Source organism: Desemzia sp. AGC72, assembly GCF_057334175.1.
This window is the reverse complement of sequence record NZ_JBHFIG010000021.1, coordinates 460106-575448: the sequence shown is the minus strand read 5'-3', so window position 1 is coordinate 575448 and position 115343 is coordinate 460106. Positions and strand designations below refer to the sequence as shown.

Annotated in this window: 106 protein-coding genes, 2 tRNA genes and 1 other annotated feature (2 of these 109 running past the window's edge); of the genes, 94 read left to right on the top strand and 14 right to left on the bottom strand. The window is 37.4% G+C overall.

Annotated features, from left to right (window positions below; genetic code table 11):
• Positions 1 to 2350: the 5' portion of a YfhO family protein gene (locus ACE025_RS11845; RefSeq protein WP_485940022.1), read on the bottom strand. The gene continues 425 nt to the left of window position 1, outside the view; 2350 of the gene's 2775 nt are visible here — the first part of the coding sequence; it begins with the start codon at positions 2348 to 2350; its stop codon lies off the left edge, out of view.
• Positions 2351 to 2545: 195 nt separating this feature from the next.
• Between ACE025_RS11845 and ACE025_RS11840 the strand changes: the two genes are divergently transcribed.
• Positions 2546 to 4651, top strand: coding sequence for a peptidoglycan D,D-transpeptidase FtsI family protein (locus ACE025_RS11840; protein ID WP_485940020.1), 2106 nt, complete (start codon positions 2546 to 2548; stop codon positions 4649 to 4651).
• Between the two features lie 61 nt (positions 4652 to 4712).
• Here the strand turns inward: ACE025_RS11840 and ACE025_RS11835 are convergent, their stop codons facing one another.
• Positions 4713 to 5228, bottom strand: a complete 516-nt coding sequence (locus tag ACE025_RS11835; RefSeq protein WP_485940019.1) for a hypothetical protein — start codon at positions 5226 to 5228, stop codon at positions 4713 to 4715.
• A 19-nt stretch (positions 5229 to 5247) separates the two neighbouring features.
• Positions 5248 to 5598, bottom strand: coding sequence for a FeoB-associated Cys-rich membrane protein (locus ACE025_RS11830; RefSeq protein ID WP_485940017.1), 351 nt, complete (start codon positions 5596 to 5598; stop codon positions 5248 to 5250).
• A gap of 201 nt (positions 5599 to 5799) precedes the next feature.
• Here ACE025_RS11830 and ACE025_RS11825 point away from each other — a divergent pair, with 201 nt between their 5' ends.
• From ACE025_RS11825 to ACE025_RS11790, 8 genes are all read left to right on the top strand, one after another.
• Positions 5800 to 7440, top strand: a complete 1641-nt coding sequence (locus ACE025_RS11825) for a glycoside hydrolase family 13 protein (RefSeq protein ID WP_485940015.1) — start codon at positions 5800 to 5802, stop codon at positions 7438 to 7440.
• A gap of 127 nt (positions 7441 to 7567) precedes the next feature.
• Positions 7568 to 7717, top strand: a complete 150-nt coding sequence (rpmG, locus tag ACE025_RS11820) for a 50S ribosomal protein L33 (protein WP_092481016.1) — start codon at positions 7568 to 7570, stop codon at positions 7715 to 7717.
• 135 nt (positions 7718 to 7852) lie between these two features.
• Positions 7853 to 8431: a 5-formyltetrahydrofolate cyclo-ligase gene (locus ACE025_RS11815; RefSeq protein ID WP_485940013.1), complete on the top strand. Its 579-nt coding sequence runs from the start codon at positions 7853 to 7855 to the stop codon at positions 8429 to 8431.
• 75 nt (positions 8432 to 8506) lie between these two features.
• On the top strand, positions 8507 to 9232 hold the full coding sequence (locus ACE025_RS11810; RefSeq protein WP_485940012.1) for a rhomboid family intramembrane serine protease: 726 nt from the start codon (positions 8507 to 8509) through the stop codon (positions 9230 to 9232).
• Between the two features lies 1 nt (position 9233).
• Positions 9234 to 9458 carry a YqgQ family protein gene (locus ACE025_RS11805; RefSeq protein WP_485940010.1) on the top strand — a complete coding sequence of 75 codons (225 nt, stop codon included), beginning with the start codon at positions 9234 to 9236 and terminating at the stop codon, positions 9456 to 9458.
• 14 nt (positions 9459 to 9472) lie between these two features.
• Positions 9473 to 10441: an ROK family glucokinase gene (locus ACE025_RS11800; protein WP_485940008.1), complete on the top strand. Its 969-nt coding sequence runs from the start codon at positions 9473 to 9475 to the stop codon at positions 10439 to 10441.
• Between the two features lie 198 nt (positions 10442 to 10639).
• A complete protein-coding gene (locus ACE025_RS11795) occupies positions 10640 to 11737 on the top strand; it encodes a YqgU-like beta propeller domain-containing protein (protein WP_485940007.1) in 1098 nt (365 codons plus the stop codon).
• Between the two features lie 106 nt (positions 11738 to 11843).
• Positions 11844 to 12242, top strand: a complete 399-nt coding sequence (locus ACE025_RS11790) for a rhodanese-like domain-containing protein (RefSeq protein WP_485940005.1) — start codon at positions 11844 to 11846, stop codon at positions 12240 to 12242.
• A 129-nt stretch (positions 12243 to 12371) separates the two neighbouring features.
• Here the strand turns inward: ACE025_RS11790 and ACE025_RS11785 are convergent, their stop codons facing one another.
• A complete protein-coding gene (locus tag ACE025_RS11785; protein ID WP_485940003.1) occupies positions 12372 to 13655 on the bottom strand; it encodes a Y-family DNA polymerase in 1284 nt (427 codons plus the stop codon).
• Between the two features lie 355 nt (positions 13656 to 14010).
• Here ACE025_RS11785 and miaA point away from each other — a divergent pair, with 355 nt between their 5' ends.
• The 6 genes from miaA to glnA (ACE025_RS11755) all read left to right on the top strand — a co-directional run bounded on the left by miaA (position 14011) and on the right by glnA (ACE025_RS11755) (position 21060).
• Complete coding sequence (gene miaA, locus ACE025_RS11780) at positions 14011 to 14949, top strand: tRNA (adenosine(37)-N6)-dimethylallyltransferase MiaA (RefSeq protein WP_485940107.1); 939 nt, start codon at positions 14011 to 14013, stop codon at positions 14947 to 14949.
• A gap of 32 nt (positions 14950 to 14981) precedes the next feature.
• Positions 14982 to 16217 (top strand): GTPase HflX, encoded by a 1236-nt coding sequence (gene hflX / locus ACE025_RS11775; RefSeq protein WP_485940001.1) that lies wholly within the window; start codon positions 14982 to 14984, stop codon positions 16215 to 16217.
• 8 nt (positions 16218 to 16225) lie between these two features.
• On the top strand, positions 16226 to 17482 hold the full coding sequence (locus ACE025_RS11770) for a methionine gamma-lyase family protein (RefSeq protein ID WP_485939999.1): 1257 nt from the start codon (positions 16226 to 16228) through the stop codon (positions 17480 to 17482).
• Positions 17483 to 17637: 155 nt separating this feature from the next.
• The gene (gene glnA / locus ACE025_RS11765; protein ID WP_485939997.1) at positions 17638 to 18969 is read left to right on the top strand and encodes a type I glutamate--ammonia ligase; all 1332 of its coding nucleotides are present in this window, start codon (positions 17638 to 17640) and stop codon (positions 18967 to 18969) included.
• A gap of 321 nt (positions 18970 to 19290) precedes the next feature.
• Positions 19291 to 19689 carry a MerR family transcriptional regulator gene (locus tag ACE025_RS11760; RefSeq protein ID WP_485939995.1) on the top strand — a complete coding sequence of 133 codons (399 nt, stop codon included), beginning with the start codon at positions 19291 to 19293 and terminating at the stop codon, positions 19687 to 19689.
• 30 nt (positions 19690 to 19719) lie between these two features.
• Positions 19720 to 21060 carry a type I glutamate--ammonia ligase gene (glnA, locus tag ACE025_RS11755; protein WP_485939993.1) on the top strand — a complete coding sequence of 447 codons (1341 nt, stop codon included), beginning with the start codon at positions 19720 to 19722 and terminating at the stop codon, positions 21058 to 21060.
• Between the two features lie 54 nt (positions 21061 to 21114).
• Here the strand turns inward: glnA (ACE025_RS11755) and ACE025_RS11750 are convergent, their stop codons facing one another.
• The 4 genes from ACE025_RS11750 to ACE025_RS11735 form a co-directional block, all read right to left on the bottom strand.
• Positions 21115 to 21498 carry a PH domain-containing protein gene (locus ACE025_RS11750; protein WP_485939991.1) on the bottom strand — a complete coding sequence of 128 codons (384 nt, stop codon included), beginning with the start codon at positions 21496 to 21498 and terminating at the stop codon, positions 21115 to 21117.
• Positions 21499 to 21640: 142 nt separating this feature from the next.
• Entirely contained in the window at positions 21641 to 21817 is a 177-nt protein-coding gene (locus ACE025_RS11745; protein WP_485939990.1) for a hypothetical protein, read from the bottom strand.
• 216 nt (positions 21818 to 22033) lie between these two features.
• The gene (locus ACE025_RS11740; protein ID WP_485939988.1) at positions 22034 to 22249 is read right to left on the bottom strand and encodes a glycine zipper domain-containing protein; all 216 of its coding nucleotides are present in this window, start codon (positions 22247 to 22249) and stop codon (positions 22034 to 22036) included.
• Positions 22250 to 22316: 67 nt separating this feature from the next.
• Positions 22317 to 22628 (bottom strand): ssDNA-binding protein, encoded by a 312-nt coding sequence (locus ACE025_RS11735; protein WP_485939986.1) that lies wholly within the window; start codon positions 22626 to 22628, stop codon positions 22317 to 22319.
• Between the two features lie 233 nt (positions 22629 to 22861).
• Between ACE025_RS11735 and ACE025_RS11730 the strand changes: the two genes are divergently transcribed.
• The 3 genes from ACE025_RS11730 (at position 22862) to ACE025_RS11720 (ending at position 25247) form a co-directional block, all read left to right on the top strand.
• Positions 22862 to 22935 (top strand) — tRNA-Arg (locus ACE025_RS11730).
• Between the two features lie 270 nt (positions 22936 to 23205).
• On the top strand, positions 23206 to 23997 hold the full coding sequence (locus ACE025_RS11725; protein ID WP_485939984.1) for a general stress protein: 792 nt from the start codon (positions 23206 to 23208) through the stop codon (positions 23995 to 23997).
• A gap of 311 nt (positions 23998 to 24308) precedes the next feature.
• Positions 24309 to 25247, top strand: coding sequence for a DUF975 family protein (locus tag ACE025_RS11720; RefSeq protein ID WP_485939982.1), 939 nt, complete (start codon positions 24309 to 24311; stop codon positions 25245 to 25247).
• A gap of 93 nt (positions 25248 to 25340) precedes the next feature.
• On the opposite strand, the gene ACE025_RS11715 is transcribed toward ACE025_RS11720, so the two are convergent.
• A tRNA-Ser gene (locus ACE025_RS11715) sits at positions 25341 to 25429 on the bottom strand.
• A gap of 189 nt (positions 25430 to 25618) precedes the next feature.
• Between ACE025_RS11715 and ACE025_RS11710 the strand changes: the two genes are divergently transcribed.
• Both ACE025_RS11710 and ACE025_RS11705 read left to right on the top strand, forming a co-directional pair.
• The gene (locus tag ACE025_RS11710) at positions 25619 to 26275 is read left to right on the top strand and encodes a lipoprotein (RefSeq protein ID WP_485939980.1); all 657 of its coding nucleotides are present in this window, start codon (positions 25619 to 25621) and stop codon (positions 26273 to 26275) included.
• Positions 26276 to 26447: 172 nt separating this feature from the next.
• On the top strand, positions 26448 to 27011 hold the full coding sequence (locus ACE025_RS11705) for a CDP-alcohol phosphatidyltransferase family protein (protein WP_485939978.1): 564 nt from the start codon (positions 26448 to 26450) through the stop codon (positions 27009 to 27011).
• Between the two features lie 44 nt (positions 27012 to 27055).
• On the opposite strand, the gene ACE025_RS11700 is transcribed toward ACE025_RS11705, so the two are convergent.
• Positions 27056 to 27685, bottom strand: coding sequence for a PepSY domain-containing protein (locus ACE025_RS11700; protein ID WP_485939976.1), 630 nt, complete (start codon positions 27683 to 27685; stop codon positions 27056 to 27058).
• Between the two features lie 216 nt (positions 27686 to 27901).
• Here ACE025_RS11700 and ACE025_RS11695 point away from each other — a divergent pair, with 216 nt between their 5' ends.
• From ACE025_RS11695 to ACE025_RS11520, 36 genes are all read left to right on the top strand, one after another.
• On the top strand, positions 27902 to 28498 hold the full coding sequence (locus tag ACE025_RS11695) for a TVP38/TMEM64 family protein (protein WP_485939974.1): 597 nt from the start codon (positions 27902 to 27904) through the stop codon (positions 28496 to 28498).
• Between the two features lie 39 nt (positions 28499 to 28537).
• A complete protein-coding gene (locus ACE025_RS11690; RefSeq protein WP_485939972.1) occupies positions 28538 to 29215 on the top strand; it encodes a CBS domain-containing protein in 678 nt (225 codons plus the stop codon).
• Between the two features lie 131 nt (positions 29216 to 29346).
• Complete coding sequence (locus ACE025_RS11685) at positions 29347 to 29907, top strand: NADPH-dependent FMN reductase (protein ID WP_485939970.1); 561 nt, start codon at positions 29347 to 29349, stop codon at positions 29905 to 29907.
• A gap of 185 nt (positions 29908 to 30092) precedes the next feature.
• Positions 30093 to 30542, top strand: a complete 450-nt coding sequence (locus tag ACE025_RS11680) for a MarR family winged helix-turn-helix transcriptional regulator (protein ID WP_485939968.1) — start codon at positions 30093 to 30095, stop codon at positions 30540 to 30542.
• 39 nt (positions 30543 to 30581) lie between these two features.
• Complete coding sequence (locus ACE025_RS11675) at positions 30582 to 31526, top strand: ring-cleaving dioxygenase (RefSeq protein WP_485939967.1); 945 nt, start codon at positions 30582 to 30584, stop codon at positions 31524 to 31526.
• A 20-nt stretch (positions 31527 to 31546) separates the two neighbouring features.
• Complete coding sequence (locus ACE025_RS11670; RefSeq protein ID WP_485939966.1) at positions 31547 to 32152, top strand: alpha/beta hydrolase; 606 nt, start codon at positions 31547 to 31549, stop codon at positions 32150 to 32152.
• A gap of 258 nt (positions 32153 to 32410) precedes the next feature.
• On the top strand, positions 32411 to 32743 hold the full coding sequence (locus ACE025_RS11665) for a DUF2187 family protein (RefSeq protein ID WP_092480990.1): 333 nt from the start codon (positions 32411 to 32413) through the stop codon (positions 32741 to 32743).
• A gap of 250 nt (positions 32744 to 32993) precedes the next feature.
• Positions 32994 to 33443, top strand: a complete 450-nt coding sequence (fabT, locus tag ACE025_RS11660; RefSeq protein WP_092480989.1) for a fatty acid biosynthesis transcriptional regulator FabT — start codon at positions 32994 to 32996, stop codon at positions 33441 to 33443.
• Positions 33444 to 33460: 17 nt separating this feature from the next.
• Positions 33461 to 34438, top strand: coding sequence for a beta-ketoacyl-ACP synthase III (locus ACE025_RS11655; RefSeq protein ID WP_485939964.1), 978 nt, complete (start codon positions 33461 to 33463; stop codon positions 34436 to 34438).
• Between the two features lie 38 nt (positions 34439 to 34476).
• Positions 34477 to 34707, top strand: a complete 231-nt coding sequence (locus tag ACE025_RS11650) for an acyl carrier protein (RefSeq protein WP_092480988.1) — start codon at positions 34477 to 34479, stop codon at positions 34705 to 34707.
• Between the two features lie 31 nt (positions 34708 to 34738).
• Positions 34739 to 35698, top strand: a complete 960-nt coding sequence (gene fabK / locus ACE025_RS11645; protein WP_485939962.1) for an enoyl-[acyl-carrier-protein] reductase FabK — start codon at positions 34739 to 34741, stop codon at positions 35696 to 35698.
• 104 nt (positions 35699 to 35802) lie between these two features.
• Positions 35803 to 36732, top strand: coding sequence for an ACP S-malonyltransferase (gene fabD / locus ACE025_RS11640; RefSeq protein ID WP_485939960.1), 930 nt, complete (start codon positions 35803 to 35805; stop codon positions 36730 to 36732).
• A 29-nt stretch (positions 36733 to 36761) separates the two neighbouring features.
• Entirely contained in the window at positions 36762 to 37499 is a 738-nt protein-coding gene (gene fabG / locus ACE025_RS11635) for a 3-oxoacyl-[acyl-carrier-protein] reductase (RefSeq protein WP_485939958.1), read from the top strand.
• 21 nt (positions 37500 to 37520) lie between these two features.
• On the top strand, positions 37521 to 38759 hold the full coding sequence (gene fabF / locus ACE025_RS11630; RefSeq protein WP_485939956.1) for a beta-ketoacyl-ACP synthase II: 1239 nt from the start codon (positions 37521 to 37523) through the stop codon (positions 38757 to 38759).
• Positions 38760 to 39245: an acetyl-CoA carboxylase biotin carboxyl carrier protein gene (gene accB, locus ACE025_RS11625; protein WP_485939955.1), complete on the top strand. Its 486-nt coding sequence runs from the start codon at positions 38760 to 38762 to the stop codon at positions 39243 to 39245.
• 50 nt (positions 39246 to 39295) lie between these two features.
• Complete coding sequence (fabZ, locus tag ACE025_RS11620) at positions 39296 to 39718, top strand: 3-hydroxyacyl-ACP dehydratase FabZ (protein ID WP_188204759.1); 423 nt, start codon at positions 39296 to 39298, stop codon at positions 39716 to 39718.
• A 4-nt stretch (positions 39719 to 39722) separates the two neighbouring features.
• Positions 39723 to 41090: an acetyl-CoA carboxylase biotin carboxylase subunit gene (locus ACE025_RS11615; RefSeq protein WP_485939954.1), complete on the top strand. Its 1368-nt coding sequence runs from the start codon at positions 39723 to 39725 to the stop codon at positions 41088 to 41090.
• 41 nt (positions 41091 to 41131) lie between these two features.
• Positions 41132 to 41986, top strand: a complete 855-nt coding sequence (gene accD / locus ACE025_RS11610) for an acetyl-CoA carboxylase, carboxyltransferase subunit beta (RefSeq protein ID WP_485939952.1) — start codon at positions 41132 to 41134, stop codon at positions 41984 to 41986.
• A 40-nt stretch (positions 41987 to 42026) separates the two neighbouring features.
• Entirely contained in the window at positions 42027 to 42809 is a 783-nt protein-coding gene (locus ACE025_RS11605) for an acetyl-CoA carboxylase carboxyltransferase subunit alpha (protein WP_485939950.1), read from the top strand.
• Positions 42810 to 43026: 217 nt separating this feature from the next.
• On the top strand, positions 43027 to 43560 hold the full coding sequence (locus ACE025_RS11600) for a GNAT family N-acetyltransferase (RefSeq protein ID WP_485939949.1): 534 nt from the start codon (positions 43027 to 43029) through the stop codon (positions 43558 to 43560).
• Positions 43561 to 43850: 290 nt separating this feature from the next.
• Positions 43851 to 44813 carry a tetratricopeptide repeat protein gene (locus tag ACE025_RS11595; RefSeq protein WP_485939947.1) on the top strand — a complete coding sequence of 321 codons (963 nt, stop codon included), beginning with the start codon at positions 43851 to 43853 and terminating at the stop codon, positions 44811 to 44813.
• A gap of 156 nt (positions 44814 to 44969) precedes the next feature.
• Entirely contained in the window at positions 44970 to 46250 is a 1281-nt protein-coding gene (tig, locus tag ACE025_RS11590; protein WP_485939946.1) for a trigger factor, read from the top strand.
• 262 nt (positions 46251 to 46512) lie between these two features.
• Positions 46513 to 47760, top strand: coding sequence for an ATP-dependent protease ATP-binding subunit ClpX (gene clpX / locus ACE025_RS11585; protein WP_485939944.1), 1248 nt, complete (start codon positions 46513 to 46515; stop codon positions 47758 to 47760).
• A gap of 341 nt (positions 47761 to 48101) precedes the next feature.
• Positions 48102 to 48683: a ribosome biogenesis GTP-binding protein YihA/YsxC gene (gene yihA / locus ACE025_RS11580; RefSeq protein WP_485939942.1), complete on the top strand. Its 582-nt coding sequence runs from the start codon at positions 48102 to 48104 to the stop codon at positions 48681 to 48683.
• An 85-nt stretch (positions 48684 to 48768) separates the two neighbouring features.
• Positions 48769 to 50196, top strand: coding sequence for a glutamyl-tRNA reductase (gene hemA / locus ACE025_RS11575; protein WP_485939940.1), 1428 nt, complete (start codon positions 48769 to 48771; stop codon positions 50194 to 50196).
• The gene (gene hemL, locus ACE025_RS11570; protein WP_485939938.1) at positions 50180 to 51469 is read left to right on the top strand and encodes a glutamate-1-semialdehyde 2,1-aminomutase; all 1290 of its coding nucleotides are present in this window, start codon (positions 50180 to 50182) and stop codon (positions 51467 to 51469) included. The genes hemA and hemL overlap by 17 nt, the downstream gene beginning before the upstream one ends.
• Before the next feature lie 200 nt (positions 51470 to 51669).
• A complete protein-coding gene (locus ACE025_RS11565) occupies positions 51670 to 53154 on the top strand; it encodes an ABC transporter substrate-binding protein/permease (protein WP_485939936.1) in 1485 nt (494 codons plus the stop codon).
• Complete coding sequence (locus ACE025_RS11560) at positions 53147 to 53872, top strand: amino acid ABC transporter ATP-binding protein (RefSeq protein ID WP_485939935.1); 726 nt, start codon at positions 53147 to 53149, stop codon at positions 53870 to 53872. Before ACE025_RS11565 ends, ACE025_RS11560 begins: the two co-directional genes overlap by 8 nt.
• Before the next feature lie 256 nt (positions 53873 to 54128).
• Entirely contained in the window at positions 54129 to 55451 is a 1323-nt protein-coding gene (gene obgE, locus ACE025_RS11555; protein ID WP_485939934.1) for a GTPase ObgE, read from the top strand.
• A gap of 57 nt (positions 55452 to 55508) precedes the next feature.
• Entirely contained in the window at positions 55509 to 56447 is a 939-nt protein-coding gene (gene rnz, locus ACE025_RS11550; RefSeq protein WP_485939932.1) for a ribonuclease Z, read from the top strand.
• Between the two features lie 19 nt (positions 56448 to 56466).
• On the top strand, positions 56467 to 57267 hold the full coding sequence (locus ACE025_RS11545) for an SDR family NAD(P)-dependent oxidoreductase (RefSeq protein ID WP_485939930.1): 801 nt from the start codon (positions 56467 to 56469) through the stop codon (positions 57265 to 57267).
• Positions 57268 to 57293: 26 nt separating this feature from the next.
• Positions 57294 to 57671, top strand: a complete 378-nt coding sequence (locus ACE025_RS11540; protein ID WP_485939928.1) for a LapA family protein — start codon at positions 57294 to 57296, stop codon at positions 57669 to 57671.
• Between the two features lie 197 nt (positions 57672 to 57868).
• Positions 57869 to 58426 (top strand): DUF1836 domain-containing protein, encoded by a 558-nt coding sequence (locus ACE025_RS11535; protein ID WP_485939926.1) that lies wholly within the window; start codon positions 57869 to 57871, stop codon positions 58424 to 58426.
• Between the two features lie 26 nt (positions 58427 to 58452).
• Positions 58453 to 59319: a DegV family protein gene (locus ACE025_RS11530; RefSeq protein ID WP_485939924.1), complete on the top strand. Its 867-nt coding sequence runs from the start codon at positions 58453 to 58455 to the stop codon at positions 59317 to 59319.
• Positions 59320 to 59472: 153 nt separating this feature from the next.
• Entirely contained in the window at positions 59473 to 61791 is a 2319-nt protein-coding gene (gene recJ / locus ACE025_RS11525; RefSeq protein WP_485939922.1) for a single-stranded-DNA-specific exonuclease RecJ, read from the top strand.
• A 37-nt stretch (positions 61792 to 61828) separates the two neighbouring features.
• The gene (locus ACE025_RS11520) at positions 61829 to 62341 is read left to right on the top strand and encodes an adenine phosphoribosyltransferase (protein ID WP_485939920.1); all 513 of its coding nucleotides are present in this window, start codon (positions 61829 to 61831) and stop codon (positions 62339 to 62341) included.
• A gap of 62 nt (positions 62342 to 62403) precedes the next feature.
• Here the strand turns inward: ACE025_RS11520 and lexA are convergent, their stop codons facing one another.
• On the bottom strand, positions 62404 to 63027 hold the full coding sequence (lexA, locus tag ACE025_RS11515) for a transcriptional repressor LexA (RefSeq protein WP_485939918.1): 624 nt from the start codon (positions 63025 to 63027) through the stop codon (positions 62404 to 62406).
• 224 nt (positions 63028 to 63251) lie between these two features.
• On the opposite strand from lexA, the gene ACE025_RS11510 reads away from it, so the two are divergent.
• From ACE025_RS11510 to ACE025_RS11490, 5 genes are all read left to right on the top strand, one after another.
• The gene (locus tag ACE025_RS11510) at positions 63252 to 63494 is read left to right on the top strand and encodes a DUF896 family protein (protein ID WP_485939917.1); all 243 of its coding nucleotides are present in this window, start codon (positions 63252 to 63254) and stop codon (positions 63492 to 63494) included.
• A gap of 101 nt (positions 63495 to 63595) precedes the next feature.
• A complete protein-coding gene (gene tkt / locus ACE025_RS11505) occupies positions 63596 to 65590 on the top strand; it encodes a transketolase (RefSeq protein WP_485939915.1) in 1995 nt (664 codons plus the stop codon).
• A 180-nt stretch (positions 65591 to 65770) separates the two neighbouring features.
• Positions 65771 to 66007, top strand: coding sequence for a YneF family protein (locus tag ACE025_RS11500; RefSeq protein ID WP_092479926.1), 237 nt, complete (start codon positions 65771 to 65773; stop codon positions 66005 to 66007).
• A 128-nt stretch (positions 66008 to 66135) separates the two neighbouring features.
• A complete protein-coding gene (locus ACE025_RS11495) occupies positions 66136 to 67890 on the top strand; it encodes an ABC transporter ATP-binding protein (RefSeq protein ID WP_485939912.1) in 1755 nt (584 codons plus the stop codon).
• On the top strand, positions 67887 to 69674 hold the full coding sequence (locus tag ACE025_RS11490) for an ABC transporter ATP-binding protein (RefSeq protein WP_485939910.1): 1788 nt from the start codon (positions 67887 to 67889) through the stop codon (positions 69672 to 69674). Before ACE025_RS11495 ends, ACE025_RS11490 begins: the two co-directional genes overlap by 4 nt.
• Before the next feature lie 59 nt (positions 69675 to 69733).
• Here ACE025_RS11490 and ACE025_RS11485 read toward each other — a convergent pair whose 3' ends face one another.
• A complete protein-coding gene (locus ACE025_RS11485; RefSeq protein ID WP_485939909.1) occupies positions 69734 to 70351 on the bottom strand; it encodes a lysophospholipid acyltransferase family protein in 618 nt (205 codons plus the stop codon).
• 225 nt (positions 70352 to 70576) lie between these two features.
• On the opposite strand from ACE025_RS11485, the gene ACE025_RS11480 reads away from it, so the two are divergent.
• From ACE025_RS11480 to ACE025_RS11395, 18 genes are all read left to right on the top strand, one after another.
• Complete coding sequence (locus ACE025_RS11480) at positions 70577 to 71719, top strand: exonuclease SbcCD subunit D (RefSeq protein ID WP_485939908.1); 1143 nt, start codon at positions 70577 to 70579, stop codon at positions 71717 to 71719.
• Positions 71720 to 74869, top strand: coding sequence for an SbcC/MukB-like Walker B domain-containing protein (locus ACE025_RS11475; protein ID WP_485939907.1), 3150 nt, complete (start codon positions 71720 to 71722; stop codon positions 74867 to 74869).
• 143 nt (positions 74870 to 75012) lie between these two features.
• Positions 75013 to 78249 carry an SNF2 helicase associated domain-containing protein gene (locus ACE025_RS11470; protein WP_485939906.1) on the top strand — a complete coding sequence of 1079 codons (3237 nt, stop codon included), beginning with the start codon at positions 75013 to 75015 and terminating at the stop codon, positions 78247 to 78249.
• Between the two features lie 353 nt (positions 78250 to 78602).
• Positions 78603 to 79391: a 30S ribosomal protein S2 gene (gene rpsB, locus ACE025_RS11465; protein ID WP_485939904.1), complete on the top strand. Its 789-nt coding sequence runs from the start codon at positions 78603 to 78605 to the stop codon at positions 79389 to 79391.
• 164 nt (positions 79392 to 79555) lie between these two features.
• Positions 79556 to 80437 carry a translation elongation factor Ts gene (gene tsf, locus ACE025_RS11460; RefSeq protein ID WP_485939903.1) on the top strand — a complete coding sequence of 294 codons (882 nt, stop codon included), beginning with the start codon at positions 79556 to 79558 and terminating at the stop codon, positions 80435 to 80437.
• A 192-nt stretch (positions 80438 to 80629) separates the two neighbouring features.
• Positions 80630 to 81361, top strand: a complete 732-nt coding sequence (gene pyrH / locus ACE025_RS11455) for a UMP kinase (RefSeq protein ID WP_485939901.1) — start codon at positions 80630 to 80632, stop codon at positions 81359 to 81361.
• Positions 81354 to 81911: a ribosome recycling factor gene (gene frr / locus ACE025_RS11450; RefSeq protein ID WP_485939899.1), complete on the top strand. Its 558-nt coding sequence runs from the start codon at positions 81354 to 81356 to the stop codon at positions 81909 to 81911. Before pyrH ends, frr begins: the two co-directional genes overlap by 8 nt.
• Positions 81912 to 82394: 483 nt before the next feature.
• The gene (uppS, locus tag ACE025_RS11445) at positions 82395 to 83156 is read left to right on the top strand and encodes an undecaprenyl pyrophosphate synthase (RefSeq protein ID WP_485939897.1); all 762 of its coding nucleotides are present in this window, start codon (positions 82395 to 82397) and stop codon (positions 83154 to 83156) included.
• Positions 83157 to 83187: 31 nt separating this feature from the next.
• Positions 83188 to 83973 (top strand): phosphatidate cytidylyltransferase, encoded by a 786-nt coding sequence (locus tag ACE025_RS11440; RefSeq protein ID WP_485939895.1) that lies wholly within the window; start codon positions 83188 to 83190, stop codon positions 83971 to 83973.
• Between the two features lie 52 nt (positions 83974 to 84025).
• Positions 84026 to 85297, top strand: coding sequence for an RIP metalloprotease RseP (rseP, locus tag ACE025_RS11435; RefSeq protein WP_485939893.1), 1272 nt, complete (start codon positions 84026 to 84028; stop codon positions 85295 to 85297).
• A gap of 158 nt (positions 85298 to 85455) precedes the next feature.
• Positions 85456 to 89793 carry a PolC-type DNA polymerase III gene (locus ACE025_RS11430; RefSeq protein WP_485939891.1) on the top strand — a complete coding sequence of 1446 codons (4338 nt, stop codon included), beginning with the start codon at positions 85456 to 85458 and terminating at the stop codon, positions 89791 to 89793.
• 207 nt (positions 89794 to 90000) lie between these two features.
• Positions 90001 to 90474 carry a ribosome maturation factor RimP gene (rimP, locus tag ACE025_RS11425; RefSeq protein WP_485939889.1) on the top strand — a complete coding sequence of 158 codons (474 nt, stop codon included), beginning with the start codon at positions 90001 to 90003 and terminating at the stop codon, positions 90472 to 90474.
• Between the two features lie 30 nt (positions 90475 to 90504).
• Positions 90505 to 91788, top strand: a complete 1284-nt coding sequence (nusA, locus tag ACE025_RS11420; protein ID WP_485939887.1) for a transcription termination factor NusA — start codon at positions 90505 to 90507, stop codon at positions 91786 to 91788.
• Positions 91789 to 91801: 13 nt separating this feature from the next.
• Positions 91802 to 92086: an RNase P modulator RnpM gene (gene rnpM / locus ACE025_RS11415; RefSeq protein WP_485939885.1), complete on the top strand. Its 285-nt coding sequence runs from the start codon at positions 91802 to 91804 to the stop codon at positions 92084 to 92086.
• A complete protein-coding gene (locus ACE025_RS11410) occupies positions 92083 to 92388 on the top strand; it encodes a YlxQ-related RNA-binding protein (protein ID WP_485939883.1) in 306 nt (101 codons plus the stop codon). The genes rnpM and ACE025_RS11410 overlap by 4 nt, the downstream gene beginning before the upstream one ends.
• A 14-nt stretch (positions 92389 to 92402) precedes the next feature.
• Positions 92403 to 94775, top strand: a complete 2373-nt coding sequence (gene infB / locus ACE025_RS11405) for a translation initiation factor IF-2 (protein WP_485939881.1) — start codon at positions 92403 to 92405, stop codon at positions 94773 to 94775.
• Between the two features lie 138 nt (positions 94776 to 94913).
• Positions 94914 to 95261, top strand: a complete 348-nt coding sequence (rbfA, locus tag ACE025_RS11400; RefSeq protein ID WP_092479944.1) for a 30S ribosome-binding factor RbfA — start codon at positions 94914 to 94916, stop codon at positions 95259 to 95261.
• Between the two features lie 151 nt (positions 95262 to 95412).
• Entirely contained in the window at positions 95413 to 95976 is a 564-nt protein-coding gene (locus ACE025_RS11395; protein WP_485939879.1) for a DUF421 domain-containing protein, read from the top strand.
• Positions 95977 to 96039: 63 nt separating this feature from the next.
• Here ACE025_RS11395 and ACE025_RS11390 read toward each other — a convergent pair whose 3' ends face one another.
• Positions 96040 to 96882 (bottom strand): DegV family protein, encoded by an 843-nt coding sequence (locus ACE025_RS11390; protein ID WP_485939877.1) that lies wholly within the window; start codon positions 96880 to 96882, stop codon positions 96040 to 96042.
• A 181-nt stretch (positions 96883 to 97063) separates the two neighbouring features.
• Here ACE025_RS11390 and truB point away from each other — a divergent pair, with 181 nt between their 5' ends.
• The 15 genes from truB (at position 97064) to dtd (ending at position 113645) form a co-directional block, all read left to right on the top strand.
• Complete coding sequence (gene truB / locus ACE025_RS11385) at positions 97064 to 97981, top strand: tRNA pseudouridine(55) synthase TruB (protein ID WP_485939876.1); 918 nt, start codon at positions 97064 to 97066, stop codon at positions 97979 to 97981.
• A gap of 15 nt (positions 97982 to 97996) precedes the next feature.
• Entirely contained in the window at positions 97997 to 98941 is a 945-nt protein-coding gene (gene ribF / locus ACE025_RS11380) for a riboflavin biosynthesis protein RibF (RefSeq protein WP_485939874.1), read from the top strand.
• 205 nt (positions 98942 to 99146) lie between these two features.
• The gene (gene hrcA / locus ACE025_RS11375) at positions 99147 to 100187 is read left to right on the top strand and encodes a heat-inducible transcriptional repressor HrcA (RefSeq protein WP_485939872.1); all 1041 of its coding nucleotides are present in this window, start codon (positions 99147 to 99149) and stop codon (positions 100185 to 100187) included.
• A gap of 15 nt (positions 100188 to 100202) precedes the next feature.
• On the top strand, positions 100203 to 100769 hold the full coding sequence (gene grpE / locus ACE025_RS11370; RefSeq protein ID WP_485939871.1) for a nucleotide exchange factor GrpE: 567 nt from the start codon (positions 100203 to 100205) through the stop codon (positions 100767 to 100769).
• 66 nt (positions 100770 to 100835) lie between these two features.
• Complete coding sequence (dnaK, locus tag ACE025_RS11365; protein WP_427354604.1) at positions 100836 to 102665, top strand: molecular chaperone DnaK; 1830 nt, start codon at positions 100836 to 100838, stop codon at positions 102663 to 102665.
• Between the two features lie 177 nt (positions 102666 to 102842).
• Positions 102843 to 103985: a molecular chaperone DnaJ gene (gene dnaJ, locus ACE025_RS11360; RefSeq protein ID WP_485939868.1), complete on the top strand. Its 1143-nt coding sequence runs from the start codon at positions 102843 to 102845 to the stop codon at positions 103983 to 103985.
• A 768-nt stretch (positions 103986 to 104753) separates the two neighbouring features.
• Positions 104754 to 106577 carry a translation elongation factor 4 gene (gene lepA, locus ACE025_RS11355; RefSeq protein ID WP_485939866.1) on the top strand — a complete coding sequence of 608 codons (1824 nt, stop codon included), beginning with the start codon at positions 104754 to 104756 and terminating at the stop codon, positions 106575 to 106577.
• A gap of 199 nt (positions 106578 to 106776) precedes the next feature.
• Entirely contained in the window at positions 106777 to 106968 is a 192-nt protein-coding gene (locus tag ACE025_RS11350) for a hypothetical protein (RefSeq protein ID WP_485939864.1), read from the top strand.
• Between the two features lie 161 nt (positions 106969 to 107129).
• Positions 107130 to 107741 carry a DNA-3-methyladenine glycosylase gene (locus ACE025_RS11345; protein ID WP_485939862.1) on the top strand — a complete coding sequence of 204 codons (612 nt, stop codon included), beginning with the start codon at positions 107130 to 107132 and terminating at the stop codon, positions 107739 to 107741.
• Between the two features lie 45 nt (positions 107742 to 107786).
• Positions 107787 to 108275, top strand: coding sequence for a DUF3013 family protein (locus ACE025_RS11340; protein WP_485939860.1), 489 nt, complete (start codon positions 107787 to 107789; stop codon positions 108273 to 108275).
• Positions 108276 to 108308: 33 nt separating this feature from the next.
• Positions 108309 to 109256, top strand: a complete 948-nt coding sequence (prmA, locus tag ACE025_RS11335; RefSeq protein WP_485939859.1) for a 50S ribosomal protein L11 methyltransferase — start codon at positions 108309 to 108311, stop codon at positions 109254 to 109256.
• A 3-nt stretch (positions 109257 to 109259) separates the two neighbouring features.
• Positions 109260 to 110015 carry a 16S rRNA (uracil(1498)-N(3))-methyltransferase gene (locus tag ACE025_RS11330; RefSeq protein ID WP_485939857.1) on the top strand — a complete coding sequence of 252 codons (756 nt, stop codon included), beginning with the start codon at positions 109260 to 109262 and terminating at the stop codon, positions 110013 to 110015.
• Positions 110016 to 110092: 77 nt separating this feature from the next.
• Positions 110093 to 110773, top strand: coding sequence for a deoxyribose-phosphate aldolase (gene deoC, locus ACE025_RS11325; protein WP_485940106.1), 681 nt, complete (start codon positions 110093 to 110095; stop codon positions 110771 to 110773).
• 108 nt (positions 110774 to 110881) lie between these two features.
• Complete coding sequence (locus ACE025_RS11320) at positions 110882 to 113095, top strand: RelA/SpoT family protein (protein WP_485939855.1); 2214 nt, start codon at positions 110882 to 110884, stop codon at positions 113093 to 113095.
• A 103-nt stretch (positions 113096 to 113198) separates the two neighbouring features.
• Entirely contained in the window at positions 113199 to 113645 is a 447-nt protein-coding gene (gene dtd, locus ACE025_RS11315) for a D-aminoacyl-tRNA deacylase (RefSeq protein WP_485939853.1), read from the top strand.
• A gap of 46 nt (positions 113646 to 113691) precedes the next feature.
• Here dtd and ACE025_RS11310 read toward each other — a convergent pair whose 3' ends face one another.
• Positions 113692 to 115017 carry an N-acetylmuramoyl-L-alanine amidase family protein gene (locus tag ACE025_RS11310; RefSeq protein WP_485939852.1) on the bottom strand — a complete coding sequence of 442 codons (1326 nt, stop codon included), beginning with the start codon at positions 115015 to 115017 and terminating at the stop codon, positions 113692 to 113694.
• Positions 115018 to 115274: 257 nt separating this feature from the next.
• Positions 115275 to 115343: a binding site (T-box leader), on the top strand; it runs 145 nt beyond the window's last position.

Sequence of the window (115343 nt, the reverse complement as noted above, 5' to 3'; positions counted from 1 at the left end):
TTGTTTTTCCATAATCATTATTTGCGATATTGTAGACCAATGTTTCGTCTGAACTGTCATAAAAAGCATAAGGCTCACCATTCAAAGATAGTTTAACCTCATCTTCACCAATTGCTGACCCCATTGTTAAATAATAAGCATCATTTGTCTCTGGTATGAATTGAAATTTAACGGAGGCTTTTTTATCGTGTTCTTCAACGGTAACGATAGGTTCGAAACTTGATTCAGACAGCAGCAAATTCTGATAAATAGTGCTCGTAAATTCCTCTGGAAAAAAGTATGTCGTCGTTTTCCCTTTTCCTACTAAGGCGTTCAGTATATTTTCTTGCATTTCAATAGGACGCTTTCGTTGCAGATAAAGTGAAGAGATGTTGTCTGAACTACCAAAAGCAATTGGTAAAGCGTATGGATTTTTATACAATAGGATTTGATCAGTTGCTGCAATTTTTTGATAGTCTTTTAAATCTGGTTTTGTCTGCTTCAATGTAAATTGATATTTATCTGTGTTGGTTGAAGTTTTAGCCAGAAACGGAAAAGCTGATTCAAACGTATCATATCTAAAATGATTTTGTTTTAAGGGCTGAGAAGTTTCTTCTACTAAAACAGATATATCTTCTTGATCAGACCAGTACAAGTCGTTTTGTTCACTTGCATAATATTTAACTCCAAACAGTGCATCCGTTAAAAGAGTACCATTTGAATATGTTAAAAATCCTCCTCCAACCGGATTACCTAGACGGCCAAACAATTCCGGTACTGTGCTTTCAAACGTTGAACTGAAGTGAGTGATGCCATTGAAATCTGCTTGGAAGCTGTCATTTTTAGTTCGGACAAAAGTTTTTTCCATGCGATAAAAACCATCGTCGTATTGTTTGAACCAGTCAGACATTTGTTGTTGGCCTTGTTGGTAAACAGAAAAAGAGTCTTGATCAACATAGCTTAGTCTTGATAAAGAAATGCCTGCATTTACGGTCATTTCGATACTCGTGACAAGGAACAGGACCAAACCCATCCATTTATATTGCTGAGGCTTTAATATCAGCAATAAAAGAATCAAGAAAATAAACAGCAGCGTAATAATGATTTGGATAGGAGTAAGGAAATCAAAGTCTTTATTGTACACATATATTCCGACACCTGTAGCAATGATCATAGTCAGAAAAGTCGTTAAGGGACTGACTCCTTTTAGTTTAGTAAAGCTTCGGTAGCCCAACAATAACAAGAAAAAAGAGACAACGAATGAAAATCGATAAGGATACCAATTAGGGTACTGCATGGCATGCCAGATTTTATTCATCGCACTGATATTCATTGAAAAAACAAAGAAACCCGTTACGAAAAGAGCTGTTAACCTTTCTTTTAAAGGAATTAAACGGTTAAAGAAATAAAAAGAAAAACACAATAATGCCAAACTGCCGATAAACAGATTAGGGTATCCGGAAGGCATTTGATCAAAATTAAAAGCTCCTACAAAAAACTTTGAGACGATCTCAGGAAAAGGGTAGTCTGCTTCCCATTTTAGATCCAGCTTGGTGTAGCTCGCTTTTCCGACCATTAAAGAATGTAATGTAGGTAAAAGCAAGACAGCTGATAAACCGCCTGCTAATAAAGAATGCCAAATAAACAGAAAACTGGTTTTGATTACGGTGGTTGATTTGTCTTTTTTTTCTTTGAAAATAGAGTAATCAAAACTGATCAATCGAAACATAAAATAGCAAACCAAAAAGAAACAAATCATGTACCCTATGTAATAATTAGCGAATAACGAAAGTGCCAAACAAATAGAGTATAGGAGTCCTTTTTGTTCTTTTATCAAACGTTCCAGACCCAGTATGATGAGAGGGAGGAAAATCATCCCATCCAGCCACATAATGTTGAACTGATTGACGATAGTATAACCCATCAATGCGTAACTAGTAGAAAAAGCTACTATAGTAAAGCCGTCCCCATCAAATTCTTTTTTGAGCAAATAAGCAAAGCTCCATCCTGCTAAACCATACTTCAGCATTGTCAGTACGGTTACAGCTAAAGAAACTTGCTGGTGAGGAAAAAGCAGAAAAATCAAGTTCAACGGGCTGGCTAGATAGTACGCCCACAAGCCCAGCAAGTCTCCTCCGATAGCTTTGGAAAAAGAATAAAACAACCCGCTTGGGTCTTCAAGCAGCGTTTTACGGTAATAAGCGAAAAAATCAACATATTGCTGTCCCAAATCGATCGTTAACAGTGTCTCATTCCCAAAAGGATAAACGCCTTTAATAGCATGAAGAATAGACATGATCATAAAAGGAACTAAAAATGCTAGAAATAATGGCCATTGCTTTTGAATAAGCAAGCCAAGTCGGTTTTTCATTAGTGATCACCTCATAAAAATTGCTTACTCCTAGAATAGCATACTCTAAGAAGAGAAATAATCCATTAAGCTAAAAAATTTTAAAAGAACCGCATAGTAAATGTGTTGAAAATTTAAAACTTTCTTCTGTTTATGGTTATAGATGGAATAATCTGTTACAATATACGGAGTTCTATGTGATAGGAAGGTGTTTATTTGAAATCGAATCAAAAGAAACAATCAAAGAGTAAGTCGCACATTCCTTTAAGGCTGAATATCTTATTTGCTGGTGTATTTGCTTGTTTCGCGATGCTGATATTGAGACTTGGTTATTTGCAAATCGTTAGTGGTGAAGAATTTGAAGCAGAAGTAGCTCGTACTGAAACAACTTTGGCGACAGGAAACGTACCTCGTGGAGAAATCTATGATGCTAACCATCGCAAATTGGTAGGGAATACAGCTGTTCAAACGATTACTTACACTCGTGGACAAGGTGTCGCTTCAGAAGACATGGCTAAAATAGCTGTTGATCTAGCGTCTTTTATCGATATGCCTCATAAAGTGAGAGTAGGAGACGAAAGAGAATTTGATATTACGCCGCGTGATCTGCAAGATTTCTGGTTAGTATTGAATGAAGAAAAATTAAATAAACGATTAACAGACAAAGAAAAAGAACAAACCGGACCTGAGTTTTATCAAACGCAAATTTCTAAAGTGACCGATGAAGATATTGCAGGGTTGTCCGATGTAGAAAAAGAAGCTGCAGCTATATTCAAGAAAATGAATGGAGCTTATGCGTTAACAACGATAAACATTAAAAACGACGGTGTAACGGACAAGGAAATAGCTTTAGTCAGCGAGAATCTTCATGCGCTGCCTGGTGTAGATACTGGGACAGATTGGATCAGAAACTACCCTCAAGAAGGTATGTTGAAGAGTATTTTAGGAGAAGTCAGCTCAGAGGATAAAGGTGTTCCAGAGAGTCAGTTGTCCACTTATTTGGCTAAAGGATATGCAAGAAATGATCGTGTTGGAAACAGTCAGTTAGAAAAAGAATATGAACCTGTTCTTAGCGGTTCAAAATCAAAATCTGAAACGCAAACCAACAACAGCGGAGATATCATTGAAACGATTGAACAATACGCTGGTAAAAAAGGCGACAACTTGGTCTTGTCTATTGATATGGATTATCAAGAGACTTTGGAGAAAATTGCTATTGAGGCATTAGGGAAACGTCAAGGACATAACAACAGCATTTATATAACAGCTGCAGATCCACAAACCGGTGAGATACTAGCGCTTGCAGGAAAAGAGTATAACCCTGAAACAGGTAAAATCGAAGACGCTGCCCTTCATAATATCAATCGAGCTTTTGAGATGGGGTCTGCTGTCAAGGGTGCTACGGTTTTAGCTGGTTATATGGACGGAGCACTGACATACGATGATAATGTCATAGTTGATGCTCCGCTTAGATTGAGCGGATCTCAAACAATCAGTTCAGTATTTAACCGTAGTGGAAGTGTGGCAGTAAACGATATCAAAGCCTTAGAAGTTTCTTCCAACGTTTATATGGCGAAATTAGTATTGCGTATGGGTGGACAAAATAACGTTGCCAATGGAAAAAAAGTAACGATTAATGTTGATCAAGTTTTAGCTAAACTAAGAGGCTATTTTAATCAGTTTGGTCTAGGAGTTGAAACAGGTATTGATTTGCCAGGTGAAGCTACTGGATATGTAGGACCGAACCCTGACGGAGGTTCAGCAATGTTCTATGGTTTCGGCCAATATGATACGTATACACCTATTCAATTATTGCAATACGTCTCAACGATCGCTAATGGAGGGAATCGAATTGCCCTAAGATTAGTCGATGAAATTTGGTCAACAGGAGAAGATGGTAATTTAGGTGCAATCAGGACTCAATTGGAGCCTGAAATCTTAAACACTATCAATGTTGAAAAAAAAGCATTGGAAAGAGTACAGCAAGGATTCTATCAAGTAATTCATGGAGCTAATGGATCAGCTCGTTCTCGGTTTGTAGGTGCAGAATATGAAGCTGCTGGGAAAACTGGAACAGCAGAAACAAGTTATAAAGGGGACAGTGTTATAACCAAAACGTTCGTTGCCTATGCGCCTTATGACAATCCAGAAATTGCCATCTCCGTGGTTGTTCCTTATTTACCATTGAACAATACAAACTATGAAAACACTATTGTAGCAAGAAAAGCACTAGATGCTTATTTCAAAGTAGGCGAATTTAAAGACACTGCACCAGAAGATGCTGAAGATGAATCAGAAGATTCTTCCAATGACAGTGAATAACAATAAAAAAGCGTCCAGCTCTTTATATGAGCTGGACGCTTTTTTGGATAATAGAAACAAATCAGCTTTCACTTAACAGAATGTCAGCAATTTCTTGGAATGACATGCCGCTGTTGACTGTGAAATTACCTGGACGGACTAAATTAGACAAGTTATTTGATTCTAAAAATTTATCAAATTCTGCAGAATCTTCAATAATGCCTTGCTCTTGAAGTTGGCGAGCTGCAGTACTGCTTGGATCGCCTTCTTTAATGATCACTGTTGCAGTCACGACTTCTTCACTTTCTTCTTTGCTTTCACTGCTTTCTTGAGCAGCTTCATCGGATTCAGCAGGTTCTGTGTTTTCCGTACTTTCACTTTCATCAACATAGCCGCTTTCTAATTCAGCCAACTCTGTTTCTGCCAGTAAGGTTTCGTACTTTTCTTTATAACTCAACTCATCTTGGGTCAATGGAGCAGTTTTTGATTCACTCGAATCCGCAACTTGCGGTTCATATAAAAACGAGCGATAACCGGCCAATATGATCGCAGAGACTAAGAAACCTAAAGCTAAGTAACGTAATGCTGGTTTACTCAAGTTATGTACCTCCTTTTTATTAGGCTTCTAAAACATAGTCATCAATGACTGCTTTAATTGTTTTTTCTGACAAGCGTGTTTGACTAGATATTTCCTCTATCGCAATGCCTTGAGTATACAAAGTGACTACGTGTTTTCTCAAAACATCATGAACTTTGTCAGATAGAGGCAATTCCTCAGATTGAATATTTAACTCTGATTCAAGCGACAACACTCTTTTTTTCAAATGATTGATTTCTTGCAACCATTGTAAAGAAAGCTCTTCGAATTCTTCTTGTACTTTTTCACCATTATCTTGCTTATAAAACGACCAGATCATTAAAGCAACTGCAATGACAAGTAAAGCAATAACGATAATCCATAAATCCATTTATTTCACCTCTTTATAATTTACTTCCACAAAAAAGTTTACCACAATCTTGGCGTAAAACCTATCGTGTAAATAAAACTTAATATTTAACTCCAGTCTTTAATCGTAAACTGCAAGACGAAAATATTTACTAACAGAAGTGGGAACAGGTATGCTAAACTATTATTGAAAGCCTTATCAAAGAGTTGTGAGGAGATTATTATGAATAAAAAATGGTGGCAAAATGCAGTGGTTTATCAAGTTTATCCTAGAAGTTTTCAAGATAGTAATGGAGACGGAATTGGCGATATCAAAGGCATCATCCAACGCTTAGATTATTTACAAAAGTTAGGCATCAATGTTATTTGGCTTAGTCCCGTCTATCAATCGCCAAACGATGATAATGGGTACGATATCAGCGATTATTATGGCATCATGGCAGAATTCGGAACTATGCAGGATATGGATAAGTTGATTGTTGAAGCCAAAAAAAGAAATATTTCATTAGTGATGGATTTGGTAGTCAATCATACATCTGATGAACACAAGTGGTTTGTTGAAGCTAAAAAATCAACGGATAACGAGTATCGAGATTATTACGTATGGAGAGACCCAGTCGATGGAGAAGTGCCAAATGATCTAGGATCAGTTTTTGGCGGGTCAGCTTGGGAGTATGATAATGAGACTGAACAATATTTCTTGCACTTATTTAGTAAACGACAACCTGATTTAAACTGGGACAACAAAGAAATGCGTCATGAAATATATAATATGATGAATTTTTGGCTGGAAAAAGGTATCGGCGGGTTTAGGATGGATGTAATTGAATTGATCGGCAAAGTACCAGATGAAGGAATCACAGCTAACGGACCGCGTGTCCACGACTACTTGCAAGAGATGAATCAAAATACTTTTGGAAATTACGACGTAATGACAGTAGGAGAGACTAATTCTGCTACTGTAGAAGACGCTAAACTGTTTTCAGGAGAAGACCGTCAAGAATTATCTATGGTTTTTCAATTTGAACATGTCAATTTAGACCAGCAGCCAAATAAATCTAAATGGGATCTGAAACCTTTATCTCTTATTGAATTGAAAGAAGTCTTATCGAGATGGCAATATGAACTTCAAGAAGAAGGCTGGAATAGTTTATTCTGGAACAATCATGATCAACCGAGGATTGTTTCCAGATGGGGAAATGATCAAGAATTTAGAGTAGAAAGCGCGAAGATGTTTGCGATTTTACTGCATATGATGAAAGGAACTCCTTATATTTATCAAGGGGAAGAAATCGGGATGACGAATAGCGTGATAACGGATATTTCTCAAGCAGATGACGTAGAAACCCTGAATATGTATCGAGAACGTATCGAAGAAGGCTACTCAGAAAAAGAAATTTTCGAATCGATCAATGCTAAGGGGAGAGACAATGCTAGAACACCTATGCAATGGGACTGTTCAGCAGAAGCGGGTTTTACAACTGGTGAATCATGGTTAGCTGTGAATCCAAATTACGCTGCTATCAATGTAGAAAGTGCGTTGAACGATGATCAATCGATTTTTTACTGTTATCAAAAGTTGATACAACTGCGAAAAGAACACCCTTTGATCGTTTACGGCAAATATGAACTACTACTTCCAGATCATCCTGAGCTTTTTGTGTATACTAGAAGTTATGGAGAAGAGAAGTGGTTGATTGTTGCGAATTTCAGCGAGACTGTAAATCAAGTTAGTTTAACCCAAGAAACAACAAGTTTGAAACCAATCATCAGCAATGGAAAAAAAGAGTCGTATAATTTGAATGAAATAGTCTTAAGCCCTTACGAGACATTTGTAGTAAAAGTTGACGATTTGGTTATGTAAAGTAAAAAAACTTTACAAAGAAGAAAAAAATACTGGAATCTAATATAAAAAGATGGTATCATTATCAAGTCGGAAGATTGGATAAATAACTATCTTCAAATATTGTTTAATGCTTGGAGGGAAAATCATGCGTGTAAACATCACATTGGAATGTACTGAATGTAAAGAACGTAATTACATCTCAAAGAAAAACAAACGTAACAATCCGGACCGTGTTGAATTTAAAAAATACTGCCCAAGAGAACGTACTGTAACTCTACACCGCGAAACTAAATAATTCTATCTGATTTGATAGTGTTATTTCTTTTGAAAACGCGTTTGAGAGCAATTATAAGCTATTAAAAAAAGAGCTGGGAAACCTCAGCTCTTTTTTTGTTATACTAGTGGTAAAAAGAGGGTAGAGGGATACAGTTTGAATAAAACAGAGATACGTAATAAAAAAATCGCTTTATTGAAACAACTAAGTACAAAAGAAAAGGAAACAGAAGAACACCAATTATATACGCAATTGTTTGAATCAAATTATTGGAAAAAAGCTGATACTATTGCAGTGACAATGTCTCAAGATTTTGAGATCGACACTCAACCTATAATCAAAGAAGCTTGGAAAGTTGGGAAAAAAGTAGTCTTGCCGCGAGCCAAAAAGAAAAGAGTAATGGATTTTGTTCTCTATACTCCTGACACCCCTTTGAAAACAACTTCTTTTGGGATTGTTGAACCAGCTGCTCATTTATCAGCTGTTGAAAAAGATGACATTGATTTGATGATTGTTCCCGGATTAGCCTATTCTCGAAACGGCTACCGAATTGGTTTTGGCGGAGGCTATTATGATCGCTTTTTAACAGACTATAGGGGGGTGAAGATTTCGTTAGTCTTAAAATCCCAACAAAACGATACTTGGAATCCAGAAATTTTTGATATTCCATTGGATGCTCTAATTGTAAAGGATGAAGTGATTGAAAGTAGATATTTAAGAGAGCAAAATAACTAACAGGAAAACGTATTTTTCAGTTTTGCTATGAGTTCTTTGTGGTATAATAATTTCTTGAAAAGACAAATAAAATGAATGACTAAGAATGGAGTCCGTTCTATGAATTATCAAAATCAAATGAAATTAAAGCGTTTTTTTAGAAAGCCAGTAGTAACGTATACTTTTTTAGGACTTCAATTGATCATGTTTCTTTTAATGACTCTTGATGGAGGAAGTACGAACACCCTTACTCTTATTGGCTACGGGGCTAAATTTAATCCACTGCTTGTTGCAGGAGAATGGTGGAGATTGCTCACACCAATTTTTCTTCATATTGGATGGGTACACTTGATAATGAATTCTGTTATTCTGTATTACCTAGGTATTCAATTAGAAGAGACACTAGGGCATTGGCGATTTGCATTGATTTATCTCTTAAGCGGGATCATGGGAAATGCAGCCAGTTTCGCTTTTAATGCATTTTCAGTATCAGCAGGTGCCAGCACAAGTTTATTCGGCTTGTTCGGAGCAACGTTATTTTTAGGGAAAACCTATACTGGTAATCCGGCTATCCAGCATATGGCACGAAACTTTGGAACCTTGATCTTAATCAACTTGGTGTTCGGCTTTTTTAATACTTCTGTAGATTTAGCGGGACACATAGGGGGCTTGGCAGGTGGATATTTGATGTCTACAGCTATCAGCATTCCTGAACCATTGCCGCGATGGAAGAAAAAAAGAGTGCTTTATGGAGCAGGATTTGCGGCTGCACTGATCGTGTTGTTGAGTATCGGCTATTTCCGTACATTAGGAGCGTTTTAACATGGATCAGTCTTTTAGAAGTGTTTATGATGTGCAGCAATTATTGAAACAGTTCGGTATTTTTGTTTACGTAGGTGAAAGGTTGTGGGATATTGAATTGATGATGGATGAGATAAAAAAAATCTATCAACATCATCTGATTGATCAACGAACTTACTCATCGGCTATGGCAGTACTGAAAAAAGAACATCAATTGGAAACAGAAAGATTAGAAAAAAATGAATAGTTGGAGGAGTACATATGTCAAAGAAAATTATTGGAATTGATTTAGGCGGAACAACTGTGAAATTTGCTATTTTATCTTCTGAAGGGGATATTCAACAAAAGTGGAGTATTGAAACGGATATCTCAGAAGAAGGAACTAAAATCGTTCCTTCGATTATCGCTTCTATAAAAAAACACATAGAAATGTATGGGATGACAACTGGTGATTTCCTAGGTATTGGTATGGGGTCTCCTGGAACAGTTGATGCTGAAAATGGAACGGTTATTGGAGCTTACAATTTAAACTGGAAAACATTACAAATGGTTCGTCACCAAATCGAAGAAGGCACGGGCATCCCATTCTTTATCGATAATGATGCCAATGTTGCTGCTTTAGGGGAAGCTTGGAGAGGCGCAGGGGAAAGTGAGCCTGATGTAGTATTCTTGACTTTAGGAACTGGTGTTGGCGGAGGAATCATCGTAGATAAAAAATTGGTTCATGGAGCTACAGGAGCAGCTGGAGAAGTGGGGCATATCACTGTTGAACCAAATGGATTCCAATGTACTTGTGGAAAAACAGGCTGTTTAGAGACTGTTGCAAGTGCTACCGGCGTTGTTCATTTAGCAAGAGAATTATCTGATAGTTATGCTGGAGATTCGAAATTGAAATACAGCATCGATGATGGACAATTGATCACAGCAAAAGACGTGTTCGATTTGGCGAAAGAAAAAGATCCTCTAGCGCGTATTGTTGTTGATAAAGTTGCTTACTACTTAGGATTGGCAAGTTCTCATTTAGCCAATATTTTAAACCCTTCTACTATTGTATTAGGTGGCGGTGTTTCACGTGCTGGAGAAATTTTAACAGATTCAATCCAACCTTATTTTGAACAATATACTTTCCCTACTATTCGCAATTCTACTAAGATTCGTTTAGCTTTACTAGGGAATGATGCTGGTGTAATCGGAGCTAGTTCATTAGTTAAATCATCCTTAGAAGGTTAACAAAACTATCATTTAAACCATAAAAATAACCAGGGCAGAAAATAAGCCTTGGTTATTTTTGTGCAGTAAATTCAAAGTGAAGCCTTTTTTAAGGAGTCGAAAAAGGGTCTGTGTTATAATGATCATAAGATTGTTATAAACGTGCAAAAATAGTAAACACATTGAAATATGTTGGAATCTCAACTACAGGGTGATAATATGAAAAAGACAACTGCAAGCAAACTATCTTTACTGCTTCTGCCCATTATCTTCTTCTTAAGTGCTTGCAACTCTCAAGACGAGTCAGTACCAAGTGAAGATAGTGAATCCAAAAGCGAGCTTATTTACGAGCAAATTCCTTTAGACAAAGAGGACTTTCGTAAAGTAATCGGATGGAAATCAACTGAAGAAGTAATTGTTCAAGCGGGTAGTGTAGAAGGAGATTCATTATATTCTTTCAACATTCTGACCGGCGAATTTGACTTGTTGTATGAAATAGATTCTTTTATCTTAGCTTCCAAAATTATAATGGAAGAAGAGAAAGTCATCGTCCAATTGGTAAAAGATGCAAAGTCCTCTTTAATCGTCTTGAACTTTGAAGGAGATGTTTTACAAGAACAGGAGATTCAATCAAGTGGATTTGTCGATATCAATGTCAGTACTCAAAATCCTTCTCTAGCCTTTATTTCTTATTATGAAGGGGAAAATAATACAGCAGTTTATAACTGGAATATGGAAACAAATGAATATAAAAAAGTGGAGTCAGCTTCTTTGGAGCCTCAATGGTACTCTGAAAACCTGTATCTTTTCGTAGATAATGGAGAAGATTTTTCTCTAGAAACTGGAAAACTCTATATGGGAGATATTAGAAGCGATGAAATTTTATTGCTGGATTCTTATGTTTCTGCTTTTTATTTACATGAAGATTCTTTTATTAAATTTACGCCTTCAGACTTTGACGAACAAGAAATTATGTTGACGTACCAGTATCCGTTTTTAGTAGATGTCGGGTTTATGGTTGTTCCTAAAGTAACGATGAATGAGAGGATTATTTTCCCGCATTTGACACAAGCGGTAAGAGACTCAGCTATCTATGGGATTTTTGCACAAGAGGCTGTTTCGCTGGAAGAACAGGCGGGGAATTTTATGTTTTCAGAAATTGATTTTGAAACTGGAAAATTGAATACAGTCATTGAAGTTCCGGAAAGTGCGCCGATTTTAATTTCTGAGAATGGGAAATATTGTTTATTTGGATGGAGCTATGAAATGCTGATCGATATTGAAAATCAACAATTGTATGAATTGCTGTCTCTTTAATGATAAGCTTCTCTTTGAGAAACAAAATACCTCTAGTAAATTCATTCATTCTTGTGTAAAATCAATAAGTGAACAAGGATGTGTAAAGAAAGGGGTTCATTAGATTTTGGATACAAGTACAGTAATTAATTATATTTTATGGGGATTTATCATCGTTTGGGCGATTTACGAATTGGTTCAATATTGGAGACGTAAACAAGCTTCAGTAGAACTGGATCAAGAAGACTTCAGCAAGCGATTGAGAAAAGTTCAATTGATCGATGTTCGTGAAAAGGATGAATTTGATGCAGGTCATATTCTTGGAGCACGGAATGTTCCTTATTCAACCTTTAAACAACGAATCAACGAGTTTCGTCGCGACCAACCAATTTACCTTTATGACGAAAATCATGCAGTCAGCAAACGCGCTGCTTTGAAATTGCGTAAAGCTGGTTACACAGACATTTACACCTTAAAAGGCGGATACAAAAAATGGTCTGGCAAAATCAAACGTAAAGCTAGATAAATCATACTTAATAGTGAATCTTGATATTGTTATGGAGAGAATCGGAAAAAGGCGCTTAGCCCCGAGTCGCTTCACGAAACCAATATTCGTAAAAATGAAGGAGCTGGGAGTTGTTTCCCAGCTCCTTTTTTACTCATACCAGCCTTGATGACCGGAAATCAAGTTGCTTCTACGGATAGCTGTTCCTCCAGCAGTCAGACTGCTGGCATGAATCAGAGAAGTATAACCGTACTTATTCCGTATACGATCGATAATCAGCTCTAAACTCTCCTGTTGAATCGTCTTTTCTGGGTTCTCAAATAAGTTTAACTGTAAATGAGATTTTAATTGGATCTTACCGCATTGAATTGCAATAGTACGAACAGGCTGACCCCGGTAATGGCTCCTAAACAAATACAAGCAGGTATCGATGATTGGATTGCTTGCTGCTGTGGGATAGATTGTCGTTTGATGACTGAATCCTTTTTCTAAAACATCTTGAGAAAAACCCACTGTCAAATGGACCATCCCCACTTCAGCTTGGTATTTTCTCAACCTAGCAGCTACTTGATCAGCCATTTCACGAATTACCACTTCAATTTCATAAGCTGTGGTATAATCTCGATTCAGAATCTGGCTTTTTCCATAAGAATTAGAGATAGGAATATATTTTTCGGATAAAACGCTGTGGTCTACACCGTGAGCATGATAAAAAAGTTGTTCGCCGATAACCCCGTGGATTCGTTTAAGAGACTTTACATTGTATTGAGACAAACCGAAAACTGATTCGATCCCTAAACGATACAGGTTTTTGGCGGTACGATTTCCGATGCCCCACATACTTGTGATAGGGCTGATTTTCCATACAGTATGAGGAATATCTTCATACCTCCATTCTGCTATGTATGGGCGGTGGTCTTTAGCTTTGTTGTCTAGAGCTAGCTTAGCTAAAAGGGGGTTGTCTCCGATACCTACAGCTACCACAAGCCTGAAACGTTCCCATATCCTTCGCTGGATCTTATGAGCGATCTCTAAAGTAGAGCCATGTAAAGCATGTGAGAAACTGACATCTAAAAAAGATTCATCTATACTATAAATATGTAAGTCCGATTCTGCGACAAATTCCTTATACACCTCATTGATCAATCCATTGACTTTTAAATACAGTCCCATCCTAGGTTCTACAATTTGGATAGTGGAGCGCTTAGGAATTTCAAAACGCCGAGAACCTGTTTTGATTCCGTATTCTCGTTTAACTCGTGGTGAAGCAGCCAAGACTAATCCGCCGTTCTCTTCAGGCTTACTCATGACAACGATAGAAGCTGTCAACGGATGTTTTCCGCGTTTAACAGCTTCCACGGAAGCGAAAAAAGATTTGACATCGATACACAAAACATCTCGCCTCGGCTCTTTTGAATAGTCGATGGTAATCATTTTAAACACTCCTTTACGTATCTTGGAGAGAATGAATCTGCTCAATTTCTCTAAGGACTTTTTTTATCTCATTATACGAACATACGTTCCTTTTGTAAAGGGAAGAAGCCAGATTGTGCATTTGGGTTATCAGACGGCTCTTTTCTCGTTAAACAACAGGCAGATGACAAGTGATTCCAAGATAAATCATAGTGGATATATGGTATAATTATGTAGAAAATAGAAATCAAACAATATTCACATCAAGTATAAACCAGAAAATAAATAAGAGAAGGTTTACTAAGTTTACTCATTTGACGGGCAACTTGTTTTACTTGAAGAAAACTGAGTATTGAAGTACAAAGGAGTGTTACTCATAAAGACTAAGATACTTGTTATTGTGGGACCAACAGCAGTAGGGAAAACGAGTCTGAGTATTGAGATGGCCAAAGCTTTGGATGGAGAAATCATTAGCGGAGACTCCATGCAGATCTATAAAGGTCTCGATATTGGTACAGCTAAAGTGATGCGAGACGAGATGGATGGGATTCCTCATTATTTAATTGATGAAGTAGAACCCAACGAAAGTTATACAGTAACGGACTTTCAAAAAAGAGCCAAACGATTGATCGCAGATATTACATCCAGAGGTAAGGTTCCAATCATTGCAGGAGGTACGGGACTGTACATTGAATCTTTGCTGTATGATGTGAGTTACGGAGGAGAAGGTCAGACCGATGTACCTTTCAGGAAAGAACAAGAAGCTCTAGCGAAAAAAGAAGGCAATCTTTATCTGTGGGAAAAGCTGAATCGAATAGATCCTGAGGCGGCTAACAAGATTCACTTCAATAATCAACGGAGAGTAATCCGTGCTTTAGAGGTCTATCATGTTACTGGACAGCCATTTTCTATATATCAAAACGAACGCGGAGTAAAAGGCTCTATCTACGATGCTAAAATTATCGGCTTAGATACTGAGAGATCTGTACTCTATGAACGCATCAATTTGAGAGTAGATCAAATGGTTGAAGTTGGATTAGAAAAAGAAGCACGGCTTTTATACGACTCCAACTTGCAAGATACTCAAGCGGCTAAAGGAATCGGCTATAAAGAATGGTTTCCCTACTTTAATGATCAACAGACTGAAGAAGAAGTCGTTGAGCAGATCAAGCAGAATTCTAGACGTTATGCAAAAAGACAGTTAACTTGGTTTAGAAATCGAATGGAAAAGGTTAGTTGGTGGGATTTAGTAAAACAACCAACAGATTTGGAAAAAGTTCTTGCAGAAGCTGAAACGTTTTTTCAAACCGTTTAGTCATGAGTTGAAATTATAAAAGGAGTGTTTATATGGAGACGCAAGAGAAAGCAGAGCGAGTCATATTAGTTGGTGTGCAGACTACTGAAGCAGATTACAGCTTTAATTATTCGTTAAAAGAACTGGAGCAATTGACAGAAACTGCTCAAGGAATAGTTGTTGGACAAATCACTCAAAAAAGAAGTCGAGCGGATTCACGTACTTACCTCGGAAAAGGGAAAGTAGAAGAATTGCTGCAGCTGGTGGAAGAATTAGAAGCAGATACGGTCATTTTTAACCATGAATTGACCCCTGCACAAACAAGAAATATACAAGATGCAGTAGATATAAAAGTCATTGATCGCGTGCAGTTGATTTTAGACATTTTTGCTATGCATGCCAAAAGTAAAGAGGGTAAATTGCAAGTAGAGCTGGCTCAGTTGCAGTATTTGTTGCCAAGATTGGCTGGTCAAGGTGTCAATTTGTCCAGATTAGGTGGGGGAATCGGAACAAGAGGTCCGGGGGAAACGAAATTAGAAACGGACAGACGTTACATCCGCGACCAAATTACAGATATTCGACGAGAGCTTGCTGAAACTGAAAAACACCGTGCTCGTACACGGAAACAGCGACAAGAAAGCAATATATTCCAAATCGGATTGATAGGTTATACCAATGCAGGAAAGTCGACTTTATTGAATAAGCTGACAGATGCTGGAACATATGAAGAAAATAAATTATTTGCTACTTTGGACCCTCTGACAAGACAATTAAAATTGCCTAGCGGCTTGAATGTCACAATAACGGATACAGTTGGATTCATCCAAGACCTTCCAACACAATTAATAGAGGCTTTCCATTCAACTTTGGAAGAAACTAGAGGAGTGGATCTATTACTCCATGTTGTAGATGCTTCTGCCGAAAATATGCTGGAGCATGAGCGGACAGTTACGAACTTGCTGATTGATTTGGAGATGGATCATTTGCCGTTATTAACGATTTACAATAAGAGCGACTTGATCACTGAACCGTTTTATCCGGATTATTTCCCAAATATTGTGATGTCAGCTAGAAACGAAGCAGATGTTGATTTGCTGTTGGATCAATTGATGGAAAAAATTGAAGAAATCATGGAGCCTTATCGTCTAGAAGTCCCTGTAGATGAAGGAGACATGTTGATTCAACTGAAACAAGAAACTCAAGTGGCTACTCAAATTTATGACGAAGAAAAAAATGTATATGTGGTAAAAGGCTACGCTAAAGCGAAGTCTAAATGGATAGGAGAATAGAAAAGAGAATGAGTTGGAAGAATCAATTTGCACCAGAATTGCAAGAACGAGTCACAGAAGTTGAAAAGAAAATTCAACCGATTGTAGCTCAAATACATGAAACAGCTTTAATCAATCAAAAAAAGGTTTTAGATAGTTTTCGCAAAAAACAAGTATCTGATCAGCATTTTAATCCATCAACCGGATATGGTTATGATGATTTTGGAAGAGACACGCTTGAAGAGGTTTACGCTGATGTATTCAAAGCAGAAGCTGGAATTGTCCGTCCGCAATTGATCTCAGGTACTCATGCGATTAGTACCGCATTATTCGGAGTCATGCGTCCAGGGGATGATTTGTTGTATATTACAGGACGACCTTACGATACTTTATTGGAAGTTGTCGGTGTAACAGGCAATGGTATCGGATCTTTCAAAGAATACAATATGGGATATGATGCAGTTGAGCTTTTGGAAGACGGCAATGTCGATTTTGAAAAAGTAAAAGAAAAAATGACACCTGCTACAAAAGTCATCGCTATTCAACGTTCACGAGGGTATGCCAGTCGACCTTCATTTACTATCGCTCAAATTGAAGAAATGATTCAATTTGTTCGCAACATCGCTCCAGATGCAATCGTTTTTGTGGACAATTGTTATGGAGAGTTTGTAGAAGAAAAAGAGCCAATAGAAGTGGGCGCTGATTTGATGGCGGGCTCATTGATCAAAAACCCTGGTGGCGGATTGGCTAAGATCGGCGGCTATATCGTAGGTCGTTTGGACTTGGTAGAAGCTTGCGGTTATCGTTTGACTTCACCGGGAATCGGTCGTGAAGCGGGAGCTTCGTTATATAGTTTGCCTGAAATGTATCAAGGATTTTTCATGGCTCCTCATACAGTAGGCGAGTCATTGAAAGGCGCCGTTTATACGTCAGCTTTATTAGAGACGTGTAATGTTTCTTCTACTCCTAGATGGGATGAGAAACGTACGGATCTGATTCAAATGATCTCGTTAGGTGAAAAAGATAAGATGATTCAATTTGCTCAAACGATTCAAAAGTATTCTCCAATCAATGCACATGTAACTCCAATCGGCGCTTACATGCCTGGATATGAAGATGATGTGATTATGGCAGCTGGTACTTTTGTTCAAGGGTCTAGTATTGAATTGACTGCGGATGGTCCTATTCGTGCCCCTTATACATTATACGTCCAAGGCGGATTGACTTATGAGCATGTAAAATTAGCTGTAACCGCAGCTGTTTCTGAACTGTATTTTGAAAATTGAACAATGTAAAGACTGGTGTAAAGCAGCCAGTCTTTTTTTGTCGTCAGTGCTTATTCCATGACAGACCAATCTGAATTATGTTAGGTTAATAATAGAGAGAAACAGTAAAGTAATAAGAAACACAAAAAAATAATAAGGAGTTTGTTTACAAACCAATGAAAAATCATACAAAACAAGAAATCATGGAAATTGCAAAAGAAGAAAATGTCCGCTTTTTACGTCTAATGTTTACGGATATCGATGGAGTTATCAAAAACGTGGAAGTGCCTATCAGTCAATTGGAAAAAGCCTTGGACAATAAGATGATGTTCGATGGTTCTTCAATAGATGGATTTGTGGCAGTTGAAGAGAGCGATATGCAATTGAGACCAGATTTATCGACTTGGCTTATTTTCCCATGGGATACAGAGTATGGGAAGATTGCTCGGTTGATTTGTGATGTATATAACCCTGATGGTACACCTTTTTCTGGAGACCCGCGTTCTAATTTGAAACGAGTGTTAAAAGAGATGGAGAATGAAGGGTTCACAGAATTTAATTTAGGACCAGAGCCTGAATTTTTCTTATTCAAATTAGATGAGAACAAAGAGCCATCTCATCGATTGAACGATCATGGAGGCTATTTTGACTTGGCGCCTACTGATCTAGGTGAAAATTGCCGTCGCGATATTGTATTGCAGCTGGAAGAATTAGGTTTTGAAATTGAAGCCAGTCACCATGAAGCCGCACCGGGGCAACATGAGATCGATTGGAAGTATGCAGACGCTGTAGAAGCATGTGACAACATCCAAACTTTTAAACTAGTGGTAAAAACAATCGCTCGTAAACATGGATTACATGCATCCTTCATGCCGAAACCAATCAATGGTGTACACGGATCGGGAATGCACTTTAATATGTCTTTATTCAATCAGCATGGGAATGCTTTTTATGATGAAGCAGATGAAATGGGACTCAGCAAAACAGCACACGAATTTATTGCCGGTCTTTTAAAACATGCCAAAGCTTATACTGCTATTTGCAATCCGACAGTAAATTCATATAAACGATTGACGCCAGGCTTTGAAGCACCAGTTCATATTGCTTGGAGCGCAAGCAACCGGACGCCATTGGTACGTGTCCCAACCTCAAGAGGAATGTCTACACGAGTAGAGTTGCGCAGCGTTGATCCGAGCGCCAATCCTTACCTTGCATTAGCTGTTTTGCTAAAAGCTGGGCTAAGCGGTATTCAGGAAAGTAAAGTCGTTGCGGATCCAATCGGAAAAAACATTTATCAAATGAGCTCGACAGAACTCGGAGAACAAGATATTGAGCGATTACCCGCAACTTTGTATGAAGCGGTTAGTTATCTGAAAAAAAATACGTTAATGAAAGAAGCAATGGGAGAACATATGTACAATAACTTTATTACCATTCGAACGCAAGAGTGGATAGAGTATAATGAGCAAGTATCTCCATGGGAACAACAAAAATATTTTAAACGCTAAATACTGATGAAATGAGCTTTACTAAAACAATTTGTTTTAGTGAAGCTTGTTTTTTTTTGCTGATATTCGATAACTTTATTAGTGAATTCAAGATATTTTTACCAATAAACACTGTTCTCTTGTCAGTCAACAATCAACTTCACTCTATTACGAAAAAGTGGTATAGATGAAAAAAGAAAATTTCAATTCGGAACTTAAAAACCTTTATAGTTATTTAAGTTCGGAATTTGATGGGAGGAAACCTCACATAAAATAAAAATAGTGGTTGACATGCGTCTTTCTAACTGTTAATCTGTTAAAGTAATTGAGAGGAGGACAAAAATGAAAGAAAAAGAATTGCGCAGGTCGATGTCTGTTTTCCCAATTGGTACAGTTATAAAGCTGACCGATTTGTCTGCTAGACAGATACGGTACTATGAAGAACAAGATTTGATTCATCCTCAAAGAAGCGAGGGAAACAGACGAATGTATTCTTTGAATGACATTGATGTACTCCTCGAGATCAAAGATTATTTGGCGGAAGGCATCAATATGGCCGGTATCAAACGCATTTATGAATTGCAAGAGAAAGAAAAAAATGATAAATCGAAGCAAAAAGAAAAAGCATTAACAGATGATGATGTAAGGAAAATCTTGTACTCTGAATTTTTATCCATTAGCGGCTTGTCTCCTAAAGATAAAAATAAAATGATGAACCACCCATTTCGGAATCAACCCTAAAAAATAACCTTTATAAGGAGAGAAGCTATTATGGTAAAAATGACGAAAGAACACATTGAACAAACTGTAAAAGAAGAGGACGTACGATTTTTACGTTTGATGTTTACAGATATTTTGGGAACTATCAAAAACGTAGAAGTTCCCATCAGTCAATTAGAGAAAGTGTTAGACAATAAAATGATGTTTGACGGTTCTTCAATTGAAGGATTTGTGCGGATTGAAGAAAGTGATATGTATTTACGTCCAGACTTAGATACTTGGTTGGTTTTTCCATGGGGAGCTGGAGAAGGTAATGGGAAAGTAGCTCGTTTGATTTGTGATATTTACAATCCAGACGGCGAACCTTTTATGGGTGATCCACGTGCCAACTTGAAACGTGTATTAAAAGAGATGGAAGATTTAGGGTTTACTGAATTTAATCTTGGACCAGAACCGGAATTTTTCTTGTTCAAATTAGACGAAAACAATGAACCGACATTGGAATTAAATGATCACGGCGGCTATTTCGATTTGGCGCCAGTAGACTTAGGAGAAAACTGCCGTCGCGATATCGTACTGCAACTGGAAGAGTTAGGATTTGAAATTGAAGCCAGCCATCATGAAGTAGCACCTGGGCAACATGAGATTGATTGGAAATATGCCAATGCTGTTGAGGCGTGTGACAATATCCAAACCTTTAAGCTAATCGTGAAAACAGTAGCTCGTAAACATGGGTTGCATGCCACGTTCATGCCGAAACCATTATTTGGTGTAAATGGTTCGGGTATGCATTTCAACTTGTCTCTTTTTACAAAAGACGGAAATGCTTTTTATGATAAAAACGGCGAGATGGAATTAAGTGATACTGCTCGTGGTTTTATTGCAGGAGTTTTAAAACATGCTCGTGCATTTACAGCCGTTTGCAACCCAACAGTCAACTCATACAAGCGATTAGTTCCAGGTTATGAAGCTCCAGTTTATATTGCTTGGAGCGGCCGTAATCGTTCACCACTGATTCGTATACCAGGTTCACGTGGAATGTCTACACGAATTGAAGTACGCAGTGTTGATCCAAGTGCCAATCCTTACTTGGCAATGGCGGCTTTATTAAAAGCTGGTTTAGATGGGATCAAAAATGAACTAGAACTGCCAGCACCGATTGACAGAAATATTTATGCTATGGATGAGGAAGATCGCCATGAAAATGGCATTTACGATCTGCCCGCTACTCTGATGGAAGCTATTAAAGAACTGTCTAAAGACGACGTTATCAAGGATGGTTTAGGAGAACATATTTACAATAACTTTGTAGATGCGAAAAGGGTAGAATGGGATGCTTTTCGTATTCAAGTTTCACAATGGGAAAGAGAGCAATACTTAAAATTGTATTAAACAAAAAACGAGGTGCGAATAACAATCATTCGCACCTCGTTTCAATTGTAACGATTATTTTCCTAAAACTGCTAGAGCTAAGGCTTGTTGAATCGTTTCGATATGTTTATCCTTCGTAAACTGCAAGCTGACAGCCGGTTCAGCTGCGCTGGAAATAAAAATGTTTAATTCGGCGTCTAAATCAAAGTGTCCTGAAGTTTCTACCGAAAAACGGCTGATCGATTTATAAGGCAGGGAATTATAAGTAGTTTTTTTGCCAGTCATTCCTTGTTTATCGATGATGATCAATCGTTTGTCTGTGAAAACGATCAAGTCGCGTACTAACTTAAAGGCTAAATCGATATCTTCAGAATCTAAAATTACACTGCCTAGTTTTTTACGCGCATCTTCTGCGCTAACGTTGCTTGCATTCCCGATTATTCCACCAATTAGTCCCATTTCAACACTCTCCTTAAAGGATAAATACTCTTATTATTTATTATAACAAAAGAAATCAGAGAAAAGAAAAATAAAGAGGGTTGTATAGAACCATTTAACAAAAAAGAAGCTCTCTTTAGTAAGAAGCTTCTTTTATATTAGGCTAGTTATAGAAAGATAGAATCAAATTATCCATTCTATTTAAGGCTGTTATTATATCATCATATTGATAAATATGTATTTCCTCACCAAAGTGCAGGCTCACACAAAAACCTAAACTATTGTAGGTCAATTCCAATTTATACCCGTTTAGTTTCATGCTGTATATCGTCAATTCCATATAAAAGCTCCTTATTTATGATTATTTTTCAATTATACACATAATTCCCGACTATTTATTTTAAGTGTTTGTTAAATAATCATGTATGTATGATTACAAGGATAAAAGATAATAGAGTAAATGAAGAAAAGAATTCATTTTAAACAGAGAGTCCTTTTCTGATCTCTATAAGTCAATAAAAATCGCCCCTAGTTTAATAAAAGCTAGGGGCGATTTTTATTTTGTCCTATTTTTAGATTTTGCAGCATCTATACTCGAACCTACAGCTATACCAAGTGCTATGCCTAAAGCTATCCCTATAGCTAAATTGTCGAATACTAGACCTAAAGCACTCCCAATAGAAACACCCAACGACAAACCTATGGCAAGAAAAGAGCTCTCATCTTTTTCATTATCGTGATTTTTCGACTTATCATTGTTAGGGTCTTTCATAGACGACCACTCCTTCTAGTGTATAGTCTTATTTTACCACGTTGGAGGGTGTAGTCTATTAATACACTTAAAGCATAACTTTCTTATGCGGCATTTTTCTTCCTTTATAATCAAAGAGCGAGTTGAATGGCGATGCAGTTTTTAGGATCTTGAATTTTCGTACAACTAATTGATTGCGATCGTTGATGGTGAACTGAAGGGCAACCTCTGTATTTAACGATACTTCATAAAGAAAACTAAAAGCTTTTTTTCCGGCAATCAAGCAATTGAATTTTTGTTGGTTGGACAGTAAAGTAAATCTGCAGAATGGAGTACCGCTTTTAGTGTTAATAATTTTGATGTCGGATACTATCTTTCCAGTCATGATAGAAGTGGTCAAAGTAAACTCCTCCTTTTCTATTTCATTATACGAACATTTGTTCTCTTTGTAAAGAAAGTTAACGTTAAACTTCTATTGCAACATAGAGGTTGTTCACATTTTAAAATCGTTTTTATTCTATGTGTTAAAGGTGAGAATAAAAATAAAAAACAATTTTTACATATTTATAAGTTTTTTGTTGACTTTTTATTCATTATTGCCTATAATAAATCTTGTCGCTGGTTAAACAACTTGTCTCAGTAGCTCAGCAGGATAGAGCATTCGCCTTCTAAGCGAACGGTCGGGGGTTCGAATCCCTCCTGAGACGTAATAATAGGCTGATACATAATTTTAAAAAATTAGTCCTTAATAAATTTAAAGCACCTATGCGATTAAGAACCTCTATGATGAGGTTCTTTTTTTTTTTTTTGAAATTTATAATATCGATAAAAAATTGTATGAATTTTAAGCAGTTTACGCATTAACAATAAAACCAAACCTTTATAAGCCTAATCAATTGGAAATCTGACCTTCATTTGATACGATAAAATTGAATAAGGGAAAATAAACTCGTAGAAGAAATTAGGGGGATGGTTTTATGGGATATAAAGCACTTGATGGTTTTTTATCGGCAGAAGAAGCAGTAGATAAAATAAATGATTTGGTAGATTTGGGATATGATGAAAAAGATATTACCATCTTAACTAAAGAAGAAAACAAAGAGCAGTTGGAGCGAAGAACATCAGCAAAAATAGAGACGGTTACGAAAAAACAAGACAAAGGAATGCTGGATAAAACAAAAGAGACCTTTGGAAGTAACAGCAGCGATGAAACAGATCCATTAGGTGCATATGATTTAGATGAACCTTCTAGAATACAATACAACGAAGTGATTTATGACAACGGTTTTGTTCTTCTTGTGGAAGATAAAACAACTTTTACAATGGGACGAGAAACTCAGACAACTCAGCCTTCCGAAAATACTAGTATGACTAGTGGGGAAACAGGCGATTTTAATGAGACTCCAGGAGGCGTGAATCCAATTATTCCAGGTACAGGTATGGATGCGGATGCTGCGATCACTAGAAATTCAAATGATATCCATACTTCAGATGATGGAACAACAGATGTACAAGATAAGTTCAACTATCCTTTTGAAGAAAGAAAACGGGATGCAGACAATGAAGTAAGTTATATCGAAAATCATGAAGTAACAAAAGCTAACCAAGAACTAAGTAAGGAAGGATGGACTGGTAATCCTGTAAATTCGAATACGCTAGGTGCAGGGACAGATCCTAAAATCCCGCCTCAAAGCTTAGAACCCATGGATGTTGACAACACTCCTCTTCAAAATGATCATACAATTGAGTCTGATCATCAAGATAAATAAAAAGAAAGCTGGTGAAAAAAATGATCAGAATGATCATGGTATTTGCTTTCAGCTATATCGGGATTTATTTTTCTTTGCTGTTATCCTTGATCTACTTCTTAAGACCAAAAAAAAGAAATAAAAAAAAGAAATAAAAAAAAGAAATAATGATCTCATTAAGGAAATATTTTGCTGAAAAAGGAATTCTTTTGAATAAACACTTCAAGAGTTCCTTTTTTGGTATAATAAAACAAATACGTAAATAGGAATCCTAATGAAAGGAACAGCAAGTAGTACAAAGTAAAAAGAATGCAGTTATTGGAGGAGTAATTATGACAAATAAAGAAATAAAAAGAGAAGCAAAAGCACGGTTAGCAGGCAATTGGAAAATAGCCATATTGAATTTATTTGTAGTTGGAATACTAACAGCGATTATTAATGAGGTATTGCTTGGTGTTACTGGAATAGGCGGAGGATTTGCTGATGTTATGTCAAGTTTATCTGACCCATATGCTATTGGAGCCGAAACGATATCACCTGCAGCAAGTATTTTTGCTTCTTTTGGCTCGATAGCCGTAAGTTTTATTTCCGCTGTATTCGTAGTAGGGTATGATTGGGCGTTATTGGATATGGTCGATGGAGAAAAGCTGACAGTAGAAGGAATATTTCAAGCAATAAATTCTAAACGCTTTTTTAAAGTTCTGGGAATTTCCATTGTTACAGGACTATTCGTGTTCTTCTGGAGTTTATTACTGGTGATTCCCGGGATTATTAAGTCTTACAGTTATAGTCAAGCCTATAATATTTATAAAGACGATCCTGAAGTCGATGTTGTTGGGGCAATTAATAGAAGTAAAGAAATAATGAACGGCAAGAAATGGAAATTCTTTACATTACAATTTTCTTTTATCGTTTGGTATCTTATTCCTATAGTGTTGTTTTTGGCCTTTATTTTTGGAAGCATCAATACAATCAGATATCAATTTCAAGAAGTCAGTATATATGCTAATGATGAATTTGTCGGGTTTTTATTGGGAATGCTTTTAGTTGTGTTGGCCTTTGGTTTAGCACTGTTTCTGATATCATTATATGTTGAACCTTATCGAAAAACAGCTTCTCAAGTTTTCTATCGAGACTTAGTGGGTTATCCAGAATTGGATGTAGATGAAGGTCTTTATGATGAGCAAAAGGGTTATACAACAGAGCACATTGATCCTTACGAGGAAGCAGAAGAATCTTCCCAATCAGATGATCATTTAGATCGATTTTAATAAATTGAAAAGTCAGCTCAAAGGTGTAGCTATCTTTGAGCTGACTTTTTAGATAGCCGATTTGTGACTCCCAAAAAAATAGGTATAAAACAACGGAAGATAAGGGATTTGAACCCTTGCGCGAAAAAATCGCCTAACGGTTTTCGAGACCGTCCCCTTCAGCCGAACTTGGGTAATCTTCCAAAAAAATTATTTTACAGATTGATTATAACGCTAAGAAAAAAAGTTGACAATGAATTAAAGAGTATTTTGTTTTGAAGTTCAAATATTCTAGGGTATAATAAATTTGAATTAAAGAAAGAAAACGATTGTTTCTTGATTGATAAGCTTTTTATCTAGAAAGGGGCAGCATACTATAGGAGGAGATCAGAATGAAAAAGTGGGCATTATTATTGGGGGTATCGGCATTCCTTGCAGGATGCGACATGATGGGGGGAGCGACTGAAGAATCACAGCCAAGCGAATCTTCAGAGTCAAGTGCAGAGAGTTCTGAAGAAAGCTCACAAGAGTCTTCTTCGTCTGAAGCGTCATCAGAATCCAGTTCATCAGAAAGTGCAAGTGGATCAGGAGAAGAGGTTGCTACTCAGTTTCCGCTAGTTCCGCAAAAATCTGAAATCGATCAAGGATTTACATTGGAAAATGATGAATTGCTGCAAGAAATCCAAGTAAGAATGAGTCAAACACCTGAACTGGGTATTGAAAACGATGTAGCCATTCACTTTACAGGATTGTTTTTAGGAGAAGAAGGACAAGATAACGTGCAAGCGGTATTTATTGTTGTAAACCGTACAGATATGGCAATGACAAATATTGATTTAACTGTCAGTATGAGTACGACTGATGGGGCTGTTATTCTAGAGAAAGCTCCGTTTACTCTAACAGAAGATTCATTTGGTATCTTAGAGCCAGACACAGTTATGCCTGCCTACTTCAAAGTTCCAATGGAAAATCAAGAAACTTTCTTCAGTGTCAGCGATTTATCAAAAGTTACTTACTCGATCGACTCCTTCGATTTTGATGAAAGATAATCATTTTAGGAAACTACAGTCTGGAAGAAATTTCCAGACTTTTTTCTATTCCAGGATACATATATGTATAGATAAATGCTAAGGTAATATAAGAACATCTGTGTAAAAACAAAAGTAATAGTGTACTATTGAAATAGAAGATTTATAAACAATAGAGTTTGGGGGAAAACAAATGACCTTTAAGTGGAAAGAAATATGGACTATCCCTAATATATTATCCATCATTCGTCTAATGCTGGTTCCAGTATTTATTTCTTATTATTTAAATGCTGAAAGTATGAATGATTACAGAATTGCCGGTCTGGTCATTCTTTTTTCGGGTATAACGGATTTAGTAGATGGTATTATTGCAAGAAAATTTGATCAGATAACCGACCTTGGCAAACTAATCGATCCGATAGCGGACAAAATAACGCAAGCAGCTATCGTTTTTTGCTTGATGGTGCGTTATGAATATATGTGGATCATCGTATTCTTGTTTGTTATAAAGGAACTGTCTATGTTGGTATGGAATATTGTACTTATTAAACAAAATAAAAAATTGGATGGTGCGTTATGGTACGGTAAAATATCTACAGCAGTTTTCTATGCGTGTATGACGATTTTAGTAGCTTTTCCAGATGTAGGCACAATTGTTGCCAATAGTTTAATGATCATCACTGTTTTTTTTCTGCTGCTTTCTTTTATACTTTATACAAAAATATTTGTTCAAATGTACCGTACCAAAATCAGCTGATACGAAAAACCGACTGGGACAATTGCGTCTCAGTCGGTTTGGTTTTAGCGTTCTATAATTTCCCCGGTCTCCGCGTTCAATACAATATCATCATCGTCTTCTTGTGAATCTTCTATACTGATTTCATAAACCGTCGTTCCGTTATCCGTTTCTAAATGCCATTCATCTACATATCCTGAGTTTACGTCTTCTAAAGCAACAGTCATGGCTTCTTGAGGAGTTAAAATATTATCCAAATTGAGTGCATCATTATTGTCATCATCATCTTCGTTATCTGTTTCGTTTTCAGTGACTTCTCCTGTAGCAGCATCTATGGTAAGTCCATATTCGGTTGTATCATCAAAACCATCAATATCATATTCATATTTGCCAGATTCCTCATCGAAAGTAATGGATTCAATAGACGTGTTTGGATGATTGTCATTGTAGATATCTACAGCATCATTTAAAGTGACATCAAATGCTTGTTCATTGATCCCTTGTCCAGTTGCTGTATCAGATGATAACTCCTCAGAAGAAGTTGCGGATTCAGAACTTGATTCTTCCGTTTCAGTAGTCTCGCTAGAAGATTGAGAAGAACTGCTTTGTTCTTCGTCAGTTGTTTGTGAACTGCATGCACCCAATATCCCCGTGCTAATCAACGTTAAAAAAACGACTTTCGTTTTATTTGTCAAAGTCCTCATCCTTTCTATAATCATTAAACCATTAGGCTATTTATAGTATAACAAGAACAAAATTAGCTGAACATTTATATGCTCTATCGTCTTTTCAGCTATTAATAGATTGGCTAAAAAAGAAATCAGTCAAAAGTAGGAGTGCATACTGCGTGTTTTTATCGTACAATCATTGTAAGATAATAGATAACGCATGTAGAAAAAGAGGTAGGATTTATGAAATACGTAAAAAACTTCCGTTTAAATTGGTTTGATTTATTAACAGTGGCGGGATTAGTGGTAACTGGTTTATTTATTTATTTAGGATATCATCATGGGGTATTTGATTCTCGCGAAAGCCTAATTGAATACGTAGAAAGTTTTGGGGCGCAAGCCATAATCGTGTTCATTTTTATTCAATTTTTACAAGTTATTCTTCCGGTGTTGCCCGCGGCAGTGACATGCGTGGCAGGAGTTATTCTGTTTGGTCCCGTTTGGGGTATTTTCTATAATTATATAGGGATTTGCATAGGTTCATTTGGAGCTTTTCTAATTTCCAAACGATATGGACAGCCGCTAGTAGAAAAAATGCTTAATGAAAAGATTTTCAAAAAGTATTCTAAATGGTTGAACGACAGTAAGGTTTTTGACAGAGTTTTTGCCATCGGAATCTTTGGTCCACTGGCGCCGGATGATGCTTTATGTTACTTAGCTGGGCTGACTCAAATGTCGTTGAAGAAGTTTGGATTAATTATTTTATTGGGAAAACCTATTCCGGTAGCATTATACAGTTTAGGGTGGTCTACCATTGTAAATTGGCTCAATTTTTTCTAAAACACGTTTAGGAAAAGTATCTCGAAAGGGAGGGTACAAATGGAAAATGCGGAACGATTTTTAGCAAGTTTTAATCGCATCCACAACCATCTAAGTTTTTTGAGCAATGAAAAAGAATATAAAAAGCCTTTTTATCATTTATTGGATGAGAATGAACACCGCAATAGCGGAGTAAAAACGTATAAGAATGATTTGCAAATATTTGCTGACCTAAGAAATGTCTTGGTACATAAAAAGCTGACTGTAAATGAGTATTTAGCGGTACCGACAGATAAAGTGGTTGAACGAATCGAAATGATCGAAGCAGAAATTAAAAGTCCGCCTAAAGTGTATCCTGCTTTCAAAAGAAAAGTCGTTCATTTCCAAGCGGATGATTTATTTACTACAGTGTTGGAGACGATTAAAAATCAGAGGATTACTCATTTCCCTGTTTATAAAAAGGGAAAATTGTTAGGTTTATTGACTGAGAATGGAATAGCTTATTGGTTAGCCAATCATTCTGAACTGTTGACGACGGACCTGCGGCAAAGTACTACAGAAGAAATTTTGATAGAAGATCACAAAAGCAACAATTATTTATTCATCAGAAAAGACATGAGCGTAGATGTGGCGGCTGAATTATTAAGAAACGATCGTAAAATTGATGCGTTGCTGATCACTGAAAATGGGAAGGTCTCTGAACATCCTATAGGAATCATTACGCCTTCTGATTTATAAAGTATATTTAATTTTCGAATGGGTTTTATTTGTGCTTTTTCTCTTTGTGAGATACAGTTACTTTATGTAAGGAAAGTATAGTTTATTATCCTTACACAAAACTAACTTACTTATTTAAGGAGGAATGGAGTATGAATAAAATTGGAATCATAACAGGTAGCACACGTCAAAATCGAGTCAGCCCACAAGTTGCAGGGTGGGTAAAGCAAATTGGAGATCAACGCGGTGATGCAGAATATGAAATCGTCGATATCAAAGATTACAACTTACCTATGTATAATGAACCGATATCAGCTGCTTACAGTACAGATTACAAAACTCCAGAGGCAAAACCATGGTCTGAAAAAATCGCCAGTTTAGACGGGTTTGTTTTTATTACTCCAGAATACAATCATGGAATCACATCAGCTTTGAAAAATGCGATTGATTATTTATATACTGAATACAATAATAAAGCTGCAGGAATCGTTAGTTATGGATCGTCTGGGGGAGTCCGGGCAGCAGAAGCTTTACGGGTTGTTTTAGCTGAACTTCAAGTCGCAACTGTCCGTACACACCCGGCATTGTCTTTATTCGTGGATTTTGAAAATATGGCTACGTTTAAACCGCAAGAGCTACATGTAGAGACAGTCAATACTATGTTGGAACAAGTCAATGCATGGTCCTCAGTATTAAAAACACTTCGGGCATAACTTTAATACAGTACAAAAGAAAGCAGCAAGCTGCCTTTTGTACTGTATTTTTATTTGTCACAGCAAGATAAAGGGTAAATATGATTTGAATAAATGTAAAATGTGTGATACATTTACCTCGAATTGAAGATAAATTATTTTTAACTATTTAGTTAGATATGATTTGATGATAAGGAGTGAATAAAATGACAAGAGAACAATTATCGTTAAAGGCTCTTACGGTCATGCTGAGAGCATTTCAAAGTACCCAAGATGTCATTAAACAAGATATGACGAAATATGGATTAAATCCTACAGAATTTGCTGTGTTGGAATTACTTTATTCAAAAGGAGAGCAGCAAATCCAACATATAGGAAAAAAAATCTTGTTGTCCAGCAGCAGCATGACTTATGTCATTGATAAGTTAGAGCAAAAAGGACATATCGAACGAAAACCTTGTGCAACGGATCGAAGAGTGATATTTGCTCACATTACTGAAAAAGGGAAAAAATTCATGGAGGAAGCTTTTCCAATGCATGAAAAGATGATCACAGAATTATTTTCTGTACTAACTGAAGAAGAGCTGGAGACCGTTATTCCTTTAGTGAAAAAAGTAGGTTTAGCAGCAGCTGAACAAAGCACAAAAAACAAATAAACGTCACTCAACCATAATAATAAATTAGGAGAGATCAGATTGACAAAACAAACATTGGGGATACATCACATCACTGCAATTGTGGGACATCCGCAAGATAACCTTGATTTTTATGGATCAGTACTAGGATTAAGGCTGATTAAAAAAACTGTCAACTTTGACGATCCAGGGACGTATCATCTGTATTTTGGGGATGAAGGCGGAGAACCTGGAACGATCATTACTTTCTTTCCGTGGGAAAACTCACGCCAAGGAAAAATCGGAGATGGTCAAGTAGGTGTAACAAGCTATCTTGTACCAGAAGGTTCGTTAGAATTTTGGGAAAATCGACTGACTGCTTTTGAGATCGAAGTTGAAAAGGCGACTCGTTTCGGAGAAGACTATTTAATGTTTCAAGATCCACATGGTTTAGAATTAGAACTGGTTGCTCGTAAAGGCGGAACTAGAAATCACTATACTTTCAATGGTGTCACATCGGATGTGGCAATTAAAGGTTTTGCAGGGGCAATACTTTATTCTTCAACACCTGGTGAAACGGCAAGCACATTAGAGAAAGTTATGGGACTTACAAGATCAGGAGAAGAAAATGGATTGATTCGATTTACAGCACTTGGAGACAAAGGTAATGTGATCGATTTGAAAAATACTTCTGTCGGCAAAGGAGAAACAGGTGTCGGAACGGTCCACCATATTGCTTGGAGAGCGAAGAATGATGAAGATTTGATAGATTGGAGAGCCTGGGTAAGTGAAAATCATTTTTATCCTACCAAGGTAAAAGACCGGAATTATTTCAATGCTGTTTATTACAGGGAAAGCGGCGGACTATTGTTTGAGATCGCTACTGACGGTCCAGGATTTGCACATGATGAGTCGTATGAAACGATGGGACAAGGCTTGATGCTTCCTGAGCAATATCAAGAACACCGCAATCAACTGGAAACACATCTTACTCCAATCAAATTACGTGAAATCAATCCAGAATAAAGTAAAGAGAGGAAGAGGATATGAAACATTTGTTTAAAAAAGGATTTAATCCTTCGAAACCAACGTTGTTGTTACTTCATGGAACTGGTGGAAACGAGCAAGACTTATTGCCTCTAGCGCAAATGATCGATCCTGAGTCACCTGTCTTAAGTGTACGTGGAAACATTCTCGAAAATGGCATGCCTCGATTTTTTAAGCGACTAGCTGAAGGAGTCTTCGATGAGCAAAACCTAAAAGAAGAAACAAAAAATTTGGCTGATTTTATTGATGAAGCTGCTATAACATATGGATTTGATCGGTCAAATGTTATAGCTATAGGTTATTCAAACGGAGCTAATATTGCTGGAAGCTTACTATTCCGTTATCCAAACATTTTAAAAGGAGCCATTCTGCATCATCCTATGGTGCCAGTTCGAGGATTGTCTTTACCTGACTTAAATGAGCTGTCCGTTTTTATCGGAGCCGGAGAAAATGATCCTATTTGTCCGCCTGAGGAAAGTAAGGAGTTAAAAGTACTATTAGAAGAAGCTGGAGCTGAAGTTGAGATAGATTGGGGACAAAGTGGACATTCGCTGACCCAGTCAGAGCTCGAAGCTGCTCGAAAATGGTACATGAAGAAATTTTAATCGTAAACAAAAAAATAAAAGTGCGCTAAATGAGGACATAAAACACTGCTGCTGTAGAAATGCTCTACAGCAGCAGTGTTTTTAATTTATTTTACAAAAAGAGACACTTTGGTGTGACGATGAAAAGTTGGTTAAAATTAGAAGAACGATCGTTATTTTGTAAAAAATTAAAATTGTGTTATAATAAAAGAGGAAATGAATAGAAGTAGTTTATTTTTTCGAGTTACGTTCTTAGAGTTGAAGAAATGAGGGGATTAAATGGGTAATAAAATTACCAAAGAAATTCAATCGTTAGTCGAAGTGGAACTTAGAAAAGGAGCCAGCAATTCTAGAATTGCAACGCTTCTAGGTGTGCCTTATAATGAAGCCGTTGAGATGATTGAAGAAATCAAGTTGTCTTTTAAGCCAGATGTTGGAGATAAAATTATTTTTACTTTCCGAGATGAAAAAATGGCAGGTGTCATTATCAAATTATTAAAAAATAGTGCAGTGGTCGATATTTCGTGGGATCTTTCGTCAGAAAAAATGAAAGATTTAATGGAAGACAGAACCATAGTAAACTTTAAAGATATCGAACAAACTGTTTTATAAATCCTAAAAGAAGTTGAATGGACCACATTCAACTTCTTTTTTTGTATTTCATAAATTTTAAAATACACTCTAAAAACTGCTTTAAATCAATCTTTTGAAAAAATACAGACATTGAAATCACAGATTGAGAACAAAAAGTTACGGTTTATTGTTGACAGGTTATCTAAAATAGATTAATATTTTGATTGTCAAACAGTTTGATGCTCAAACTAAAATTGAAAACTGAATAACATTAGATGGGAGGAGCGATGTGGACAAAATAGTCAACGAGATAAATCCGTACTTGGTAAGTATCTTCAACGAAATATTGATTATTGAAGAAAATGCTTTAAGAGGCAGCCGGTTCAATGATTTATCCATTAAAGAAATGCACACAATCGAAGCCATAGGAATGTATGGAGAACATACAACTTCTGAAGTAGCTAAGAAAACTTACGTGACTGTCGGTACATTGACAGTCTCAATAAACAATTTAGTGAAAAAAGGCTATGTTGAACGTTTACGAAGTGAAGAAGACAGAAGAGTCGTCCGGCTTGGTCTGACAAAAAAAGGACGTTTGCTTTATCGTCTGCATGATAAGTTTCATCGTGATATGGTCAGAGAAACACTTACTGATTTGAGCGATGAAGAGGCTCAGGTATTAGTAAAAGGTTTAAGAAATTTACATTTATTCTTAAACCGGATAAAAGAATCCTTATGAGAACAGAGTTGAATGGAATGGGAACAAAAATTGTCGGTACTGGAAGTTACGTACCCGAAAGAATCATTTCCAATGAACAATTAGAATCGTTTTTAGATACTTCTGATGAATGGATCCAAAGCAGAACAGGCATTAAAGAACGACGTATCAGCGATACAGAAGATACTTCAGATTTATGTGCTAAAGCAGCACAACGAATTCTGGCAAATGCTGCAGTTGACGCAAAAGAAGTTGGCTTTGTCATCGTTGCAACGATGTCGCCGGATTTTCTGAGTCCTTCTACAGCTAGCTTGGTGCAAGACAAGATAGGTGCTCATACTGTGATGTCATTTGATGTCAACGCCGCTTGTTCTGGTTTTATCTATGCTTTGTCTATAGCGGAAAAGTTGATGCAATCTGGTAGTTTCCGTTATGGTCTAGTTTTAGGCGGAGAAGTAATGTCTAAAATCGTAGACTGGAATGACCGAAGCACAGCAGTCTTGTTCGGAGATGGAGCAGGTGGAGTATTGCTTGAACATACTTCAGAGAATTCATTTGTCTTAGGGGAAGACATCCATGCTGATGGAAGCCGTGGAGAAGCACTTACTGCTGGAAAAGTCGAGTTTTCCGAAAAGTGGGGCACGCAACCTTCCTCGGCTTTGGATCTGCTGCAAATGGATGGCAGAAGCATATTTGACTTTGCTATTCGCAGTGTTCCTAAAAGCATTACTGATTTAACTGAAAAAACAGGTACTGAGTTTGAGGATGTAGAATATATTATCGCTCATCAAGCAAACTACCGTATCTTAAAAGCAATCGCTAAAAAACTAAAAGTTCCTGTGGAGTTGTTTGCATCAAATATCCATAAATACGGGAACACCTCTGCAGCAAGTATTCCAATTTTATTAGACGAATTGGTCTCAGGAGGTAAATTAGTTCTTGGAAGCAACAAGAAAGTTATATTAACTGGTTTTGGAGGCGGATTGACATGGGGTTCTATGTTGATTCAGCTATAAAAAAATAAAAAAAACATACATTAATGGAGGAAACAAAAATGACATTTTCAAAAATTCAAGAAATTATTATGGATCAATTAGACAAAGACGAGGAAGAAGTGCAATTAACAACTAACTTCCGTGAAGATTTAGAAGCAGATAGTTTAGACTTATTCCAAATCATCAATGATATTGAAGACGAATTCGACATCAAAATCGAGTCAGAAGAAGGATTGAACACTGTTCAAGATATCGTAAACTTTGTAGAAGCAGAAACAGCTAAAAAATAAACTCTACATATAGAAAGAAGGAAATATCTGTATGCAGACAGAATTAATTGAAAAACTGGGTATCAAATACCCAATCATTCAAGGCGCAATGTCTTGGGTAGCTAATCCTAGTTTGGTAAGTGCTGTTTCAAATGCTGGAGGTTTAGGAATACTTGCATGTGGTCATGCAACAGGAGAGACTGTTCTTGAATTAATTAAAGAAACTAAAACCTTGACTGATAAACCATTCGGGATAAATGTATTACTCCTTTCGCCATATGTAGAAGACATTGTAAAGATAGTGTGTGAAGAAGGTATAAAAGTGGTTACTACAGGCGCCGGTTCGCCAGGCAGATACATGGCACAATTCAAAGCAGCTGGTACCGTTGTTATTCCGGTCGTTGCTTCAGTAGCATTAGCGAGACGTATGGAAAATGAAGGAGCAGATGCTATCATTTGTGAAGGTATGGAAGCTGGGGGACACATCGGTAAAACGACAACTATGAACTTGGTTCCTCAAGTTGTGGATGCTGTCAACATTCCAGTAATCGCTGCTGGAGGAATTGCTGATGGACGTGGTGTGGCTGCGGCTTTTATGTTAGGAGCATCCGCTGTCCAATTAGGTACCCGATTTGTAGTAGCTCATGAAAGTACGGTTCATCAAAACTTTAAAGACGCTATTATAAAAGCTAAAGATATTGATACAGTCATTACAGGACAAATTACAGGTCACCCTGTACGTGTTTTGAGAAATAAATTGACGCGTCAATATCTAAAAGTAGAAAAAGAAATAACAAGTGATGAAAATCCTGATTTTGATCGTTTGGAAGCGATGGGTAAAGGGGCTCTGAAAAGAGCTGTTATCGATGGCGACAAAGACACTGGTTCATTCATGTCTGGTCAAAGTGCCGGATTAGTGAAAAGAGAACAAAGTTGTCATGACATCATACAAGAACTGATGAACGATTATAAACAAATTATTATCAATCAAGCAAATGTGTTATCTAATTAAAAATGGTTTAACCTATAGAATCATGATTATATTAGCTAGAAAGCTAAAAGGAGTTCTTTTTGCTTCCCTTAGTTTTCTAGTTCTTTTTTTAGGGAGCGAAACGAATGAAAACAGCAATCGTGTATAGTGGACAAGGAGCTCAGTATGTTGGTATGGGGAAAGATTTGTATGAACAGTATGACAGTGTCAAAGATGTTTTTACACAAGCCAGTGATACTTTAAAAATTGATATGGCAGCTCTTTGTTTTGAAGAAAATGATTTATTGAATCAAACGATGTATACACAACCAGCCATTTTGACTGTCAGCATGGCTATCGATGCTTTACTGACTGAAAATGGAATCCAACCGGATATCGTTGCAGGCTTAAGTTTAGGGGAATACAGTGCCTTTGTTAAAGCTGGTGTATTGTCATTTCCTGAAGCTTTAAAATTGGTGGAAAAACGAGGCCAATATATGACGGAAGCTGTTCCTTTAGGTGAAGGAGCAATGGCAGCTGTTATGGGATTAGATCGTAAGGTTATTGAAGATATTTGCCAAGAAGTAGCTTTAGAATATGGAGTTGTTTCTCCAGCTAACTACAATATGCCTGGACAAATAGCTATAGCTGGTTTAAAAGAACCAGTAGAGATAGCGAGCCAACGATTGAGTGAGGCTGGTGCAAAAAGAGTTGTTCCTTTAACCGTCAGTGGACCGTTCCATACAAGTTTGCTGGAACCAGCTGCTAAACAATTGGAAAAAGAAATCCTAGCTTATCAAATCAGTGATCCTTTGATACCGATTATCAGCAATACAACAGCTGTGCCGTTTGAAGATGCTGCACATATAAAAAGTATGATGGTCAAACAAGTCATGTCTCCAGTTTATTGGGAAGACAGCATTCAAAAAATGATCGAACTGGGTGTAGACACGTTTATTGAAGTTGGACCTGGCAAAACGCTGAGCAGTTTCATCAAAAAAATCGATCGATCAGTGAATACAATGAATATTGAAAATATCAAATCATTTGAAAAAACACTGCAAAAAATGAATTAAACCAGTTCTTGCAGAAAAAGGATGAGAATATGGAATTAAAAGACAAAACAGTAATTGTTACTGGTAGTTCTAGAGGAATAGGAAAAGCCATTGCTTTGGAATTTGCAAAAAAGGGCGCCAACATCGTATTAAACGGTCGTAAACCCATTGAAGAAAGCTTGATTGACGAATTGAAAGGTTTTGGAGTAAAAGTTCACTCTATTTTAGGGGATGTGAGTGATTTTGAATTTGCTCAAAAGTTGATTCAAGAAACAAAAGAAGTTTTCGGCAGTGTCGATGTATTGGTCAACAATGCTGGGATCACAAAAGATATGTTATTGATGCGAATGACTGAAGAAGATTTTGATCAAACTATCGACATTAATTTAAAAGGTACTTTTAATACAATACGTCACGCTTCAAAAGTTATGCTGAAGCAAAAAAGTGGCACCATTATTAACATGTCCAGTGTTGTCGGACTAGTCGGGAACGTTGGACAAGCAAATTATGCAGCAAGTAAAGCAGGTGTTGTCGGTTTGACAAAATCAGCGGCACGCGAATTAGCAGCTAGAGGAATCTCAGTCAATGCTATTGCACCAGGCTTTATTGAAACAGAAATGACAGAAGTACTTTCTGAAAAAATGAAAGAACAAGCTATCAATCAAATTCCATTAAAACATTTTGGAAACGTAGAAGAAGTTGCTAGAGTGGCAGTCTTTTTAAGCGAAAATCGTTACATTACTGGTCAAGTCATCAATGTTGATGGCGGAATGGTTATGAACGGTTAATAAAGAGGAGGACAAATACTTATGAATCGTGTAGTTATTACAGGAATGGGTGCAGTTACTCCATTAGGAAACTCTGTAGATGCTTTTTGGGAAGGTCTAAAAGCAGGGAAAAATGGGATAAAAGCCATTACTAAATTTGACGCCAGTGAAACTGGAATCTCAGTAGCCGGTGAATTGAAAGATTTTGATCCAAAGGAATATATGGATCGCAAAGTAGCAAAACGAATGGACGAGTATTCTCAATTCGGAGTAGCTGCGGCTGTTCAAGCTGTTGAAATGAGCGGAATCGATACAGAAAAGACCAATATGGACCGTTTTGGTGTCATTGTGGGCTCTGGTATCGGCGGTTTGAATGCTATGGAGCAGCAAATTATTAAAATGCACGATAAAGGACCTCAACGCGTAGCTCCTTTGTTTGTACCAATGGCAATCGGTAATATGGTTGCTGGAAACATCTCAATCGCTATAGGTGCAAGAGGAATCAATACTTCTATCGTTACTGCTTGTGCATCAGGAAACAACTCTATTGGGGAAGCTTTCCGCAACATCAAGCACGGGTATTCAGATGTCATTATTGCAGGTGGTGCAGAAGGAACGATCAACGAAATTGGGATTTCAGGATTCGCAGCTTTAAATGCGTTATCTACAAGTTCAGATCCAAGTCGCGCTTCTATTCCATTTGACAAAGAACGTCATGGATTTGTTATGGGTGAAGGTGCCGGAGTATTGATGTTGGAAAGTCTAGACCACGCACTAGAACGCGGTGCAACCATTTACGGCGAAATCGTAGGTTACGGAGCGACTGGTGATGGATATCATATGACAGCCCCTTCTCCAGACGGAAGCGGAGCAGGACGAGCAATGAAATTGGCTATGGAAGAAGCTGGCATCACACCAGCAGATATCGGTTATATCAACGCTCATGGAACCAGTACACCTGCTAACGATTCATCAGAAACACAAGCAATCAAATATGCTTTCGGCGACGCTGCTAAGGATGTTGCTATTTCAAGTACAAAGAGTATGACAGGTCACTTGTTAGGTGCTGCTGGCGGAATTGAGGCAGTAGCTTGTGTGAAAGCTCTACAAGAAAGTTTCCTTCCTCCAACGATCGGTTTACAAGTTCCAGATGAAAACTGTGATTTGGATTACATTCCAAACGTTGGGAAAGAAAAAGAAATCAAATATGCATTAAACAACTCTCTAGGGTTTGGCGGGCACAATGCAGTCACACTCTTCAAAAAGTGGGAGGATAAATAAATGGATTTTAACCAAGTAAAAGAATTAGTACATTTGATCGATCAATCTTCTTTGAAAGAATTCCATTTGCAAATGGATAACGTAAATGTACAAATGAGTAAGAACTCTCATGCTCCTGTAGCATCACCAGCAGCTGCTGAACCGAAAGCAGAATGGATACAATCTGCTCCAGCTGTAGACAGTAGTTCTTCAATCGAGAGCAGATTAGTTTCTGTACCTTCGTCTTCAGATGCAAAATCAGAAGTTACTGCAGGAGAAGCTGTATTGTCTCCTATCGTAGGAGTCGTTTATTTATCACCTGAACCAGGCAAATCCAATTTTAAAAAAGTAGGAGATACTGTTCAGATTGGTGAAACACTTTGTATTGTAGAAGCAATGAAAGTAATGAACGAAATCAAAAGCGAAGTAGAAGGTACGATTACTGAAATAATGGTAGAAGACAGCCAAGTTGTAGAATACAACCAGCCATTATTCAAAATCGGATAAGATTTTAAAATCAGAAAGCTGTATTTCTAGGAGGAAAAGAAATGACTAAATTGAACATTGCAGAAATTCAAGAATTGATCCCAAACCGTTACCCAATCTATTTCATCGACAGAGTTGATGAAATGACTCCAGGGGAACATGTATTAGCATTGAAAAACGTGACTATCAACGAAGAAGTTTTCCAAGGACATTTTCCAGGAGAGCCTGTATTACCGGGTGTTTACATCTTAGAGGCATTAGCTCAAGCAGGTTCGATTCCTCTATTGACGTTAGACAAATTTAAAGGACAAACAGCTTATTTAGGCGGAATGAATAAAGTTAAATTCCGTAAAAAAGTTCAGCCGGGTGACCAATTGATGTTGGAAGTCCACATTGTTAAACTTAAAGATTATGCAGGAATCGGTAAAGGTGTAGCTTACGTAGACGGCAAAAAAGTTTGTGAAGCTGAATTAACTTTCATCATAGGACGTTAAGCCTATGTTGAATAAAATTCTAATTGCAAATAGAGGCGAGATTGCTGTACGTGTCATACGTGCGTGTCAGGAAATGGGGATAAAAACCGTTGCTGTCTACTCAGAAGCGGATCGTGATGCTTTACATATGCAATTAGCTGATGAAGCGATTTGTATTGGACCAGCTAAAGCAACTGATTCCTACTTGGATATGCAATCGATATTGAGCGCTGCTGTCGTAACAAAAGCGCAAGCTATCCACCCTGGATTTGGTTTCTTATCTGAAAACAGCACGTTTGCTACGATGTGTGAAGAACTGAATATTACTTTCATTGGACCAAAACCTGTTACTATTCATCAAATGGGAGATAAAGCAAACGCTCGAGAGCTGATGATCGAAGCAGGAGTTCCTGTAATCCCTGGGAGTGATGGTTTCATCCGTACCATTGAAGAAGCAAAAGCTGCAGCTGAAAAACTTGGTTATCCAGTCATGCTGAAAGCTAGTGCAGGTGGTGGAGGAAAAGGTATGCGTCGAGTTGCTGATTCAACTGAATTAGAGACTGCATATGTCAATGCCAAATCCGAGGCTAAAGCTGCATTCGGAAATGATGACATGTACATGGAAAAAATCATCGAACATGCGCGTCATATAGAAGTGCAGATTCTAGCCGACAATCATGGGAATGTGATTCATTTAGGCGAGCGAGATTGCTCTTTACAACGCAAAAACCAAAAAGTGATTGAAGAATCTCCTTCAGTTGCAATCAATGAAGAACAAAGACAGTTGCTAGGCGAAACTGCCGTAAGAGCAGCGAAATATGTGGATTATCAAAATGCAGGAACAATAGAATTTCTATTAGATGTAGAAGGCAACTATTATTTCATGGAAATGAATACACGTATTCAAGTAGAACATCCAGTTACTGAAATGGCAACTGAAGTCGACATTGTTAAACAGCAGATTTTGATTGCCTCAGGAGAAATCTTGTCACTTCAACAAAAAGATGTTAGATTAACAGGGCATACTATTGAATGCCGAATCAATGCTGAAAACCCAGCTTTTAATTTCGCTCCTTCACCTGGCCGATTGGATTATTTACTTGTCCCGTCAGGCGGACTGGGACTGCGAGTTGAGAGTGCAATGTATCAAGGAGCCGAGATTCCTCCTTACTATGACGCTATGATTGCAAAAATCATCACTAAAGGTGCAAACCGAGAAGAAGCGATTGCAAAAATGAAACGTGCTTTAGGCGAATTAGTTATAGAAGGAATCATTACGAATCAATTTTTCCAAGAGGATTTGCTAAACGATGAGAAGTTTGTCAGTGGAGAATACGATACGAGTTATTTAGAAACTGAATTTCTGACACATTGGGTTCCACGTATAGAATAAAATGAACTGAAGAGAGCAAGAATTTTTCCAGAGGTGATAATGTGAAACTGTTTAAAAAGAAACGAGTGTATATCCCTATTCATGTGGATCGAACACAACAAGAAGATACAACAGTTCCTGTTGTACCAAATGGAATGTTCACTAAGTGTCCTCAATGTCAAAAATCCATTTATACAAAAGATTTAGGGCATGATAAAATGTGTCCTGAATGCGGATATTCTTTTAGAATATGTGCAACTGAACGGATCGAGTTAGTGACTGATGAGGGAAGTTTTGAAGAGTGGGATAAAGAAATGCCCTTATCAAATCCGCTTGATTTTCCAGGATACGAAGAAAAATGGCAACAAGCACAAGTTAAGGCGAACACTAATGAAGCCGTGGTTACGGGTAAAGCCACTATAAATGGTCATGAGACTGTTATTTGTGTAATGGATTCTACATTTATCATGGGAAGCATGGGGCAAATCGTTGGTGAAAAGATCACTCGAGCTGTAGAACGTGCTACCTCTGAAGAATTGCCGGTAGTGATCTTCACAGCTTCCGGTGGTGCCAGAATGCAAGAAGGAATCATCTCTTTGATGCAAATGGCTAAAATCAGCGGAGCAATCGCACAACACAGCAAAGCTTGTCTATTGTATATTACTGTTTTAACAGACCCTACTACTGGCGGAGTGACAGCTAGTTTTGCTATGCAAGGAGATATTATTTTATCTGAGCCTAGAGCACTAGTTGGGTTCGCCGGGAAACGAGTGATTGAGCAAACAATCAAAGAAACTCTCCCAGATGAATTCCAATTAGCTGAATCGGTTATGGAAAATGGGTTTATCGATAAAATCGTTCCACGTAACGAATTGAAAGACACATTAGGTAAATTGTTGAAATTACACAAAAAATAAAGCTTTTAGACAGCGTTGACAAAGAAGGTGCACTTAGAAAATGAAAAAAGCTATTGATATCGTAGAACGCTCACGAAGAACCTCTCGACTAAATACTTTAGAGATCATTACCGAGGTTTTTGAAGACTTTATAGAATTTCATGGAGATCGGTTATTTCGTGACGACAAAGCTATTGTTGGTGGAATCGCCACACTGAATGGTCAAGCTGTGACGGTGATCGGAAATCAAAAAGAACATGATTTAAAGGAAAATATTCGAAGAAATTTTGGTTCTGCTCATCCTGAGGGGTACCGTAAATCTTTACGTTTGATGAAGCAAGCAGAAAAGTTTGATCGTCCAGTGATTAACTTCGTCAATACTGCAGGCGCATATTGTGGCGTAGAGGCTGAAGACAGAGGACAAGGCGAAGCAATCGCCCGAAATCTTCTGGAAATGAGTCAGTTAAAAGTACCTATTCTTTCTATCATATTGGGAGAGGGCGGAAGTGGCGGTGCTCTCGCGTTAGCGATGGGAAATGAAGTGTGGATGATGGAAAATTCAATGTATTCTGTATTATCTCCTGAAGGTTTTTCTTCCATATTATGGAAAGACGCATCTAGAGCTAAGGAAGCTGCAGAAGTGATGAAATTAACACCAGAAAATTTAATGGACTTATCTGTTATTGATAAGATCCTTCCGGAATCTGAAAACGAAATAGACTTATCTAATAAAGAAATTTTGTTGACGATGAAAAAGGAGATCACGGACTTTTTAGAGAAAATGGCTCCAAAATCATCTGAAGAATTGATTCAAGAAAGATATGAAAAATTCAGAGTTTTTTAAAAAGCAGGCAAGAATAAGAGATTAAAGAATTCAGTTGATAAAGCATTCAGAGGAAGCATTGAGCCTTTTCTGTATGCTTTTTTGTATGAATTAATTACACGTTTTTATTGAAATTGTCACTGTAATAATGGGGAATACTTTTTAAAAATTTGTATATACAGTTAAATAACTATGGTACGATATGTGAAAAGAATTTTACGTAGATAAGGAGTCATTTATGACAGAAAAAAGCCGTACCCTATTATTAGCTGAAAATCGAGTATTAGAAACCGATCGTTTGATATTAAGACCAATAGGATTGAATGATACACGGGATATGTTTGAATATGTGAGAGATGCAGAGACTATGGTTTATATATTCGATCCTCATACCTCAATTCAGCAAACAGAAGAATTTATTGCCAATTATTATATGGAACAACCACTAGGATTTTATGCATTGGAACATAAATTAGACCAGAAGCTGATTGGAGTTATTGAGTTTAGAATCAAGGACAAGAAAAATGAAGGCGAGATCGGCTATATGTTAAATAAGGATTATTGGCGACAGGGTTACACTACAGAAGCTGTCGCTAAAATCATTGCCTTTGGTTTTGAAGTTTTACAATTAGACTATTTTATATCTGGTCATGATGTTGGAAATGATTCTTCTGCTGGACTGTTGAAAAAAATCGGCTTTCTTCAAAAAAGTATCACGAAAGGCGCTTATGAAGCGAACGGGCAAATGATAGATGTTGTCAATTATAAGTGAGCGAAAGAATCTTTTTTTTCAAAACTGTAGTCATACGTTTTAGCAAAAAAAATGGAAAGCACAATGGTCAATGAAATATTTAGGACACTTACTGCTTCTCAAAATGATTTACACTTCTTAAAAAACAAATTACTATCATTATTTACTGCTCACATATTGTTCTAAAATCACAACGTATGGTTTAACGTAAATGCATTAGTATGTTAAACTGAAGTTATTGAATTGAAAAATTTGTTTAGTAAACTATACTAGGTATTCAAAAATATCTAGCTTTGAAAAGCAGGTGAAATATGGGAGAACGAATAGACTTTCCAAAAAATTATGAATTGTATGTAAGAAAAGCTGTCCATAAGTTTCAAGAAGGGAATATGGCAGAAGCTTGCGATTTTTTTGAAGAGGCATATACGCTCAAGCAAGAATCGAGTATCAATGCCATGTATGTCTCTGCGCTTTTTCAGTTAGAACGCTACAAAGAGGCACAAGATGTTGCAGAAGATAAACTCGAGTTATACGAGAGTGATGATAGTTTGCATAGTTTATATACGACTATTTTAATCAAAAACCATTCATTTGAAGAGGCTGAACGCATTATTCAATGGAAGCTATCACAGCTGAACCAAACAACTAACAAAGAAATGTGGCATACTGCGAAATATGTTTTAGATCACGAACAAAATAGACATAAGCAAAATGAAAAAAAGCGGCACCAAGAGTTGCTGAAAGAAATTTTAGCGATGGGAGACAAATCGTTTGAACACCAAGCGGCACTGATCAAACAAATGCAGGAAATGAGCAATGACTGGTATACGTTAGGAGCCCGAAGCGTCTTACGCAACCCTTTCGTAAATGAGATCGTTAAAACCACTGTTTTAGAGCATTTAATAAAACAAGGTGTTACAGAAGAGTTTGAATTGTATTGGTTTGACCAAAGGCGGTTTATTATTCCGGCTAATCAATTGTCTTTAGAAGAAAATAAACGATTTAAAGAAGTTGTCCACTTGCTGAAAGAAAAGTTCGAAGATGACAATCCAACTATGTACCAAGCGCTGCTGCAAGAAGTGAATTTGCATTTCTTAATGTTGTATCCGTACATTGAAGAAGTGGTGACAGACGCAAGTAAATGGTTAGGCGTGTGTTTTAATCAGTATGATGCCTATTTCTTAAACTTGGTAGATGATGATCCGGATAACCAAACAATGGAAATATGGATTCAACGATTAAATGAAGAACTTGCTGCAATGATGATGGAATAACAGGGTCAATAAAAAAGCTTCAAAAGAAAGAATAAAATTTGTAAAACGTAATGTATAGCAGTTTTTATTTACAAAACCGCTTAAGTGGTGTAATATGGAAAAGTATGCAAGTCTTCAAAAGACTGTGAAAATAGAATATTTCGGAGGGTAATTTACATGACTGCAAAATGGGAAAAAAAAGGAATCAACGATGGCGTATTGTCATTTGAAATTTCAGAAGAACAAGTAAAACAAGGTATCGAAACAGCTTTTAACAAGGTGAAAGGTACTTTATCAGTACCAGGATTCCGTAAAGGGAAAGTTCCTCGTAAAGTTTTCAACAAAATGTACGGAGAAGAAGCTTTATACGAAGATGCTTTAAATGCAATCTTACCAGAAGCTTACGCTGCTGCACTTGAAGAAGCAGGAATTGAAGCAGTAGACCAACCAGAAATCGATGTGAAAAGCATGGAAACTGGCAAACCTTGGGAAATCGAAGCTAAAGTTACTGTTAAACCTGAAGTAAAATTAGGCGACTACACTGGCCTTGAAGTTCCAAAACAAGACCGTGAAGTATCTGACGAAGACGTTGTAGAAAACTTAGAAAGCAAACGTAGTGCTCAAGCAGAATTAGTCTTGAAAGAAGACGCTGCTGAAAATGGCGATACTGTTGTTATCGACTTTGAAGGATTCAACGATGGAGAAGCTTTTGAAGGTGGAAAAGGCGACAACTTCTCACTTGAATTAGGCTCAAATTCATTTATTCCAGGATTTGAAGAGCAATTAGTAGGTACAAAAGCTGGAGACGAAGTTGAAGTTAATGTAACTTTCCCAGAAGATTACCAAGCTGAAGACTTAAAAGGTAAAGACGCAGTATTCAAAGTTAAAGTTCACGAAGTTAAAGCAAAAGAACTTCCAGAATTAGATGATGAATTTGCTAAAGATATCGATGACGAAGTTGAATCACTTGATGAATTAAAAGAAAAAGTGAAAAAACAATTAACAGAAGCTAAAGTTGCTTCAGCAGAAGAAGCTGTAGAAGATGCTGCTATCCGTAAAGCTGTAGAAAACGCGACTATCGAAGAACTTCCTCATGCAATGGTTCATGACGAAGTACATCGTCAAATGGAATCATTCTTGAACAACATGCAACAACAAGGTGTATCTCCTGAAATGTACTACCAAATCACAGGTACTACAGAGCAAGATCTACACAAACAAATGGAAACTGATGCAGAATTCAGAACTAAAACGAACTTAGTTTTAGAAGCAATCGTTGAAAAAGAAAACTTTGATCCTTCTCAAGAAGAAGTTGAAGAAGAAATCAAGAGCTTAGCTGATGAATATGGTATGGAACCAGATGCTGTAAGAAATGCATTGACTCCAGACATGTTGAAACATGATATTTCATTGAAGAAAGCAATTGACTTGATCACTTCTACAGCAGTAGAAAAATAATTGCTTCATTGAACAATACTCAACGAAATACAATCGCAAGGTTTAGTTTTTGTTGAACAAGTCCGACTTTAGCAATGTTTTAAGTGATTGAAACGTGATATGTTAAGGGGCTAGACCATAAGTGTTGTGGTCTGGCCCCTTTCTTACTCAAAAGAAGCCATTAGGTAGCAATATTTTGATATATATGCTATCATTTAACAAGTTTGAATGTTATATATGAAGGAAAGTATTAACAGGAAACAGAATAGAGGTGTATGGTAACATGTTTAATGATGAAGAAACAAGTGGTGTGGTTAGTTGTTCATTCTGTGGCAAAACTCAAGATCAAGTAAAGAAAATCGTTGCTGGGCCTGGAGTATACATCTGTAATGAATGTATTGACTTATGTAAAGAAATCATAGATGAAGAATTTAGTGAAACAGGTTACGGAGAGTTTTTAGAAGTTCCAAAACCTCAAGAAATTCAACAAATTTTAAATGAATATGTGATTGGGCAAGAACAAGCGAAAAAATCGTTGTCTGTTGCAGTATACAATCACTATAAGCGTGTCAATCATATGGGTGAAAGTGAAGAAGGCGGAGTTGAACTTCAAAAAAGTAACATCAGCTTGATTGGTCCTACAGGATCAGGAAAAACTTTCTTAGCTCAAACATTGGCTCGCATTTTAAATGTTCCATTTGCTATAGCAGATGCAACCAGTCTGACTGAAGCAGGATATGTTGGAGAAGATGTTGAAAACATTCTTCTGAAGCTTTTACAGTCAGCAGACTTCGATGTAGAACGTGCTGAAAAAGGGATCATTTATATTGATGAAATCGATAAAATAGCTCGCAAGAGTGAAAATGTGTCTATTACACGTGATGTATCTGGTGAAGGTGTGCAACAAGCCTTGCTGAAAATATTGGAAGGTACGGTAGCTAGTATTCCTCCTCAAGGCGGAAGAAAACATCCTCAACAAGAATTCATCCAATTAGATACTACAAATATTTTGTTCATCGTTGGTGGAGCATTTGATGGGATTGAATCAATCGTTAAAAATCGTTTAGGCGAAAAAGTAATCGGTTTTGGTTCTTCTAAGAAAAAATTCGATGAATCTAAATCTGTTATGCAACAAATCATTCCTGAAGACTTACTGAAATTTGGTTTGATTCCGGAATTTATTGGTCGTTTGCCTATCATGGCAGCACTTGAGAAGTTGACAGAAGATGATTTGATTCACATTCTAACAGAACCAAAAAATGCCTTGGTAAAACAATATAAGAAATTACTAGAGTTGGATGATGTTGAACTTGAATTCGAACCTGAATCTTTACGCGAAATCGCTAAATTAGCTATTGAACGTAATACTGGAGCTCGTGGTTTACGCTCAATTATCGAAACACTCATGTTAGAGATTATGTTTGACTTACCAAGTCGTCCAGAAGTATCCAAATGTGTCATCACTAAAGAAGCTGTTGAAGACACTTCAAAAGCAATTTTTTATGATGTCGAAGGAAAAAAAGTCGTTTAAAAATGAACTAAGTGCACTGAAGAGACTCGGCCGAAAAGAGGCAGGGTCTCTTCTTTTTTAGATTTCTAAAAAGGGCGTACATACTAGATATTTTACAATTGTGTTACAAATGTCTCTTTTTTATGTTCGTGAAAACGAAAACAGAGATTTATACGTTATATTTTAATATCAGTTATGTTAGAATAGGAAATGGATTTAAGAGAGAGTTCGTTTAATTAGTTATCAACTGATTCTATAAACCAATTATACAAGTGAAATTACTAAACTTTTTTGAGTGGAATGAAATGATCAGTCCATAAAAATTATTTACAGTGATTTAAAAAGAGGACGTGGAAAACACTATGAAAGTAAATCGTGCAGAATTTATCATCAGCGCAGTTTCACCAGCGCAATACCCGAATACAAATCTTCCGGAAATTGCTTTAGCGGGAAGATCAAATGTAGGTAAATCTACGTTTATCAATAAAATGACTAATAGAAAGAATCTTGCACGAACTTCAAGTAAACCGGGGAAAACTCAAACATTGAATTACTATAAAATTGAAGAAAAATTTTATTTTGTAGATGTTCCTGGATACGGTTATGCAAAAGTATCAAAAACTGAAAGAGCTAAGTGGGGAGAAATGCTTGAGACCTACTTTACTAAAAGAGAAACCTTGAAAGCAGCTGTGTGTGTAGTGGACTTCAGACATCCGCCAACACAAGATGATATCCAAATGTATAATTTCTTAAAATACTACAATGTACCTGTTTTAGTGTTAGCGACTAAGGCAGATAAGATTCCAAAAAGCAAATGGAACAAACATGAAAAAATCGCGAGAGAAACCTTAGATTTAGATCCATCTGACAAGTTGATTGTTTTCTCATCTGAATTGGGTACTGGGGTAGATAAAGTTTGGCATTATATAGAGTCTATTATTTGACCTTAGAAGATCTGATGCAGTAGATATAGAACAATCAACAGTAACTTACGAACTGGGGATAAAAGAACTAAAAGGATGATAAACATTGAAAATATTACTATATGGTGTTAGTCATCATTATGCACCAATTGAAATTAGAGAAAATTATGCTGTGGAAGACATCAGTGTAGCTAAACAGCTTGCTGATATCCACTCGTTCTCTGGCGTAGAAGAAGTGGCCATATTAACAACTTGCAATCGTACAGAATATTATATGTATGTAGATCCTGATTCATTTAAACATGGTGAGTTACTCCACTACTTAGCAGATTATACAGGATATGATGTTACCGAAGTAATCTCTACAACGTATGGTAAATCTAACTTAAGTGCAGCAACTCATTTATTTAGTGTAACTTCAGGTTTGGATTCGGCCATTATTGGAGAAAGCCAGATTCTTGGACAAGTCAAATCAGCTTATAAAAGTGCGCAAGAATCTTATACTATCGGACCTATTTTAAGTTCATTATTCAATAAAGCCATTGCTTTTTCTAAAAAAATGCATACGGAAACCAAAATTGATCAAGTGTCACGAGATGCAGCGTCAGCTGCAGTGCAGCTGTTTAAACAAGAATGGAAAGTTTTTTCTGACAGACGCTTTTTGATTATAGGAGCTGGAGAAATGGCACAATCTGCCGCAAGAGCTTTGGTTTATCAAGGAGCAGAATCGATTACACTGGCGAGCCGTGATTACGATAAAACAAGTGAAGTTGTCGGGAAGTTGAATGAGTGGGCAAATGTGTTAAAAACAAATGAAATGAGCATACGTACTTTCCATACTGGAGATTATGATCATTTACCAATGTTTTTAGCAAAAGCAGACGGTGTCATTGCTGCTACTAAATCTCCGGAAGTGATCATAACAGAAGACATGGTCAAAAAAATGAATGCTATTCGTTTTTCAAAGAAAAAACAGTTGATGATGGACCTCGCTGTACCGCGTAATATTGAAATGGATTTGGAAAAAGACGAGCATATCGCTCTTTTTGATATGGACCGAATCGGCAACGAATTAAAGACGACTAACAAGCTGCAAGAGAAAGAATTGAATCATATCAAAACTGAAATGGAAGAAGCAATCTATCAATTCAATTTTTGGTTCAAAGAGCGCAAATCCGTTCCATACCTTGAAGAATTCAGCAGAAAAAACAATCAATTAAAAGATGCTGTTATGCAAAGTTTAATGAATAAATTGCCGGAATTGACTGAACGTGAAACAGCAGTCATCGAAAAACACATGCAAAGTGTTGTAAATCAAATGGCAAAAAAACCGATCCAAGCTTTGAAAGAAATCACTAAAACTGATTCTCCTGAAAAGGCGGATAGAGAATTGAAGCAATTCGCTGTTCAACTAGGAATCATTGAAAAAGAAATACCAGAAGAAGAAGTAAAATCAGAAGAAAATGTTGTACCTGTCAGTCCAAAGATTAGTTTTGAGAGAAAAGAGGTTTTTCAGTATGAGAACCACCGCTAAATCAGAATCCATCTTTCGAAAATCGATTGATTTAATGCCAGGGGGCGTCAGCAGCCCTGTTAGAGCATTCAAATCAGTCGATGTTCCGCCTATCGTAATGGAAAGAGGACAAGGTAGTCATATTTTCGATGTAGACGGCAATGAATACATTGATTATGTATTGTCTTGGGGGCCATTGATTTTAGGGCATGCAAATCCAATGGTGGTCAAAAGTATTCAAGATGCGGCTGCATTGGGGACGAGTTTTGGGACATTGACTGAAATGGAAACGGCACTTGCTGAAATGGTGATTGAAAGAGTACCATCTATTGAAATGGTTCGATTTGTAAATTCTGGGACAGAAGCTACAATGAGTGCGTTGCGCTTAGCTAGAGGCTATACAAATAGGGATAAAATCATTAAATTAGAAGGCAGCTACCATGGACACGATGACTCCTTATTGGTGAAAGTCGGCTCAGGAGTTGCTACTTTAGGGTTGCCTGATTCACCAGGCGTTCCAAAAAATACGACTTCTAATACTTATGTAGCTCCTTATAACGATTTAAATGCTGTTAAAGAGTTGTTTGCATCATATCCTGGAGAATTTGCTGCTGTTATTATGGAACCTGTTGCCGGAAATATGGGCGTTATTCCTCCTGTAGAAGGTTTTCTTGAAGGTCTGCGTGAAATCACTCTTCAAGATGGAGCTTTATTGATCTTTGATGAAGTCATGTCAGGGTTTCGTGTAGGTTATCACAGCGCACAAGGTCATTACGGGGTCACTCCAGATATTTCTTGTCTTGGTAAAGTTATCGGCGGGGGCGTTCCTGTAGGGGCTTACGGCGGCAGAAAAGACATCATGGAACACATTGCTCCTGCTGGACAAATTTATCAAGCTGGTACTTTGTCAGGTAATCCTATTGCAATGGCTTCAGGGATTGCTACATTATCTCAACTGAAAAGAGAAGATTATATGTATTTTGAAAGTTTAGGCAATCAGCTTAAAGAAGGAATAGAAGCTTTAAGTAAAAAATACAGTATTGATATCACAGTAAATCAGGCGGGAAGTATGATTGGAATGTTCTTTACCAGTGGACCTGTGACGAATTACCAACAAAGCAAAGCCAGCGATACAGCTTTTTTCTCTAAATATTATAAGGAAATGGCAGATAGAGGTATTTTCTTGCCTCCTTCTCAATTCGAAGGCTTGTTTTTGTCTACTGAACATACAAAATCAGATATCGAAAAGACATTAAAAGCTATGGATGAAAGTTTTGCTGTTTTAACTCAATAGTAAAAGCTATAAAAAAGCATGGAGAAATCTCCATGCTTTTTTATATACATATTATTTTATACAAAAATAAGCAATAAAAAGTGTATAAAAACGCTATTATGTGTATAAAAAAGAAATAAATTAAATAAATATTGCATAAATATCCTCTGTTTGTTAAGATATCTATAATATTTATGAATAAGCTATTCAGGAGGAAAATAATGAAGAATAAAAAAGGATTATTGGTTTTATTATACATACTTACCATATTTTTACCTTTGAGCTTGAACGCAAGCTCAGTCCATGCAGAAGAAATGGTACAAGACTCTTCGTTGGAAGAGATAAAAGAAAAAGGTGTGCTGGTCATTGGGACGAGTGCAGACTTTCCACCGTATGAATTTCATGCAACAGTTGAGGGAAAAGATACGATTGTTGGAATGGATATTGAAATTGCTAAGAAAATTGCTGAAGATATCGGAGTAGAATTGCAAATTAAAGATATGCAATTTGACAGTCTGATTCCTGCGTTAGAAACCAATAATGTTGACATGATTTTAGCAGGAATGTCAGCGACTGAAGAAAGAAAAGTCAGTGTCGATTTTAGTGATCCTTATTATTTTGCTACACAAAATATTGTGATTAGAGCAGAAGATAAAGAGTTATACTCATCGAAAAAAGATTTCAGCGGAAAAGTGATCGGCGCTCAAATGGGATCCTTACAAGAAACGTTGGCAAAAAGTGAAATGATTGAGTCAGAGTTGATTACATTAGGTCAAACCACTGAACTATTATTATCTTTAAAAACAGGGAAATTAGATGCTGTAGTTATGGAAGGACCAAATGCTTTAGCTTTTACAGGAAATGACGATTCATTGATCACTTTTGAAGGTGGTTTTGAAGGTGGCGAAACAGACGGAACAGCTATTGCAATGCAAAAAGGGGCAGATACATTAGTTGCGGCAGTGAATGAGTCTCTGGCTGAAATAAAAGAAAAAGATTTGGTTCCCAGTTATTTAGCTGAGACTGGAAAATATCTTGAGACTGTGCCAGCAGAAGATAAAGATGAAGAAAGTTCTATTTTTGACTATTGGTCTTATTTTCTAGAAGGTACAGGAAATACAATTTTTATTTCTGTTGTTAGTGTATTGTTTGGATCGTTGATTGGAGGCTTGCTGGCGCTTATCAGAATAGGAGACAACAAGTTCTTACGTTTTTTAGCTACAGCTTATGTAGAATTTGTGCGAGGAACGCCAATGATGATTCAAGTCATGTTCATTTATTTTGCAGTTGGTTATCTGATCAATATTCCAGCATTGTTGGCAGGGATCATTGCCGTTTCTTTAAATAGCGGAGCTTATGTGTGTGAAATTGTGCGGTCAGGATTGTCTTCTGTTTCTAAAGGACAAATAGAAGCAGCTCGAAGTTTAGGGATGAGTAAAAAGACAGCTATGAGACACATCATTTTTCCTCAAGCATTGAAAAATATATGGCCGGCTTTAGGAAGTGAATTTGTAACGATCATCAAAGAGAGTTCTATTGTATCTGTAATTGGAGTTAGCGAATTGATTTTCCAAACTCGTGTAGTGACATCAGTATCTTATAGAGGTATTGCTCCATTAGCTGTCAGTATGGTCATTTACTTCATTCTGACATTCAGTTTGACGAAACTATTGAATTATTATGAAGGGAAGATGGCTCATGATTAAGATTCAGCATTTAGCTAAATCATTTAAAGATAATGAAGTCTTAAAAGACATCAATGAAGAAATAAAAAAAGGGGAGGTTGTTGTCATCATCGGGCCTTCCGGTTCTGGTAAAAGTACTCTATTGCGTTGTTTAAACTTATTGGAGATGCCTTCTAAAGGTGAAGTCATTTTTGAAGGAACTTCTCTTACTGGATTAAAAGAAGAGAAATTGAATCAATTAAGAGAAAAAATGGGGATGGTTTTCCAAAACTTCAATTTATTTCCGCACAGGACAGTCATAGAGAACATGAAGATCGCTCCAATGAAGGTAAAAAATGTAGCGGAATCCGTTGCTGAAACGACAGCTATCAAGTTGTTGAGAAAAGTCGGATTAGAAGAAAAAGCTCATATGTACCCGAATAGTCTATCAGGAGGTCAGCAGCAACGAGTTGCTATTGCTAGAGCATTAGCAATGAATCCCGATGTAATGCTTTTTGATGAACCGACTAGTGCACTTGACCCGGAAATGGTTGGTGAAGTACTAGGAGTTATTCAAGATTTAGCTGAATCTGGTATGACAATGGTAGTTGTAACACATGAAATGGGTTTTGCAAAAAAAGTAGCCGACCGTGTTTTATTTATGGATGCAGGTTACATCGTAGAACAAGGAACACCGGAACAAATATTTAATTTCCCGGTTAATGAACGTACACAAGACTTTTTAGCAAAAGTTTTATAAAAAAAGCTTGTTAATCTTTTGATAAACGTCCTCTGATGCGACAAATCAGAGGACGTTTATTTGTTTAGTGAAGCTTTATCTCACTTGTTTGATGGACAAAATGGTAAAATCAAAGTACAATTAAGCGTGAATGTAGAAGAATCTTTCAAAGTTGGTTAAGGTTCGAAGAGAGAATCCAGAAGTTTCTATAAAAATACTGAAACTTCATCAATATATAGAATTATTCTAGTCTCAATCAATTGAGGAGGAAATAAGTATGTCAATGTTTTTAGATCAAGTTAAAATTAATGTTAAAGCCGGTGACGGCGGGAATGGAATGGTTTCGTTTAGACGTGAAAAATACGTTCCGGATGGTGGACCTTCAGGTGGAGACGGAGGAAGTGGTGGAAACATCATTTTTGTAGTCGATGAAGGATTGCGTACGTTATTAGATTTTCGTTTTAATCGTCATTTTAAAGCTCCGCATGGAGAAAACGGAATGACTAAAGGGATGCACGGTAGAGGAGCTAAAGACTTAACCGTCAAAGTTCCACCAGGTACAGTAGTAAAAAATGCTGAAACTGGAAGAGTTTTAGGTGATTTGATTGAAGATGGTCAAACTTTAGTGGTGGCAAAAGGAGGACGCGGAGGACGCGGAAATATTCGTTTTGCGACGCCTAGAAATCCGGCTCCGGAAATTGCTGAAAATGGTGAACCTGGACAAGAATTCGAGATCGAAATGGAATTAAAAGTTTTAGCAGATGTAGGGTTAGTAGGTTTTCCTTCAGTAGGTAAATCAACGTTGCTATCTGTTGTTTCTTCAGCTAGACCCAAAATTGGCGCATACCACTTTACAACGCTGGTTCCTAACTTAGGAATGGTTCGTACAGAAGACGGCCGCAGTTTTGTTATGGCAGATATGCCTGGTCTGATCGAAGGAGCTTCTCAAGGTGTTGGTTTGGGAATCCAATTCTTAAGACATATTGAAAGAACGCGTGTGTTGCTGCACATCATCGATATGAGTGGAAGTGAAGGGCGTGACCCATTTGATGATTTCCAAGTCATCAATAAAGAATTGGAATCATACAACTTGCGACTATTGGAAAGACCGCAAATCATTGTAGCCAATAAAATGGATATGCCTGAATCAGAAGAAAATCTGAAAGCATTTAAAAAGAAAATCCAAGAACTAAAAGAAAATGAATTTGATGATGATATTCCGGTTTTCCCTATTTCATCTGTAACTCATAAAGGAATCAGTGCCTTGATGAGCAAAACAGCTGATGTGTTAGAAAACACTCAACCATTCCCTGTTTATGATGAACTTGAGGAAGATGAAGAATCTGTTCTTTATAAATATACTCCAGAAGAAAAACCATACACATTAACTAGAGAACCAGATGCATCATGGACATTAGGCGGAGCTAAATTGATCAAGCTCTTCCAAATGACAAACTTCGACCATGATGAGTCATCTTTACGTTTTGCCCGTCAGTTGAGATCTATGGGTGTAGATGCTGAATTAAGAGAGCGTGGCGCTAAAAATGGCGATATCGTTCGTATGAAAGACCAAGAATTTGAATTTGAGTACATGGAATAAAACTGGTTAATGTTGACGGTCAGATTCTCATAGCTCAAAAAGATTAGGATGGACGATATGGAATTATTATTTTTAGGAACAGGCTCAGGGGTTCCTTCAAAACAACGTAACGTGACCAGTATTGCTTTGAAGTTGTTAGATGAAAGAAATTCAGTTTGGTTATTTGATTGTGGAGAAGGCACACAACAACAAATATTAAATACGACATTAAAACCTCGAAAAATAGATAAAATTTTTATTACCCACTTACATGGAGATCATATTTATGGTCTTCCGGGTTTGTTGGCGAGCAGAGCGTTTCAAGGAGGAGACGGACCTTTAACTGTCTATGGTCCTCCAGGAATTGAACGTTTCGTGCGGACTACATTGAAAATCAGCGGGACATATTTAAAATACCCGTTGAAATTTCATGAAATTCAACAAGAGGGAATCGTTTTTCAAGATGAACAGTTTACTGTCAGCTGCATGGAACTGAATCATGGTATCCAGTCTTTTGGATACAGGATTGAAGAGGCAAGTCACCAAGGTGCTCTTCAAGCTGATAAACTAAAAGAGGCGGGTATTCCATTTGGACCGCTATTTGGGAAATTGAAAAATGGTGAAACGGTTACTTTAGAAGATGGTCGGGTCTTTAATGGAAAAGATTTCATTGGAGAACCTCATGAAGGAAGAATCGTAACCATTTTAGGGGACACCAAACAAACAAAAAATAGTATACTTTTAGCTAAAAATGCTGATGTTTTGGTACATGAAAGCACGTTTGACCATAAAAATAGACAATTAGCAAAAGAATACAATCATTCAACTAATGTTGAAGCTGCTGAAACAGCCAAACAAGCGAATGTCAAACGATTGCTGCTGACTCATATCAGTGCGCGTTTTTTAGGTAATGATGTTCATTTGCTGGAAAAAGAAGCTCAAAAGATTTTTCCGCAGACTAAAGTAATGAAAGATTTCAGTGAAGTAGAAATACCGCTTAAGAAAGACAATAATTAAGTGTAAAGGGGCTGTTAATGTGAGGGATACTAACCATTTACAAGATAAGGTCGTTTTTATTACAGGTGCATCTTCCGGACTAGGAGAACAAATTGCCTATGAAGCATCTTTAAAGGGAGCTACTGTTGTAGTTGCTGCTCGTCGTTTAGATAAACTAAAGACAGTAAAAGAAAACTGCGAAAAAATCTCTGGAAAAAAAGCTTACTTATTTTCTTTAGACATTGCTGATCCTGAAGAAATCGAAACGACGTTCAATGAGATCATCGAAACAGTTGGGCCGATAGATGTATTAATCAATAATGCTGGATTTGGACATTTCGAAAGTGCGTTGACAACGGATATGAGCATTGCTGAAGACATGTTTCGCGTAAATGTGCTAGGATTAATGTATACTTCACAATTGGCCGCTATTCATATGGCTGATCGTAAAACAGGGCACATCATCAACATCGCTTCAATGGCAGGAAAAATGGCTACACCTAAATCGACTATATATTCAGCTAGTAAATTTGCTGTTATAGGATACACAAATGCTTTGCGTTTAGAACTGAAACCTTTATCCATTAAAGTATCTACAGTCAATTTAGGACCTGTTAAAACATCTTTCTTCGATAAAGCAGATAAAAATGGAGATTATTTGGCAAAAGTAGATAAATTTGTGTTGGATTCTAAAGAAGTCGCTTATAAAGTAGTGAAAATGATTGGATCCTCTAAACGTGAATTGAACTTGCCTAAATCAATGGAGATTGCTAGTCGTTTTTATACTCTGTTCCCAACAGCTGGAGATTATTTGGCTACAAAGTTGTTTGATAAAAAATAAAACTTTATTATAAGGAGTTTTTGCAGATGAAAAGACAATGGACAACAATTATAGCTATAGTATTAATCATTTTGATTGCTGCTTTTGCAGTTATGAATACTGAATTGGTGCCAGTAAATTTTGCGTTCACTGTAGCTTCTTGGCCGTTGATTATGGTCATTTTAGGCTCGCTGCTGATTGGTGCTTTGATTGCCGTTTTGATTTCTACAGGAACGATCATGCATGACCGCAAAGAAATCAAACAGCTGAAAAAAGAAATAGAAGCGTCAAAATCTAAACAACAAGATGAAATCTCGCAGATCCATAAAGAACATGAAAAAGAATTAAGCGACAAAAATAATCAGATCCAACAATTAAAAGGTCAATTAAATGTATCAGACGTTCAAACCGTTAAAATAGATTAGGTTGTTAAAACGTGTTCGTTGCAGATTGTGCCCGCTAATTGGGAGAACCAATGTGTGAAACTACTTTGAACCCTATTAAACAATAAAAAAAATTCAAAGTAGTTTTTTTTATTTTTATCATCTAGTTCTAATAACTAATTTGTCTAGTTATATAGAATGTGTTAAAATAAATTATCTTTTAAAAAGGATATGAAAAAATGACATATAATGAAGAATTAATGCAGTGGACTGCTGACGTTGAAGAGTATCGTTTACCTAGATGGGATGAATTGCCGGATATTGATTTATATATGGATCAAGTGATCACGTTGATTGAAAATTATTTGATGATTTTTAATCCAACCCACGATAAGAAAATCATTACTTCTTCAATGGTGAACAACTATGTGAAATTAAAGTTGATCCCTAAACCCGTAAAGAAAAAATATACGAAGAAACATTTGGCCTATTTGATCGCTATCTCTATTCTCAAACAAGTCATCACTATTCCAGAAGTGAGAGACGGAATCGTCTATCAAGCCTCGGTGAACGGAATTAGGGAAGCTTATAATTTATTTTGTTTTGAACAAGAATATGCTTTAAAAGCGGTTGCATCTCGTATTGGGGAAACAGAGTTGCTGCCGTTGATGAAAGATGATACAGACGAAAAAACGATGCTTGTACGCAATGCCACTTTAGCGGTTGCTACAAAAATAGCTACAGAAAAATTGGTAGCTTCACTGAATGTTGTTGATAGTCAAGAAAACAAAAAATAAGTAATTAATGGAGGACGATTAGAAAAATGAAGAACGAAAAAATTGCTTTTCTAGTTGATTCAGGATCAGATGTTCCGCAAAATATTTTGGAACAAGGAAACATGAAGGTGATCCCGTTGAAAATCATTTATAAAGACGGTGAGTATACTGATAAAGTAGATATACAGCCTGAAGAGCTGTATGATCGCTTAAAAGAAGAAATTCCTAAAACATCTTTACCTGATGGGGAGACCATCAAGAATATGCTGAATGAGATCAAAGCAGAAGGATACACTAAAGTTATTGCTATAACGATTTCCAGCGGATTAAGCGGAACAAACAACATGGTTCGCTTAATGGCTGAAGAAGTAGATGATTTAGATGTATTTGTGTTAGATACGAAAAATGTAGGAATAGGCAGCGGTCTGCATGCTGTCCAAGCATTGTCTTATGTAGAAGCAGGTATGGATTGGGAAACCATCAAACAAAAACTTCAAGATGGGATTGGAAAAATCAAGATACATTTCTATGTCGATACGTTAGAGTATTTACAAAAAGGTGGAAGAATTGGATTGGTTTCATCACTAGTTGGGAATTTGTTGAACTTAAAACCGGTCATTTCATGTAATGACGATGGTATTTATTATACGGTAACTAAAGCCAGAGGAAGCAAAAAAGGAATCCAAAAAACAATTGATTGCTCCGTAGAATTCGCAAATAAAGCGAAAAAATATGATGTAGCTGTTTGTTATGCTGGTACAGAAACGAAAAAAATCACAGATACAATTACTGAAACAATGAAAGATCTGCTGCCGAATATCCGCAATTTTTATTATGATACGATCAGTCCTGCTTTAGGTGTGCATACAGGACCTGGTTTGATCGGAATTGCAATAAGCCAGCTGGAAGACTAAAATTAATCAGATTGTAAAAAGCCAGACAAGTGTCCTGTGCTTTTTACAATTTTTTTGTTTTTCACAATTCTTTCCTGTTCACTCTTCTATCAATCAAAGTGCTAATTTGATATACTGATAAAGTTGGGAGTGAAGACTGTGATTAAAGCTCGTATGAAATGGAAACAAACAAATGAAGAACAAAATAAAGCGCTCATTCAAGAATTAGCTGAACAACTGTCTTATTCGCCGTTGTTTATTTCGCTGTGTCTAGAAAGAGGGTTAAATACTGCAGAAAAAATAAAGAATTTTATTCAGCCTAAAGAAGAAGGTATACATGATCCGTTATTAATGCATGACATGGGGCGCGCAGTCGAACGCATCATGATGGCAGTAGAAAGCGGAGATAAAATCGTTATTTATGGAGATTATGATGCTGATGGTGTAACGAGTACATCAGTGTTATTGGAAACTTTAGAAATGATCGGAGCAAATGTAGATTTTTATATCCCGAATCGTTTTACAGATGGGTACGGTCCGAATACAAAGGCTTTTGAAAAATTGATTCAAGAAGGCTGCCAATTAATCGTTACTTGCGACAATGGGGTTTCAGGACACGATGCTATCTATAGAGCTAAAGAATTAGGTGTAGATGTTATTGTAACCGATCATCATGAATTGCCCGATCAGTTGCCCAATGCGTATGCTGTCATTCATCCGCGTCACCCTGAAGGGAAATATCCATTTGGAGACTTAGCGGGTGTAGGAGTGGCTTTTAAAGTGGCTACAGCCTTATTAGGTGAAATGCCTATAGAGTTGTTGGATCTGGTAGCTATAGGAACGATCGCCGATTTAGTTTCCTTACGAGACGAGAATAGATTGCTGGCTATACAGGGAATTGAATCATTGAAACAAACACAACGTGTAGGTTTGAATGCATTGTACGAGATCGCTAATTTAAATAAAAACGATTTGAGCGAAGAATCTGTCGGATTTATTATAGGTCCTAGATTAAATGCTCCTGGACGATTAGGTGATGCTTCGCCCGCAGTAAAATTATTGACTACTTTTGATGATAGTGAAGCACAATCGATCGCTCAGTTCATTCAATCAAAAAATGAAGAACGACAAAAATACGTTAAACAAATCACTGATGAAGCTTTTGATATGTTGGAAGAAATCGATACAGAATCCGATGTTTATGTACTAGCTAAAGAAGGCTGGCATGAAGGTGTACTAGGGATAGTAGCTAGTAAAGTCGTTGGAAAGACAGGTAAACCTACCATCGTTTTAAATATTGATCAAGCGAATGGAACGGCTAAAGGCTCGGGCAGAAGTGTACAATCCTTTCATCTGTATGAAGCATTAGATACCGTTCGTCCATTAACAGCTGCATTCGGTGGGCATCATATGGCTGCAGGACTAACTGTGCCACTTGAAAACATCGAGCAGATTCGAACGAAATTAAATGAATATGCGGTTACACAGCAAGTTGCTGGAGAAATGGGAGAAGAAGTCCAAATTGATAAAGTGTTGGAGCTAGCCGATTTAACAGTTGGTGCGGTTGAAGAAATAAATCAATTAGCGCCTTTTGGTACCGATAATCCAAAACCGACTTTTTTATTGGAAGACGTTGAGGTTCAATCAATCCGAAAAATTGGCGCAGATGGTACCCATTTGAAAATGTCTGTGCAATTAGAAGACTATCTTTTGGACAGCATCGGTTTCGGATTCGGAGAGTTAGTAGATAAGATCCCTGAAAAAACGGTGTTGTCTACTATCGGAAAATTAGAGATCAATGAGTGGAATGGAGCTCGCAAATTACAATTCCGTATAGAAGATGTAACTGTAAAAGGAATTCAATGTTTTGATTATCGTAGTACTCAGGTACCTGCAGCTCTATGGACAATTCAGCAGGCAGATTTTATTTTTTTTGATCCTGAACATCATATGCGCTTAAAAGATAAGATTCATCATTCCAGTAAGAGCTATAGTGTCCAAACTCGAAAAGAAGCTAAAGAGTTCAAGATGGAGAATAACCATTTGGTGTTGGTCGATTGTCCGCCATCTATGACAATGCTTTCATTATTGCTGGAAGGAAATCAACCGGAGAATATTTCATATTCATTTTACAGTTCGTCTAATGACTATTTAGAAGGAATGCCGAGTCGGGAAAAATTCGCTGAAACATATAAGTTTATTCGTTCGCATCAAAACATTGATGTGAAAAATCAACTATCAGTTTTAGCTCAGACATTAAATATCAAAGAAAATCGATTAATTTTCATTATACAGGTGTTTTTTGAAGTCGGATTTGTTAAAATAGACAATGGACTTTTAAATCAAATCGAAAACCCTGAGAAAAAAGATTTGACTCAAGCCCTAACTTATCAGAAAAAAGTGCAACGAATCAGTGCAGAAGAAAAACTAGTGTATAGTCACTCCTGGGAAGTAGAAAAGTGGCTATTGCAACAATTATCCACTGGTGAATAATATACTTATTCAACTAGTGAACGGAGGACAAACAAAAATGGATTTAAAGAAATATATTGCTGATGTAGAAAACTTTCCTGAAGAAGGAATCATATTTAGAGATATCTCACCACTAATGGCGGATGGCGAAGCGTATCGTTTCGCAACAAATGAAATTGTGAAATACGCTAAAGATAAAGGTGTAGAAATGATCGTTGGACCTGAAGCTCGTGGATTTATCGTAGGATGCCCAGTTGCTTATGAATTGGGTATTGGATTTGCTCCTGCCAGAAAAAAAGGAAAGCTTCCTCGTGAAACAGTAGAAGTGAACTATGGCTTAGAATATGGGCAAGATACATTGCAATTACACAAAGACAGTATTCGCCCGGGACAAAAAGTTTTAGTATGTGACGATTTGTTAGCTACAGGCGGAACGATCGCTGCTACTATCGAATTGATCGAGTCATTAGGCGGAGTAGTTGTAGGAACAGCATTCATCGTTGAATTAAAAGACTTAAAAGGCCGCGATAAAATTAAAGGCTATGATATTCTAGCGCTTGCTGAATACTAAGAATAAAAAAACCTTGAGAACTGTTTAGTCAGTTCTCAAGGTTTTTTTATTCAGAAATTGAATCAAGATACATGACTGCGGTATAAACCGACCACTTTTCCTAGTATCGTTACTTCATCCAATAAGATAGGACTCATAGAATCATTTTCGGGTTGAAGTCTATAATGATCTTTTTCTACGAAAAATCGTTTACAGGTTGCTTCATCCTCAGTTGTCATAGCGATAACGATATCTCCATTATCGGCACTGGCTTGTTTTCGAACGATAACTTCGTCTCCATCGAGAATCCCTGCATTGATCATGCTTTCCCCACGAATGGTCAACATAAACAATGCACCATTTTCATATTCCAAACTTGGAGGAATGGGGAAGAAATCTGTTGCCTCTTCTACAGCTAAAATAGGTTCCCCGGCTGTAACAGTTCCCAATAGCGGAATTTTGTTCATTCCAACTCCTAATTGAGTCAATCCTTCAGCGGTCAATTCGATTGTTCTTGGTTTACTAGGATCACGTTGAATGTAACCATTTTTTTCCAAACGAGATAAATGTCCATGGACTGTTGAAGTGGAAGACAATGAAACGGCTTGTCCTATTTCTCGAACTGTTGGCGGAAAGCCTTTTTCTTTTACTTGTTCATAAATATATTGCAATACTTCTAATTGTCTAGATGCTGGCGTTTTTTTCATAATAGGATACACCTCAATTCTTATTTACTCTTGTTGATAGAATAGCACAAATAGAAACGTTTTTCAAACAAACGTTCGCCTTTTAGACAAAGAAATGAAATAAAGCATAAAAAATCGCTTTTTTCTTTTTACAAAGATATTTTCCATACAGAAACAAAACAATTAGGGCTGAAATACAGCTCGATTTTTGGTATATTGGGTAAGTAGAAGAAAGGATGATTAAAATGTTGCCAAAAGATCAAATCAAACGAATAAATGAATTAGCTAAAAAATCTAAAAGTTCTGAAGGTCTTACAATGTCAGAACAAGTAGAACAAAAAAAATTACGGGAAGCTTATTTAAATGCCTTTAGAGGCGGGATGAGAAACCACATAGAAGGTATGAAAATCGTAGATGAAGAAGGCAACGATGTAACACCTGATAAAGTGAAAAAAATCCAAAAAGATAAAGGCTTACACGGCAGATAAATTTAATGCAAAAAGTTCACCATTCATGTGTAAAAAATGGTATGATATAAAAGTAATGTAAGCATTTTATTTAGTTTGAAAATTGAAAGGAATGATATTTTTTGTTCGATAAAGTAGATCAACTAGCTGTAGATACCATTCGTACGTTAAGTATTGACGGAGTGCAAAAAGCCAACTCCGGACACCCTGGATTACCAATGGGTGCTGCACCGATGACATATGTGTTATGGAGCAGACATTTAAAAGCAAATCCTAAAAATTCTCATTGGGTAGATCGTGACCGTTTTGTTCTTTCTGCTGGACACGGTTCTATGATGTTATACAGCATGCTTCACTTAGCTGGATACAAAGTGTCAATTGAGGATTTGAAAAATTTCCGTCAGTGGGAAAGCAACACTCCAGGACATCCTGAAGTTCATTATACTGATGGTGTTGAAGCTACAACTGGTCCACTTGGACAAGGTATCGCAAATAGTGTTGGGATGGCGATGGCTGAAGCACATTTAGCAGCTACTTATAACAAAGAAAATCATAAAATCGTTGATCATTATACTTACGCTTTATGTGGGGACGGCGATTTGATGGAAGGTATTTCTGCTGAGGCAGCAAGTTTAGCAGGTCACCTTAAATTAGGTAAATTGATTGTCTTATATGATTCAAATGACATCTCATTAGATGGACCGACATCTAAATCGTTTACAGAAAATGTTGGTCAACGTTTTGAAGCTTATGGATGGGAACACATCTTGGTAAAAGATGGAAACGATTTGGAAGAAGTCAACGCAGCTATCGAAAAAGCAAAGGCTAATCCTAATCAACCATCATTGATTGAAGTAAAAACGGTTATCGGCTTCGGTTCTCCAGGCGCTGGTTCACACAAAGTCCACGGTGCTCCATTAGGTATCGAAGGCGTAGAAGCAACTAAAAAGGCATACGGTTGGGAAGGCGAGGACTTCTATGTACCTATGGAAGCACAAGCTCGTTTCGAAGAAATGATCGTAGATCCTGGAGCGGAAGCTGAAGAAAACTGGAATAAAGCATTCGAAGCTTACCGTCAAGAATTCCCTGAATTGGCTCAACAATTTGAGTCTGGATTCAATGGTGAATTGCCAGAAGGATGGGACAAAGATTTACCTGTATACGAAGAAGGAGATGCAGCAGCAGCTTCTCGTAAAACAAGCAGCCAAGTATTGAATGCAATTGCTAAAAATGTTCCTAACTTATGGGGCGGTTCAGCAGACTTGTCTTCTTCAAATAATACAATGATCGATGGAGTAGCAGATTACGAAGCTGGTCAATACGAAGGACGTAATATCTGGTATGGTGTTCGTGAATTCGCTATGACGGCAGCAGCAAACGGGATTCAACTTCATGGAGGAACGAAGACTTATGTGGGAACATTCTTTGTCTTTACAGATTATTTAAGAGCAGCAGTTCGTTTAGCAGCAATCTCTAAACTACCTGTAACTTATGTGTTTACACATGATTCTGTAGCAGTTGGAGAAGATGGACCAACTCACGAACCAGTTGAGCACTTGTCAAGCTTACGCAGTATGCCTAACTTAACTGTTCTTCGTCCAGCTGATGGAAATGAAGTAGCAGCGGCTTGGGAAATCGCTATGAAATCAACGGATCACCCAACAATGCTTGTATTGAGTCGTCAAGACTTGCCGGTATTGCCAAAAACTAAAGAATTAGCTCGTGAGAACATCCAAAAAGGTGCTTATGTACTTTCTCCTCAAGATGGAGAAAAACCTGAAGGTATCTTGATTGCTACAGGTTCTGAAGTCTCATTAGCTTTAGAAGCTCAAAAAGAATTGAAAGCACAAGGAAAAGACGTTTCAGTTGTATCTATGCCAAGTATGGATCTATTTGAAAAACAAAGTGCTGAATACAAAGAAAGTGTTCTACCAAGAGAAATCCGCAAACGTGTTTCAATCGAAATGGGAGCTACATTTGGTTGGGAACGTTATGTAGGTCTTGATGGAGCTACGATCGGTATCGATAAATACGGAGCTAGTGCTCCTGGCGCAACTGTAATCGAAAATTACGGTTTTACTACGCAAAACGTTGTAGAAACATTTAATAATCTGTAAAATTAAATGAATTTGGGACGAAAGCTATACAAAATAATTGTATAGCTTTTCCCTTTTTTACGAAACTCTTATTGACGATAAAAAAGCGCGAGTTCTTAAATCTACGAAAGTCTATTTATTTTTCGATCAATATTTAGTACAATTAACAACTGAGAGGTTTTTGAAAGGAGTGAAGAAAAAATGAACTTAGGATTAGCAATTTTATTAATTGTACTTGCTTTAATTGCAGGATTAGTTGGAGGATTTTTCATCTCTAGAAAATACATGATGGATTACTTTGAAAAAAATCCACCAGTAAACGAAGACATGCTGCGTATGATGATGATGCAAATGGGCCAAAAACCATCTGAAAAGAAAATCAAACAAATGATGGCGTCTATGAAAGTACAATCTGAGAAAAAAAATAAAAAAAAATAAACTAATCATTACTAGTTGAATAGTATTTTCGAACAGGAAGACATTTCTGTTCGTTTTTTTTATCTTTTTTAGTAGGATAAAGAGTATAGTGAAAGGGTTGTAAAAATAGGGGTAGGTGAAAAACATAAATGGGGATATTTAAGAAATTAGGATGGTTTTTTAAACAAGAGAAAAAAGCCTACATCTCTGGGGTGATAGCGCTTTTTATGGTTTCTATTATAGCATTGCTGCCTCCGAGGATTATTGGGATCATTGTCGACCAAATCGCTTTACAGACAATAACTATGCAGTCGTTGGTCATGTGGGTCTCTTTACTGGCCGCTACTGCTGTTGCACAGTATTTTTTGCGTTACATATGGCGCATTAATATATTTGGTACAGCATCAAAGTTGGAGCGAATCATTCGAACACAGTTATACCAACATTTTACCGATATGGATAGGCATTTTTTTCAGCGCTATCGAACTGGGGATTTGATGGCACATGCTACAAATGATTTACGGGCTATACGGATGGTGGCAGCTGGAGGGATATTGACTTTAGCAGATTCTGTTTCCACTGGAAGTGCGACTATCATCGCTATGTTTTTAGTAGTGGACTGGCGGCTGGCTCTGATTGCTTTAGTGCCGCTGCCTTTATTAGCTTTATGTTCACGTATTTTGGGAACAAAGATTCATAAATCTTTTAGAGATGCTCAAGCCGCCTTTTCTCACTTAAACGACAAAACTCAAGAAAGCGTTTCAGGAATGAAAGTCATTAAAACATTTGGACAAGAAGCAGAAGATATTCAAGAATTCAAGGATAAAACCTCTCAAGTCGTAAGGGAGAATAAAAAAGTCTATATCGTAGACTCTTTGTTTGATCCAGTGATTACCATTATAACCGGCCTGTCATATGTCTTGACGATAATTCTAGGCGGATCTTTTGTCATCAATGAAGTGATTTCAATTGGAGAATTTGTCACATTCTTTACTTACATTTCTATGCTGACTTGGCCAATGTTAGCAGTGGGACGGTTGTTTAATATTTTAGAGAGAGGGAGCGCTAGTTATGACCGGATCAGGGAATTGTTGAGCAATAATTCTTCTATCCAAGAAAGTGCCCATTCAATTATGACTCCTATATCTGGAAACCTAGATGTCACGATTCAAAAATTTACTTATCCTTCGTCCGAAAAAGTGGTTTTAAGCGATGTGCATTTCCACTTAGTAAAAGGTCAGACTTTAGGAATCGTCGGAAAAACTGGTTCGGGAAAAACATCACTCTTTGAATTGATATTAAGAGAGTACGATCAGTATAAAGGGAGCATTTTATATGGAGGGACAGACATTCGTGAGTATTCACTGGATGCGTTGTTGAAACGTATTGGCTATGTTCCGCAAGACAATTTTTTATTTTCTGATACTATAGCAAGTAATATCCGGTTCGCTGATCCAAACTTGAGTATGGCTGAAGTCGAACGTGCTGCGAGATTAACAGCTATTCATCAAGACATTCTCGAGATGCCTCAACAATATGAGACTGAAGTAGGAGAAAGAGGTGTGTCTCTTTCAGGAGGGCAAAAGCAACGGATTTCGATCGCAAGAGCATTGATCACTAATCCTGAGTTACTGATTCTGGATGATGCTTTGTCTGCTGTAGATGCTAAGACAGAAGAAAAAATTCTTTCGGCTTTAAAAAACGAACGTTCTGACCAGACAACGATCATAGCAGCTCATCGGATCAGCAGTGTGATGCATGCTCAAGAAATTTTAGTATTAGAAGAGGGACGTGTGATCGAAAGAGGCACGCATGAACAGTTGCTTTTGAATAATGGCTGGTACAAAGACATGTATGAACAACAGCAACTCGAACAACAAGTAGAGGGAGGGGCTGGAGAATGAAAGACACTGAATCAGCTTGGTCAAGGGACATTCCATTAAGAGAACAGTTGGGAACCATGAAACGAATCTTCTCATTTGCAAAGCCTTTTCTGGGACAATTTGCAACCTCGATTATTTTTGCCGGTCTGCTGGCTGTGACGAATGCCGTGCTACCTCGAATCGTTCAAACATTGATCGATGGATATTTCATGAAAGGAACTGCTACAGTACAAGTCGTCCTTCTATTTGGAGGTTTGTACGCTGGAACAACCCTGTTAAAAGCTTTTATCTGGTATTTCAATTTGTACAATTACAATATGGCTTCTGAAAAAACGGTCGCAGTCATCCGAAATGCTGTTTACACTAAATTGCATAAACTTGGGATGAATTATTTTGACCGGACTCCTGCTGGTTCAATCGTTTCAAAAGTTACTAATGATACTGAAACGATAAAAGAGTTTTGGACAGTATTTTTGACTGTCATAGAAGGAATCTTAGGTCTCAGCATTTCCTTTATTGCAATGTATACGCTAAATGCAGAAGTTACACTATGGATCATGACTTTCTTACCGATTTTGATCGTAGTCATTTGGTTGTATCAGCAAAAGAGTTCGTTCCTTTATAGAAGCATGAGAGAAAAACTAGGGATTTTAAATGCCAAATTAGCAGAATCGATCACAGGTATGAATATCATTCAACAGTTCAGACAAGAAAAAAGATTCCAAGAAGACTTTGCAGAGACAAACATGTCTTATTTCAGGTCAAGATACCAAATGACTAAAATCAACACATTGTTATTAAGCCCAATCATTGATTTACTGTATACCTTGGCTTTAGTCTTTATTCTTTCCTTTTTTGGATATGATGCATTAAACGGGTTTATTGAAGTAGGTGTGATTTATGCCTTTACTTCTTATGTACGAAACTTCTTTCAACCCATGACGAGAATGATGGACAGTCTGAGTATTTTTCAAGACGGAATCGTCTCGAGCAGTCGAGTTTTGAATATACTAGATAATGAAGAATATGCACCTGAACAAAATGAACAGTCAGATGCAAAAATCACTTCCGCAAAAATTGAATTTAAGAATGTATCTTTTTCTTATGACGGTAAACACAAGGTATTGAGGAATATCAGTTTCACCGCTCATCCTGGTGAGACTGTGGCTCTTGTAGGACATACAGGGAGCGGGAAAAGTTCGATCATTAATTTGATCATGCGGTTTTATGAATTTTATGAAGGGGAGATTTTGATTGATGGTGTCTCCATCAAAGACTACCCACTGAGCGAGCTGCGTTCAAATATGGGCTTGGTTCTTCAAGATTCGTTCTTGTTTTATGGAACTGTCAAAGACAACATACGGTTAAAGAACAAAGACATTACCGATGATAAGATCAGAAAAGCAGCAGAGTTTGTTCAAGCAGACAAATTTATTGAAGTTTTGCCTCATAAATATAATGCTAAAGTAATCGAAAGAGGAGCCAGTTATTCCAGCGGTCAAAAACAATTGATTTCTTTTGCTAGTACAATTGTTACTGATCCGAAAATATTGATTCTTGATGAAGCTACCGCTAATATCGATACAGAAACCGAAGTATTGATTCAAGAAGGGTTGGAAAAAATGCGGAAAGGCCGGACGACATTGGCGATTGCTCACCGGTTGTCGACTATCCGCGATGCTGACTTGATATTGGTGTTGGATCATGGAGAAATCGTTGAACAAGGTACACATGATGAATTACTAAATCAAAAAGGTATTTATTACGGCATGTATGAACTGCAAAAAAGCGGATTTACAGAATAACTATGACAGGCAATACAAAAAAGCTATGGCTCCATATAGGACCATAGCTTTTTTGTATTTTATTTGTATTCGTAACGGTAATTTGGATCGATTTCTCTATCCAATTGATCGAAAGCAGCTTGAACATCTTTTTCGATGACTGCAAGACTTTCTTTCGTTAATCTTGTTTTTCGGTCTACGTAAATAGGATCTCCAAAACGAACGACAATTTTTTTACGTTTAAGCAAGTCTTTGAAAGTCAATGGACCTTGATAGACTGCAGGAACCATTGGAACACCGCTTAATTTTGCAATAGTGGGAGCTCCACCTTTAAGTTCAGCAGAATGTCTTGTTCCAGTAGGGAACATCACTAAACTCAATTTGCCTTCTTTTAAAATTTTTACAGGCGTTTTGATAGCGCTTGGACCTGGATTCAGTCTGTCTACCGGAAAAGCATTGGCATTACGAATGATCCAACCAAAAATAGGGTTTTTAAACAATTCTTTTTTGGCCATAAAAGCAAATTCTTTCGGTTTAGCCCCTAAAGCCAAGTATACCGGATCTATCCAAGAACGGTGCGGAGCAATTAAGATATAAGATTCATTTTGAGGTAATTTTTCTCTTTGTTGGTAGTGTGCATTTCCATTTAAAATAAAAACAAGAACTCCCACGAAATCACGTAAAATTCTAAAAAACACAATTGTTCAATCCTTTCAATAAATACATCTTCATTCTTACTTGTATTAGTATGAGTGATAAGGCGGATTTTCGCAACAATTTTATTTTGAATTCCAAAGTTTTGGTTTTGTTTCTTTAGCGATCCAAAAAGAAAAAAGATTTGATTGTTTCCTAAAAAAGCTTTTCGACTCTCTTTGTTTCTTTGTTATACTAGATGAATGGAAGATGAACGGGAGGTTTTTAAAATGAAATTTTTACATACCGGAGATTGGCATATTGGAAAAAAACTCCACGGGTTTCAACTGCTGCAAGAGCAGCAAGAAGTTTTCAGACAAATGCTGGACATAGCTAAAAAAGAAGAAGTAGACGCGATCGTAATAGCAGGGGATTTATTTGATCGATCTGTACCGCCGGCTGAAGCAGTTAGCTTGTTGAATCAAATGTTTATAGAAATGAATTTAAAAGAAAAAATACCGGTGTTGGCTATTTCTGGGAACCATGATTCGGCTACCCGTCTAGAGACAGGCAGTGAATGGTTCAAACAAGCAAATCTTTATTTGCAAACAAAAATCAATGATTTTACTTTTCAGCCAATCACTTTAGGAAATACGCAGTTTTTTCTGCTGCCTTATTTTGATCCTATTGATGCTCGCCTTTATTTTAAAGATGATACGTTGACTACACATGAAAAGGCTGTTGAAAAAGTCGTTGAAAAAATGAAAGAGCAATTTGAAGAAACGAAACATCAAGTATTGATCTCCCATTTTTTTGTAACGGGAAGTTTGAGAAGTGAATCAGAGACCGGCTCTACAGTTGGCGGATTAGACAATGTCTCTGCAAGAGTATTTCAAGACTTTACGTATGTGGCTCTAGGTCACTTGCATCATCCAGAAGCTTTAAAAAGCGAGTCGATTCGCTATTCCGGCAGTTTATTAAAATATTCTGTCTCAGAAGCTAATCAACAAAAAGGCTTTAGGATCGTTGTGATTGAAGACAAAGGTCTGCTCAAACAACAATTTTACCCAGTCCAACCTTCTCGAGATATCGTTGTGTTAGAAGAATATTTCAGCACATTAACAGATGAAGATTATTACTTAACGATCAAGAGAGATCAGTTTATTTACATTAAATTGAAAGATACGGTCATGCTGCCGAATGCGATGAATCGGTTAAGGGAAATATACCCTTATGTTATCGGTATGGAAAGAGTCAATCAAAGTGGTCTTCTGTCGGGTATCAATCAGACTAAAAAAGAAGTGCCGACTACTTTAGCACCACATAAACTCTTCAGTCATTATTTTGAAGAACTTACGGAAAATTCGTTGACGAAGCAGCAAGAAACAATGATTGAAACTTTATTTGAAGATTTGCAAAAGGAGGTTCATTAAATGCGCCCACAATCTTTAACGTTAAAAGCATTTGGCCCATATATGGACGAAACGATTGATTTTTCATCTTTTTATGAAAATAACATCTTTTTGATCGCCGGGAAAACAGGTTCTGGAAAAACGACTTTATTTGACGGTATTTGTTTTGCTTTATTCGGTAAAACCAATGGATCAAATCGGGAGCCGAAAGAAATGCGTTCAACATTCGCGGATGCTAATCAGCAGACCAGTGTTGCATTTACGTTTCGTGCGCAAAATAAGCTGTATGAAATTATTAGGAGTCCCGCTCAAGTTTTGTTGAAACAAAAAGGAGACGGTACTCGAGAGGTTCCCGCAAAAGCTTCTTTACGTGTATTCAATGAAGATGGGGAAGAATTGCAGCATGTTACTAAAATCAGTGAAGTAGATGAAGTCATTGAAGAAGTAATGCAGTTGAATTGCGATCAATTTAGACAAATCGTTATGATTCCTCAAGGAGAGTTCAGACGATTTTTAAATGCGGACAGCGGCGAAAAAGAAACTATTTTAAGAAAACTTTTTGGTACGGATATTTATCGCCAATTGAGTGAAAAATTGAAAGAAAAGAAAAAAGAAATGCATTACAAGTTGCTGGAAAAGGAAAAAGAACTGGAGTCTACTCTTAGTAAAGCTCACTGGACTACAATAAAACCTGAAATCGAGTTTACAGGTTTTGCAGGGATGAAAGTAGAATTGAATCTTCTCCAAGAAGAACAACGAAAAATGGAAGAGATATTGATAAAACTTGACTCTTCGATAACAGAATTAACGACACAAACTGAAGAAGCCAATGCTTTTTTGGCAGAACAACAAACGATTCAGCAATTATTGGATGAAAAAGAAGATTTGTTGCAAGCTATGGAATCTCTGAAAGAAGAACAAAGCAAAATAACAGCATTAAAGCACCAAGTTAAAAAATGTGAGGAAGCTCAACAGTTTGAAACATTATTATTTAAATTGGTTGAAAATAAAAAGAACTTAGTAGAACTAAAAGAAACAGAAAAACAAGTATATAAGCAATTGCAAGAAGAACAAGAACTATTGAAGGAAGCAAAGAATAAAAAAGAAGCCGCTGATAAGGAACACCCAGAGCAAGAGAGTCGTAAAGAGCAGTTGATCTCTCTTAATCAATTAAAAGAAGCAATCTCCGCTTACAAAAAATGCCAGCAGGAAAATATTGCGCAAGATTTGATCGTTAAACGGTTAGAAGAACAATTAACTACTTGCCGTGAACAAAAACAACAGTTGCTAAAGGAAAAAGATGAGCTGGATCGACTATTGGCAGATCTGGCTTTTAAACGGAACGACTTATATTCAATTAAAGATCGATTGCAAGAATGGAGTAATGCTGAGGAAGTGTTACATCAAACCTTCAAAGCTGAAGATCAAAAAAACCAACTGAAAAAGCTGCTGGTGGATAAAAAAGAAAACCTAAAGAATGTGGACCACAATTTGAATGGTGTATCAGAAGAATACCGTAAAATAAAAAGTGATTGGGCAAAGGTACAGATCCAGAAATTGTCTGAAGAATTGATTTACGGAGAACCTTGTCCGGTGTGTGGTTCGATTGAACATCCGCTCCATGCAATGGTTCAGATCACATCAACTAAAAGTGCTGCAGAATTAGAAACTCTGTTAGAACAAAAAGAAAACGAGCTGCATTCTCTTAAAGCCAAAAAAGAAGTTTTGGAACAACAATGCTCGGAATTAGAAAATCAATTGACTGAACAAGAAACTGACTTGGAGCAAAAACGTTTTGTTTGGACAGGTCACCATCTTTATCCCGAGTTAGAAACCGGGACTTTGAAAGAAAATTGTGAAGCCGTTTCTCAAGAGAAGAAAAAATTAGAAACTCAAATCAATGCATTGAATCGTGTTCTAACTGACCAGAAGATACATGAAGAAAAGCTTGTAGCGGTTGAAGCTGAAACTCAAAAGATTCAACAAGCTGTAGACACATTAACTATCGAGCACCAAACTGAACAAAACAAGCTGAGTCAGCTAACTGGGCAGTTGGATCATTTGAGGCAAACTATACCTGAAAAATACTTGGACATTACATGTTATGATGCGGAAGTAGTTTCTCTAGAACAGCGCATCAATCAGTGGCAAAAGTATTTTGAAGAGGTTCTTGAACAGACCTTTGCAGCCGAAAAAGTTGTTGAACAAACTCAGTATAAATTAGATTCAATCGTTGAATCATTGGCTAAGGAAGATGAAAAGCAGCTAGAACTGAAACTGGAAGCGGAAGAAGCTTTGTCCAACTCCAGTTTCTTGAGTATTTCGGAAGTAGAAGAAACTTTAGAGAATAAAGAACACGTAGTCTCGTGGCGGGAAATGATCGATCAACATGAAAAATCAAAATACAATGTTCAGCAGAATCTGACCTTGAATACTCAAAAACTCGAAGGCAAACCAATTCCTCAAGTGGATGTTGCCAAAGAGTCTTACGATGCGCTAGTGAACCAAAAAACCGAAAAGACAGAAGAAAAAGCGGTACTGCAAGACCACTTCTTACAAAACCAAGGTATTATTGCTAATTGTCAAACGATACTGGATCTCCATCAAAAAAATATGGACTTGTATACTGAAGTATCGACTTTATCCGATGTGGCTAACGGGGATAGCGGTATCAGCAAATTAGGTTTCGAGCGTTATGTGCTGTCTTACTTCTTAGAAGAAGTCTTGAGTTTAGCCAACCAACGTTTGCAAAAATTGTCTAATCACAGATATTTGTTTGATTTGAACCGAAAAGACGGATCTTATAAAAATAAAACTGGATTGGAGATCAATATCTATGACGATCATGCAGGAGGAGTTCGTAATGTAGGAACCCTTTCTGGCGGGGAAAGCTTTATCGCAGCTCTTTCACTAGCTTTATCTTTATCAGATGTCGTTCAACGTCAAGCCGGCGGGATTCAAATAGAGGCAATTTTTATTGATGAGGGATTTGGTTCTTTAGACGAAGATGCTTTGGACCAGGCTATTGAAGCTTTGATGCAAATCGACGGAGATGGAAAGCTGGTAGGAATTATCAGCCATGTTAAAGAATTGAAAGATCGCATTCCCGATAAAGTACTTGTACATGCTTTAGGAACTGGAAAGAGTCAACTATCTGCCAGCCATGGCTAAAATTGCATTAGAATAAACTAAATGAATAACATTAAAGTTTCTTTTTCATTGAAGATAACGTAAAATAGAAAGATGGAGAATTTTGTTTACCAAAAATGACAATTCAATTTTTTTGGATAAAGGCAAGAAAGTAGGTTGGTTTCGTGAAGTGGAGTATACCTGAACGATTGATTGAAGAAGGAAGAAGTTTAGTTGATGAAAAGCGTGTCATTTCAGTCAATGCTTCGGTTGATGAAAGAATTTGGACAGCTGATGTGTTGGATGATGACCGTTATCGGATAGAATTAGACGGCACAACAAGAGAACAAGATTTTTGCGAGTGTGATTACTGGAAAAATCATGGGTTTTGCAAACACACGGTTGCAGTTGAATTAGAATTGAAAGACCGTGAGATTAGTCGTGTCATGACTCGGGAAAATGCGGAGAAAGTAGCTAAAAATTCTATTAATCCAGGAAAAGAGCTGACTTTATTGTTTTCAAGACAATTTCTTGAAGATACCAATAGTTTGTATGCTGGAGGAAAGAAACAACTTCAAACACTTAAATTAGAATATAAAATTGAACATAAAGCAGAGAGCACGGCTTTGATCCGTCATTCCGGTGAAGTGCTGGTAGTTAGTATCAGAGCTGGATTTGACAAGTTGTATGTGATTAAAGACTTGAATGGTTTTTTAACGGCTTTTATCAATAAAGAAAAATTTGAATATAAAAGCAATCAATGGATTGATTTTGATGAAGCTGATGTAGAAGGTACAGACGCTGTCCTTTTACGTGAACTATATGTACAAGTAGAATCGCAAAACTTTGTCAGAGGAAATTTCGTAGAAGCAAAATCTATCTTTAATAATAAGCGGTATTTTGTTTTGACCCCGTCATTTGCTCAAACTTTTATTGAAAAGTACCAAGAAGAAGCGAATGTGATTTTTGATATCAGCGGCTCTCAATTCAGAAAGGTTACCTTCATTGAAGGGCGTTTGCCTTTTGAATTTGAGTTGAACAGCCAAGACGGTGCTGTAAAGTTAAATATTGATGACAACACGGATGTCTATTTAAAAGACTATCATTGGTTTTTAGTAGAAGATAAAATCTATCAACCAACTCGAGAACAACTAAGAGCTATCCAACCGTTGCAGTCATTCTTGCAACGTCATGAAGGAGACCGAATCGACATTCAGCCTGAAGATATGCCGGATTTTACAGCATATGTTCTGCCTACTATCTCCAAGTTAGCTGCTGTTCATATGTCTGAAGAAGTAGAAAATACATTTGTTCATGAGCCATTGAAAACATGTATCTATTTCACATATGAAAATGAACACTTGCATGCAGTGGTTGAATTTAACTATCGGCATATGGTTTTGTCTACCAATCCAGAAGAAAACCAAATGCCTGAAGAAAATATTCAAGTCATCAGAGACAGTAAAAAAGAGATACAGACTTTAAATTTATTGAATGAACTTGGTTATCTAAGAGAAGAAACAGATTATACAAAACGATTAGTAAAAGATGAAAAATTTTATGAATTTTTCACTAAAGAGATTCCATTGTTGGAACAAACAGCTGAAGTCTACGTGAATGACAGTTTGGACAGCATCTTTTTAGACCAGATCGATCCGGACACAACTGTAGATATACAGCAAGAAGGCGGGTTATTGGACATTCGTTTTGATATCAAGGGTATCAGTAGAGATGAAATCAATCGAGTACTGCAAAGTTTAATGGAAAGAAAAAGTTTTCACAAACTGGATAATGGAAAATTACTGTCGCTGGAATCAGAAGAATTGCAGCAGATCAGTCGAGTATTGAGTGAATTGCGCAGTTCAAAAGAGTTTGAAAATGGCGGGATCAGTATTCCTAGTTATCGTGGGCTTGAGTTGTCTCATTTACTAGAGAATGAGACGGGTGTTCAACCAGTCTTGTCTAATAAGTTCCAGAAAATGGTGCTGGATTTAAATCATCCGCATTCTATCGAAGCAGCATTGCCTAAGGGAATAGAAGGTGAACTCAGAGGGTACCAAGTTACAGGGTTCAAGTGGCTTAAAATGTTGTCTCAGTACGGATTTGGCGGAATACTAGCTGATGATATGGGACTGGGTAAAACATTACAAGTAATCACTTATATTCAATCTGAGATAGAAGAAGGCGAAGAAAAACCATTCTTAATTATTGCACCGGCTTCTTTGACCTATAACTGGCATCATGAACTGAAAAAGTTTGCTCCAAATATTCGTGCAACAGTTGTATCAGGCAGCAGCGAAGAAAGAGAAGGTCAAATCAATGATATAGTGAACAACCACGTGTTGATCACTTCTTATCAAAGTTTCCGTCAAGATGTAGACATTTATAATCAGCAATCATTCAGTACGTTAGTGTTGGATGAATCTCAAATGGTCAAAAATTACCACACGAAAACTTCTCAAGCTTTAAGAAGCTTATCTGTACCTAAGAAGTTTGCATTAAGTGGTACGCCGATTGAGAATAAAATAGAAGAGTTGTGGGCGATCTTCCAATTGATCATGCCAGGATTCTTCCCATCGATCAAAAAGTTTAAGACGTTGACGAATGAAAAAATCGCGAAGATGATCCAACCTTTTGTGTTGCGAAGAGTGAAGAAAGATGTGCTCCAAGAGCTTCCGGAAAAAATCGAAACCAATATGTTCAGTACGCTTACTAAAGAACAAAAAACGGTTTACTTGGCTTATTTGCAGCAGATTCAAGAAACTGTTCAAGGAATGAGCGGAGACGATTTCAGGAAAAACCGAATCGCTATCCTAGCTTCTCTGACTAGATTACGCCAAATTTGTTGTGATCCTCGATTGTTCATAGATGACTATGAAGGAGAATCAGGCAAGTTATTGCAATTGAAAGAAATCGTTTCGACAGCGTTGGAGAACAATAAACGCATTTTAATTTTTTCTCAATTTACTTCGATGTTGGACATTATTCAAACAGAATTGGAAAAAGAAAACATCTCTAGTTTCTATTTAAGCGGAAAAACCAAACCGATCGAACGGATCAATATGGTCAACAAGTTTAATGATGGCGAGAAATCCATTTTCTTGATTTCTTTAAAAGCTGGTGGAACAGGATTGAATCTTACCGGCGCAGATACCGTTATCTTGTACGATTTATGGTGGAATCCAGCTGTAGAAGAACAAGCAGCGGGGAGAGCTCACCGTCTTGGGCAAAAGAACGTTGTAGAAGTATGGCGTTTGATCGCTGAAGGAACGATTGAAGAAAAAATCAATGCCTTGCAGCAAGAAAAGAAATCCTTATTTGATCAAGTCATTACGGAAGATCATGGAGAAACAAGAACGATCAACCAGTTGACCGAAGAAGATATCCGAGAAATTTTAAGTATGGGTATGGAATCAGCCTAAAAAAATCGGAGCTAGGAGTTATTTCCCAGCTCCGATTTTTTATGAATATTGGTTTCGTAAACGTGCTCAAAAAGGCAGTCCCGACGTCCACTTAACGATTAATACTAGGATGGTTGTAGACCATCCTAGTATTATTCGTTCCAGTGACTCGGGGCTAAGCGTCTTTTTCCCCCTACTCTTAATTTTTTTGTTGCATTATTTAAAGAACAACTGTATAATATAAGACGGTGCAAAAAGCGCCAACTATATCACACCTCGAAGGATGCAATAGAAGGTGCTTAAGGTCGCTTAAGTCTCTTTGCAGTTGATTTTGAGGGAGGGATAAATACAAAACCAAATGGAGGAACACAATCATGGCAGTAATTTCTATGAAACAATTGCTAGAAGCAGGAGTTCATTTTGGACACCAAACACGTCGTTGGAACCCAAAAATGAAAAAATATATCTTTACAGAAAGAAATGGTATCTACATCATTGACTTGCAAAAAACAGTCAAATTAGCAGATGCTGCTTACAAATATGTAAGAGATGTAGCTGAAAACGGCGGAATCGCTCTTTTCGTAGGTACTAAAAAACAAGCTCAAGAATCAGTTAAAGAAGAAGCACAACGTGCTGGTCAATTCTACGTTAACCACCGTTGGTTAGGTGGAACTTTAACTAACTGGGATACGATCCAAAAACGTATTCAACGTTTGAAAAACATCGACAAAATGGAAGCAGACGGAACTTTCGATTTACTTCCTAAAAAAGAAGTAGGTCTTTTGATCAAAGAACGCGACCGTTTAGAAAAATTCTTAGGCGGAATCAAAGATATGCCTAGAATTCCTGACGTTATGTTCGTAGTTGACCCTCGTAAAGAACGTATCGCAATTCAAGAAGCTCACAAATTAAACATTCCTATCGTTGCAATGGTTGATACTAACTGTGATCCAGATGAAATCGATGTAGTGATTCCATCTAACGATGATGCTATTCGTGCGGTTAAATTGATTACTTCAAAAATGGCTGACGCTATGATCGAAGGAAATCAAGGTGAAGATGAAGTAGTTGAAGAAACATTCACTGCTGAAGCTCCAGAATCAACTGAAACTTCTTCTATTGAAGAAATCGTAGAAGTTGTTGAAGGCGACAACGCTGAATAATAACTAGAACATTATAAAAGCTGTCTCGATAAAAGTGAGAAGTGAATAGCGACTTTTTACAAAGCGGCGTCATTTCATTTTTAGAGGCAGCTTTTTATATAAAATTAAAACTAGACCTCAAAAACTTTTAAAAAGATTTGAACAAGTAAATAGGAGGAATAAAAATGGCAAAAGTAACAGCTGCTTTAGTAAAAGAATTACGTGATATGACTGGTGTTGGAATGATGGATGCTAAAAAAGCATTGGTAGCCGTTGATGGAGACATGGACGCTGCAGTAGACCACCTAAGAGAAAAAGGTATGGCAAAAGCTGCTAAAAAAGCTGACCGTATCGCTGCTGAAGGTTTAACAGGAATCTACGCTGAAGGCAACATTGCTGCTTTAACAGAAATCAACTCAGAAACAGACTTTGTTTCTAAAAATGAGCAATTCCAAACTTTAGTAGGTAATATTACTGAAGCAATTGCTAAAGAAAACCCAGCAACATTAGAAGATGCAAACAAATTAAACTCTGGTGAAGGTACGATTGAATCAGAAATCATTTCTGCTACAACTACTATTGGAGAAAAAATCAACTTGCGCCGTTTCGTACGCTTTGAAAAAGCTGAAGGCGAAACTTTCGGTTCATACTTGCACATGGGCGGACGTATTGGTGTATTAGTACATTTAGATGGTGCTGATAAAGAAGATGTAGCTCGTGATGTTGCAATGCATATCGCTGCTATTAACCCACTGTACATCACTCGTGATGAAGTGCCTGCTGATAAAATTGAACATGAAACAAAAGTTTTAACTGAACAAGCTTTAAACGAAGGGAAACCAGCTAACATCGTTGAAAAAATGATCAAAGGTCGTTTGAGCAAATGGTTGTCTGAAATTAGTTTAGTAGACCAACCATTCGTTAAAGATCCAGATCAAACTGTTGGTGACTACTTGAAAGCTCACGGTGCTTCTGTAAAAGAATTTGCTCGTTTTGAAGTTGGCGAAGGAATCGAAAAACGTCAAGAAAACTTTGCTGACGAAGTAATGAGTCAAGTTAAAAAATAAACCATTTTTATAGAGAGGAGTACTTGTATCCTCTCTATTTTTTGTATCATTTTGTCTGTTGAGGCGTTATTGATTGTTGAAAAGATATTTTCAATGAATGAGAAACTAGTCTCATGGTTGAATCTTAATGAAGTTTCCAACTGAGTATGATAGAATGTTAATTGTAAATAGCCAATGGAGGTAATGACTGAGATGAAGCAACCAAAGTATAAGAGAATTGTACTTAAATTAAGTGGTGAAGCATTGGCTGGAGATTCTGGATTTGGAATTAAACCGCCGACTATTCAAGAAATATGTAAAGAAATCAAAGAAGTACATGAATTAGGAATCGAAATAGCAATCGTCGTTGGCGGCGGAAATATTTGGCGCGGTAAAATAGGCGAAGAAATGGGTATGGAACGAGCTCAAGCAGATTACATGGGCATGTTGGCAACGGTTATGAATGCTTTAGCTTTACAAGACTGCTTAGAGAATGAAGGCGTTCCGACACGTGTTCAAACTTCTATAGAAATGCGACAAATTGCTGAACCTTACATCCGAAGAAAAGCGATGCGTCATTTAGAAAAAGGGCGCGTAGTGATTTTTGCTGGCGGTACTGGAAATCCATATTTTTCAACAGATACTACATCAGCTTTACGTGCTGCAGAAATCGAAGCAGACGTTATTTTGATGGCTAAAAATAATGTTGATGGTGTTTATTCAGCAGATCCTAAACTAGATAAAACAGCTGTTAAATTTGATGAGCTGACTCACTTAGATATTATCAGCAAAGGTTTACAAGTAATGGATACAACAGCCAGCTCACTGAGCATGGACAATGACATTCCATTAGTGGTGTTTAATTTGAATCAAACAGGAAATATTAAACGAGTAGTACAAGGAGAAATCATTGGAACTACTGTTAGGGGGAAAGATCATGACTGAACAAATTTTAAAAGAAACAAAAGAGAGAATGACAAAAGCAGAGCAGTCTTTACAACGTGAATTAGGTTCTATTCGTGCAGGACGTGCAAATCCTAGTTTATTGGATCGCATCCAAGTAGAATATTATGGAATTCCAACTCCATTGAATCAATTAGCACAAATTGGTGTACCAGAACCACGTGTATTGATGATCACACCTTTTGATAAATCGTCCATCAAAGATGTTGAACGTGCATTATTGCAAAGCGATATCGGAATCAGCCCATCTAATGATGGTAACGTGATTCGTTTAGTGATTCCTCAATTAACTACTGAGCGCCGTAAAGAATTAGCGAAACAAGTAGGTAAAGAAGCTGAAAATGCTAAGATCTCAGTACGTAACATCCGTCGTGATGCAATTGATGATTTAAAGAAAGCTGAAAAAAATAATGAGATCACTGAAGACGACCTACGTTATTTTGAAGGCGAAGTTCAAAAATTGACAGACAACAGCGTAAAAGAAATGGATAAAATCGCAGCTGAGAAAGAAAAAGAATTGATCGAAGGTTAATCCTCTTTCCTAAGCCGGATAGTAAAAAGCAGCACGCCTCTTTCGACCTTTACGGTAAGAGAGGCATACTGCTTTTTTTTATTTTATTGTCAATGATTAAAACTTGGCAGTTTTAGGTTTCTTTTTAGAGTTATCACCTAAAATCAGTGATGTCACTTTAGTTGCGATAGCGGAAAGAATCAATCCCACGATGAATTGCACGAGTCTACGTTTCATAAAACAGCCTCCTTAATAGTTTAACATGTCTTTCAATACATATAGTATAACATTGCACGAATCGATAATCGAAAAATATACTCAGATGCTTAAGTGGCGATGTGTCTAAATGCAAGATATTGATAAATTAAGCGAGTTAAAATAAGTTTTTAATGCGGCAGTTCATGTCTTGCCAAATATTATATTTTCTTTAAATCATAGGATTTTAAAGAAGGATTTGCTACAATAGAAGGAGTAAAGTTTGATAGTGAAGGGCGGTCAATCGTAATGAGTGATCAAGAAAGAGAAGACAATCAAGAGGTGCATCACTTCTCACCAGATGAAAGTGTACCGGAGCATGTGGCTATTATTATGGACGGCAATGGTCGATGGGCAAAAAGTCGTGGTTTCAAGCGTTCAGCTGGCCATCGTGCCGGTATGGATCAAGTAAAAGTAATTGCACGACATGCTAACAAAAGAGGCGTTAAGGCTTTAACCGTCTATGCTTTTTCAACAGAAAATTGGAAACGACCATTAGATGAAGTGAACTATTTAATGCAGCTGCCTGTAGAGTTTTTTGATGAGTTTATGCCAGAGATCATGGAGGCTGGAATACGAGTAACTATGATTGGGCTACATGAAAAATTGCCTAGAAAAACGAAAAAAGTTATGGAACGTGCTATAAGGGAAACAGCTGATAATACAGGTATGATCTTGAATTTCGCGGTCAACTACGGTGGGCGAAATGAAATAGTTGAAGCAGTTAAAGCAATGGCAGCAGATATTAGTGCGGGTACATTAAAAGCGCAAAAAATAACAGAAGAAGATTTCGAAGGATATCTGATGACATCTGTATTAGGCAGTTACCAAAATGTCGATTACATGATCCGGACGAGCGGAGAAGAAAGAATCAGCAATTTCATGCTCTGGCAAAACGCCTACAGTGAATTCTATTTTTCATCTCTTGCGTGGCCTGATTTTGATGAAAAAGCTTTTGATGAAGCGTTAGCTGTCTATCAAAAACGACAACGCCGATTTGGAGGGCTTTAAAAGCTCTTATTGAATATTAGGAGGAAATAGTGTGAAAGAAAGAATTATCACTGCTTTAGTGATGGCAGCTATCTTTATACCTGTAGTGTATATTGGCGGCTGGTTATTAGGTAGTATTATTGCAATTTTAGCCATTATTGGATTAAGCGAACTATTTAAAATGAAAGGCAACAACATCTTTTCAATTGAAGGTATCATTTCTGTCATTGCATTGATGGGATTTATTTTTTCTGCAGAATTGAAAGAAATTCTTCCACAAGATTTCAACTCGGACATGTGGATTCATTTAGCAGCTATTATATTACTTATTCAAACGGTTTTCTCAAAGAATAATTTTTCTTTCGATGATGCTGCGGTGTCTATCTTAGGAATTATCTATATCGGTTTTGGATTCAAATCATTACTAGAAACGAGAGAAATTGGATTGGAATTGTTGATTTTAGTATTGATCACGATTTGGACGACCGACATCTGTGCTTATTTATTCGGACGCAAAATTGGAAAACATAAGCTTGCTCCAAGTATCAGTCCAAATAAAACGATAGAAGGTTCAGTGGCTGGTACAGTCAGCGCTATTCTAGTGGCCGGTATCTACTTGTACTTTGTTCAAATAGCAGGTTCGAATGCGTGGACACTAGTATTGATGGCTTTGTTGTCAATGGCTGGTCAGTTTGGTGATTTAGTGGAGTCAGCATTCAAACGTCACTACAATACAAAAGATTCAGGAAATATTTTCCCAGGACATGGCGGAGTGTTGGATCGATTTGACAGCATTTTATTCGTATTTCCCATTTTAAATCTTGTCGGTTTAGTGTAATAGAGCGGACGATTTTAAAAGAAATGGAAGTTTACAGCAGAGGAGCAATTTGATGATAACGACAATTCTTACATTCATTCTTGTGTTTAGTATATTAGTTGTATTTCACGAATATGGACATTACTATTTTGCGAAAAAATCAGGTATTTTAGTTAGAGAATTTGCTATTGGGTTTGGTCCCAAAATTTTTTCGTATCGAAAAAATGAAACAACATATACTGTTCGTTTGCTGCCGGTTGGCGGATATGTGCGTATGGCAGGTTATGAGGAAGACATTGAGATCAAACCAGGTACTCCTATCAGCTTAGTGTTGGATGAAAAGGGAAAAGTCAAAACGATCAATACGTCTAAAAAGAAACAACTGGTCAATGCTACTCCAATTGAAGTGTCTGCTGTTGATTTGGAAAAAGATTTGTTTATTGAAGGTTTCGTCAATGGTGAATCTGAACAAGCGACTCGTTTTTCTGTGAACAGAGATGCATTATTGATCGAAGAAGATGGAACAGAAGTTCAAATTGCTCCACTAGATGTTCAATTTCAGTCAGCCAGCTTGCCTCAACGAATGATGACTAACTTTGCTGGTCCGATGAACAATATTATTTTAGCTATTGTAGCGTTCATTATCTTGGCATTCATCCAAGGCGGCGTACCTTCTTATGTAAATGAAATAGGAGAAGTTCTGCCGGATAGTACAGCAGAACAGGCTGGATTAGTTGAAGGAGACAAAGTATCTGCTATTGATGGAGAGAAAGTTTCCGATTGGAATGAGATGGTCCAAATCATCCAAGCAAATCCAGAAGAAGAATTGGTCTTATCGGTTCAGCATGAAGATGGATCCGAGGAAGACATAACGATTGTGCCCGATACAACTAAAGCAACCGATGGTACAGAACATGGCGCTATTGGAATTCATGTTCCAATGGACACTAGCTTCTGGGCTAAAATCGGCTCAGGATTTACACAAACATGGGTCGTGGCGAGTCAAATCGTTACGGCGCTAGCTTCCATTTTTACTTCTGGTTTTTCAGTAGATATGTTCGGTGGACCTGTAGCTATTTACGCTACGACAGAAGCTGTTGTAGCTACTGGATTTATAGGAGTATTGAATTGGTTGGCTTTTTTAAGTGTCAACCTTGGAATCATCAATTTAATGCCTATTCCGGCTTTAGATGGCGGGAAATTAGTGTTGAACATTATTGAAGGCGTCCGCGGAAAACCTCTTAGTGAAGAAAAAGAAGGAATTGTTACATTGATTGGAGTAGGTTTATTACTCTTATTGATGTTGGCTGTAACTTGGAATGACATTCAACGTTATTTCCTGTAAACTAAGAAGTAGATTTTTGCCGCAGATGTAAAAGAACTATAGAATAAAGAAAATAGAAATGATAGAAAACAGATTACATCACTTGTGATGTTGCTTGAATTCTATCATTTTTCTATGGTTACATACCTCGAAGGTTTGAAAGAGGAAGGGATGGACTTATGAGTTTAGAACAAGAAAAGTTGTTTCGCCAATTATTAGAACAAATTGGCCTGCATCATAAAGAAGAGTATTTCCCTTATTTTGAAAAAGGTAAAATACAAAAAGTGACTGTTCATAGAGCGTCAAAAACATGGCAATTTGATTTTCAATTTGAAGACATCTTGCCTTTTGAAGTGTATCAAAATTTAGAAGAATCTTTACGTATATCCTTTGCTTCTATTGCAACGATCAAGATGACTGTTCAAACCGCCAATCCGAAACTAACAACGGAAAAGTTGGAACATTACTGGTCTACGGCTGTGAAAAATAGTAAAGTGTCTTCTCCTATCTGTGACCAGCCTTTTAGAGATCAATTTCCGTTCGTCAATGACAGAAAAATCCACTTTATCGTAGAGAACGATATTGTAAAAGAACATTTAAAAAATATGTACTTGCCTCCTGTGGAAGAAGCTTATCAACAAATGGGATTCCCAACTTTTAGGATCGAACCTATGGTAGATCAAGAAGCTTACGAACAGAAACTGCATGAGTTCAAAGCTAAAAAAGAAGAAGCAGATGAACTGTTGGCGCAACGAGCAGCCGTCACCATTCAAAAAGCTGAAAAAGAAAGAGAAGCCAATAAAGAACTTCAACCGATCTCAGGTCCTATTGTTTTAGGAAGAAAAATTGCTGATTCTGAAGAAATCAAACAAATGAGCGAAATCATTGAAGAAGAAAGACGAGTAACGATCGAAGGATATGTCTTTGATGCAGAGATCCGTGAATTGCGCTCTGGAAGACAATTGTTGACGATGAAAATGACAGATTACACGTCTTCTTTCTCTATCAAGAAGTTTTCAAATACTCCAGAAGATGAAGCAGCTTTTGCAGCTATCAAAAAAGGCATGTGGTTCCGTGCACGTGGAAGCATCCAAGAAGATACGTACATGAGAGATTTGGTCATGAACGGCCAAGATTTGACTCAAGTCAGTCATGAAGATCGAAAAGATACTGCTCCAGAAAATGATAAACGTGTAGAACTGCATTTGCACGGTAACATGAGTACGATGGATGCGACCAATAATGTAGCCGATTATGTAGCACAAGCAGCTAAATGGGGACACAAAGCGATTGCTTTGACCGATCATGCAGGCGCACAAGGATTCCCTGATGCATTCAGTGCAGGTCAAAAACACAATATCAAAGTTTTATATGGAATCGAAGCAAATGTTGTGGATGATGGAGTAGATATTGCTTACAATCCGGCTGATATCGAATTGTCTGACGCAACGTATGTCGTATTTGACGTCGAGACGACAGGATTATCTGCTGTATATGATAAGATCATCGAGTTGGCTGGCGTCAAAATGCATAAAGGAAATGTGGTCGATACGTTTGAACACTTTATTGATCCGGGACATCGCTTGTCTCAGACGACCGTCAACTTGACAGGGATAACGGATGAAATGGTCAGAGGTTCTAAAACGGAAGAAGAAGTACTGAGATTATTTCATGAATTTGCTGAGGGAAGTATTTTAGTTGCCCATAATGCTAGCTTTGATATGGGATTCTTAAATACAGGATATACCAGATACAACATTCCAGAAGCTACAAATCCTGTTATTGATACATTGGAATTATCACGCTTTCTGCATCCTCAATTTAAAGGCCATCGTTTAAATACATTGGCAAAAAAATATGGAGTTGCATTGGAACAACATCATCGGGCTATTTATGACTCTGAAACAACAGGAGCTTTATGCTGGATATTTTTAAAAGAAGCTGAAGAAGAACATGGAATAACGAACCACAACCAATTGAACAGTAAAATCGGCGAAGGAGATGCATATAAAAGAGCGCGTCCTTTCCACGCAACTATTTTAGCTACTACTCAAGCAGGATTGAAGAACTTATTTAAATTAGTTTCGTTGTCCAATACAGATTATTTTTTCCGTGTGCCCAGAATCCCACGCTCTGAACTGACGAGATATCGTGAAGGATTGATTGTTGGATCTGCTTGCAGCAACGGGGAAGTTTTTGAAGCGATGATGCAAAAAGGGTATGACGTAGCAAAAAACAAAGCACGTTTTTACGATTATTTAGAAGTTATGCCTAAAGAAGTCTATGCACCTTTGATTGAACGAGAACTCGTACGCGACAACAAAGATTTAGAAGAAATTATTCGCAACCTGATCCAAATAGGTGAAGAATTGAATAAGCCTATTGTTGCAACTGGGAATGTGCATTATTTAAATCCTGAAGATGCAGTTTACCGAAAAATACTAGTGCATTCTCTTGGCGGAGCGTCTGAGTTGAATCGAGCTGAGTTGCCGCTTGTCCATTTTAGAACCACTACTGAAATGCTTGATGCTTTTTCTTTTCTTGGGAAAGAAAAGGCTCATGAAATAGTCGTAACCAATCCTAACCAGATTGCTGATTTAGTGGATGAGGATATTACTCCAGTCAAAACGGATCTGTATACGCCGAAAATTCCTGGATCTGAAGAAGAGATCCGTAAATTGAGTTATGACGAAGCTCATCGCTTATATGGATCTCCTCTTCCAGAAGTGATTGAGAAACGATTGGAAAAAGAATTGACCAGTATTATCGGCAATGGGTTCTCAGTTATTTATTTGATTTCACAAAAATTAGTGCATAAAAGTGTTTCTGAAGGGTATCTAGTTGGTTCCCGTGGTTCGGTTGGATCAAGTTTTGTAGCAACAATGACCGGAATCACAGAAGTAAATCCGATGCCGCCGCATTACCGTTGTCCAGAATGTAAATATTCAGAGTTTTTTGAAGATGGTTCGGTAGGATCAGGCTTTGATTTACCTGAAAAAGCATGTCCAGGTTGCGGAGCTCGCCTGCACAAAGATGGACATGATATCCCATTTGAAACATTTCTTGGTTTTAATGGAGATAAAGTTCCCGATATCGATTTGAACTTCTCAGGAGACTACCAATCTAAAGCTCATGATTATACAAAAGTGTTGTTTGGAGAAGAGTACGTTTATCGTGCAGGTACGATCAGTACGGTAGCCGATAGAACTGCTTATGGATATGTTAAAGGGTACGAAAGAGATACAAACCAAAACTTGCGTGCTGCTGAGATCGATCGTTTAGCCAAAGGAGCAACAGGCGTGAAAAAAACGACTGGTCAACATCCGGGAGGGATCATTGTTATCCCTGATTATATGGATGTATTTGATTTTACACCTGTCCAATATCCAGCCGATGATCAAGCGGCTGAATGGAAAACAACGCATTTTGATTTCCACTCTATCCATGATAATGTGTTGAAATTGGATATCCTGGGACACGATGATCCAACCGTTATTCGAATGCTGCAAGACTTATCCGGAATTGATCCTAAGACGATTCCAACAGACGACCCGGAAGTAATGAAAATTTTCCAAGGCACCGATATTTTAGGAGTCACGCCTGAACAAATTTTATCTAAAACCGGTACGTTAGGTATTCCAGAATTTGGTACGCGTTTTGTACGAGGAATGTTGGAAGAGACCAGACCAAATACGTTTGCTGAATTATTGCAAATTTCGGGACTATCACATGGGACTGACGTTTGGCTGGGGAATGCTGAAGAATTGATTCGTAACCATGGTATTCCTTTATCAGAAGTAATCGGTTGTCGTGATGATATCATGGTTTACTTGATTTATAATGGATTGGAAGCCGGATTGGCGTTTAAAATCATGGAGCATGTTCGTAAAGGAAAAGGGATTCCAGATGAATGGCAGCAAGTCATGCGTGATGAAGGTATCGCGGAATGGTATATTGAATCTTGTTTGAAGATCAAATACATGTTCCCTAAAGCCCATGCGGCAGCGTATGTATTGATGGCGTTAAGGGTAGCATACTACAAAGTCCATTTCCCAATCTTGTATTATGCAGCTTATTTCTCTGTTCGAGCGAGTGATTTCGATTTAGTTGCTATGACACAAGGAAAAGAATCGATCAAAGTGAAAATCAAAGAAATCACAGATAAAGGTCTGGATGCTTCGGCAAAAGATAAGAGTTTGTTGACGGTTTTGGAATTAGCTAATGAAATGGTCGAACGTGGATTTGATTTTAAAATGGTCGATTTGGAAAAATCAGATGCAAAAAACTTTGTTATTGATGGAAATACATTGATTGCTCCATTTAGAGCCATTCCAAGTTTAGGAACCAGTGTAGCGCAGCAAATCGTTGAAGCTAGAAAAGAAAAGCCGTTTCTTTCTAAAGAAGATCTGGCCAAAAGAGGGAAAGTTTCTAAAACGGTTATTGAATATATGAATGAAAATGGTGTTTTAAAAGGATTACCGGATGAAAATCAACTTTCATTGTTCGATTTGTTCTAAGACAAAAATAGAAAACTCTTAAAAAGATGGATCAGTTAAAAATAGTTATTTTTGTTGGCAGCAATGCAGAGATAGAGGGATGATTGTTTGCGTATTCCTTGATTTTATGGTATTATTTCAAGTGTGTTTAGATATTCAGTTAGAGTGAGCGGAAACGCTCACTCTTTTTAAGCGATTATATACGTCTAAAGATAGGAGGCGAAAAAAATGAGCAACATAGTAACAACGGTTTCTGATTTAATTCAGCCATTAGTGGAAGACTTAAGTTATGAATTGGTAGATGTTGAATATGTAAAAGAAGGTAAAAACTGGTTTTTACGTGTATACATTGATCAGCCGCAAGGTGTAACTTTAGAAGACTGTGCATTAGTAAGCGAAAAAGTGAGTGAACGTTTGGATAAAATTACTCCAGACCCATTTCCTCATGCTTATTTCCTAGAAGTGTCATCTCCTGGAGCAGAAAGACCAATCAAAACTGAATCAGACTTCCAAAATGCAGTAGAAAAATACGTTCATATTTCTTTATACGAACCCGTTGATGGGGAAAAAGTTTATGAGGGAATTCTAAAAGAATTAACAGAAGAAACATTAACACTCACTGTCAAAATTAAAACTCGTACAAAAGATATCGAATTTGATCGATCAAAGATTGCAAAAGCAAGATTGGCAATCCAGTTTTAAAAAGACTACAATTGAATAGGAGAGAAAAGAATGAGCAAAGAATTGTTAAATGCTCTTGATGACTTAGAAACAGAAAAAGGCATATCCAAAGAATTGGTTTTAGATGCTTTGGAAGCTGCATTGGTTTCTGCGTATAAAAGAAATTACAGCCAAGCACAAAACGTTGAGGTTGAATTCAACCATAAAACAGGCAAAATCAGCGTATATGCTGTTAAAGATGTCGTAGATACAGTCTATGATTCTCGTTTAGAAGTGAGCTTGGAAGAATCTGTCAAAATCAATCCTGCATATGAAGTCGGCGATAAAATTCGTTTCGAAGTAACTCCAAAGAACTTTGGACGTATTGCTGCACAAACAGCTAAACAAGTAATCATGCAACGCATGCGTGAAGCAGAAAGAAACATTATTTACAATGAATTTATTGCTTACGAAAATGATATCATGCAAGGGATAGTTGAACGTCAAGACAACCGCTACATTTACGTAAACCTTGGTAAAATCGAAGCTGTATTATCTAAACAAGAGCAAATACCAAATGAAGTCTACAAACCTCATGACCGCATCAAAGTTTATGTGACTAAAGTAGAAAACACTTCAAAAGGACCTCAAATCTTTGTAAGCCGCAGTCATCCTGATTTGTTGAAACGTTTATTTGAGCAAGAAGTTCCTGAAATTTACGATGGCGTAGTTGAGATCGTTTCTATTGCACGTGAAGCTGGAGACCGTGCTAAAGTAGCGGTTGTATCTAGAGACGAACATATCGATCCTGTTGGAACATGTGTTGGACCTAAAGGACAACGTGTACAAGCCATCGTAAACGAGTTAAAAGGCGAAAACATGGATATTGTAGAGTGGAGTGAAGATCCAGCTACTTATATTGCTAATGCTTTGAATCCTGCTAAAGTTATCGATGTGGTCTTTAATGAGCAAACAAACAGCTGTTTAGTTGTTGTACCTGATTATCAATTATCATTAGCTATTGGTAAACGCGGTCAAAATGCTCGTCTAGCTGCGAAATTAACAGGTTTTAAAATCGACATCAAGTCGGAGTCAGATATGCTTGCTGCTGACGAAGCTGACGAAGAAGTTGGCTTAGTTAGTACAGATGATTTGGTAAACGGTGCGTTGGTTGATGAGCCTATCGAAGCAGTAGTAGATGCTGAAGAAGTCGTAGCTCCATTAGTAGAAGATCCTGAGGTAGAGGAAACTCTTGTCGCAGATGATGAAACCATCGAAGAATTGATAAATGGTGACGAAACGGGCGAAGAATTGGAATACCAAGATCATAAAGAGCAAGATACTACTGAAGATTAGTGAGGTGATTTCAGTGCCTAAGAAAAAAATTCCATTGCGTAAATGCGTCGTTTCAAATGAAATGAAACCAAAAAAAGAAATGGTCCGTATTGTGAAAAACAAAGAAGACCATGTAGATATCGATCCCAGCGGAAGAATGCCGGGTCGCGGGGCTTATGTATCTATTGAACCGGAAATTGTTCAAACAGCCTGGGATCAACGGGTATTGGATCGTGTACTTGGAACAAAATTAGACGACGTTTTTTATCAGTCATTATTAGACTATGTAAAACATCAGAAAGCACGGATGAGTTTATGACAAATGAACAAAAAGCTTTAAACTTATTGGGATTAGCTACTCGAGCGGGTAAACTGATTTCTGGAGAAGAATTAACGCTTAAACAAGTTCGATCTCAACAAGCTAAAGTGGTGCTCATAGCGAAAGACGCTAGTGAAAACACACAAAAGAAAGTTTCGGATAAATGTCAATACTACAACATTCCTTACACTGTTCAGTATTCGAAAGCGGAATTAAGTCAAGCGATTGGAAAGGAACGTACAATCCTTTGTCTTACGGATAGTGGCTTTGCGAAAAAAATCCGAGAATTATTATCAATTTAATGGAGGGTGATTGCATGGCTAAGAAACGTGTATATGAGTACGCAAAAGAAAAAAATGTTTCAAGTAAAGACGTTATTACTAAGGCTAAAGAGCTTGGTATTGAGTATCAGACTCACATGTCATCTATGGAAGACAATCAAGTAGAAAAGCTGAATAGCGCATTTGCTTCAAACAAAACCAATCAACAAGCAATCCAGAAAAAAGACAATAATGCTCATTCAACTAAGAATCAGCAGAACCATAAGGGAGATCATACTATAGAAAACCAACAAAACAATCCAAAGAAGAACCAATCTCAACAAAATAAAAAAGAGCAAGGGTCAGCAAATAAAGCAAGCTCGACTAAGAAAGTCGTACCACGTACAGCTGCTGAAAAACCTAAATCTGACAACCGTGCTCCGAAAAAAGAAACTACTGCAAAGAAACCTGCTGCATCTAAACCAGCTAGCACAACTTCAAGCAGTCAAGGGTCGTCATCGAACAGTTTTGGAAAAAATAAAACAGCCAACAAACCTTATCGTAATCGTGGAAGCATGGGAACGCATGGCGGGTACAACAAACGTAAGAAAAAAGGAAGAAAAGGCGAAACTAAGCCAGTAGCTCCACCAGTACCAAGAAAAGAAAGAGAATTGCCGGAAGTATTGGTTTATACAGATGGTATGACTGTAGCAGAAATTTCTAAGAAAATTTACCGTGAGCCAGCTGAAATCATCAAAAAATTATTCTTACTAGGCGTTATTGCAACACAAAACCAAAGTTTAAGTAAAGAAGCTATCGAACTGTTAGCTGCTGAATATGGTATTGAAGCGGAAGAAAAAGTTCAAGTAGACATTTCTGATTTAGATGTATACTTCAACCAAGAAGTAGCAGAAGAGCGACTAGAAGAACGTCCGCCAGTTGTAACGATCATGGGACACGTTGACCACGGTAAAACGACTTTACTAGATACTTTGAGAAACTCAAAAGTCAGTGAAGGCGAAGCTGGAGGAATCACGCAGCATATCGGTGCTTACCAAATCACTAAAAACGGCAAGAAAATCACTTTCTTAGACACTCCAGGACATGCGGCTTTTACAACTATGCGTGCACGTGGTGCTGATGTAACGGATATCGTTATTATTGTTGTTGCAGCTGATGATGGTGTAATGCCTCAAACAGTTGAAGCGATCAATCATGCTAAAGCAGCTGATGTTCCAATCATTGTTGCTGTGAATAAAGTAGATAAACCGACTGCCAACCCAGATAGAGTTATGCAAGAATTGACAGAATATGGTTTAATTCCTGAATCATGGGGCGGAGATACGATTTTTGTAAACATTTCTGCTAAATTCGGTGAAAATATCGAAGAACTATTAGAAATGATTCTGTTGGTTTCAGAAGTTCAAGAATTAAAAGCTGATCCAAAACGTTTGGCTATTGGAAGTGTAGTAGAAGCACGATTAGATAAAGCCAAAGGACCAATTGCTACCTTACTGATCAAAGAAGGTACACTAAAAGTTGGAGACCCGATCGTTGTGGGATCTACATTTGGTCGTGTTCGTGTTATGGTCAACGAATTAGGCCGTCGCTTGAAGACTGCAGGTCCTTCAGCGCCAGTTGAAATTACTGGGTTGAACAATGCACCTTTAGCAGGTGACCAATTTGTTGTGTTCGAAGATGAAAAAACTGCTCGTTCAGTTGGAGAATCACGTGAAAAACAATTGCTTAGCGAACAACGTTCAGTAACCAATCGTGTAACTTTAGACAACTTATTCTCTAGTTTACAAGAGGGCGAATTGAAAGAAGTTAATGTTATCATCAAAGCTGACGTTCAAGGTTCAACAGAAGCTTTAGCAGCAAGTTTGAGAAAAATCGAAGTAGAAGGCGTTCGAGTGAAAATCATTCATACGGGCGTTGGAGCGATCAATGAAAGTGATATTACATTAGCAGCAGCAAGTAATGCAATCATCATTGGATTTAACGTTCGTCCTACTCCTCAAGCAAAAGATCAAGCTGAGCAAGAAAAAGTAGATATTCGTCTTCACCGTATTATTTATAATGCTATCGATGAAATCGAAACAGCTATGAAAGGTCTGTTAGACCCAGAATACGAAGAAAAAGTAACTGGTCAAGCAGTCATTCGTGAAACCTTTGTTGTTTCTAAAGTCGGAACAATTGCGGGAGCATTTGTTACAGATGGTGTTGTTAAACGTAACAGCGGCGTTCGTTTGATTCGTGATAACATCGTCATTCATGAAGGTGAATTAGCCAGCTTGAAACGTTTCAAAGATGATGCAAAAGAAGTGAAAAAAGGCTTTGAATGTGGTTTAATGATTAAAGACTACAATGATATTCAAGTTGATGATGTTGTTGAAGCCTATGAAATGGTCCAAATACAACCTAAATAAGAGAGAGAAGCAAACTGTCTAGACTTTTGTAGATTCACTTTTATTCTTTCATTGAATAGTTTACTCAACAAAAAGAATAAATGAATTTATAAAAAATCTGGTTTGCGCAACTCGTCTAAAAGAAAGTAGGGAGACATTATGGCGAATTATAGAGTAGGAAGAGTTGCTCAAGAAATTCAAAGAGAAGTTAACGATATTATCCGTAAACGAGTAAGAGATCCTAGAGTTCAAGGAATCAATATTACAGACGTACGTGTAACCGGAGACTTGCAGCAAGCAACTATTTTTTACAGCACATTGTCTGACGAAGAAAAAGATGTCGAAAATGCTCAATTAGGACTGGATAAAGCGACAGGCTTGATTCGTAAAGAACTAGGTCAGAGATTGTCTATTTACAAAACACCTGAATTGATGTTTGAAAGAGACGAATCTGTTGCTTATGGTAATCGTATTGACGAATTATTGAGAGATCTAAATAAAGACTAAATAAAAACAGGAAAAGAGAGCGAATTCTCTTTTCCTGTTTTTTTATTATATTATGTAAAAGAAGTTAGTGTGAATTGCATAAGCTGTTGAACGGTGATGTTTTAAACTGAGGTATGTTTTTGTTAAAATAAGTAAGAAAGGGGAGAGGAAAATGTTTAGTTGGCTTTCAAATTTATTTACACAAATAGAGGATTTCTTTGGGACACCCAAGTTACTGTTTGATGGTTGGCAATCAACCGCACGAATCACATTAACGACGATATTGTTGTATATTATTTTGATTGTTTTGTTGAAAATATTCGGCAGCAGAAGCGTATCTAGTTTTAGTGTATATGACATGATTGCTACGATTACTATAGGGTCGGTTATTTCCTCTACAATGATTTTAAAAGAAATCAATCTGCTCAATGGGATGGTTGCAATTGTTGTATTACTGATCCTGCAGTTTTTACTATCCAAAGTTGTTGCAAAATGGGAAGGATTGTACCCTTTTGCTAACCCAACGCCAAAAGTAATCTATTATAAAGGTGAATTTAAAACAGAAAGTATGAAAAAGGTACGTGTCAATAAAGAAGAAATCTATTCTGCTATCCGAAGAGAAGCTGGAATGACTTCAGATAATATAGAGGCAGTCTTATTGGAGCCTAACGGAGATTTGTCTGTTATCAAAAAAATCAGTCCAGAGTATGAAGATGAAATAACGAAGTACATGTAAGTATTACTTGATTGTTAAACCAAAAGAACACCTCGCTATCAAACTAGTGAGGTGTTCTTTTGGTTATTTTGCTTGGTACATAATAGCAAATGCGCCTTTACCTGCATGAGTCATCAGAGTAGGGCTGGCATAAGCAATATGGAAAGCTGCAGTTGGAAAAGCTGTTTTTAGATCAGCAATGATTTCTTCTGTAAAATTGGTTAAACCGACATGTGTGATACCAATCTGCTCGATTGCATCAAATTGGTTCATTTCTTCGATAATTTGATCTACTTTCTTTTTCAAACTTTTTAGGCCGCGACCTTTAGTTTCAGGTTCTAATCCTTTGCTGGTTACTTTCAGCATGATCTTCATATTCAACAAAGTGGAGACACGACCTAAAATTCTACCAATGCGTCCGCCTTTGATCAAATTTTCTAGATCGACGATGCCCACATAAAGAGCACTCTTTTCTTTGATGCGGTCTAATTCAGTTAGGGTCTCATCCATAGTTGCGTGGTTTTGAGCCATTTTAGCAGCAGCTAAAACTTGAAAGGCCATAGCGCGATCAACTGTTTCGCTGTCTATGACAGTGACTTTTGATTTTGTCAGATGACTAGCCTGTACAGCAGCTGAATAAGTGCCGCTGAGGTATCCTGCAACGTGTATAGATAAAATTTCGCTGCCATCTTTTCCGAGTTGATTGTACAATTCAACGTATTGACCAACGGCTGGCTGAGAGGTTTTTGGTAAAACGGAGCTATCATTCATTTTTTGCAAAAATTCCGCTTTACTGATCGTTTGATTATCGTAATACATGATGTTGTTTAACATAGCCGATAAAGGAATCACTGTTATGCCATACTTTTCTTGTTCTTCATGAGACAACTGTACGGTTGAGTCGGTCAATATTTTAATGTCTTTCATTACAAATCCTCCTGAAAATAAAACTGATCTATCGGTTCAATTATACCAAATTAATTTGAAAAAATGAAAAATGATTGGTTTATTTAGCGTTCTCTCACTAAAAACCCTTTTAGAAATGTTAAGTCGGCAAAAGAAATATGGTATACTGGTTACTGGCTAATACAGAAAGTAGGGATAGGCAATGGAAGGCATTTTGCCATTATGGAAAGAACGCGGCATGACTAGTCATGATTGTGTCTTCAAACTTAGAAAAATACTTAAAACAAAAAAAATTGGACATACAGGCACTCTTGATCCAGATGTTGATGGAGTTTTGCCTATTTGTATTGGTAAAGCAACCAAAGTTGTCGAATACATGATGGAGACTGGAAAAGCTTACGTGGGCGAAGTCACTATCGGGTATAGTACCACAACAGAAGACAGCAGTGGAGAAATGGTAGACTCAAAGCCGGTAACGGTTATTCCTTCTGCTGAAGAAATTGATCATGCAATGGAGGCATTCTCAGGGGATATCATTCAAATTCCGCCTATGTACTCAGCGATCAAAGTAAACGGACGTAAATTATATGAGTATGCCAGAGCCGGTCAAGAAGTGACACGGCCTAAAAGAACTGTTGCGATACACAAATTCAAGCGGACTTCTGAACCTGTATTAAATGAAGAAGCACAAACCGTCTCATGGAGATTTGAAGTCGATTGCGGGAAAGGAACGTATGTCCGTACTCTGGCAGTAGACCTTGGAGAAAAATTAGGCTACCCAGCTCACATGTCAGATTTGACACGAGTGAAAAGCGGAACCTTTACAGTAAAAGATTGTCTCACATTAGATCAAGTAGCAGCATTGATGGAAGAAGAGACGATTGCGGAACGATTGTTTCCTTTAGAATATGCATTAGACGAAATGGAAAAAATCGAGATCAACGAAGACTTATGGGACAAAGTAAAAAATGGAGCCGTCCTCTCAGTGGATACGTTCAACGAATCGGTCAACTACCCTGTAGTATTGATGTACGAGGGCAGAGCGCGGAGTATATATGATGTGCATCCCACAAAACGTCATTTGTTGAAACCCATTAAAATGTTGCGGACATCAGTTTAAAGAGGAGTTTTGAAAATGGAAATCATAAAAATTCATCACCCGTATCATGAGGACATCATTCCTAAAGAACCGGTTGTCTTAGCACTTGGTTTCTTTGATGGTGTTCATAAGGGGCATAGAACGGTCATCAATACAGCTAAACGAATCTCAAAAGAAAAAAATGCTTGTTTAGCGCTAATGACATTTAATCAGCACCCTTCAATCGTGTTTAAAAAAGTAAAGCCTGAAGCAATCACATATTTGTCTACTATTGAAAGAAAAGAAGAGTTCATGGAAGAATTAGGTGTAGATTATTTGTATGAAGTAGATTTCACTTCTGCTTTTGCTTCTTTAAGTCCGCAAGAATTTGTCGATCAATATATTGTCGGGTTGAATGCTGTAGCAGTGGTTGCTGGATTTGATTATACTTACGGGAAAAAAGAAGTGGCCTCTATGGAGCATTTGCCCAGTTACGCAAAAGATCGATTTGAAGTGATCGAAGTCGGAAAAGTGACTGGTGAAGGCGAAAAAATTAGTTCGACTCGAATACGTCAAGCTCTAAGCGATGGAGAAATCATGGAAGCAAACCATATGTTGGGATACGTGTACCAAACTCCAGGTATCGTTATTCATGGTGATGCACGAGGAAGAACGTTGGGCTATCCTACTGCCAATATCGATACAAAAGCTGGAATTCGATTGCCTAAAGTAGGCGTTTATGCCGTAAGAATAAAAGTGGGCGATGAATGGCACGAAGGTATGGCATCGATTGGGTACAACATTACATTCGAAGCTGATCGTCAAATGTCTGTTGAGGTAAATATCTTTGATTTCAACAGTGATATTTACGGTGAGACAGTAGCCGTAGAGTGGCACAAATATCTTAGAGAAGAAAAAAAATTCTCGAATATAGAAGGTCTTATTGAACAATTGGATCAAGACGAAATAGATGCACGTCAATATTTTGCTCAATTGAAATAAGAATCACTTTCAAAAAAACAAACCTTTGCAATCAGATTATATGATGGCAAGGGTTTATTTTCGTTGCTACACCAAAGAAAATAAAATAGTCAAAAATAGTCAGAAAAGTGTGCTGTATACATTGACAAATTTTTTAATCTTTGGTAAATTAATAATTGTGTTAGCACTCATTTGTTTGAAGTGCTAAAAAAAGAGGTGAGGCTTTATGTTAACGGAAAGGCAAATTTTGATCCTCAAATCAATCGTAATCTTATTTACGAAATATGGTCTTCCAGTAGGATCTAAAACGTTATTAGATGAAACGGATATTGACGCGAGTTCAGCAACCGTCCGGAATGAAATGGTACGTTTAGAAGAAATGGGATATCTTCAAAAAACGCATTCGTCATCAGGCAGAGTACCGTCTAAAAAAGGCTATCGTTTTTATGTGGATTACTTGTTACACCCTACAACAGTTGATCACGATAAAGTGGAAACAATACAGAAAGCTTTTGATAATCCATTTTTCCAAATTGATGAAATTGTGGTGAAATCAGCCGAAGTATTATCTAATTTGACTAGTTATACAGCTATATCCTTAGGTCCTGAGATCAAAGAAAGCAAATTGACCGGGTTCCGCTTAGTTCCATTGAACGAACGAAGAGTGATGGCCATACTAGTAACAGATAAAGGCCATATCGAAGAACAAATTTTCACCGTACCAAAAGGTTTTGATTTGAACAATTTGGAAAAAATCGTAGCTTTGTTCAATGATCAATTGATTGGACATTCTTTGGTAGAAGTATTTAAAATGCTTCAAGAAGACGTGCCTTTCTTGATTCATAAGTATATGCGGACTGCTGAAGGGATGATGGAACTCATCAATGGGCTATTCGTGAAAGCTGTTAGAGAACGAATGCATATTGGCGGAAGAATGAACATGTTGGATTATTCAGACAATATGGATATCCACCAGTTCAAATCGATTTATTCATTTATGGAGGGCAACCAAGACCTAGCATCACTCTTGGGGCAGCAAAAACAAGACATCGAGGTTCGGATCGGCAACGAATTGAATATCGAACTCTTGGCAAATTTCAGTTTGATCTCTGCTACCTATGATGTAGAAGAGCTGGGAACTGGAACGATTGCGATTCTAGGACCGACAAATATGCCGTATTCCAAAATGATTGGTCTTATGGATGTTTTTAGGAATGAGTTATCAAAAAAAATAATAGATCATCACCATTCGATGGATGACTATTAAAAGGAGTTTTGTATTGTGGAAAAGAAAGATTCTCATTTAGAGGAACAAGAATCAGCAGATGTGACCTCAACGGAAGAAACGGAAGCTGCAGTTGAAGAAACTGTAGAAAAAGTACCAGTAGAAGAAACAGCAGCTGATGAGTTGGCAGCTTTGAAAGCTCAGTTAGAAGAAAAAGAAGATGCTTATCTTCGTTTGCAAGCTGAATTAGCTAATATCCAAAAAAGAAATCGTAAAGAAAGAGAAGCAGATGCTAAATACCGTTCTCAATCATTAGCTAAAGAATTGATTAATGTTTTAGATAATCTTGAGCGTGCATTAGCTGTCGAAACTTCAGAAGAAGATCTGAATTTCAAAAAAGGTGTCGAGATGGTTTATGAAAGTTTCAAACAAGCTCTGCAAAAAGAAGGTGTCCAAGAGATAAACCCTCTAAATGAAACTTTTGATCCGAACTACCATCAAGCGGTTCAAACTGTTGAAGTTGAAGAGGGTCAAGAAGTAGGAACTGTTGTAACTGTGCACCAAAAAGGATATACTCTCCATGAACGTGTTTTACGCCCTGCAATGGTTGTAGTAGCACAGTAAAATAGCGTGAAATATAAAAAGCATAAAATAATGTAACTAAAATTAAAAGAAAATGAGGGATTATTTATGGCAAAAATTATTGGTATTGACTTAGGAACAACTAACTCTGCTGTAGCAGTATTAGAAGGTGGAGAAGCAAAAATTATTCCTAACCCAGAAGGTAACCGCACTACTCCTTCAGTTGTAGCTTTTAAAAATGGTGAAATTCAAGTAGGAGAAGTTGCTAAACGTCAAGCTATAACGAACCCAAATACAATTGCTTCTATCAAACGACACATGGGTGAAGATTATACAGTTGAAATTGAAGGTAAAAAATATACTCCTCAAGAAATCTCAGCAAATATTCTACAATATATAAAAGGATATGCTGAAGCTTATCTAGGCGAAGAAGTGACTAAAGCTGTTATTACAGTACCGGCTTACTTCAATGACGCACAACGTCAAGCTACTAAAGATGCAGGTAAAATCGCTGGTTTAGAAGTAGAACGTATCGTTAATGAGCCAACTGCCGCTGCATTAGCATATGGTTTAGACAAAACAGATAAAGAAGAAAAAGTTTTAGTATTTGACCTTGGTGGTGGTACTTTTGACGTTTCTATTCTTGAATTAGGAGACGGAGTATTCGATGTATTGTCTACATCTGGGGATAACGAACTTGGTGGGGATGACTTTGACAACAAAATCATCGACTACTTGGTAGCTGAATTCAAAAAAGAGAACGGCATTGACTTGTCTAAAGATAAAATGGCTGTACAACGTTTGAAAGATGCTGCTGAAAAAGCTAAAAAAGACTTATCAGGTGTTACTTCAACACAAATCAGCTTGCCGTTTATCACTGCTGGAGAAGCTGGTCCATTGCACTTGGAAACAACTTTAACACGTGCAAAATTTGATGAATTGACTCATGACCTAGTAGAACGTACGAAAAAACCAGTTCAGCAAGCTCTTAAAGATGCTGGATTAAACAAATCTGATATCGACGAAGTTATCTTAGTTGGTGGATCAACACGTATCCCAGCTGTAGTAGACGCTGTTCGTATTGAATCAGGAAAAGAACCAAACAAATCAGTTAATCCGGATGAAGTTGTAGCTATGGGAGCTGCTATCCAAGGTGGAGTTATTTCTGGTGATGTAAAAGATATCGTCTTGCTAGACGTTACTCCTTTGTCATTAGGTATCGAAACAATGGGCGGCGTGTTCACTAAATTGATCGACCGCAACACAACTATTCCTACAAGCAAATCACAAGTGTTCTCAACTGCAGCTGACAACCAGCCAGCTGTTGATGTACACGTATTGCAAGGTGAACGTCCAATGGCAGCAGACAACAAGACATTAGGTCGTTTCCAATTAACGGATATTCCAGCTGCACCACGTGGTGTGCCTCAAATCGAAGTTAAATTTGATATCGACAAAAACGGTATTGTTAACGTAAGTGCAAAAGACTTAGGTACAAACAAAGAACAAACTATTACGATCAAATCTTCATCAGGTTTAACAGACGAAGAAATCGAACGTATGGTAAAAGACGCTGAAGCTAATGCTGAAGCAGATAAAGCTCGTAAAGAAGAAGTAGAATTACGCAATGAGATCGATCAATTATTGTTCCAAGTAGACAAAACATTGAAAGATCTTGAAGGAAAAGTTGACGCAGACGAAGTTAAAAAAGCTGAAGACGCTCGTGACGAATTGAAAGCTGCTGTTGAAGCAAATAATCTTGAAGATATGAAAACTAAACGTGATGCTTTGAATGAAGTTGTTCAAGCATTGACAGTTAAGTTATACGAACAAGCTGCTGCTCAACAAGGCGAAAACCCTGAAGGCGAAGCAACAGATACTGCTTCTGATGACACTGTTGTAGATGCAGACTTTGAAGAAGTAGATGACGACAAATAAGCACGAACATTTTAGATTTGAGAAAAAGCCAGGGCAAACTTGCTTTTGGCTTTTTCTCATCATTATGATATGCTCTTAAAGCAGGTTTAGCATGGAGCCTAAAAGCAATAATTCGTTGTTGCCAGGTATAGCTAAAACAGCACATTGCATTAGAGCATGTGCTATTGGAGGGAAAGTATGGCAAAGAGAGATTATTATGAAATTCTGGGTGTGTCTAAAAGTGCATCTGACGATGAGATAAAAAAAGCTTATCGAAAGTTGTCAAAAAAATTCCATCCGGATATCAACAAAGAAGCTGATGCTGATGAAAAGTTCAAGGAAATTGCTGAAGCTTATGAAGTCTTAAGCGACGCTAATAAACGTGCTGCATATGATCAATATGGTCATGCCAGCACAGATCCTAACTTTGGAGCTGGCGGTGGATTTGGCGGAGGCGGCTTCGGAGGCAGCGGATTTGGCGGATTTGAAGATATTTTTGATTCTTTCTTCGGAGGTGGTGGCCGTTCAAGATATAATCCGAATGCACCTCGTCAAGGAGAAGATCTTCAATATACTCTAGACCTAGAGTTTGAAGAAGCTGTTTTCGGAAAAGAAACAACGATTCGATACAATCGCAAGCAAGAATGTGAAACTTGTCATGGGGATGGAGCGAAACCCGGTACTTCACCAGTGACTTGTTCAAAATGTGGTGGTTCAGGGTCGATCAATGTAGAAAGAAACACGCCACTTGGAAGAATCCAAACTCGTTCTGTCTGTGATGTATGTAATGGTACTGGCCAAGAAATCAAAGAAAAATGTCCTACATGTCTTGGGGCTGGTCATGTAAAAGAACGTCACACAGTTAAAGTCACTGTTCCTGCCGGAGTAGAAGACGGCGACCAAATGCGTCTAAGCGGACAAGGAGAAGCTGGTAAAAATGGTGGACCATACGGAGATCTATATGTAATCTTCCGTGTCAAACCAAGCAAACAATTCCAACGCCGAGGTGCTGAAATTTATTATGAAGCACCAATTCATTTTGTTCAAGCTGCTTTAGGAGATGAGATCCAAGTCCCTACTGTTCATGGGAAAGTGAAATTGAAAATCCCAGCTGGTACACAAACAGGAACGACTTTCCGTATCAAAGGAAAAGGGGCTCCAAGGTTGAGAGGTACCGGTCAAGGAGATCAACACGTTAAAGTAAACATCGTTACACCAAAGAACTTAAACTCTAAACAAGCCGAATTATTGAGAGAATTCGCTAAAGCCAGCGACGTTTCTATCACAGAAGAAGACGGCTCATTTTTCAACAAAGTAAAAGACGTCTTTAAAAAAGATTAAAGAGCGTAGCAAACCGTTTAGACTCCTGTAGAGTTCGCAACTCACTTTTAGTCGGGCGTTTTCCCCGACAAAAAGTGAGTAGTGAAATCATAAGGAGTCTGGTTTGCAGAACTCGTTTTAAAGCAGAGAGTGGAGCAAGGCGCTCAGCCTATCGCCTATAAGACAATCTCAACAGACAGGTGCCCTTTACCGGACAGTTGAGATTAGCTTATAGACGTATAGGTTGCCTTGCGCAACTCGTTTTAAAACAGAGAGCTTAACAAGAACTTCAATTTGTAAAGTTGGTATAGAAATTTCTTCCAGAATCATGGCTGCTTTTTAGAGCCACGGGAGCGATTGGAGCCATGGTCTCCAATCTTGCAAGCTTCAAACAAAACCTATGCACTAAAGTGCTAAGGTTTTGTAATTCACATTGCATCCTTTACGCGGCTCCTAGCAACTACGATTCTTCCAGAAATTTTTAGGTAGTTAGGCTTAAATGACTGGTATTTTAACTGACACTCTAAAATGAAGATTTAAATAGTATAGAGATTTTACTAAGATCTATACGTTAAAACACAACCCCCGAGAGTTGGAAAGTTTTCTAACTTTCAGGGGTATTTTTATAGTACAACTTCTTTTGTGTAAATTAAGAATCTTGAGAACAAAAAGAAAATTTGTATAGTGGAATGAGGCAGGTATTTGGGGAAATGTTGTAATTTAGCCTTTACACTGTTATAATTCATTAGAATACTCATGGAATACTTGAATGAAAGCAGGAAATAACCAATGAATAAACACGATTATATGGAACGCCAAAAACGGATCCGGAATTTCTCGATTATTGCACATATTGATCATGGGAAATCAACATTAGCGGACCGTATTTTACAATTAACGCATACTGTAGCAGATAGAGAAATGCAAGAACAATTATTAGATTCAATGGATTTGGAAAGAGAACGTGGGATCACGATCAAATTAAACGCTGTCGAGTTGAACTATACAGCAAAAGATGGAGAGACATATACTTTCCATTTGATCGATACACCAGGACACGTCGACTTTACGTATGAAGTATCACGTAGTTTAGCAGCCTGTGAAGGGGCTATTTTAGTAGTAGATGCTGCTCAAGGAATCGAAGCTCAAACAATGGCCAATGTGTATCTTGCTTTGGACAACGAACTTGAAATCATTCCTGTTATCAATAAAATCGACTTACCAGCCGCAGACCCTGAAAAAGTTCGTACACAAATCGAAGACGTTATTGGTATTGATGCCAGCGATGCAGTATTAGCGAGCGCTAAATCTGGGATCGGGATTGAAGATATACTAGAACAAATCGTTGAACGTGTACCTGCTCCAACAGGAGATGTTGATAATCCGTTGAAAGCATTGATTTTTGACTCGGCTTATGACGCTTACCGTGGGGTTGTTTTGAACATCCGTGTGATGGAAGGAATGATCAAACCAGGCGATACAATGCAAATGATGAGTAACGGAAAAACGTTTGAAGTCTCAGAAGTTGGGATCTTCTCACCAAAACCGATTAAACGCGACTATTTGATGGTCGGAGATGTAGGTTATGTTACTGCCAACATCAAAACCATTCAAGATACGCGTGTGGGTGATACGATCACATTAGCGAATAACCCGGCTGAAGAAGCTTTAGAAGGTTACCGTAAATTGACACCGATGGTATTCTGTGGGATGTACCCGACAGAGTCATCACGTTTTGGAGATTTGCGTGAAGCCCTTGAAAAACTAGAACTAAACGATGCTGCATTACAATTTGAAACAGAAACTTCTCAAGCTCTTGGATTTGGTTTCCGTTGCGGGTTCCTTGGAATGCTGCACATGGACGTTGTTCAAGAACGATTGGAACGTGAGTTTAATTTGGACTTAATCACCACAGCTCCATCTGTTATTTACCATGTTAACTTAACAAATGGGGAAGAGTTAGTGGTTTCGAACCCATCAGAAATGCCAGAACCAGTGAAAATCGAATCAATTGAAGAACCGTATGTAAAAGCTAACATTATGGTTCCAAACGAATACGTTGGAGCTGTAATGGAAATCTGCCAACGTAAACGTGGAAATTTTCTGACAATGGATTATTTAGATGAAATCCGTGTTAACGTAGTTTACGAATTGCCATTGTCTGAAATTGTCTTTGACTTCTTTGATCGATTGAAATCAAGTACTAAAGGATACGCTTCTTTAGACTATGAGATCATTGGATACAAACAAAGCAATCTATCTAAGATGGATATTTTACTAAACGGCGAACAAGTGGATGCTTTGAGTTTTATCGTCCACAAAGACTTTGCTTACACTCGTGGTAAAGGTATCGTTGAACAGTTGAAAGAAACTATTCCTCGTCAAATGTTTGAGATCCCTGTTCAAGCTGCTATCGGACAAAAAATCGTTGCTCGATCAACCATTAAAGCCTTCCGTAAAGACGTTACGGCTAAATTGTATGGTGGGGACCCAACAAGACGTCAAAAACTGTTGAACAAACAGAAAAAAGGTAAGAAACGTATGAAACAAGTGGGATCAGTTGAGATTCCACAAGAAGCGTTCATGTCTGTATTGAATATTGATGAAGACTGACAGATTAATGTAACAATATTTAATTATTCGCTTATTTTCAAATTGAAAAAAATGTATTTTTTTTGAACTTCCACTTCCAACCAACTCTATTTACCTGTGGTTGGAAGTTCTGCTTTATTTTCTTTAGTTAGCAAAACGTATGCTTTAATTTAAAATCTCCTTTCTGGTATAATTTAGGCTCTAGAAAGGAGGGTTGAAAATGATTAATTATAGAGTATTAACTGTTTCAAGTAATCCTATCGGAGAGTTTCAGGGAAAAGAAAATGTACAAAATGATTTAGAAGTGCTATTAGGGGAAGTAAGTGAAAATGGTGGAGAAATCGTTTCTATCGTTCAAACTTTGACTGAACCTCATGTTTTAATTACTACTGTTGTGTACAAAGTAAAATGAATTTTTAAGACTCCCGTTAAGTGGGGTCTTTTTTTTTCATAAAATCCATATAAAAGAGGAATAACTATTTTAACAATAGATAAAGGTATTTAGGTATAATTTCCATTGCAAAATAAGGTATACTAGAGAAGAGTAAAAAATATGTATTAGTGAGGGATTGAATGTCATTTTGGTTTAATACGGATTTACCTACTGAAGAAGTTGCACAGCAATTATTAGGATGTTTATTGATCAAAGAAACTGAAGAAGGCGTGACTTCTGGTTGGATAGTTGAAACAGAAGCTTATTTGGGAGAAATCGATCAAGCAGCACATAGTTTTGGGTTGCGAAAAACCCCTCGATTAGAGGCTATGTACCAATCGGCAGGAACGATCTATATCTACCAGATGCATACGCACACGATGCTGAATATCGTCGCTAAAGAAGCAGGAGATCCTCAAGGGATATTGATTCGTGCGTTGGAACCATACAGCGGCATAGAATTAATGGAAGAACGGCGTAAAATGGCAGGCTTAGGTGTGACGAATGGACCTGGAAAGCTGACTAAAGCCCTGGGAATCACGAGAGAGGATTATGGAACATCTATCTCTGAACCACCTTTGTATTTGTCTTCTTACCAAAGACGTATACCAAAAAATATTATTGCCAGTCCAAGAATCGGTATTCCAAATAAAGGGAGATGGACAGATGAGCCGCTTCGATATACAGTAGGCGGGAATCCTTATGTTTCCAGAAAAAAAGGGACAGTCGATCTGGATCTAGGATGGCAGTAATCCAAATTTTAAACAAATAAAACTAGTGAAAGAGGGGATAAACAAATGAATACAGATATCGTTGAATACTTAGTAAACAGCCTTGAAGAAACTGAAGCACCCTTTGATTGGGAAGTGAATTGGAACAAAAGACAACACGTCATCGAATTGTTTGTAACGATTTACGCAGAAACTTCAGAGGATATGGTTATCGAAGACGTTGAAGGAACTGTCAATGAAGAGGAAGGCATCCAATTTGAAGATGCAATTTGTTTTTACGATCCAGAAAAATCTAAAATATTATTGGATGACTATCTTAAAGCTTTTCCATTTTCAATTAAAAAAGGCATTGAACAAGGCTATTTAGACGCGGTCTTGAAAATCTTGCGTTTAGTGGTCAGTGAAGGGCAAACAAATTTAAATGAATTCGCGCAAGACCCAGAGATCGAAACATTTGAATTGAACTGGCAAGACGGTAATTTCAATCAAACGATCGCAACATTGAAAGATACGAATCGTTACGAAACCAAAATGCTTCCTTATCCGAAGTTTTAATGCAATCATCTATCAGACAGGAGTCAATCGATTATGAAATGGACTGAAGTAAGTGTACACACTTCAAATGAAGCTATCGAAGCTGTTTCCAATATTTTTATTGAAGCAGGTTCAGGCGGCGTAGCAATTGAAAATGTACAAGATTTTTTATCAACACCAGATGACGGGTTTGGAGAAATCCGCATTTTGGAGAATCAAGACTATGTTTCAGAAGGTTCTTTAGTAAAAGCCTATTTTCCTGAAACAAAAAATTTGATGGAATTGATTCCTGAGATCAAACAACGCATATTAGCTTTAGAATCTTATGGATTATCTATTGGACCCAGTACATTCACTATTGAAGACGTTCAAGAAGAGAACTGGGCTTCGGCTTGGAAGAAATATTACCATCCGCAGCAAATCACTCGTTACTTGACAGTAGCGCCACAATGGGAAGAATACGAACCCAAAATGGATGGGGAAATTGTTATTCGACTAGATCCAGGTTTGGCTTTTGGTACAGGGACGCATGCGACAACTCGTTTATCTTTACAAGGCTTGGAGACTTACATCAGAGGCGGAGAAACGATCTTAGATGTCGGGACCGGTTCAGGCGTCTTGAGTATTGCCAGCAGTGCTCTAGGAGCTAAGGAAATCCATGCTTTTGACTTGGACGAAGTAGCAGTCAGATCGGCTAAAGACAACGTAAAAATGAATGCCTATGCGAAAAATGTTTCTGTTTCAGCGAATGACTTGCTGAAGGGGATTGAAATTTCAGCAGATATAATAGTCGCGAATATTTTAGCAGAGATCATTGTACCGTTGATTCCAGATGCTTGGAGATTGTTGAAGTCAGATGGTATTTTTATCACTTCTGGTATCATTGAAGCTAAAAAAGACTTGATCTTAAGCGAGTTGGAAAAACAAGGCTTTACGATTTTGCAGGTTCTTCAAATGAAAGACTGGTTTGCGATCGTCGCTCAAAAAGTGGAGGAGGACTAGATCGTGCAACGTTATTTTTTGACTGAAACCTTAGAAGACTATCGTTCAGTGGACATTGTCCTTGAAGGAGAGCAGTACCATCACATGATTCGAGTCATGCGGATGGAAGAAGAAGATGAAGTTATCTTAGTCTTGCCGGACCAATCAGCTTTTAAAGCGGCAATCACTACTGTTTCGAAAGATGAAGTCCATTTGAAATGGACAGCAGATGAAGAGCAAAGCAAAGAGATGCCCGTAAAAGTAACCATTGCCAGTGGACTCCCTAAAGGAGATAAACTTGAATGGATCGTTCAAAAAGGAACTGAATTAGGAGCTTATGCTTTTTTACCTTTTAAATCAGACTTTATGATCGTTAAATGGGATGCAAAAAAAGCGGTGAAGAAACAAGAACGCTTGAGTAAGATTGCTCAAGAGGCTGCCGAACAAGCTCACCGAACTAAAGTGCCTGAAGTTCGTTCCATAGCAACTTTTAAAGAATTGATCCAGCAAAGTGAAGCCTATGATCATTGTATCGTAGCTTATGAAGAAAATGCCAAAAACGGAGAAATGCAGAATTTTCGTTCTATACTGAACCAGTTACAATCTGGAGAGTCAGTTCTAATCGTGTTTGGACCTGAAGGCGGTTTGTCGCCAAAAGAAATCAAACTGCTTGAAGAACGGCGCTTTGTAGTGTGTTCTTTAGGACCTCGTATTTTGCGTACGGAAACGGCTCCATTGTACGCGTTGTCGGCTATTTCTTACGTTACAGAATTAAATTAATGATAAAATGTGTTTTTTTAACCATCGAAGTAAGGTATACTATTAATGGAATATGATGAAAAGAGGGATGTATTGTGATAAACGATTTAAACAAATATGTTGACCATACATTATTAAAAGCGGATGCAACTGAAGAGCAAATCAAAGTATTGTGTGAAGAAGCAGCAGCTCATCATTTTATGTCAGTATGCGTGAACCCTACATGGGTCAAGAAAGCAGCGGCATACTTAACAGGTTCAGATGTAGCAGTATGTACAGTAATCGGCTTTCCTTTAGGAACAACGACTCCAGAAGTTAAAGCATTTGAAGCGAAAAACGCTATTCAAAACGGTGCGACTGAAGTAGACATGGTTATCAATATCGGTGCGTTGAAAGATAAAGACGACGAAACTGTAGAACGTGATATCCGAGGCGTTGTAAAAGCTGCTGAAGGAAAAGCGTTGACAAAAGTGATTATTGAAACTAGTTTATTAACTGATGAAGAAAAAATCAGAGCGTGTGAAATCGCGAAAAAAGCTGGAGCTGACTTTGTTAAAACGTCTACTGGATTCTCAACTGGCGGTGCAACTGTGGAAGACATCAAATTGATGCGCAGTGCTGTTGGTCCTGAATTAGGAGTAAAAGCAAGCGGCGGTGTTCGTACGACTGAAGATGCAGAAGCTTTCATCGAAGCAGGAGCAACTCGTTTAGGTTCTTCTAACGGAATTGCTTTGCTTGGGAAATCTGCTGATCAAGCAGACAGTTCTTCAAGCTATTGAAATAGAAATACGTAAATAGTATAATTAATCTAAGATTAGACAGTTGGATAGCACTCGCTTCGAGTGCTATTTTTATACACCTAGTTAAATTAAAGAGAAGGTGACAAAATGCCTAAAAATAAAGAATATACAGCCAAAGAAGTTATTGCATTGACGCTAACTTATATGAACAGCAACCATGTGGCGTTTGTCAAAAAAGCAAGTGACTTTGCCGAGAAAGCTCACGAAGGTCAATTTCGTAAATCCGGTGAACCTTACTTTACACATCCGATCCAAGTTGCAGGCATTCTGGCAGAATTGAAAATGGATCCTGTAACTGTAGCAACAGGATTTTTGCATGACGTAGTAGAGGATACTGAATTTACATTTGATGACATCGCGAACGAGTTTTCTCGAGAAGTCGCTGAGTTGGTAGATGGAGTAACAAAGCTTGGGAAGATTCAATTCCAATCTCTGGAGCAGCATCAAGCTGAAAATCATCGTAAAATGCTGCTGGCTATGGCCAATGATTTAAGAGTAATTATGGTTAAATTGGCTGACCGTTTGCACAATTTGCGTACATTAAAATACCATCGTCCTGAAAAGCAGCGTCGTATTGCTAATGAGACGTTGGAAATTTATGCGCCGTTAGCTGACCGATTAGGGATCAATCGAATCAAATGGGAATTAGAAGATACGTCTTTACGCTATTTGAATCCGCAGCAATATTACCGCATCGTACATTTGATGAGCTCGAAACGTGAAGAGCGAGAAGGATACATTGCTAATGCGATTGAAGAGATACAATTATCAGTAGATGAGTTGAACATTAAAGCCGAAATCACAGGACGTCCGAAACATATTTATTCGATTTATCGTAAAATGAGAGATCAAAAAAAGCAATTCAATGAGATTTATGATTTGCTAGCTATACGGGCAATCGTCGATTCCATTCGAGATTGCTATGCTGTTTTAGGGGCGATCCACACTAGATGGAAACCTATGCCGGGAAGATTCAAGGATTACATTGCAATGCCAAAAGCAAATATGTACCAATCCTTGCATACGACGGTTATCGGTCCTGGAGGGAATCCTGTAGAGGTTCAAATCCGAACTAAAGAAATGCATCATATCGCTGAATACGGGGTCGCAGCACATTGGGCTTATAAAGAAGGCATCACGAAAAAGGTTGAAGGCGAACAAATCAACGATACAGTCCCTTGGTTTAGAGACATCATTGAACTTCAAGATGAGTCGGATGATGCCGGAGACTTTATGCAAAGTGTAAAAGACGATATCTTTAGAGATAAAGTTTATGTCTTCACACCAAAAGGTGACGTTACGGAACTTCCTTCAGGATCAGGTCCGTTAGATTTTGCTTACAGCGTGCATACCGAAATCGGAAATAAAGCTGTTGGGGCTAAAATCAACAGCAAAATCGTTCCCTTGAACTACAAATTAAAAACAGGGGACATCGTTGAGATTTTGACATCGACTAATTCATACGGTCCTAGTAGAGATTGGTTGAACTTCGTCTCGACTTCAAAAGCCAGAAATAAAATCAAACGCTTCTTTAAACTGCAAGATCGAGAAGAAAACATTATTAAGGGAAGAGACTTAGTCGAAAAGCAATTGCTTGAAATGAATTTTCAACCAAAAGAGTATTTGACGAAAGCGAATATGAAAATGCTTTTGGAACGGTTCAACTTCAGCAGTGAAGAAGATCTGTTAGCGGCTATTGGTTATGGTGAGCTGACGGCTTTAGTGGTAGCTAATCGATTGACCGAAAAAGAACGTCGTGATCGCAAGAACGATGAGAAGTTCGCTGAAATGGAAACAATTGAGCTGAAACCTAAGAAGCCAGAAACCGAAAAAATGAAAATCAAACACGAAGATGGCGTTGTAATTCAAGGAGCAGACAACTTGCTGACTCGCTTGAGCCGCTGTTGTAACCCTGTTCCAGGAGATGAAATCGTAGGCTATATCACAAAAGGTAGAGGGATTTCTATTCACCGGAAAGATTGTGCTAATGTGCGCTCTTCCTCTGAAGTCGAGGATCGTTTGATCGATGTTGAGTGGGAAGATACTTCTAACGCGAAAAAAGAATACAATGCTGAACTTCAAGTTGAAGGATACAATCGCACTGGTATGCTAAATGAGATTCTACAAGTAGTGAATACGCAAACGAAAAATCTCAGCAACGTCAATGGACGAGTAGACAACAATAAAATGGCGACAATCACTTTAACGATCGGAATCGTCAATTTAAGTCAATTGGAAAAAATCGTGGATAAAATCAAGAATATCCCAGACGTTTATACTGTAAGAAGAATCACTTCTTGATAATACAATTGAAGCACATTTCAGAAGAGTCAAAAGGAGCTTAAAGCTTCTTTGCTCAATGAAATGTGCTTTATCTGATTAAAGCCATAAAGGAGTTTATAAAGTGAGAGTAGTTATTCAACGTTCAAAAAATGCATCCGTTTCGATCAATCAAGAAATAGTGGGGGCTATTGATCATGGCTTCGTCTTGTTAGTAGGGATAGGAGAAGAAGATACTAAAGAAGATGTAGAGTACTTGGCCCGCAAAATCAGTAAGATGAGAATCTTTGAAGATGGAGAAGGGAAAATGAATCTTTCTTTAGCTGATGTAGAAGGAGAAATATTGTCTATTTCTCAGTTTACACTGCATGCCAATACAAAAAAAGGCAATCGACCAAGTTTTATTGAAGCTGCCAGACCAGATCAGGCCATTCCATTATATGATGAATTCAATCAGCAATTGAGAAACCAAGGTTTTAAAGTTGAAGTTGGAAAATTTGGGGCTGACATGCAAGTCTCTTTAGTAAATGACGGACCTGTAACGATTTTGATCGACAGTAAACAAAAATAAATAGAAAAAAAGCAGTTGAGTTAAACTCAACTGCTTTTTTTCTATTTTAAGGTGTAAAGTATTGATTTAATGCTTGGTAGATTCCTTCAACTACTTGAGAACGGTATTGATCAGTGTTCACGATTTGTTGATCTCTGTCGTTGTTCAGATACCCTAATTCTAATAGTACAGCAGGCTGATAATTTTCTCTCAACACAAAATAGTCGCCTCGCCGGACACCGTTATTAGGAAGAGGTCCGTACTGACTTAAGTTTTGGTTGATCAAATCAGCTAAGCCTTTTTCGTCTTCATGATAGTAATACGTTGTTGTTCCGCTTATCTCATTGCGAACTTCTGTCGAATCGTAATGGATACTGATGAAGGCATCAGCATGAGCATTGTTACTGATATAAGCACGATCGCGCAATTCAATAAATTCATCAGACTCGCGTGTCAAAATGACATTAGCTCCGGCACTTCGTAAACGGTTGGCTAACAAGACAGCTGTTGCCAAAGTGGCATCTTTTTCATAGAAAGAACTTGCTAGAGCTCCAGAGTCTTTACCACCGTGTCCAGCATCAATGACGATCGTAGCTTCAGAGATATTGGTTATCGTCGCTGTCGGTGCAGCTTTGCTGTTGGCCGATAAATCGACTACCCAGTTTGCAACATAACCCTGTGATCCATCTGCCAATTCAACGATGTACCAATCACCAACAGCTTCTACAAACATAAAAGTATCTCCTTTTGAAGCTGAATAGACAACTGTTTCATCAATGGAAGGACCGCTGCGAATATTTGTGCCGTTTGATCGAATCGTTACTTTTTCTACAGGTGCGGCAGCATTTTCTTTTGTGGCTACTGTAGAAGGAGCTTCTTGTTTAGGTTGAACACTGACTTCAATCAGATCAGAACTGATCCAAGCTACTTGACCATTGTATTGTACTTGAGTCCAGCCTTCTTGTTGGAAGAGAACGGTCAATTGAGTTCCTTCAGACACGACTCCCAATATAGCACTGTCTGTACTGCTTTCAGCTCGCACATTCGCTTCAGTATAAGTAATGGTCCCAATGGAATTGGTTGCTGCACTGATTTCGCTGTTATCCACCAACCAGCTGGCTATCCAACCGACTTGGTCGTTGCTGATGCGTACTTTGTACCATTCGTTTTCTTCAGAAATCACTTGTACCTTTTGATCCTCGACTACTTGAGACATAACATCATAAGACAGTCCAGGTCCCGTACGAACGTTTACTACACTGGCATTTATGGTTACTGTACTTGTTTGAGCCATTGCAATAGTAGCGTACGTTGTCAATAATAGAAACAGTCCTATAATAATAAGGACGGTTGTTTTTTTAGGTTTATGTATCATATTTGCGGAATCGGGCATAAAAAATCACTACTTTCTCAACATATCTTATGTAAAAAAGATTATTTTTGTCATGATTAAGTATAACAATTGTTTCAACCATTAAGCAATTAAAATCTGAAATAAGAAGATGAAATATGTAAAGAAACAGTGCGCAAATTCATGGTTTTTGTAATGGAACTGGAAAGAGGTAACCTCGGTAGCAACATTTTATTGCTGCTCGAATGTATCTTGACAATCTACAGTCTTTCTAGTAATCTAGAGCTAATACAATAGATCTGAACCCATTGAAAGAGAAAGTAATATTATTTTCCGTATCCTAAGAGAGAATTTTCGTTGGCTGAAAA

Coding starts and splice junctions, on each gene's coding strand:
- ACE025_RS11830 (WP_485940017.1), bottom strand. CDS start 5,598: ATGGATTTATGGATTATCGTTATTGCTTTACTTGTCATTGCAGTTGCT.
- ACE025_RS11825 (WP_485940015.1), top strand. CDS start 5,800: ATGAATAAAAAATGGTGGCAAAATGCAGTGGTTTATCAAGTTTATCCT.
- rpmG (WP_092481016.1), top strand. CDS start 7,568: ATGCGTGTAAACATCACATTGGAATGTACTGAATGTAAAGAACGTAAT.
- ACE025_RS11810 (WP_485940012.1), top strand. CDS start 8,507: ATGACTAAGAATGGAGTCCGTTCTATGAATTATCAAAATCAAATGAAA.
- ACE025_RS11805 (WP_485940010.1), top strand. CDS start 9,234: ATGGATCAGTCTTTTAGAAGTGTTTATGATGTGCAGCAATTATTGAAA.
- ACE025_RS11800 (WP_485940008.1), top strand. CDS start 9,473: ATGTCAAAGAAAATTATTGGAATTGATTTAGGCGGAACAACTGTGAAA.
- ACE025_RS11795 (WP_485940007.1), top strand. CDS start 10,640: ATGAAAAAGACAACTGCAAGCAAACTATCTTTACTGCTTCTGCCCATT.
- ACE025_RS11785 (WP_485940003.1), bottom strand. CDS start 13,655: ATGATTACCATCGACTATTCAAAAGAGCCGAGGCGAGATGTTTTGTGT.
- hflX (WP_485940001.1), top strand. CDS start 14,982: ATGGAGACGCAAGAGAAAGCAGAGCGAGTCATATTAGTTGGTGTGCAG.
- ACE025_RS11770 (WP_485939999.1), top strand. CDS start 16,226: ATGAGTTGGAAGAATCAATTTGCACCAGAATTGCAAGAACGAGTCACA.
- glnA (WP_485939997.1), top strand. CDS start 17,638: ATGAAAAATCATACAAAACAAGAAATCATGGAAATTGCAAAAGAAGAA.
- ACE025_RS11760 (WP_485939995.1), top strand. CDS start 19,291: ATGAAAGAAAAAGAATTGCGCAGGTCGATGTCTGTTTTCCCAATTGGT.
- glnA (WP_485939993.1), top strand. CDS start 19,720: ATGGTAAAAATGACGAAAGAACACATTGAACAAACTGTAAAAGAAGAG.
- ACE025_RS11750 (WP_485939991.1), bottom strand. CDS start 21,498: ATGGGACTAATTGGTGGAATAATCGGGAATGCAAGCAACGTTAGCGCA.
- ACE025_RS11745 (WP_485939990.1), bottom strand. CDS start 21,817: ATGGAATTGACGATATACAGCATGAAACTAAACGGGTATAAATTGGAA.
- ACE025_RS11740 (WP_485939988.1), bottom strand. CDS start 22,249: ATGAAAGACCCTAACAATGATAAGTCGAAAAATCACGATAATGAAAAA.
- ACE025_RS11725 (WP_485939984.1), top strand. CDS start 23,206: ATGGGATATAAAGCACTTGATGGTTTTTTATCGGCAGAAGAAGCAGTA.
- ACE025_RS11720 (WP_485939982.1), top strand. CDS start 24,309: ATGACAAATAAAGAAATAAAAAGAGAAGCAAAAGCACGGTTAGCAGGC.
- ACE025_RS11710 (WP_485939980.1), top strand. CDS start 25,619: ATGAAAAAGTGGGCATTATTATTGGGGGTATCGGCATTCCTTGCAGGA.
- ACE025_RS11705 (WP_485939978.1), top strand. CDS start 26,448: ATGACCTTTAAGTGGAAAGAAATATGGACTATCCCTAATATATTATCC.
- ACE025_RS11695 (WP_485939974.1), top strand. CDS start 27,902: ATGAAATACGTAAAAAACTTCCGTTTAAATTGGTTTGATTTATTAACA.
- ACE025_RS11690 (WP_485939972.1), top strand. CDS start 28,538: ATGGAAAATGCGGAACGATTTTTAGCAAGTTTTAATCGCATCCACAAC.
- ACE025_RS11685 (WP_485939970.1), top strand. CDS start 29,347: ATGAATAAAATTGGAATCATAACAGGTAGCACACGTCAAAATCGAGTC.
- ACE025_RS11680 (WP_485939968.1), top strand. CDS start 30,093: ATGACAAGAGAACAATTATCGTTAAAGGCTCTTACGGTCATGCTGAGA.
- ACE025_RS11670 (WP_485939966.1), top strand. CDS start 31,547: ATGAAACATTTGTTTAAAAAAGGATTTAATCCTTCGAAACCAACGTTG.
- ACE025_RS11665 (WP_092480990.1), top strand. CDS start 32,411: ATGGGTAATAAAATTACCAAAGAAATTCAATCGTTAGTCGAAGTGGAA.
- ACE025_RS11655 (WP_485939964.1), top strand. CDS start 33,461: ATGGGAACAAAAATTGTCGGTACTGGAAGTTACGTACCCGAAAGAATC.
- ACE025_RS11650 (WP_092480988.1), top strand. CDS start 34,477: ATGACATTTTCAAAAATTCAAGAAATTATTATGGATCAATTAGACAAA.
- fabK (WP_485939962.1), top strand. CDS start 34,739: ATGCAGACAGAATTAATTGAAAAACTGGGTATCAAATACCCAATCATT.
- fabD (WP_485939960.1), top strand. CDS start 35,803: ATGAAAACAGCAATCGTGTATAGTGGACAAGGAGCTCAGTATGTTGGT.
- fabG (WP_485939958.1), top strand. CDS start 36,762: ATGGAATTAAAAGACAAAACAGTAATTGTTACTGGTAGTTCTAGAGGA.
- fabF (WP_485939956.1), top strand. CDS start 37,521: ATGAATCGTGTAGTTATTACAGGAATGGGTGCAGTTACTCCATTAGGA.
- accB (WP_485939955.1), top strand. CDS start 38,760: ATGGATTTTAACCAAGTAAAAGAATTAGTACATTTGATCGATCAATCT.
- ACE025_RS11615 (WP_485939954.1), top strand. CDS start 39,723: ATGTTGAATAAAATTCTAATTGCAAATAGAGGCGAGATTGCTGTACGT.
- ACE025_RS11605 (WP_485939950.1), top strand. CDS start 42,027: ATGAAAAAAGCTATTGATATCGTAGAACGCTCACGAAGAACCTCTCGA.
- ACE025_RS11600 (WP_485939949.1), top strand. CDS start 43,027: ATGACAGAAAAAAGCCGTACCCTATTATTAGCTGAAAATCGAGTATTA.
- ACE025_RS11595 (WP_485939947.1), top strand. CDS start 43,851: ATGGGAGAACGAATAGACTTTCCAAAAAATTATGAATTGTATGTAAGA.
- tig (WP_485939946.1), top strand. CDS start 44,970: ATGACTGCAAAATGGGAAAAAAAAGGAATCAACGATGGCGTATTGTCA.
- clpX (WP_485939944.1), top strand. CDS start 46,513: ATGTTTAATGATGAAGAAACAAGTGGTGTGGTTAGTTGTTCATTCTGT.
- yihA (WP_485939942.1), top strand. CDS start 48,102: ATGAAAGTAAATCGTGCAGAATTTATCATCAGCGCAGTTTCACCAGCG.
- hemL (WP_485939938.1), top strand. CDS start 50,180: ATGAGAACCACCGCTAAATCAGAATCCATCTTTCGAAAATCGATTGAT.
- ACE025_RS11565 (WP_485939936.1), top strand. CDS start 51,670: ATGAAGAATAAAAAAGGATTATTGGTTTTATTATACATACTTACCATA.
- ACE025_RS11560 (WP_485939935.1), top strand. CDS start 53,147: ATGATTAAGATTCAGCATTTAGCTAAATCATTTAAAGATAATGAAGTC.
- obgE (WP_485939934.1), top strand. CDS start 54,129: ATGTCAATGTTTTTAGATCAAGTTAAAATTAATGTTAAAGCCGGTGAC.
- rnz (WP_485939932.1), top strand. CDS start 55,509: ATGGAATTATTATTTTTAGGAACAGGCTCAGGGGTTCCTTCAAAACAA.
- ACE025_RS11540 (WP_485939928.1), top strand. CDS start 57,294: ATGAAAAGACAATGGACAACAATTATAGCTATAGTATTAATCATTTTG.
- ACE025_RS11535 (WP_485939926.1), top strand. CDS start 57,869: ATGACATATAATGAAGAATTAATGCAGTGGACTGCTGACGTTGAAGAG.
- ACE025_RS11530 (WP_485939924.1), top strand. CDS start 58,453: ATGAAGAACGAAAAAATTGCTTTTCTAGTTGATTCAGGATCAGATGTT.
- recJ (WP_485939922.1), top strand. CDS start 59,473: ATGAAATGGAAACAAACAAATGAAGAACAAAATAAAGCGCTCATTCAA.
- ACE025_RS11520 (WP_485939920.1), top strand. CDS start 61,829: ATGGATTTAAAGAAATATATTGCTGATGTAGAAAACTTTCCTGAAGAA.
- lexA (WP_485939918.1), bottom strand. CDS start 63,027: ATGAAAAAAACGCCAGCATCTAGACAATTAGAAGTATTGCAATATATT.
- ACE025_RS11510 (WP_485939917.1), top strand. CDS start 63,252: ATGTTGCCAAAAGATCAAATCAAACGAATAAATGAATTAGCTAAAAAA.
- ACE025_RS11500 (WP_092479926.1), top strand. CDS start 65,771: ATGAACTTAGGATTAGCAATTTTATTAATTGTACTTGCTTTAATTGCA.
- ACE025_RS11495 (WP_485939912.1), top strand. CDS start 66,136: ATGGGGATATTTAAGAAATTAGGATGGTTTTTTAAACAAGAGAAAAAA.
- ACE025_RS11490 (WP_485939910.1), top strand. CDS start 67,887: ATGAAAGACACTGAATCAGCTTGGTCAAGGGACATTCCATTAAGAGAA.
- ACE025_RS11480 (WP_485939908.1), top strand. CDS start 70,577: ATGAAATTTTTACATACCGGAGATTGGCATATTGGAAAAAAACTCCAC.
- ACE025_RS11475 (WP_485939907.1), top strand. CDS start 71,720: ATGCGCCCACAATCTTTAACGTTAAAAGCATTTGGCCCATATATGGAC.
- rpsB (WP_485939904.1), top strand. CDS start 78,603: ATGGCAGTAATTTCTATGAAACAATTGCTAGAAGCAGGAGTTCATTTT.
- tsf (WP_485939903.1), top strand. CDS start 79,556: ATGGCAAAAGTAACAGCTGCTTTAGTAAAAGAATTACGTGATATGACT.
- pyrH (WP_485939901.1), top strand. CDS start 80,630: ATGAAGCAACCAAAGTATAAGAGAATTGTACTTAAATTAAGTGGTGAA.
- frr (WP_485939899.1), top strand. CDS start 81,354: ATGACTGAACAAATTTTAAAAGAAACAAAAGAGAGAATGACAAAAGCA.
- uppS (WP_485939897.1), top strand. CDS start 82,395: ATGAGTGATCAAGAAAGAGAAGACAATCAAGAGGTGCATCACTTCTCA.
- rseP (WP_485939893.1), top strand. CDS start 84,026: ATGATAACGACAATTCTTACATTCATTCTTGTGTTTAGTATATTAGTT.
- ACE025_RS11430 (WP_485939891.1), top strand. CDS start 85,456: ATGAGTTTAGAACAAGAAAAGTTGTTTCGCCAATTATTAGAACAAATT.
- rimP (WP_485939889.1), top strand. CDS start 90,001: ATGAGCAACATAGTAACAACGGTTTCTGATTTAATTCAGCCATTAGTG.
- nusA (WP_485939887.1), top strand. CDS start 90,505: ATGAGCAAAGAATTGTTAAATGCTCTTGATGACTTAGAAACAGAAAAA.
- ACE025_RS11410 (WP_485939883.1), top strand. CDS start 92,083: ATGACAAATGAACAAAAAGCTTTAAACTTATTGGGATTAGCTACTCGA.
- infB (WP_485939881.1), top strand. CDS start 92,403: ATGGCTAAGAAACGTGTATATGAGTACGCAAAAGAAAAAAATGTTTCA.
- rbfA (WP_092479944.1), top strand. CDS start 94,914: ATGGCGAATTATAGAGTAGGAAGAGTTGCTCAAGAAATTCAAAGAGAA.
- ACE025_RS11395 (WP_485939879.1), top strand. CDS start 95,413: ATGTTTAGTTGGCTTTCAAATTTATTTACACAAATAGAGGATTTCTTT.
- ACE025_RS11390 (WP_485939877.1), bottom strand. CDS start 96,882: ATGAAAGACATTAAAATATTGACCGACTCAACCGTACAGTTGTCTCAT.
- truB (WP_485939876.1), top strand. CDS start 97,064: ATGGAAGGCATTTTGCCATTATGGAAAGAACGCGGCATGACTAGTCAT.
- ribF (WP_485939874.1), top strand. CDS start 97,997: ATGGAAATCATAAAAATTCATCACCCGTATCATGAGGACATCATTCCT.
- hrcA (WP_485939872.1), top strand. CDS start 99,147: ATGTTAACGGAAAGGCAAATTTTGATCCTCAAATCAATCGTAATCTTA.
- dnaK (WP_427354604.1), top strand. CDS start 100,836: ATGGCAAAAATTATTGGTATTGACTTAGGAACAACTAACTCTGCTGTA.
- dnaJ (WP_485939868.1), top strand. CDS start 102,843: ATGGCAAAGAGAGATTATTATGAAATTCTGGGTGTGTCTAAAAGTGCA.
- lepA (WP_485939866.1), top strand. CDS start 104,754: ATGAATAAACACGATTATATGGAACGCCAAAAACGGATCCGGAATTTC.
- ACE025_RS11350 (WP_485939864.1), top strand. CDS start 106,777: ATGATTAATTATAGAGTATTAACTGTTTCAAGTAATCCTATCGGAGAG.
- ACE025_RS11345 (WP_485939862.1), top strand. CDS start 107,130: ATGTCATTTTGGTTTAATACGGATTTACCTACTGAAGAAGTTGCACAG.
- ACE025_RS11340 (WP_485939860.1), top strand. CDS start 107,787: ATGAATACAGATATCGTTGAATACTTAGTAAACAGCCTTGAAGAAACT.
- prmA (WP_485939859.1), top strand. CDS start 108,309: ATGAAATGGACTGAAGTAAGTGTACACACTTCAAATGAAGCTATCGAA.
- ACE025_RS11320 (WP_485939855.1), top strand. CDS start 110,882: ATGCCTAAAAATAAAGAATATACAGCCAAAGAAGTTATTGCATTGACG.
- ACE025_RS11310 (WP_485939852.1), bottom strand. CDS start 115,017: ATGCCCGATTCCGCAAATATGATACATAAACCTAAAAAAACAACCGTC.